The organism is Brevibacillus fortis, from assembly GCF_003013395.1.
GTDB lineage: Bacteria > Bacillota > Bacilli > Brevibacillales > Brevibacillaceae > Brevibacillus > Brevibacillus fortis.
Genome location: NZ_PXZM01000023.1, coordinates 57,672 through 173,014, shown reverse-complemented (window position 1 = coordinate 173,014; position 115,343 = coordinate 57,672). Strand labels below are relative to the sequence as shown.

The window sequence follows — 115,343 nt, the reverse complement described above, 5'->3', positions numbered from 1 at the left end:
TTCCTTTACTCACCCTGCAATCAGCTTGGAGCAAATGGCAAAAGAAAAGGGCATCTCCGTGGAAGAGTTGATCAAGCAGCTTGAAAAAGAAGGAAAAATCACACGGGGCGAAACAGTAGCACCTGCCTCCCTATAATAAACCGTACGTCAATTGTGATACAGGCACACTATCAAATAAAGAAAACAAATACCTCTGACGCAATACTGTCAGAGGTATTTCTACATGCATTTCAATTTATAGCGTAAGTCCACCGTCTTCAGCCACTATTGTCCCCTTCGTGTGCAACTCGCTTGTAGCGAAGCGAGGAAGGCGGCATCAATACCATACATAGCTTTCAGCGGTGGAGCGATCAAGTAAGCGAGCGGCTCCCCTTCGCGGATTCCGGCGGTTTGAGACAAGTAGCTGCCTGTCCGCGACACAACATGAGCGTAGACGCATGCGTCCCTTCATCATTCAAAGAGTAAAAGCATGCTCCGCTCTGCGCCCCCGATCATCCCGACGAGCTCGCCGGACAACGGTCCAGACGCATGGCCTGAGCCTGCATAAAAACAACTTGGCATACACAACTTCCACCGCTGCCTTTTTGGTCGCTTCGTCAATGGCCGTATACCCCACATCATCAATCGTTGAGATCAAAAGACCCAGACTGCGGATATGAGAAGGCAGGTTCAGCTTCTCCGCAAATTGAGGATCGACATTGGGAATCCGTCGGATCTCAAGCGGCGTTGCTCGAATTGGTTTTTCCATGCGTCTCACTCCTTTCAAGACAACATCCCTGATCAAAAGTAAAAAAAGGTGCCTAAACACGAAAAAACAAGCTCCGTGTTCAAGGGCACCTTTGCCTTTTGATTATTCACTTGTTGGATAAGAAACACGCTAAATTTGTACTCTTATACCTGTCTCTACTGTAGAACAAGGCAAGGAAAATGCGAGCGTTTTCGGCATTCCGTCACTTTTCCATATTCCGGTCATATTACGGACACACGCCTCCATTATCTTTGAGTTGTAGCCGAGACGGGCAAGCCCACAAACATGGCTCACCACAATCTAAAGACCCCCCAAGGAGGAATTTTATAATGAAAAAGAAAATGGCAATGACAGTTATGGCTTTGGCAGTATCCGCAATGGCAGGTTCCGCGTTTGCGGCAAATGAACCAGCGAAAACGACCGGTTCTTCTGCTCCACTGAAAATGGTGAACACAGATGGTACAAAAGCTCTTTTCAAACCGATTATTAGCCTGGAGGAAATGGCGAAAGAAAAAGGCATCTCCGTAGAAGAGTTGATCAAGCAGCTTGAAAAAGAAGGAAAACTGACGAAAGGAACAGCTATTAACACGAAAGACGGCGATCTGACAACTAGCTTCTCCTTCATTCCATTCGATGGCAACAGCGATAACCATAAGACGATGAACCTGGAAGAAATGGCGAAAGAAAAAGGCATCTCTGTAGAAGAGCTGATCGAGCAGCTTGAAAAAGAAGGCAAACTGACGAAAGCAACAGCTACCAGCAACCCAGACGGCACCATTCAAGGCTTCGCAGTCATTTCTCTCGATCCTGAAAACCAGGACGGCGGAGCATTCATCGCTCTGGACCCTGCTATGAATCTGGAAGAAATGGCGAAAGAAAAAGGCATCTCCGTAGAAGAGTTGATCGAGCAGCTTAAAGAAAAAGGCAAGCTGGCATCCACGGCAGTTATCAATCTGGAAGAAGTAGCAAAAGAAAAAGGCATCTCTGTGGAAGAGTTGATCAAGCAGCTTGAAAAAGAAGGCAAAATCGCCACTGGTGAAGCAGCTTCCTTTACTCTACCTGCAATCAGTTTGGAGCAAATGGCAAAAGAAAAGGGCATCTCCGTGGAAGAGTTGATCAAGCAGCTTGAAAAAGAAGGCAAAATCACACGCGGCGTAACAGTAGCACCTGCTTCCCAAAAATAAACCGTACGTCAATTGTGATACAGGCACACTGTCACATAACGAAAACAAATACCTCTGACGCGATGTTGTCAGAGGTATTCCTACATGAATTTCAATTTATAGCGTAAGTCCAGGCGCCCGTCATGTAACGGACACACAATTCCTTTATGATAAATAACCGATGCTTTTACAAATGATGTCAGTCCTTTTTCCATAAGTCATTGCTATGATAGATACAGACAGATTACGTTCGGATTCATTATTAGAAACGAGGTGATGCCTGGTGAAACGAATTCTACTCATAGAGGATGAGATACCGATTGCGCGTCTTATCAGCGTCTATCTGGAACGAGCAGGCTACGAAGTAAAGTGGAACGTAGGTGATCACGAGGCGATTCCGACTTTCCAGTCCTGGAAACCTGAACTTGTCCTGCTTGACTTGATGCTGCCCGATCATGACGGCTTGGATATACTCGATCAGATTCGCCAATACGGCAGTTGTCCCGTCATCATTCTCACGGCGCGCGGTACAGTGCCAGACAAGCTCCAAGGGCTGGCACAAGGTGCAGATGATTACATCGCCAAGCCATTTGATCCAGAAGAAGTGCTCGCCCGTGTACAAGCTGTGCTCCGCCGTTCCTCTTATATCGCCGAAGCAGATACGATCAGACTCGGGACACTTTCCATAGATGTTACTGCCCAAAATGCCTTGATCGGGAAAACACCCCTTACCTTGATGCCACGGGATTGGCAGCTGCTCGTTTTCCTGGCGCGACATCCGAACCAATGCTTCAGCCGCGATCAGTTGCTGGATCAGGTCTGGGGAATGGATTTCGAAGGGGGCGATCGCTCTGTGGATACCGCAGTGAAGCGCTTGCGCAAAAGCTTGCTGCCGTGGCCGACTTCCGAAGGGGAAATCAGCACAATCAGAGGAATGGGGTATAGCCTGCGTGTTTACTAATCGATCTACTTCTACTAGAACTGCTGTGCCGCTCTTGCGTTACTGGACGTGGCGCTATGCCTTGATATTATCGGTCATTCTTTTTGGCATCGGCTTTTTTGGCATCTTTTGGATTAACAAAGCAGCTACAGAACAACAGTTTGAAGTATTGGAAGCAAGAACAGAGTTGCTCGCTGATTCGTATACCAAGGTGTTACTTGCTAAGGGCACCTCGACTTCTTCTGCAAAAATAGAGGATTTGGCACAAACAACTGTTGGTATCTCCAGTCAGGCAGTCACTGCTGTGACTGGCACTGTTGTGACTGGCCTTGCGTCTCCGGCTATTCCTGACACCGCAACACCCGCAGCCGATAACGCCATGGTCGCATTTCGAGTCATGCCGACTGTTCCAATCGATCACGTGGTACAGATTTACGATGATGCGGGCAAGACGTTTAAGAAGGATATGCTGAGTCAGACGATGACCGCTACCATTGCGCAGTTGCCTACTCCTACCCAGCCTGTGGACAAAACAAAGGAAATACGGGAGGTTGTTGCCACAAAGGGAACTACCTGGCTGCGTGTAGGTGTCCCTTACTATGAACACGATGCAGTCGCAGGCACCTATTACGTCAGCACACCACTTAACAATGATTTGGTCCACACCTATATCACGATCATGGTTTCCATCGGGATCATCACCTTGTGCGGTTGGGCCATCGTCTATGTGCTGTCTCGCTCGTTAACACAACCCCTGCGGCAGTTGGCAATAGCGGCAGAGCAAATATCCAGCGGGAATTATACGCCTTCCTTGCCCAATTCTTCCAAAATCAAAGAAGCGGAAATCAGTCAGCTGATTCATTCCTTTGACGAAATGGCAAAACGACTTGGACAACTAGAGCGGATGCGCACCGACCTTTTGGCTGGTGTTTCCCATGAGCTGCGTACCCCTGTCACCTCGATCCGCGGAATGATTCAAGCGGTCAAAGACGGCGTAGTGAAAGGTGCCGATGCGGATGAATTCATGCAAATAAGCATGGACGAAGCTAAGCGACTTCAGACAATGGTCAATGACCTGCTCGATTTTTCCTCCATGGAAGCAGGTGAGGTATTCGTCGAGAAGCAGTCCATACAGATCGACAGCACATTGGATCAAATAGTCGCACAGGTGCAAACCTTGCCCTCATTTGCAGACGTATCTGTGACAGTTAACCCGACTGGACCAGAAATCGTATGGATCGGCGATGAATCCCATGTCAAACAAATTTTGCTTAATTTATTGGGGAACAGTGCTGCCGCAAATGCAACGCAAATCAACATCGGCGTCCATAATCAAAGTGACTTCCTCTGCATCGATGTAACCGACAATGGAAAGGGCATTCCTGAGTCAGAGGTTCCTTTCATTTTCGAACGGTACTATCGCGGAGATAGCAAACGCAAAAAGAAGCAAGGCCTGGGGCTGGGCTTGACGATCTCCCGCCTATTAGCAAAAGCGCACGGAGGAAATGTCGAATTGGTTCGAACTTCTCCAGAAGGAACAACCTTCCGTCTGACACTCGCCCACCCAGACTCGTCCGCATGAAAATGAAAAGAGGAAGCAGCACCGATCAATCGTGCCGCTTCCTCTTTTACGTATGGGCACCCTCCGGCACATGCGTGCGGATGAGATCCATGAAGATGTCCAATGCTTTGGTATGAAACTCGTTTGATTTCGTTACAAGAGAAAAATCACGGGTAACCGGCGTTCCCGTCACCTTCAATGTACAGAGTGTACCGAGCTTGCGTTCTTTGCGGATGGCCCAATAGGACAGCAGGCTGATCCCTAGGCCTGCCTCCACCGATTCCTTGATCACCTGTGTACTGCCGAACTCCATTCGTTTTTGCGGTGTGAATTGCAGCTGGCGAAACATTTTTTCAGCCGCTTCCCTCGTGCCTGACCCTTCTTCCCGTACAATCCACGTTTCCTCCCTCAGCTCATCGATGCTGACATCTGTCCGCCCTGCCAAACGATGCTCTGGCGAAGCAATCAGGTACATACGATCATCAGCAAACGGCTCCACGCACATTTTGTCGTCCACTTCGTCGCCCTCCACAATACCGACATCGAGCTGTGACTTGGCGACCAGTTCAGCGATAACCGTGGAATTATGGATCGTAATCGTGGGGGTGATCAATGGGTAATGCTGACGAAGACGCGCAATGACATGAGGCAGTACATACTCCCCGTACGTGTAGCTGGCGCCAATGGTCAAATGCCCGCTCGGTGTATTCATCAGATCATCAACGAGACTCTGCATCCGCGTGTACAGGCCCAAGATCTCCCGAGCGTGATGATAGACAATCTCCCCCGCTTTATTCAAACGAACATATTTGTTGCTTCGCTCCAGGAGCTTTGTCCCTATCGTGCGCTCCAGGGCATGAATATACTGACTAACGGCAGGCTGCGTCATATGGAGTTCTTCTGCAGCTCGGGAAAAGTTCTGTCTGTCTGCAACGGTCACGAACACAAGCAAATGCTGATCCAACTGCCTTCACTCTCCTTTCCACCACTAACCATTCATTTCACTTATGATGATCATCGTAATGATTTATTTTTCTTATTATAACAGTTGCCGTATGCTGAGTTTGTAAAACTTTTCGAGGAGTGATGGCAATGGCAACTCCAATAAAAAGCAGCGTGCCATTAAATGATAGCAATGCCAGCGTACAGCCCACAAAAAACAATGAAAGCAGCCCCGCATCCTTCTCGCTATGGATAGCTGGAATTGCTTTTACTTTTTTCATCGCCCTGACAGGTTACGGCTTAGCGAAAATACCTGGCTTTCAACAAGTCGGCCCCCTTGCCTGTTCGATCCTGATCGCAGTCGCATACCGGCATTTTCGTGGGTATCCGGAAGCATTGCGATCAGGGATTCAATTTTCCGCCAAACGTTTACTGCGTCTGGCTATTATTTTGTACGGTCTCAAGCTCAATATCGACGTCGTCTTGAATCAAGGCCTCGGGCTTCTCGTCTATGACGCTGGTGTCATTATCTTTTCCATCGCGGTTACGATCTTGATAGCCAAGTGGCTGAAGGCAGATCCTTCCCTCTCCCTCATGCTCGGAGTCGGTACAGGCGTCTGTGGAGCAGCGGCGATTGCAGCCGTTTCCCCTATTGTTGCTGCCAAGGATGAAGATACCGCCATTGGGGTAGGAATGATCGCACTCGTCGGAACCCTATTTGCTATTTCCTATACGATCCTGCGTCCATTCCTCCCCCTGTCCGCAGTCGAATATGGCATGTGGTCAGGAATTAGTCTGCATGAGATTGCTCATGTCGCGCTGGCTGCTGCACCGTCGGGTGAAGATGGGTTAGCGATTGCACTGCTGGCAAAATTGGGGCGTGTGCTTCTGTTGGTCCCGCTCTGTTTTATCCTGATGGTATGGATGAAACGCTCCGGTAAATTACAAAGTGGCAACAAAATCGAATTCCCTTGGTTCCTGATCGGCTTCCTCGCCATGAGTGTTTTTGGAAGCTACGTTCTCGGCACATTCATTCCTGTCTCAGAAGCGTTCCATAATGGTGTCGCCAATGTCACAACCTTCGTGCTCACCATGGCTATGGTCGGGCTTGGCCTCAATGTCGATCTGCGTGCACTTCGAACAAAAGCGGCGCGCCCGCTGATTGCAATGAGTATTACCTCGATTCTTTTGTCGGTACTCTCTTTTGTATTGGTATAAAAAGTTGTGGATAACCAAACATACGGGTTCGACTTCGCCGATTTCTTGATGATCGGCGAAGTTTTTTTGTGGATAAGGACAAAGATTATCCCCATATGTTGATAAAGATGTGTACATCTTTGCCGGGGGGATCTATATGTCGAGAAAATGGTTGAGGAGACGACCGAACATCTTATTCATCATTGTGGATCAGGAACGATTTCCCCCTGTTTATGAAGAGCCTGCGATACGTGCATGGAGCAAGGATACACTCCACGCTCATTCTTTTTTGCGAAAGCACGGGTTGGAGTTCAAGCGTCATTACGTCGGATCCACAGGCTGTTGCCCCAGCAGAGCTACCTTGTTTACCGGTCAGTACCCCTCTTTGCACGGCGTCACCCAGACCAGCGGCGCCGCTAAACGATCTCCTGACAGCGACATGTTCTGGCTCGATCACAATACCGTTCCGACGATGGGAAATTATTTTCGTCAAGCGGGCTATCGTTGTTTCTATAAAGGCAAGTGGCATATATCCGATGCCGACATCTGGGTACCGGGTACCCATTTTCCTATCCCCAGCTATACCCCTGTAACGGGAGTTCCTGATCCAGATAAAGAGCGCTTATACTTGCTTGCCGATCGGCTGGGCGGCTATGGCTTCTCCAGTTGGATAGGACCCGAGCCGCATGGGAGAGCGCCGCATAACTCCGGTTCGTCCGCAGCCATCGGAGTAAATGGTCGTGATGTGGTATACAGCAGCGAAGTCATCGAGCTGCTCCATGCACTGGATCAGGAGAAAAATTTCGTTGAAAGCGACCAACCTTGGCTGATCGTGGCGTCGTTCGTCAATCCACATGATATCGCGATCTATGGGGATATCTCTGCCGGCACACCGTTTTTTCGCTTCCATGTGGATAAGTCCGTTCCCGCTGTTGCTCCGCCCCCTACTCAGCACGAATCACTTGCGACAAAGCCGCGCTGCCAAGCGAGTTATCGGGAGGTATACCCACAGGCGTTCCAGCCCATTTCGGACCAAGCCCATTATCGTAGACTGTACTATCAGCTCCAGAAAAACGCCGATCGGGAAATGATGCGTGTCCTTGAAGCACTCGTCGCCAGCTCGTTTTATCCAGAGACGTTGGTCGTGTTCACATCCGATCACGGCGAATTGTTGGGTGCCCACGGCAATTTGCATCAAAAATGGTACTGTGCCTACGAAGAAGCGATTCACGTTCCTCTCATTATCCACAACCCGCTCCTTTTTCCACACGCAAACTCAACAGACCTGTTAACCAGTCATGTGGATATTCTTCCGACACTGCTCGGTATGGCTGGAGCAGACACAGACAGGCTAGGTGAGGAGCTGACCTTTACGCATAGCGAGGTACGACCTCTCGTCGGTCGCGATCTGTCTCCCATCATCTTGTCTCCCGATACGGAATCTATCTCCAGCGAGCCGATTTACTTCATGACCGACGACGATGTAACCAAAGGACAACATCAAGTGAGCCTGCAACACCAGCCCTATCACTCTGTCATTCCTCCGAATCGAATAGAAACCGTCATCGCCTACGTGTATTCTGCCGGGCACAGAGCTTTATGGAAATACTCCCGCTATTTTTCCCGGGACGTACACAACCCCACTTTCACTGATTACGAATTGTACAATCTCACGACCGATCCATTGGAAACACGGAATTTAGTGATCCCCCTCTACAAAACGACCCACACTGAGCGCGTCCGCCTGAACATGCAGCTGCTTTTAGAAGAGCAACGAGTCCAAAAGCGACTGACACCCTTTTCGCCCCCTTTTGCAGTGCTTCTGTCTAATTGAACTTTCCCAGAACAAAAGAAAAAACCCCTCGAATTGAGGAGCTCTTCGTCTTTCCTTTTCACTTCGCTATTCCTGTTCGGTCAATGCTTTTTCCAAGGCTGCCATCGCTTCTTGTTCATCGACGCCATCGGTGATCAGGGTAATTTCTTCCCCTTTTCCAATCGCTGCTGCCATAATGCCCATGATGCTCTTGCCATTTACATTTTTCTCATTTTTGATGATTTTAATTTCACTGGAAAAGGACGTGGCCACCTTCACAAAGTTCGCAGCAGGACGTGCATGCAGGCCGTGCGCTAATTGAACCACCAATTTTTTCTCTACCATTCTGATAGGCCTCCTTCGCTACACTCTCTCAAGCCATTCTCTCACAAACGCCTCCACTTGAGCAGAAGTGCTCATCTGTAAAATCGTATCAATCTGTTTCGCTGCGTCCTCTACGCACATACCGACCCATTTGTTTTGCGCATGCCCTGCTTTGATGACATGATGCAGCAAACGCAAAACGGCAGGGTGATAAGGCTGGTAAAGATAAGCGACCTTCTCGTTCATATGGTCGGCTGCCATTGTGTATTGAATTAAATCATTGGTTCCAATGCTAAAAAAGTCAACTTCGCGTGCAAATTGATCGGCCAGCAATGCCGCAGCAGGGATCTCAATCATGATACCCACTTCGTATTGATCGGATACAATATTTCCACGATTCACCAAAGATTTTTCAGAGGATGACCTGCCGGAACAATGCGGTAATCAATTTCCAAGCGATAATGTTTACATCTCAAATATAAAGCTTTTTTATAGGAGGTAACAACAAAATCAAAGCGCGAATTTGTCTGACTCGTTGTTGCCAAAACTTAATAGCCTTTGCTCATACGAAAAAGGCTTCTGCCCATCCGCAGAAGCCTTTCTACTACAAATTCTCCGCTTCAACCTTGATCACCTTTCCGGTCTTCACATCGATATCGACTTCAAACACCTGATTTTGCTCGGTGAGAATGATGATTTCATAGGCGAGAATACCCTCGTCTTTTTCCAACTCCACATGGACAACCCGCCCTTTTACTTGCTGCAAGGCGATTCGTATGGCGTCCTCTTTGGTAATGTCTGTTGGCTCGATGACCGCTGAAAGTTTCTCTGGTTGATCAAAGGCATGTCCGGTTGCTTGGATCGACATCCCGCCTCCCAATACGGCCAGCCAAATACCAGCCCACTTCCCAATGGCTGTTTTCCTCATGCTTGCACTCTCTCCCTGCCCGAAAATTCGTGCCAAAACACTCCTAGTTTGTCACGGATTCCCCCAAATATTCGCAGGCAGGTCCACAAAAAAAAGACCGATGCGCACAGGTGCACACCAGTCTTTGCTTGCGATACAATTCAATTCCTAGCTGCGCGGTGGACGAGATTCGCCACGTTCGCCACGTGGACGGGAATCGCCACTGCGTGGACGAGAGTCACCGCTGCGTGGACGAGAGTCACCACTGCGTGGACGAGAGTCACCGCCGCGTGGACGAGAGTCGCCATTGCGTGGGCGAGATGGACGCTTTCCGCCAAAACCGGAACCGGAACCGAAGCCACCTTTTCCTTTTGGAGGCAGCTTTTTCTTCCCTACACGAAGAGGAGCCTCTTCAGTCAGGCGAATAGGAGTTGTATCCGGCTCTTTGGTCAACAGCTTGAGTGCTGCGGATACCAGCGTTACGGAATCAACATCCTCCAGCAATTGTTCTGCCAATGTTTTGTAAGCAGACAGATCATCTCTGCCAGACGTTTCCAGGATTTTGTCTACCGTCATTTTTTGTTGACCTTCCAGAGCTTCTGCCATCGAAGGAACGGCATGACGCTCCATGCGACGCTTGGTCGTACGCTCAATCAGACGCAGATGGTCGATTTCACGGGAAGTGACAAACGTGATTGCCAGACCTGTTTTACCGGCACGTCCTGTTCTACCGATACGGTGAACGTAGCTTTCGGAGTCCTGTGGAATGTCGAAGTTGAATACGTGCGTAACACCGCTGATATCCAGACCGCGGGCTGCAACGTCAGTCGCAACTAATACTTCGATTGTACCTTCCTTGAACTTGCGCAGTACGCTGTCGCGTTTTGCCTGGTTTAAGTCTCCGTGGATACCCTCTGCTCCATAACCGCGCTTGGTCAGCGCTTCGGACAGCTCATCCACTCTGCGTTTGGTTCTACCGAATACGATAGCCAGCTCAGGCGAATGAATATCCAGCAAACGGCACAGAACATCGAATTTTTGTCTTTCTGCTACTTCCATATATTGCTGCTCGATGTTTGGTACGGTTACTTCTTTTGCTTTCACTTGAATGATAGTTGGTTCGCTCATGAACTGCTGAGCGATTTCCTGGATCGCTCTTGGCATCGTCGCCGAGAAGAGCAATGTTTGACGATTGGTAGGAACCTCTTTCAAGATTTCCTTGATATCGTCGATGAAGCCCATGTTCAGCATTTCATCCGCTTCATCCAAGATTACCATCTCAATCGCATCGAGACGAATCGTTCTTCTTCTCATGTGGTCCATGAAACGACCAGGTGTTGCCACGATGATTTGCGGGCGTTTTTTTAACGCCTTGATTTGACGCGTGATGTCTTGACCACCGTAGATTGGCAGGGCAGAGATGTTTTTAAATTGGGCAATTTTATTAATCTCTTCTGCCACCTGAACAGCCAGCTCACGAGTAGGGGTCAGTACAACCCCTTGAATGTTGCCGTTGGTTTCGTCCAAGCGCTCAACCAGTGGAATACCAAATGCAGCCGTTTTACCAGTACCTGTTTGTGCCTGACCGATTAGGTCACGGCCTTGCAGTGCTACAGGAACCGTTTGATCCTGAATAGCTGTAGCCTCTTCGAAGCCCATGTTGCTCAACGCTCTAACAATGGAGTGGTGTAAGCCAAAATCATTAAAAGTCGCCAATGAATGTCAGTCTCCTTTATCAATACCTTCATCTATAAAATTCTCAAAAAAAAGGGCACTATTCCTTACGATCCGGAACATGCCCTTTTATCCCGATTGTACGTAGCGCCCTAAAGAACATAGCTGTAATCGTACCATGCAATGCCTGAAAAAGCAAACTGCATATATACCCAAATTTCCTAATTGTGTTCTGCTACCGTCTTTAAAAAATAATAAAGCAGCCCAGAATCAGGCTGCTTGTCTGTTATCGAATTATTTTACCCATTTGTTGTAAAGCTCATCAAACATTCCTTGTAGTTTCATCTCGTCCATCCACAGATCCAAGTAGTTGGCGAAGATGGTGTCTCCGCGATGAATCATGTACGCTTTTTCACTCTTGGTGAACGGGTTGTCGGTCAGAGCTGGGTACAGACGGGAATCTGCTTTGGAATATACAATCGCTTCCAGCGTATCCGTGATCATTACATCGTACTTTCCGCTCGCTACCAGACCAGGAATGTCGAGGTTGTTTTGTTCAACCGTCACAGTTGCTTTTGTCAGATGCTCACGAACGAATTTTTCGTTGGTACCACCTGGATTCACACCAATGCGTACCTCTGGCTTGTTGATGTCTGCTACACTCTTGTACTTGTCCTTGTCTTCTTTGCGGATGAGTGGAGCTTTACCGAACTGAATGTAAGGATCGCTCATGTGTGCTTTTTTCTGACGGTCTGTGTTGCGCGTAACGCCTCCAACAGCAATATCGAATTTATTTGCCAAGAGATCGTCCATCAGTTTCGGCCAAGAGGTTTGGACAAAGCGCGCCTCTACTCCCAAGCTTTTTGCGAATTCCTTCATCGCGTCGATATCGTAACCTTCGAATTCGTTCGTTTTTGGATTCAAATATGTAAACGGTTTGTAGTCACCTGGAGTACCTACGAGGATGTAGCCTCTCGCAATGATTTCGTCCAAACGAGACTCAAACTTCTTCGTTTGTGGTTTTTTAGCTGCTTCAACAGCTACGGTTTGGACAGGCTTAAGTGCCGTTGCAGCAAAAGCACCTGTTCCTCCTGTCATGAGCATTGTTGCAGCGAGTGTGCTCGCCAAGATTGTTTTTGTAATTTTTTTCATCTGGTTTCTCCTCCTGTTAAACGGTAATGAATTTACTATTAGAAACAAACTCCATCATCCCCTAATGGCATCCCCCCTTTCAAAGAAAAGGCCTTACAACTTTTCGAGTCGCCTCTTACACAGTAAACCTGCGTATTCCTTGCTGTAATTCTTCTGCCACTGCGTTCAACCGCTCGACAGACTGGTCAATTTCCTGGATGGCTTGAAGTTGCTCTTCGGTTGCCCTTGCCACTGTTTGTGCATCGAGTGAAGCATGTTTCGCGATGTTATGCATTTCATCCACAGAAGCACTCACCTGCTCCGAGCCTGCTGACATTTGTTCTGATGCTGCGGATACTTCCAAAATGTGGGCGGCAACGTTACGAGACGATTCCAAAATATGCCCGAAGATTTCGCGAACCTCTTCGACCAGTTGCATACCTTGCTGTGCGTTTTGGTTACCCTCGGTCATGACCTCTACCGCGTGACGAGTATCCTGCTGGATTTCCCCGATTAGCATCGCGATTTTGGATGCAGATTCCTCGGATTGGTTCGCCAGTTTTTTCACCTCTCCGGCAACTACTGCAAACCCACGTCCATGCTCGCCAGCACGTGCTGCCTCGATCGAAGCATTCAACGCAAGCAAGTTGATTTGCGAGGTCAACTGACTTATCGTATCGAGAATGCCTTCGATTTCTTTGGAGCGATTGTTTAGCTGCTCGATGGCTACTGTTGCCTTCGATGTCCCCTCGCCAATGCTTCCCATCTGGCGAACGGCCTGCTCTACCACGGCAGTCCCTTGCTCAGCCTGCTCTGTTGCTATCTGGGCAGCCTCAGAAACATGTGCCGACGTCTCCGCGATTTTCACGATGCCTGCGGCCATGTCATTCATAGACAACGCGACATCCTGCGAGCTGGTTGCCTGCGCCTCTGCTCCCTCAGAAATTTGTGCAATAGACAAGCCAATCTGGTTGATGTTTTCCGTCGCTTGTTTAATGCCTTCCGATACTTCCTGACTAAAACGCTGTACTTGATCAGACGACAGAGATACGTCTTCGATCAAATTTTTCAAGTGCGATACCGTCTGGTTAAAGTCACGTGACAGAACCGCAATCTCGTCTCTTCCGTCAACTGTTACTGTCTCTTTCAAATTCCCCTGAGCCACTACATTTACAGCGTGATTCAGACGCTCAATTGGTTTCACCATGCGTACCGCCAAGAAATAAACGAGGACAACCCCAATAGCCAACACGATGAGGGAAATGACCATCAATCGGGCCGATAGTTGGTCGACAGGAGCATGCAGCTCAGCTACAGGTGCCGTAATGTATACGCCCCAGTTCAAATTGGTAGGAGCATAGGACGCAAATCGCTCTGTATTTTTGTATCTGTATTGGGCGATTCCATGATTCCCTTTCTTGATATCTTCGAAGGCCGTTTGCAGTTCGAGAATACCCATGTTGAGAATCGATTCCTTCAGAATGTACTCACTCGTTGGGTGATAAATAAATGTTCCTGTTTTACTTACTAAAAAGGCGTAGCCAGATTGGCCGAACGTCTCTTGGGATACTTTTTCCTGGATGTCATCGATTGGGATAGTGGAACCGATATAACCGTATTGGCGATTGTCTTTCATGACTGGAACGACAAGCGTCACGATGTTATTCCCTGTCCGCTTCGAAACCACAGGCTCGGAGACAACAACCTTCCCTTCCCCTTTGCTAGCTTCCTTAATATGCGGACGATCCGAGATATCGGTCACTTCACCCTTGAAATTGATCACTTTCTTTCCGGTTAAATCATGCGAAAAGAAGAATGTCTCAAACTCGGGGTTTTTCTTTTGGGCTGCTTGAATGAGCTTCAGGTCGTATTCGACATTGTTATCAGCCGACATCAATCCTCCCACCGCTCTTACAATCTCAATTTTTTCCTGAAAGAAACCATCAATACGAATCGAGAGGTTGCTAGCTGACAACTCAGCTTCTTTGTCCAGACTGTCTGCCAATAGATTGGAAGCACTCCAATAGCTTGCACCGCAAACCGTGCCCAAACTTATGACCAACAACAGGCACAAAACGATAATTAGCTTATTCTTCAAACTATTTTTCATACCGAACCACTTCTCCCTTCTCTTCTTTCAACAAAAAAAAGACTGCCCACCGACAGCCCATCATGACCACGGTATGGCAACCCGGCTGTCCTAGCTGCGAAAATCATTGACTTTCGTCCTTAGACCCGTGGCTTTGCGTCCCTGCCTTTCAACAGGTTTGCCTTTGTCATTCCTTGTTGTTTTTTCAATGAAAGTCCACTTTTTTTCAATCTCACCTTTCATTTCCCATAACTTTCCGCTAATAAACCTCAAAATGGAAAAAAAGCTGACAACCTTTTACAGCTGTCAGCTTTTTGTCAAACTTTTTGATTAGCTTAATCCGATCACTTGCCCATCCTCGTCTACATATAACGATTCCGCGGCCGGCTTTTTCGGGAGGCCTGGCATCGTAACCAAGCTTCCGGTCAGTGCCACGATAAAACCAGCTCCTGCTGATATGCGCACTTCACTCACTTGGATCGTGAAGTCAACAGGTGCCCCCAACAGATCAGCACGATCTGTAAAGGAATATGGTGTTTTCGCCATGCACACAGGCAGATGAGACATGCCCATTTCTTCTATTTTTTGCATCGTTTTCAACGCGAGTGGCGTAAAGACAACCCCTGATCCACGGTATACTTCTTTCACGACCGTCTCAATCTTGTCTTTTATGCTGAGATCTTCCTCATACAAGAATCGGAAGGAGGAAGGCCGTTCTGCTGCACGAGTCACTTTTTCAGCCAGCTCGACACCGCCTGCTCCTCCTTCTGCCCATACCTTGGAGAGCGCCGCCTCGGCTCCAGCAGCTTGGCACAGCGCAATGACGGCATCGATCTCTGCCTGGGTATCCGTCGCAAAATGATTGATCGCAACCACTGCTGGCACACCGAACTTCTGCAAGTTTTCCAGATGTCGCTTGACGTTTTCGAAGCCTTTTTCTAGAGCAGACAAGTTCTCCACTGCCAGGTCAGGTACTTTTACCCCGCCGTTGAATTTCAAGGAGCGAACCGTAATGACCACGACAGCAGCCGATGGTGTCAGGCCTGCTTTTCTGCACTTGATGTCAAAAAACTTCTCTGCTCCCAGATCAGCACCAAAGCCCGCCTCTGTTACGACGTAATCCGCCAGCTTCAAGGCCATCTTGGTTCCGATCACGCTGCTGCACCCATGCGCGATATTGGCAAAAGGCCCGCCGTGAATAATGACCGGTGTCCCCTCGATTGTCTGTACGAGGTTGGGCTTGATCGCTTCCTTCAAGAGAACGCACATCGCCTCAACAGCGTTGATTTCTTCTGCCCGTACAGGCTGATCATCGAAATCGTAGCCAATAATGATATGGTTCAACCGCTCGCGCAAGTCTGCCAGATTCTCGCTCAGGCATAAAATCGCCATGATTTCCGAGGCGGTCGTAATCATGAAGCCATCCTCACGCGTCATCCCATTGCCGTCACCCATGCCGACCACAATGTTGCGTAGAGCGCGGTCATTCATGTCCATCGCCCGTTTCCAAACGATTTTCTTTGGATTGAGCCCGCGCGGATTGCCATGGAAAATATGATTGTCGATCATCGCTGCCAACAAGTTATGTGCAGCTGTAATCGCATGAATGTCCCCTGTAAAATGCAGGTTAATTTCATCTGCCGGGAGAATTTGTGCCTGGCCGCTTCCGGTTGCGCCTCCTTTGATCCCCATGCAAGGACCCAAGGACGGCTCGCGAAGCGCTGCAATTGTTTTCTTCCCGAGATAATTTAATGATTGTGACAGACCAATCGTCGTGAGCGTCTTGCCTGCTCCCGCCGGATTGGGGTTCATCGCTGTAACAAGAATCAGTTTGCCATCTGGGCGATCCTTCACTTGCTCCCATAGTTCATCTGATAGTTTGGCCTTATACTTTCCGTATAGCTCCAAATGCTGTTCATCGATACCTGCACTCTTGGCAATTTCAACAATAGACTTCATTTTTGCCTCCCTGCCACACCAGAATATAATGCACCAGTTACCAATCTTCTACATTCTGCATCATCGTCCTTAATCCTTTCCTCTTCGACACATTACGCAAAAGAAAAAGCCCACATTCCGACAAACGTTCAGAATGCAGGCTCTCTTCTATTTCCCGAAAATTTTTCCCGGATTCAAAATGCCGTTCGGGTCCAGCACATGCTTCATCGCTTGCATGACATCCAGTGCTTCTCCGTGTTCCTTGCGCTGGTATTTGATTTTCCCTACACCCACACCATGCTCTCCTGTGCAGGTTCCTCCCCGACTCAATGCGTATTCGACCAGATGGGCATTTACTTCCTCAGCACGCGCCACTTCTTCGGGGTCATTTAGGTCGATCATCAGGATCGCGTGATAATTCCCATCCCCGACATGCCCTGCAATCGCTCCATCCAGCCCAGCACGATCAATGGCTTGTCGCGCGTCCACGACAGCTCCTGCCAGCTCGGATATTGGCAAGCAAACATCTGTCACCATCAGCTTTTTCCCAGGAGATTTGTGTAGGAAAGCATACGCCAGGTTATGACGAGCATCCCAGAGCTGTAAGCGCGCCTTCGAATCGGTTTCAAAAAGGAACTGGGTGCAGCCATGTCCATCGGCGATGTTCTGAGCAAAGTCAATATCATACGCAAGCCCTTGTTCACTGCCGTGGAACTCGATAAACAGCGTTGGTGCTTCCGGGTAGCTCGTTTCCTTGTAAAGATTCACTTGTTGGATGGAACGTTCATCAACCAGCTCGATTCGCGCTACCTGGATACCTGCACCGAGAATATCCACGACGGTGTCGACGGCATCCTGTACAGAAGGGAAGCTGGCACGCGCCGCCGTTGTCGCTTCAGGGATGCCGTAGACACGCAAGGTCAGCTCTGTGAATACACCAAGGGTTCCCTCCGACCCGACAAACAACCCGGTAAGATGGTAGCCTGAGGAGGATTTGGCTGTCATACTCCCAGTACGGATGATACGTCCATCCGCCGTCACCACTTCCAGATCGCGAACCTGATCACGCATCACGCCATAGCGGACAGAAGTCGTTCCACTGGCGTTTGTAGCTGCCATTCCACCCAAAGTCGCGTCCGCGCCAGGATCGACGGAGAAAAACAATCCATGCTTTTTCAATTCTTTATTGAGCTGGGTACGCGTCACACCAGGCTGGACTCTCACAAGGAAATCCTTCGGTCGCACCTGGAGCACTTGGTTCATCAAGGAAAAATCCATGCTGATTCCGCCCGCATAAGGAATCGCGTGCCCTTCCAGACTGGTCCCCATGCCAAACGGCGTTACCGCAATACGTTTTTCATTGGCCAGCTTCATGATTTGACTGACTTCCTCTGCCGTCTGCGGAAACACGACTACATCTGGAAGATGCGGGGTATGGTACGATTCATCATGACTGTGGTGCTCCAGCATAGTGAGGTTGGTCGATACTCGTTCTTCCCCCAGTAGTCCCACTAACGCTTGCTTGTAATCCACGTTGGTTCCCCCTCCGTTACTTGCTCAAGTTGACAAGGAATAAGCTGATTTCAGGAATATAGGTGATGAGCATCAAATCGACGATCATGATGACCAAAAACGGGATCACCGCTCGCTCAATCTCCGTATTCTGGAGCTTCGCAATATTTCCTGCTACCAACAAATTGATCCCAACTGGTGGCGTCAGCATACCGATAGCGGAGTTGACGACCATGATCACCCCGAATAGCACCGGATCAATGCCCAAAGAATTCGTGATCGGCAGCAGGATTGGCGTCAGGAGAATGATCGTAACCGCCGTTTCCATAAACGTCCCCAAAATGAGCAGTAAGATGTTAATAATGAGCAATGTGATGATCGTGCTGTCGGTAATCCCCAGCATGAATTGCGCGATTTCCTGCGGGATATTTTCCCTCGTCATCAGATAACCAAAAGCATTGGCGGTCGCGATAATGAGCATAATGACCGCTGTCATACTGGCAGAGCCCGCGAATATTTCCCCCAAATCCCTCCACTTGATCTCCCGGTAGACAAAAAGCCCGATAACGAGACCGTAAATCACAGCGACAACCGCTGCTTCCGTCGGAGTAAAGATGGCTCCGTATATACCGCCAAGAATAATGATCGGCATGAGTATCGCCAAAATGGCGTCCTTGAATGCCTCCCATATCTCTTTGGACGTATGCTTCTCTCCGCCACCCCAGCCGTTTTTCTTACTGATCCAATACGAGTACAGAATCAGCGAGATCGCCACGAGAATACCTGGCCCAATCCCAGCAATAAACAAGTCGCTAATCGAGGCGCTCGCTGCTACCCCGTATAAAACCATCGGCACGCTCGGAGGAATCATGACGCCGATCGTTCCGCCTGTTGCATGCAAGGCCGCAGAAAACCGGACATTATACCCTTTTTTGACCATGTGCGGGATCAAAATTCCCCCTACGGCTGCCGTTGTCGCGGCAGAAGAACCCGATATCGCTGCAAAAAAGGTACACCCCATGACCGCCACGATAGCCAGTCCTCCTGGCAGATTCCCGACAATCGTATTCGCAAAACGAATCAGCCTGGCCGAGATTCCGCCTGTTTCCATCAGCTTTCCTGCCAAGAGGAAGAACGGGATCGCCATCAGTGGGAAGGAATCTGTCCCGTTGAACATTTTTTGAATGACAACCAGAAGAGGGATGTTCCCCTCCAGCATAAACACGACAACGACGGATAACCCCAGTGCCACCCCAATCGGTACGTTTAAGATCAGGAGCACCAACAGTGTTAAAAACAAAATCGTACCCACAATCTGGTCACTCCTTCCCGGTAATGTCTTTCCAAGTCACATGGATCACGTTCATGATGAGTAAGGCACCGCTGATTGGAATCACCATGTATACATAGCCCATGGGAACGAGTAGAGTGGGTGAGGTTTGTGTCATACTTCTCGCTGATAACAAGTAGCCTTGCTGAACCATGACGAGAAAGAAGATCAAACTACACAAAGCGGCAATAACCAGCACCACCTTGTTCATGTGAGGCGACAAGTACTTTTGAATGTATTCCGTACCGATGTGTGCTTTGATCGACATCGCGTACGCTGATCCCAGAAACGTGATCCAGATTAGCAGATACCGAGCCAATTCCTCCGTCCAGGCCAAGGGCTGGTCGAGCAAAAAACGGAATAGCACCTGCAAGAAGACAGCGATCACCATAATAGCCAGAAGAGCAATGATGAAAAAACGAAGGATGCTGTTTACTTTGGAAACAAGGTTGCCCACACATAATCTCCTTTCGCAGGAAAAAGGGGAGAAAAGCCAGAGTGGCTCGTCTCCCTTCTGCCGTTTATTTCGTATTCACAATTTGATCCACCAGCTCTTTGCCAAACTGACCGGAAAACTTATCATAAACAGGCTTCATCGCATCGCGGAAAGCTTGCTTATCAACGTCCTCGGTAATGACTACCCCTTTTGCTTTGATATTGGAGATTGCCTCTTCTTCCATCTTGATCATCAACTCACGCTCGTACTGACCCGCTTTTTTGGCTTCTTCGGCAAGAAGCTGCTGGACATCTGCCGGGAGCTTATCCCATACAGGCTTGCTGAACAAGATCATTGCCGCTGAGTAGACATGCCCGGTCAAGGCCATTTGCGTTTGCTTTGATTCATATAACTTGTAGGTCTGTGCGACAATCGCCGGATTTTCCTGGGCATCGACGACTCCTTGTTGCAGCGCCGTCAGCGCTTCTGTCCAAGCCATTGGCGTCGGCTTCGCTCCCAATGCTTCGAATGCAGCCAGATGGATCGGATTTTCCTGCGTCCGTATCTTTAGCCCAGCCACATCCTCTGGCTTCTTGATCACCTTCGAACCGTTCGTAATATGGCGGAAGCCGTTTTCAGCCCACGCCAGCCCGACCAGATTGGCGTTTTCCAAATCCTTGAGAATGTCCTGCCCGACTTGTCCGTCGAGTAACTTGTACGCCTGCTCACGACTATCAAACAAGAACGGGAGATCCAACACGCCCAGCTTCGGATGGAAGTTCATCACAGGCGCAGTCGAGGTAATCGACATATCCGCCGTTCCAAAGGTCAGCGCCTCTGTCAATTCACGCTCCGCTCCTAGCTGGCTCAGCGGATACACTTCGATTTTCACTTTTCCGTTTGAGCGCTTGTCGACATCCTCAGCCATTTTTTTCAATGCCAAATGGTATGGGTGATCCTCCGTCAGCGAATGCCCTGCTTTGAACACATAGCTTTGGCCGTCACTTTTCGGTGCTTCTGTCCCCCCAGCTTGTCCCGCAGGCGGGGCAGTCTGTTGACCGCCTCCTCCTCCGCACGCCGCCAGAAATAAAGACACAGACATGATGCTAGCTAGCACGAAGCTCCACTTCTTCCGAAACATGCGATAGTACCCCCTGTTGTTCCTTTTTTTTTAAATAATATGAAAATTTAGTTCATTTTACTAAATCCCTCTGCCACCGTCTACATTCATGACCTCACCCGTGACAATTTTGGATAGGTCAGAAGCCAAATAGAGAGCTGCCTGCGCGATATCTTCCGGCTGAATCAACATGCCTAATGGAACACTGTTGATGAAAATATCTTTTTTCCCGGCCTCTACTTCGGCTTCATCTCCATTGATAAACTTACCCAGCATCGGTGTCTCTGCCGGTCCTGGATTGATGACATTGACCCGGATTTGAAAAGGGGCGAGCTCAATCGCCAGTGCCTTGCTCAACATGATAGCGGCACCCTTGGACGCGCAGTACGCATTCAGCCCCGGACGGGCTCTGATCCCGGCAATCGAAGCGATGTTGATGATGCTGCCTTTCCCCTTCTCCTTCATGTGGGGAACCGCATGCCTTGTCGTCAAAAAAATCGACTTCGTGTTCACAGACATGATCCGATCCCACTGCTCCAAGGTCAGCTCCTCAATGGGTGTAAATGCTTGGGGAACACCCGCGCAGTTGACCAGGACATCTATCGAACCATAAGCTTCGAGCGTTTCCTTCACGAGTGCAACGACGCTCTGATCATCTGCCACATCCGTTTGCACCGCATGACCTTTACCTTTTGGCAGCTCTTGAGCGACCGCTACTGCCGCCTCTTTGTTCAAATCAGCCAGGATGACGTTGGCTCCCTCGTCCGCAAAAAGCTTCGCAATGGCCTTGCCCATTCCTGACGCGGCCCCTGTTACAATCGCCGTTTTTCCTTGCAAAAGTTGCCCGCTCATAGGTTGATCACCACCATTCGCTCTTCCGTCATCTCTTCCACCGCGTAACGCGGGCCTTCCTTGCCCAGTCCGCTGTTTTTGACTCCGCCGTATGGCATGACGTCATTGCGATAGGTCGATACGTCGTTGATCACCACGCCACCGTATTCCAGCACGCGTGCCGCTTTCATCGCAATGTTCAAATCACGGGTAAAAATCCCCGCCTGCAAGCCGTACTCCGAATCATTGGCTTGTGTAAAAGCATCTTCAAGATCACTGTACGGAATGATCGTGACGACGGGCGCGAACACTTCCCGGCAAACCACCTTCATCTCTGGCCTTGTATCCACCAACACAGCCGGATAGAAGAGAGCCCCTTCCCGTTTGACAGGCAAGAGCGACCTTGCCCCTTGGCTAATCGCTTCCTGTACCCATTCCTCTGTACGGCTCGCTTCTTTTTCACTGATCATCGGTCCTACATCCGTCTCCGGGTCTTCCGGGTTCCCTACCTTCAATTGATGGACATGCGAGATATACAGGTCACTGAACGCCTGCATTACCGATTCATGCACGTAAATACGCTGGACAGCAATGCACGCCTGACCAGCATTGTGAAAGCTGCGGGCGGCTGTTTGACGGGCTGCCAGCTCCAAATCTGCATCGAGGTGTACGATATTGGGAGAGTTGTTGCCCAGCTCCAGCGCAACGGGACGCATGCCACTTCGCTCCTTGATGTGGCGACCGACTTCTCCTGACCCGGTAAAGGTGTACATGGCGATGCGCTCTTCATCCAGCAGCCATTCCCCTACCTGACTGCCTGCCCCCGTCACGATATTTACATAGCCTTTTGGCAAGCCCGCTTCCTCCAAAATCTCTACCAATAGAAAAGTTGCAATCGGCGTCACCGTTGCCGGCTTGAGCACTAGTGTATTTCCTGCTGCCAGCGCTGGCGCGATCTTGTGCGTGCTGAGCAGCAAAGGATAGTTAAACGGCGTAATGGCACCAATCACTCCCTTTGGCACCCGAATGGTAAAGCCCAGACGGTTTTCAGAGCCTTCTGTTGCTTGCAGCGGGATCATTTCTCCATGAATTTTCTTGGCTTCCTCTGCCGACAAGCGCAGCGTATTAATCGTCCGATCCAGCTCATTCATCGCGTCCTTGCGCGTTTTGCCCACTTCGCGAATCAAGGATCGCTCCATCTCATCCCTGCGCTCCTCCATCAGTTCAGAGGCTTTCAACAAGATTTTATAGCGTTGAAAAGGAGTCAATTTGTCTGCTTTAAACGTCTCCCACGCAGCTTCCACCGCTTCTGTTACATGCTGCTGGCAGGCCTTGGAAATACGCGCAATGCACTCGCCTGTATATTTGTGCAGGACGGGAATGTAGCTCTCGGTTTTCACCCATTCTCCGCCGATATACAAATCATACGATCTCGCTTCCATGTCCTCTTCCTCCCTTTATTTATCTGGCTCCTTGATATATGTGGCGAACGATTTCGTCTCCCAATTCTTTTGTGGTCGCCGTCCCCCCGAGATCGGGAGTGAGCACCTTGCCATCTTGCAACACGTTTTCGATGGCGTTCATAATGACAGCACTGAGCTCTGGCAAATCGAGATGATCCATCATCATGGCGAGGCTCCATACTTGTGCGATCGGATTGGCGATGCCTTTGCCCGCGATATCTGGCGCAGATCCGTGAATCGGCTCAAACATCGACGGATACGTGCGTTCCGGATTGATGTTCGCGGAAGGAGCCAAGCCCAAACCACCGACTATCGCCGCCCCGAGATCAGTCAAAATGTCCCCAAACAAGTTGCTTGCGACAACGACGTCAAACGTTTCTGGTCGCGTGATGAAATAGGCAGCAAGTGCGTCGATATGATACAGATTCGTCTGTATCTCTGGATACTCTTTACTGACCTCCTTGACGATCTCATCCCAGAACGGCATGGAATGGTTGATGCCGTTGGACTTCGTAGCAGCCGTCACGCTCTTTTTCGAACGTTTTTCCGCCAGTGAGTAAGCGTATTTGAGGATGCGCTCTGTGCCGTACCGGGTAAATACGTTGTTTTGCACCGCCATTTCGTACGGTGTACCCTGATGCATGCGCCCGCCCATATTGGAGTACTCACCCTCTGTATTCTCTCGCACCACGACGAAATCGAGATCGGCGTGCCCCTTATAGCGAAGAGGGCTTTCCAGACCTTTGAGCAGCTTGACCGGGCGAAGGTTCACATACTGCTGGAATGCCCGGCGGATCGGCAAAATCAATTCCCACACAGAGACATGGTCAGGAACCTCGGGCGCACCAATCGCACCAAGCAAAATCAAATCATAGTCTTTTAAAATAGATAGTCCATTCTCCGGCATCATTTTGCCGTGTTGGAGATAGTAGCTACAGTTCCAATCCATGACATCACGAGCAAACCGAATACCGCCGTGACTCTCTTCTATGGCTCCTAACACCTTCAGGCCCTCTTCCATGACCTCGGGACCGATTCCGTCTCCTGGAATAACTGCAATGGAATAGTGAAGCAACAGTCTCCCTCCTAAAAATCTAAATTTTTTGACTTTATATAACACTATCCACTTGCATGATTAATGCCAAGCTACGTATCGTGCACACTGACCGGATAAAAGTCTTACTTCCGTTCCTCTCCATGCATCACTCGTCTGGTGACATTGCAAAACAACGCAACAAAATGTTGCAACACGCATTGCAACATTTGTTCACGCCAAGCTACCCCGTTTCATCATTCATGGCTCTTCCTGATGGATCGGTGCCCCAATCTGGTATTCTTCTATTTTGCGGTACAAGGTATTTCGACCGATTTGCAGCATTTTGGCTGCTTTGCTGACATTACCGCCACTTTTCTCCAGTGCGTTTTTGATCGCTTTTCTCTCTGTTTCACGCAGTGAAGGAACAGCATGATCCGAGGGCTCAGGCGAATCAGTGTCCATCAATCCCTCCAGTTGGATGTGATCGCAATCAATGCTACTCCCCTCTGCCAAAAAGACTGCTTGAATCAGCACTCCTTGCAGTTCCCGGATATTGCCCGGCCACGAATAAGCACACAGCTTATCCTTTGCCTCGGTGGTCAGTATGTACGGTTGTTCTGTGTCGATCTGCTGCAATAAATGCTCCGCCAGTTGGATGATATCACTGCGCTTTTTCAACGACGGCAAATGAATAGAGACTCCTTTGAGCCGGTAGTACAGATCCGCCCGAAAACGTCCCGCCTTGATCTCCTCTGGCAGGTTGCGATGCGTAGCAGCAATGATCCGCGCATAAATAGGGCGGGATTGATTGCTCCCCACCGGGGTGACGATCTTTTCCTGCAAAACGCGCAGAAGGGCCGCTTGCGCACGCAAAGACATATCCCCGATTTCATCCAAAAAGATCGTGCCTTTTTTCGCCGCTTCAAACTTTCCGATTCTGCCTTCCCGATGTGCCCCTGTGAATGACCCGCTTTCATATCCGAACAATTCGCTCTCAATCAAATTTTCTGGAATTGAACTGCAGTTCACTGCGATAAAAGGCTCATGCGCGCGCGGACCTGTCTCATGGACCATTTGAGCGAACAGCTCTTTTCCCGTACCGCTTTCCCCCAAAATGATCACAGGAAAATCTACCTGCGCCGCCTTTTGTCCGAGCATCTTTGCCTGCAAGAAGAGCGGGCAAGAACCTGCTAGACGCGGAAACGGCTTCAGCTGTACTTTGGGTGCCGTAGACCAAAACCGCGGGCGATGATCTTTCACATTACGGCTGGCACGCTCTTGCTCCGCACTTACTCTTGCTCCCAAGACTTCCGCTCCGAGCTGCTGTTGCGCTGCCTCATTTAGGCCCACGATACGCTCGTCCCGATCCAAACCCACGAGTGCCAGCTTTCCTCGACCATCTCCTAAGTATGATGATGTTGGTAATGCAATCACGCGCTCAGCATCTGATAACAAAAAGCGGTTTTGCAGTGCCTCTGCGATCATGCAAGCAATTGTTAGGGCAAACGGATGGGAATATTCTTTACGCGTACTAATATCAATGATGCCCAACAGCTCACCCGCAGGTGAAAAAACAGGTGCCGCTGAGCATGTAAGAAAGCGATTTTCCAAGAAGTAGTGTTGCTCTCCCTGTACCTGAATCGGCTGTTGTGCGATCAGTGCTGTCCCAATAGCATTGGTTCCTTTGTAATCTTCTGTCCAGTTCGCTCCGATTTGCAGCTGTACTTTTTGTGCCTGGTTGGCGAAGACTGGGTCCCCGATCGTTTGAATAATATTTCCTTCCCGGTCAGACAAGAGCGCTATGTGCTCTGTCGATAACAAAAAGGGCGCAAGCTTGTTAAAAAGCGGGAGACTCTCATGAATCAGAGGGTGATTATCCTGAATGATTTCTTTGATTCGTCGGGCAGAAATGATTTGGTCATTGGCCTTCTCCGTAACCTTGAGGTTCGATTCCTGACAGCGCTTCCAAGATTGCTGGACAATCGTCGACAACACGATTCCCTCCCCCAAAAATCATTCCCTCTCAGTATAACATGAGAGCCTGATTCATAGAAAAAACCAGTCGAACAGGAGCACATTTGTCCCAATACGGAACACGACATGATCCATTATGGAACAATTTCTGTCCTCATCTATTCAAGAAAACTCTGTCATTTCGAGCTTTTTCACGTTGGTACGAGACTTGCTTTTAGAGAGGGCTGTAAAGAAATACGTGATAAATGAGGAGGCGCTCGCAATGATCTATGCTCAGCCCGGCCAAACCGGTTCCAAGGTGACTTTCAAAAATCGTTATGAAAACTACATCGGGGGTAATTGGGTTCCGCCAGTAAAAGGTGAGTATTTCGAAAACGTTTCACCTGTAACAGGCAAGGTCTTTTGCGAGGTAGCCCGCTCGACAGCCGACGATATTGAGCTGGCACTGGACGCTGCCCATGAGGCAAAAGACGCGTGGGGTCGTACCTCTGTTGCACAACGCGCGAATATTTTGTTGAAAATTGCGGATCGGATGGAAGCAAATCTGGAGATGCTGGCAAACGCAGAGACATGGGAAAACGGCAAGCCCGTTCGTGAAACGCTCGCGGCCGATATCCCGCTGGCGATTGACCATTTCCGTTACTTCGCTGGAGCAATCCGCGCGCAAGAAAGTACACTCGCTGAAATCGATAACGATACGGTCGCTTACCATTTCCATGAGCCGCTCGGTGTCGTTGGTCAAATTATTCCTTGGAACTTCCCGCTCCTCATGGCTACATGGAAGCTGGCTCCTGCCTTGGCTGCGGGCAACTGCGTCGTCCTCAAGCCAGCGGAGCAAACACCAGCTTCCATCATGGTGTTGATGGAACTGATCGGTGACCTGCTTCCTCCTGGCGTCGTCAACGTGGTCAACGGGTTCGGTCTGGAAGCGGGTAAGCCTCTCGCTTCAAGCAACCGCATCGCGAAAATCGCCTTTACGGGTGAAACGACGACAGGCCGCTTGATCATGCAATACGCTTCCCAAAATATCATTCCGGTGACGCTGGAGCTGGGCGGAAAATCGCCAAACATCTTCTTCCCGGATGTGGCTGCAAAAGACGACGCCTTCTTTAACAAAGCGATTGAAGGATTCGTACTGTTTGCGCTCAACCAAGGCGAGGTTTGCACGTGCCCATCCCGTGCGCTCATCCACGAAAGCATTTACGACCAATTCATGGAGCGTGCCCTGCAACGCGTAGCCAATATCAAACAAGGAAATCCGCTCGATACGGATATAATGATCGGCGCACAGGCTTCCTTAGAGCAAGTAGAAAAAATCCTCTCCTACCTCGATATCGGCAAACAAGAAGGCGCAGAATGCCTGATTGGCGGCTCTCGTGCACAGCTTGCAGGCGATCTCGAGGGCGGCTACTACATCCAGCCAACCGTCTTTAAAGGGCACAACAAAATGCGTATCTTCCAAGAAGAAATCTTCGGTCCGGTCGTCTCCGTAACGACCTTCAAGGATACGGAAGAAGCACTCGCAATGGCAAATGATACGTTGTACGGCTTGGGCTCTGGTGTCTGGACCCGCGACATGAATACCGCTTACCGTATGGGTCGCGAAATTCAGGCTGGCCGCGTCTGGACCAACTGCTACCACGCTTACCCAGCTCACGCAGCGTTTGGCGGCTACAAAATGTCCGGTATCGGCCGTGAGAACCACAAAATGATGCTGTCCCACTACCAACAAACGAAAAACCTACTGGTCAGCTACAGCGATCAAGCTCTGGGCTTCTTTTGATCAATGAGCCAGCCAGAAAAAGTGCTCGCGACAAATGCTACACTAGCGTTAATCGAACGGCTGCGGACCAAACACGGTGACCTGATGTTTCACCAATCAGGGGGCTGCTGCGATGGCAGCTCCCCCATGTGTTACCCGCTCGGAGAATTTCTCGTGGGTGAGCAGGACGTCCTGTTGGGCGAGATCGGTGGCTGTCCGTTCTACATGGGCAAAGCGCAATATGAGTATTGGAAGCATACGCAGCTCATCATTGACGTTGTAAATGGGCGGGGCGGAATGTTTTCGCTGGAAGGACCTGAGGGGGTACGTTTTCTCACACGCTCACGAGTATTTCCCGAATCATAAAAAGAAAGACCGCTCCTGCCTTTTGCTGGCGGGAACGGTCTTTTTTGCTCGTATTTTATCTGGACTTTTTGCGAGAAGTACGTTTTGCAGGAGCAGGACTTGTCCGTTTGCCTGGTGTTGCATTCGGGCGAGCCGAGCTGCGTGGTGCAGCCACTTGCTTCTTGCCAGAGCCACTCGACTTGCGATCAAATCCACCTGCTGCTCGGCTACCGTCCTTCGGCTTGCGATCAAAACCACCTGCTGCTCGGTTACCGTCCTTCGGCTTGCGATCAAAACCACCTGCTGTTCGGTTACCGTCCTTCGGCTTACGATCAAAACCACCTGCTGCTCGGTTACCGTCCTTCGGCTTGCGATCAAATCCACCTGTTGCTCGGCTACCATCCTTCGGCTTGCGATCAAAACCACCTGCTGCTCGGTTACCGTCCTTCGGCTTACGCTCGAATCCGCCTACTGCTCGGTCCCGTTCCTTCGGATTGCGCTCGAATCCGCGATCCTTTTCTTGACGCCCTTCCCCATCTCTCCGGCGTTCTCCAGAGCCTTGCTGTCTTCGCTCAGCTGGCTTTCCTTTGCCTCTGCCCTGCTTGTCCCCGCGGCGATCATCCTTCTTGGCCCGCCCTGTCTCAGACCTTTGCTGTCGCGTCTGTTTCTTCTGATCATCCGATTCCCCGCGATCCATTTCACGCCGCTCCAGAGACAGATTGATCCCTTCTTCAATCTCCCTGAGTTGCCCCCAATCCTTCCCCGCCACCAACGTGAAAGCCGTTCCTTTTTCCTTGGCTCGCCCCGTTCTGCCGATCCGGTGTATATAACTGTCTACATCTTCTGGAATGTCGTAATTGAAAACATGCGTGACTCCCTCTACATCAAGCCCGCGCGCTGCTACATCTGTCGCAACCAAGTATTGAATCCTGGCTTCGCGGAAACGCTTCATGACATCCTCGCGCTTCGCCTGTGACAAATCGCCGTGCAATTCGTCAGACATATAGTCCAAACCTTGCAGAGCAGCATTCAACGTACTAGCTCTACGCTTCGTTCGGCAAAAGATCACCGCGAGAAACGGCCGTACTTCATCAAGCAGACTGCGCAACGTCGCTTGCTTCGCTCGGTCTGTCGTCTCTACCGCAATTTGGCGAATGTCCTCTAATGTGATACGTTTGCCTTGAACTTTGATATTTTCCGGCTTTTGCATAAAGCGCTTCGCAAGTGCTTGCACCTGCTCTGACATGGTGGCCGAAAACAGCAAGGTCTGTTTTTCAAAAGGCGTATTTGCCATAATATCTTCTACCTCAGGCAAAAAACCCATATGAAGCATTTGATCCGCCTCATCCAGGACAAACATCGAAACTTGCGATAAATCGATCGTCCCTCTTCGCAGATGATCCAGCAAACGTCCCGGTGTCGCGATGACCACCTGTATTTTTCTTGCCAGCTTTCTCAGTTGCTGATTGACATCTTGTCCACCATAAACTGCGAGTACTTGGATGTCTTCCAGCTTTTCCGTCAGCTTCTTTACCTCTGCCGTAATTTGCAAGGCAAGCTCCCGCGTAGGGGTAAGAATCAACGCCTGAACATGCGTCGCTTGTGGATCCGCTTTTTCCAAGATCGGCAGGACAAATGCGAGTGTCTTCCCGGTTCCCGTCTGTGCTTGCGCGATGACATCTTTTCCTTCCAGCACAACAGGAATTGCTTTTTCCTGAATCGGTGTAGGCTCGGTAATCCCGTTTGCTTGCAGAGCATCTATCAGTTCCTTATGTATTCCCAATCTCAAAAAATCAGTCAGTTTCGCCATCTCCATTCATAAATCGATCCGTTATTATTTCGTACAAACTGCCATGCCGATAAAGTATCGCACGCCATCGCGAGGTGTTTTTTCAAACGTAACGCCTCTCTGATAATACATATCCACTTCGGAATAGCGTACAAACAGCTCCGCGAACTCTTCTTGCGTCAATTGATGAACATGGAAGGGCTCACTCGTCTCTTTGCCCCGCCCTCTGCCAAATGGACTGGACAGTACGAGCGTACCACCTGGCGCAAGCATTCGGTACAAGTTATCCATAAACAGCAAATCATCTGCGACATGCTCAATGGTCTCAAAGCTCAAAATCGTATCAAACAACCCCAATTGCTCAGGAAGCGCCGGATCAAGAGCGTCACCCTGCTGATACGTAATCTTTTGATGGTTGTATTCCCGATTGGCGTAATAGATCGTCGCCTCGTCGTTGTCGACTCCGATCAATTCCGTCAGCTCTCGTTTTCGATCCTTTGCGATCATATGACATCCGTAGCCGGTACCGCAAGCGATATCCAGCACTCGACCTTTTACATAGGGTGCCGCAAAATAATATCTGGCTATATGCTCCAGCAGCATGCCGTTCGTAGGTTTTAACAGCTTGGGGATAATTCTCTCCCCGGTCCATTCCAGCAAAGCCATCACCAATTTTCTAGTATTCTTCCTCACATCTTACCTTATTTCTCGGCTTGATCCTATCAACTAGCCTTTCCTGAACTTGGTTTATTAAGAAATTTGTAAGACATTTCATTACTGTTTTGTTAGAGCTGGGCGTTAAGATAGTACCATGAATGCATTCATAAGGTGGGACGAATCATGACCAAATATCAAGTTCTCGTAGTCGACGACGAGGCTGAAATCCGCGACGCAATCGAAATCTATCTCAAAAATGAATCCATGACCGTATTCCAGGCGAGCAATGGACTGGAAGCATTGGAAGTGCTGGAGAATGAAGAGATCCACCTCATCCTGATGGACATCATGATGCCAAAAATGGACGGAATGACCGCCACCTTTCAAATTCGGCAGAAAAAAAACATCCCGATCATCATGCTCTCTGCCAAATCAGAGGATACCGATAAAATCCTCGGGCTCAACATCGGTGCCGATGACTATGTGACGAAGCCCTTTAATCCCTTGGAGCTCATCGCCAGGGTCAAATCTCAGTTAAGACGATTTACCAATCTGGGAAGCGCTCAAATGACAGAAGATGAGATTCAGGTACGCGGCTTGACCTTGAACAAAAGCACAAAAAATGTAGCGATTGACGGTAACGAGGTTCGCCTGACTGCTACCGAGTACAAAATCTTGGAGCTGTTAATGGAAAATAAGGGCCGGGTGTTTTCGATCGAGGAAATTTATGAACGGGTCTGGAGAGAGCCTTATATGAACGCGGAAAACACGGTGGCCGTCCACGTGAGACGCATTCGGGAAAAAATAGAGATCAACCCGAAGGAACCAAAATATTTGAAGGTGGTATGGGGAATTGGATACAAAATCGAAAAATAAACGCTTTGCGGTGCCCGTGCTGGTTGTTATGATCGTGAGTATTTCGCTCGCTCTCCTGACCATGGCCGATCTGTACCATAAGCGCGAGAATCTCCAAGAGGATAATTACTTTCAAAGCTCAGGATTTAATCGTGAATTAGAGACTTTTGCCGAGCTGGTGAAAAACGTTCATGTAGATTATGCAAGCTACATCCCAGGAAAGCTCGACGAGAGGACAGCGAATCAGTTCAAAAAAGAGCATGAGGAAAACCTCCGGTCGATTAAGGAAAATAATAAACTGTCAGATACGATCGAAGAAGCAAAAAGAAATGGTGACAATGAGAGAGTCACCAGATTAACCGAAGAGTTTTCACAAAACTTGCAAGAAGAAATTGCGAGAGAAACCTCTAATTATCAAGAGCGAGTAGACCAAAGAATCGCCGAAAGGGATGCCGAGTACGAGGAACGTAAAAACAGTCTTACACTACGGAGCGGCTCCTTCAAATACTATGTCACCGATACAAAAAACAACAAAGTTTACACCAACCTCCCTCAAGAACCTACAGATTGGGAACTGGCCCGATATGCGCGTCACACAATCAATCTCCCTAATACCAACGGAGATTTAGAGAGTATCAACCGCACTTATCAACTGAATCAATTGAGCGGTATCTTCTATGTCCCAAAAGAACCAGGCGGATATAGTCAGGTCCATACAGATGCCCTTTACTATGATTCCATTCGTGATCGGCTCATTGCCGAATTTGTCCTGCTCGGAGGCACTCTCCTTCTCATTGCACTCTGTTGCTGGTACCTGCCAGTAAGCAAAGTGTCGGAAGTACCCCTTGTAGCGAAAAGCCTGGCTCTGTTCCGCCATATCCCGCTAGATATTCGAATGGTGCTAGTGTTCGTGCTCGGAAATATGTATTTGATTATGATAGCTAACCTGCGTTTCTTCTTCTTGCCAATTGATGGTGAGCATTTCTTTACCCTGGCGTTCGTTTCGTTGTTCACTGCTTACCTGCTTCTACAATTTATGGAGGCATGGCTTATGTACAACCAACCCGAGAGATTTACACAGCAGTGGCAAAAGAGTATCTTCGCTAGACAACGTGTCCTTCTTCAAGAAAGCTACGCCAATCGCGGTATGTTCTTTAAAATATCCACCTTGTTCATCCTGACTGTCATGTTTGGGATGAGTATCGGTTTTGGATTCGTCGGGCTAGTCGAACGCGCTGGCGCCTTACTGTTTTTTAGCTTCTTATATGGCATGTTCTACATGGTCGTCGTTTTCCCATACACCCTACGCCGTTTGGGACTGATGAACCGCATCATGCACGGAGCCTCTGAAATGGCTAACGGCAATATGAACGTTACCATTCAGAAGGTGAAAAAAGGGAAGTTATCTGATCTCGCTCACTCGCTCAACAACATCACAAAGGGACTCAAGAACGCGGTGGAAGAGCAAATGAAGAGCGAGCGCATGAAATCGGAATTGATCACGAATGTTTCCCATGATTTGAAAACACCGCTGACGTCGATTATCAACTACGTTACCCTGCTCAAACAAGAGAACTTGACACCAGAGCAACGCAAGGACTACATCGATGTCTTGGATCGAAAATCAGATCGACTGCGCGTCCTCATCGATGACCTGTTTGACGCAGCTAAAATGTCCAGCGGCGCGGTGGAACTGAATATCGAGCAAGTGAATGTAGCCTCCCTGCTCAACCAATCCATTGCAGAATTCAGTGACAAAATCGAGCAGTCGACGCTCACCTTCCGCGTAACGACGGAGCAACCAAAGATTGTCGCCCCTCTGGATGGCAAGAAAACGTGGCGCGTATTTGAAAATCTGATCGGCAACGCCCTGAAATATTCCATGCCGAATACGCGAGTTCTGATCCATTTGGCAGAGACGCACGACGATGTCATCCTGACGTTCAAAAACGTCTCCGCCTACGAGATCGACTTTGATGCCCAAGAGCTTTTTGAACGTTTTAAACGCGCCGATCAATCCCGTCATACCGAAGGCTCTGGCCTCGGCTTGGCTATCGCAAAAAGCATCGTAGAATTGCAAGGCGGCAGGCTGTCGATCGACATTGATGGCGATTACTTCAAAGTCATTGTGGTATTTCGCAAGCACGTTTAAGTATCAAATAGGAAAGCCAGTGCCCGTTCGTTAGGCACTGGCTTTATTACGTGGTTTTCACCCTGTTAGATGGCAAAATTCCTTTCAAATAGTGACTCAATACTGGTAGCCACCTCTTGCTCGTCAGCCCCCTCCACCTCAAACATAATTTCATCTCCGGTCTTGGCTCCCAGAGCCATTACGCTGAGGATACTTTTGCCGTTGGCCTGCTTGTCGTTATAAATCATCTTAACCGACGAGCTGTATTGATTGAGCAGGTTCACCAAGACAGAAGCAGGGCGAGCATGGAGACCTCCACTCACGGCTACTTCAAGATTAATACGGATCATTTCACGCCTCCCTTCCTGTCCTTGTGCTTAACGACTTTTTGAACAACCTCTTACAGAAAAAACTTTTCGATAACTTCTGCTACCCCATGCCGATCGTTCGTTTCCGTGACATGCCGAGCCAGTTGTTTCAGATCGTCAGGAGCATTGCCCATCGCCACACCCATTCCAGCGAATTGGAGCATCTCTGCATCATTGTAATTGTCACCTACAGCAACGATCTCGTCAGGCTGTATCGCGAGCCTCTCACTCACTACCGCTAGACCACTCGCCTTAGAAATACCGACAGGCAATATTTCCAAATTATTCGCGCCCGATGCTGTCACGCGAATCCCCGAAAACTCAGCTTTCTCCAGCTCTTGTCTTGCTGCCGACAAACGCTTCTCGTCCCCCGTGACGAATATTTTCGGAGCACACACTTCATGTTTTCGTACGTATCCGGCTAACAACCGAGAGGCCTGGATTTTGAGCGGGTATTGATTTTTCCAGAGCTGGCGCAGTGTCCAGGCATTTAACAGCGGAAACAAGTCCGTCCACTTCCATGTGCGATTCGTAACAGCATAAGACTCATGCAACAGCATGACATCCAAGCCATGCGATACGAGTATATCTGTTATCCTCGCCGCTATCTCATACGGAATACGCTGTACATACAGCACCTGATCCGTCTTGGGATCTGCGACGTATGCGCCATCATGGGAAATGAGTGGTGCGCTGATCTGGAACTGCTGCGCCAACGATTTGGCCGATGGGTATGCCCTGCCAGTTGCCAGTGTGACGTGGACTCCTTGCTTCACTAACTGGCTAATGGCACGCTCCGTTACTTTGGATAAAGTATGGTTGGACATCAAAATCGTTCCATCCACATCCAAGACGAGGAGCTTATATTTCACACGAGCCCCATCCTTATGTTACGGGCTTGAAAAACTGGGGCAGATGCTCCTTGTGCGCCTCCAGCATCTCATCGAGTATTTGTTTGGCGATCACATCAGAAGGCACTAACGGATTAATATTCATAGCCAACAGCGCCTGATGGTAATCACCCGTTACAGCGGCCTCAGCTGCCACTCGCTCAAACGATTTGATTTGCTGTACGAGTCCACGCACGGGAACAGGCAAATCCCCAACAGCCAAAGGAATCGGTCCTTCTCTTGTAATCACGCAGTTTACCTCGACCGCCGAATCATCCGGAATGCTGGCAATCGCTCCATTGTTGCGAACGTTCACCGTCTGGATATCGCGCTTGTCGTTGTAAATGGAGTAAATCAGATTGCAAGCAGCCTCACTGTAATAAGCCCCGCCACGCTTCTCCAACTGCGGAGGTTTGATATCGAGGTCCGGGTCTTCGTAGAGCGCGAATAGCTCCGCTTCCACCTGCTTGACCACTTCAGCTCGCGTACCCTTCTGCTCCGCTTCTTCCAGCTCATGCTCAAGCATCGTGCGTGTCTGGTAGTAGTAACGATGGTACGGGCACGGGAGAATCCCCAATGCTTTGATAAAATCTTTATCCCAGCCAAGGTCCAAAATGTTTTGCATCGTAATACCTGATTGGTCGCCCGTTATTTTATCGATTACCTGGGAAATGACGTTTTCCCCATCCAGGTACACACCAAGTCCGAAAATCATATGATTCAAACCAGCAAAATCAATATGAACCCGCGATTGCTCCACGCCTAAAACAGTAGCGACACCCATTTTCATGCCGATGGGCACGTTGCACAGACCAATAACCTTTTTGCGGTTGGTATGTCGCAGAACTGCCTCTGTGACCATACCAGCCGGATTCGTGAAGTTAATCAACCAAGCATCTGGACACAGCTCTTCCATGTCACGACAAATATCCATAATAACCGGAATGGTGCGCAAGCCCTTGAACAAGCCGCCAGGTCCATTCGTCTCCTGTCCGATTACACCGTATTTCAAGGGGATACGCTCATCCTTGATCCGCGCCTCCAAGAGACCGACGCGCATTTGTGTTGTGACAAAATCAGCGCCTGCAAGTGCTTTTCTGCGATCCAAGGTCAAATGGATCTCGATTGGTACCCCTGCTTTCTCCACCATCCGTTTTGCAAGAGCACCCACAGTTTGCAGCTTTTTCTCGCCCTCTGGAATGTCAACGAGCCACAATTCCCGCACAGGCAATTCAGCGTAGCGCTTGATGAAGCCTTCCACCAGCTCAGGTGTATAACTAGACCCTCCACCGATCGTTACAATTTTGATCCCGCTCATACTCCTGCCTCCTTACCTGCATGGATTTGGCTGTACAGCTCTACAAACTCCGTAGCCAAATCCTTGACTGTTATCGCGTTCATCAAATGATCCTGGGCGTGAATCAAGAGCATACTGATCTCTGTTTTTTCTCCCGCAATTTCCTTCTGGATAAGGGCCGTTTGATTTTGATGTGCACGACCGAGTTCTTCTCCTGCACGCTTCAACGCATCCTCTGCACCTGGCAAATCTCTAGTTTTAGCCAGAGCGATCGCTTCCATTGCCAGACTCCGCGCGTTTCCTCCGTGAAGTATTAGTTGAAAAATAACGTCTGTATGGTCCAAATCTATCTCCACCTATCCAAGTTCGCTAAAAGTCACGAGCTGTATTTTTTGATCACGAATGTATTGCTTTAACTCTGCTGCCGTTAAGATTTTCAATTCTGTTGTTCGTTGCTTTGTGTATGAGCTGCCTGTCAGTATCGCTTCGTCCAAATAAGCAGGGTGCGTCATGATCTCCACTACAGAATAATCAGACATTTCCTCTACGATCCTGACGAATGATTGTACAGTTAGGTCGTCTCCATAAAAATGATGAGAAAAGCCTTCTGTCGTAGGAACACTCGACTGGTCTCGCTGCTCCCGAGACTCGGACATCCACGGATAGCGAACTGGCACCCTATGTTCCTCTGCTAGCTTCAGAACAATCGGCAAAACGGCTGGATGTGCATGCACATGGTGGTGGCTGTCAATGTGTGTCAACATAAGCCCCGACGCCATGAAAGCCCCTAGTTGAGCGCGAAGCTCCCGCTCAATCTCCTCCGGTACAGCGGCAACCAAATGATCTTGCCCGCGTCGAAAACGCCCCTCCCCATCCGTTAGCGTTGGTACATCCTGACTGACTGGCGATCCGCATGTGAGTACCAGATGAATGCCTACACCCAGCGTGGGATGTTTTTTGGCTAGCCCTACAGCGTGCTCGAACCCATCCATATTGACCATCAGAGTCGCAGAAGTAACGATTCCTTCCCGATGCGCTTCGACGATGCCCAGATTGACGCCTTTGGAATACCCAAAATCGTCTGCATTCACAATCAATTTCATAGATAGCCTCTCCTCTAGCGATTACATCGGCACAGCTGTATCGGAAGCTGTACCCGCTTTTTCTTCGCTAACTTTTTGTTTATCCCACAGTCGGAAGAACGGGTAGTAGATCGCGAGCGAAATGATGAAGTTCACGGCTTGGAGAACCATTCCTGACACTTTTCCGCCCGTAGCCAAATACCCGCTAACAAGCAATGGTGTCGTCCACGGAACAGATACCCCGCTAGGCTTTGCTACCCATCCGAGCGACATCGCAAAATAACTGATAATGACCAATATGACAGGGGTAAGTACAAAAGGAATGATCAAGAGCGGATTCATGACGATCGGCATACCGAATATGACGGGTTCATTGATGTTAAACAAACCAGGTCCGATCGAGAGCCGGCCGATGTTTTTCATCTGTTTACTTCGTGCCATGAATACCATCAGGAAGACGAGGGCCAGAGTTGCACCTGATCCACCTGCATATACCCACATGTCAAAAAATTGCGTGGTAACGACGTTTGGCAATTCACCGTTCGGATTTGCCTGAAACGCCGCTCTGTTCTGGTCCATCAAGGTAAGCCAGATTGGACTCATAATTCCGCCGACAACCGCAGCACCGTGCAAACCGACAGCCCATAGCACGTGAATAAGCAACACGCATATGATGGCCCCAATCAAGCTGCTGCCGACCACACTCAATGGTCCGACAAGCAAATCTTTTACAATATTATGAATACTCTCGAAGGAGGTGTTTTCCAAAAGAATTCGAATCAGCCAGACAACGACAAGCACAGCACCCGCAGGGATCAATGCCACAAAAGATCGAGAAACGGCAGGAGGAACTCCGGGTGGCATGGAAATAACGATTTTCATTTGGATGATTTTGCGATAAATCTCCGTTGATAAGATCGCCAATATCATGGCTACAAAAAGTCCCTGACTCCCCATTAGCGTAAGAGGAATGACGCCGCCAACCTCTTGGGCTGCACTCGCTCCCTCAGGAGTGAACATGATTTTATACGGAGTAGCGAGCAAGAAGGATGCGACAGAGATTGCTCCAGCCGACAGCGGATCGACCTTGTACTTCTCCGCCAGTCGATAGGCGACGCCAAAGCTAACAATCAAACCCATGACGTCAAAAGTAGCACCTACCGGATACAACAGCTTCGTTCGCCATTTCTCTCCGAAAATACCACCCATGAATTCGTCATAACCAGGTATCGGTATGAAGCCAATAATGAGGAAAATGGAACCAATGATCAACAAAGGCAAAGTAAGGATAATTCCGTCACGAATGGCCTGCAGATGCTTTTGCTCCGCCATTTTTCCTGCAATCGGCATCATGCGGTTTTCCATAAAAGAAACAAATCCGCCCATACGCATCCCCCTCCTACTGTTTTAGACGAAGTGCAAATTCAAGCACGTTTTTCCCGTTCAATGTTCCGTAATCCACCGTACTGATTACGTCTACAGGAATTCCTCTGGATGCCCCTTCTTTTTTCATCTCTGTCAGCTTGTAACGAACTTGTGGCCCCAGCAAGAGCACTGCTGCCTGATCGATATGATGCTTTACTTCATCTGCGGAAACTGCCCATATTTTTGCGTCCAACCCCTTTTCTCTAGCAGCTTCCTCCATTTTTTGAACCAGCAAGCTAGTCGACATACCCGCTGCGCAACACAATAAAATATTCATTGTACCCCCTCCTCTCGACGAGTTATGCCTTTTTTGTAAGAGCAAGTTACGTGCCAAAACACCAAAAAATGTATGCGCTTTCCTAAACCCCGCATGGTTAGCCATATTTCGCAGCCTCATCGCCTGTCATCTCCGCTAGTGTTTTCATGTAAGCGCTGTAGTGTTTAGTTTTGAAGATGGAAAAGACAAAAAACAAAACACTGGTTACGCCAGTGTTTTGTTGTGTATGAAGAAATTCATAATAAAACAAACGTCGTCCTCGCTAATCGCTACCTCATACTTGTCTTCCAGCGGCAATAATTCATGGCGGATTAAGCTGTACAGCTTGCGATTTTCTAGTAAAAAGCTTTCTTTTTGTATATACGCCACCGATTGCGCCCCTGCTTTCAAGCGATCAACCAGGCAGCAGATGTGCAAGTAGGCCCCAATTCGGGTGTCAAAAACCAGCGAATTGTTCAGTCGCTCTTCCATACGGCCGACACACATTCTCACGTCAGCGAGAACGTCTTGTCCCTCCACCATTTGCAGGTGCTCCCCCAGCGACTCTTGCATCTTCAGGTAGGCCTCTTCTAGATCGATCACTTGCTGGATATCAGCCATCACCTCTCCGTTCAAAACATCGTCCATGCTATGATGGCGCAATTCACGGTCGAGAATGTAATTGCTCACCACGAAGAGAATTTTTCTCTCCTCCTTGATTTTTCGAAGCTGGCTGCGGGCTTGCGCCTTATCGATCAGTTGCAGCGGCACAAATTCCAGCAGGTTATCATCGTACCTGAGCCTCGATTCCAGCAGCTTTTTCAAAAACAAGGCACTGCCTTCCCCAGACAGGCAGGCAGCGACGATCGTCAGCGCCGGAACATGCTTTTGAACCTGCTCTTTCGGCTGCTCCTCTCGCTGGTAGAGCGAAATACCCAACACATCTCGGTAAACGTCCTCCAGCGAATGACCGAGCATGGCCTTTCGCGTCGCTTCAATCACATGTGGCGTACTGACCATCGGAATGACCTTGACCGGAATGCCGATCTCTCGCTCAATAATCTCGCCAAAGCCGAGCAGTGACCCCATATCTACGAGCAACAGCAGTCCAGCCTTGCTTCCGATCTCTCTGGCTACTTTCAGTGCTTTTTCCAAAACACTCATGGAATCCTCTTCAAGCGGCAGATCGATGGCTCTCGCATATTGTGTGACCAGCAATCGGTTCGTCACATCGACCATCGCTGTCGCGCCGCCGCTGCCGTGCGTAATAACAAGCACCCCGATTGTTTCCCGCTCTTCCTCCATGCTGACATCGTCGAGCACGAAAAACATCGTCAAATATCCAGCCTCACCAATCGGCAGATCCATGAGTATCGCTTCTTCTATCATGCGTACGCACTCTAGCGCCACAGCAAACTCTTTCTTGTATTTGATTCGCACATGGTTAATTTGCGGATTTACGATCTGCTTGCCTTGTGCCAGACGCTCCTTTGATGTCTGAATATGCAGCGCGAGACCAAAGATCACCTTCTGGCTCAAAATCTTCTCCAGCTTGGCCTCTGCAAAGCGAACGATCTCTTCCACGAGGTGAATGATGAACGGATCAATAATCCGGGCCATGTCGCCCTTATTCACTCGTTGATGGACGCCCTTGATAAAGGTTGTAAAATAATTCTCGATGTCAAACTCCAATTCTTCCTCACTTACACCGAGGTTTTGCAGCTCATATATTTTTTGCTCGATTTTTTCATAGACACTGTCTGTCGCATCCCCTGTTTCTCGCCCGACCCAGATCCCTTCCTTAGAGGGCTGAACGACGAAACAATTGTGCTCCGTCCCGATAATTTCATCCAGCTCTTGCTTGTAATCCTTCACCAAAAGAAGCCCCTGCTTGACATGATGCGGCAGGTCCTGAACGGACACTTGCAGTTGATTCTTCTTTAACGAAATGAATTCGGCATAGGCGCTCGCGCAGGTAAGCTGAATATCTGTTTTTAACTGTCCAATATTATTCGGGCAGTGGTAGCACAAGAACGCCTGCACGGCATTCGCAGAAATCTGAATCTCTCTCCCCAACCGGAATGCTTCTTCCTGAAAAATTTCCATCGTGATACAAAAACGCTCTTCCAAGCCACGCTCTACTAACGATGGCAGCTTGATAACCATGGGAATGCGCCTCATGAACGTTTTTAGGAGACTCGACTCCGGATTCTCTGTCGTGGCCATGACAATCTGGACGTGAGCTGTCCGCTCCACCTCTGTTTCCCCTACGCGGCGGAATATGCCCTTGTCCATGAAGGTAAAAAAGATTTCCTGCCCTTCCGCTGGCAGCCGATGCACTTCATCAAGAAAAAGAATACCGCCGTCTGCCTTTTCCACTAGTCCTTTGCGGTCCATCTCCGCTCCGGTGTACGCCCCTTTTTTGACTCCGAACAATTGACTGATTAAGAGCTGCGGGTTGTTGGCATAATCGGCACAGTTAAAAATCACGAAAGGAGCCTGCTTCTCCAAGCGCCCAATATCAACGGCAAACTCGTGAATCATCCCAGCAAACCACGATTTGCCCACACCCGTTTCTCCCAAAATCAAGCAATGCATCCCTCGCGGCGGATACAATACAGCCGCCTTTGCCTGCTCAATACGCGTGATCAAGCTCTTGTTGGTTTTCGCCAGCCTGTCCAATGATGTCTCCGCAAAATAGAGCGAACCGTTCCCCTGCTTGGCAAAAAACAGCGTCGGACGCCCTTCTTCCTTTTCGATTCGGCCTTCCTTCCACAAACGGTTCAAATCGCTGCTCACATTCGCCCGGCTCAAGCCAAGCCTCTCTGCCAAATCTGAAGCGCTTACTTTTTTATCAGGACCAGCGTCTACTAACGTCTGAAATATCAAGTCTAATCGTTTCACTCTATCACCCGCCATAGAACAGATAGAAAGTCACGAAATGCATAACTAGTCCTTTTCAATTCCACGAATATTTGGAAAAACCTGCTTGCTGCTTCTCTCCCCCTTCCTTCGTTTTTGTCCCGATGAGTTATTTTTCGTGTCCTTTCGCCGGGGTACGATATAATAGATGAATAATGACTGACAGGAGCTAGCATAACCATGATGGTTTTCATCTTGTTTACCATATGGGCATTAGGTCTGTTCGTGCTGTTCACAGACCCGAAACGAACATCGATCCGCTGGGCTTGCGCGACTGCCTTTGTTGGGGCTGGAGGCTTTATCTCAGGCGTGATTGACGAAACGATCATGCCCTATTTTGCAGATTACTTGGCCGCAAAGCCTGGGACCACGAACACCCTGATATTGGCAAGCCGTATTTCTTCTTTTGTTTGCCAAGTGGGTTTGCCCTACACGTTTCTCATGTTTGCCGTGCACTCAACTGAATTTTTGTCTCGCAGAGTAAAGCAGACGATACAATACGCGTCCCTCATCCTGCCACTTGGGATGCTTTGGATTACACCCGTTTATCCCGAGCTGCTTTTTAACTACTGGATTATGGTGGCATGGGTGATTCCGTTTTTTCTGTTCTCCTGTACGCTGCTTGTCGTGCAGTACATGCGAGAAAAAGATCCACTCGTGAAAAAGAACAGCTTTTTCACGAACGTACTTATCATCGTTCCGTTGTTTTTCGTCTTTATTTTCATCTATATCATGCGTATCCAGAACGATTACGAAGCTTGGCGCTACAACATGGTCGTGGTCACGATCCAGTTTATCCTGATCGTTGCCATCAGTTTGAAATACGGTTTCCTTGGCGTCCGCCTTCGTGTGGAAAAAAGACGTCTGGACAGCACCTTGCGCGCCTTGACTTCCGGTGCGCAAATTATTAACCATACGATCAAAAATGAAGTAGGCAAAATCTCGCTGTATGCCGACCGTATCGAGACATACGCAGATGAAACCAACCAGCCGTCATTAAAAGAAGACGCGCTTGTCTTGATGCAATCCTCGCAGCATATGCTGGACATGATGAATCGAATTCAAAACCAGCTGAGGGACGTCGAGCTGCGCGAAGAACCATGTGCCCCCGGCCAAATCATCGGGCAAGTCACACAAAATCTGACGCCCTATATCCTGAAACAACAGGTAGAAGTCGTCAGTGAACTGGACGAAACACTTCGCTTGTATGGCGATGGAGTACAACTGCGCGAAATCATCACCAACTTGTGCATGAATGCGCTGGAAGCCATGAAGTCCGGCGGCAAGCTCCATCTTCAGCTATTTTTGTCCTACAAACATCTCATCATCACTGTCGCGGACACAGGCACAGGCATTACCAAAGAGAACCTGCCTCATGTGCTCGATCCATTTTTCTCGACAAAAAGAACCGGGCAAAACTTTGGTCTTGGGCTCTCTTACTGCTACAATGTCATGCAAAAGCATCAGGGCCAACTGGAGATCTATAGTGAGCAAGGCAAAGGTACCACCGTTTTCCTGTTCTTCCCGAAAAAGCGCGTCATCATAAATGACTCTGAATAGCGAAAGGACGCACACACATGAATCCAATCCGGGTATTTTTAGTGGAGGACGACCCCGTTTGGCGCAAAGGTCTCATTGACTTCCTGAACAAAGAACCGGATCTCACCGTAGTAGGGGAAGCCGGGTTCAAAGCAGAAGCCATCGAGCGTTTTTTGCCTGCCGAAGCGGATATCGTCTTAATGGACATTAACTTGACCGAGAACAATCTGGATGGGATCGAGACCGCAATTGAATTCATAGCACTCCAGGCCGACTGTAAAATCATCATGCTCACCTCTCTGACAGATGAGGCTGTGATTGTGGAATCCTTTTCAGCGGGGGCTGTGAATTACATCAGCAAATCGAGCTTCAAGGAAATTCCCGACGCCATCCGTGCTGCTCACAACAGACAATCTGCCATCCACCCTACGGCAGCTGCGGCACTGCGCAACGAATTTTTGCGTTTGAAAAACGATGAAAATCAAAAGCTGTTATCTCCCTCAGAACGGGACATCCTACAATTAATCCACCAAGGTCATACGCAAACACAGATTGAACAATCTCTCCACATCACGAAGCGTACGATCAAAAATCACATCAACCGAATCCTGAAAAAAATGGGCGTCAAAACAAGCAAGGAAGCGGCCGCAAAAGCCAGCCAAAAAAAGCTATTCTAGGTCTTATTACCAGGTACCAATGAATGTTGGTACTTTTTTTACATGCTCCACTCCTTACAATAAAAGCTATAGAGCAACGAATTATCCTTTGTAAAGGTGTGGTCCACATGGCCCTTATTTATTCTTTCTTGAAAATGATTTTAATGCTGTGGTTTCGCCCTCGTGTTCTGGGACTTTCCAAAATGGACTTGTCGAAGCCATCTCTTATCACGCCCAATCATGTTTCCTTGCTAGATGCTGTACTCTTATCCTTTTGCTTGCCGAAAGAAGCGACCTTTGTCGTGAACACAGTGATCGCCAAGCGGTTCGCATTTTTCCTCCGCTTCCGCAAGCATATCGCAATCGATCCACTCAACCCGTACTCCATCCGTCACATGCTCCGCGTCCTTCGCAACGGACAGACGCTGGTGATTTTCCCAGAAGGTCGGATCACGACGACGGGCGGCATCATGAAAATCTACAGCGGTGTCGGCTATCTCGCTCTGCGAACTGGTTTCTCCGTTTACCCGATCATCATTAATGGCCTGGAACGTTCGATCTTCTCGTATTTGAAAGGAAAGCTGAAGCTCTCCTGGTTCCCGAATGTAACTATGACAGTAGGAACTCCGTTCACCATCGAGCGCGATCAGAACCTGTCGATGCGCGAACAAAAAGCCACTGCCAACGATCGTATCCTGCGAATTCTCCAGAATGGCTTGTTCGAGAGCCGGATGAAGCAAAACGTGAATCTCTTTGATGAAGTGCTCGAAGCATCTCGCCTGAATGGTGCAAAAATGGAAATCGCCAAGGACCTGACGTCCGCGATCGACTACAAGACCTTGTTAATCGGCAGCTACTTACTCGGCAACAAATTGCAGCCGATGCTCTTGGGAAAACCGGTTGTGGGTGTTTTCCTTCCCAATTCGGTCGGCCATCTCGTAACGTTACTATCGTTGTTCCGCATCGGAACCACTCCGGCCATCCTGAACTTTTCGCTCGGTATTCGATCCCTTCTGGATTGCTGTGAGACCGCACATATCGATACGATCCTGACATCGCGTGTGTTCATCGAAAAAGGAAAACTGGACCACATCATCGCAGGTCTTTCCCCGAGCATGAAGATTATTTATCTCGAGGATTTGAAAGCATCGGCTACTGCTTATGACAAAGTGTCCGCACTCTTCTCTTATTTGCGGAAGCAAAAAGCTTCTGCAACTAACAACGAGCTGATTCTCTTCACTTCCGGTAGTGAGAGCAAGCCAAAAGGTGTCGTACTCACGCATACGAATCTGTACGCGAATATCCAACAAGTGACCAGCGTAATCGACATTACGAGCCGCGACAAATTTTTCAATGCTCTTCCAATGTTCCACAGCTTCGGACTAACCGTAGGAACACTCGTGCCAGTCGTCAAAGGAATTCCGGTTTATCTGTATCCAAGTCCGTTGCATTACAAGGCGATTTCGGAATTGGTCTATGATCAAAACGCAACGATTCTCTTCGGAACCTCGACCTTTATGGCTGGTTACGGAAGAATGGCTCATCCATACAACTTCTACTCCCTGCGCTATGTATTTGCAGGGGCGGAAAAGCTGAAAGACGATGTACGCAAGCTGTGGATGGAAAAGTTCGGAGTACGGATTTTTGAAGGCTATGGAGCAACCGAAACAGCTCCGATCTTGTCGCTCAACACACCGCTAGCTAACAAACCTGGAACCGTTGGTCGTTTGATGCCAGGGGTGACCGCCAAGCTGGAAGCCGTCGCAGGAATCGATGAAGGCGGAGAGCTTTTGGTGAAGGGTCCAAACGTCATGAAGGGTTATATGATTCACGGAAAAGGCTTTGTTCCCGCTGAGGAGTGGTACCACACAGGTGATTTGGTTACAGCTGACAAGGACGGCTTTCTCAGCATCCAATCCCGCCTGAAGCGCTTTGCCAAAATCGGCGGCGAGATGGTTTCGCTCAATCTGGTTGAGGAATTGGCGATGCAATGCTTCGGACACTCCGGTTTTGCTGCGATCACAGTGAATGATCCGCGAAAAGGTGAGCGTGTCCTGCTATATACGACAGATGAAACCGTGCAGCTAAGCCAGCTACGTGCGTACTTGACTGAAAAGCAATACTCGCCACTACTCATTCCAGGTGCTATGCAAGTGATCAAGGCACTGCCACTGCTCGGTAGCGGCAAAACAGATTACGTCAGCTTGAAACAACTGGCGGAGACTGGAGGAAAATGATGTGAACATACGATTAAAACCATTACAAGCACTGTACTTCACTCAATTTCTATCGGCCTTTGCCGACAACATGATTTTGTTTGTCATCGCGAATCTGCTGCGGGAGAACGGTTTTTCTCCCGCCATGCTTGCACTCGTATCCATTTCATTCTTTCTCCCTTACATTTTTCTCGCTCCACTGGTTGGGCCTTTTGCCGACAAGCATGCCAAGTCAATCGTGCTGGTGATCGGCAACCTGATTAAAGCGCTTGGCGTCGTCCTGCTATTTTTCATTGACCAGTCCAGCATCGTGATGCTGATGTTGTGTTACTTCACAGTAGGCGTCGGAGCGGTTGTCTATTCTCCCGCCAAGTACGGAATCTTGCCGGAGCTGACTCGTAATGAAGATGAGCTGTTTCATGCGAATGCACGCATCGAAGCCTATACGATCTTTGCGATTTTGACAGGAATCGGCGGTGGTGGAGCAATCGCGAACATGACAGCGCCGCTTATCTCATCAGGAATTTGTCTGCTGATCTATCTGCTATCACTTGGCATGACTTTCTTTATTCCGCGTATGAGAGGGGATGCATCGATTCGCTATGGGGCAGAAGCACGACGCTTTTTCATCGACTTCCAGCACTTGATGAATCGTCCGGAAACGAGCTTTGCCCTGATTGGAACCGGAGCATTCTGGATGTCCTCTGCTGTCCTGCGCGTGGCAGTTCTGGCATGGATTCCACTCGCGCTCGGGATTAACCCAGAGAGCTTCTCTGTATCGCTGATTCTCGCAACGACATCCATCGGGATTATCGCCGGAGCTTTTCTCGCTCCCAAGCTCATTCCTTTGTCTCATTTCACTCGATCGCTGACATACGGATTCGGAATGTTTCTCATCATCGTGCTATTTCCTTGGACGGATAACATCTTTGTTGCCATCTGTTTGTTGCTCCTCGTTGGATTCATGGGTGGCGTGTTCATTATCCCGATGAATACTGTCTTGCAGGATGAAGGCAAGAGGATGGTTGGTTCCGGGAAAACGATTGCGATTCAGAACTTCATCGAGAATCTGCTGATGGCAGTAGGCTCCGGCATTTACTACTTGATTACCTATATCGGCATCTCCATCTCCGGTGCGATTGTTGGTCAAGGGCTGCTGCTGCTCGGCTTCCTGTTGTATCTGGTGAAGTACCGCAGACGTATCGTTCGTTAACAGTTTTCCGTCATTGAAAAAGCCGTGACTACTTGCGTCACGGCTTTCTTTCATTCAACTATGCTATTTCTTTTGCTGCGTATTGGTTGTCGGTGCGACCGATTTTTCCGCAGCCTTTCTCGCTTCGTTCAGTTGATGATAAAATTCGCCTTTTGTTTTCACAGTCGCGATCTTCGCTGCATCGACTTTTACTTTTGCAGACAGTTCTGCGATTTCTTCTTTGGTTACCGCGTCCTTGATGTTGATGGAAGCGATATTGGTGTATTTGCCATCTGCCGTTTTCGGAACGCTCAAGATGCCTGCATTGATCAGCTCTACTACATCCTTGCGTTCAGATGCAGCGGTATCCACACCTGTAATCTTCCAGTTGTTTTGTACTTTTGGCTCGTAAACGCCTTTTTTCACTTCTTTCAGGTATGCGATAGCGCGATTGCGGATCGTTCCACCTGTTTCACCAAACACTGTATTGTCTTTGGAAGACCATAGTTGTTCGAATTTGCGTCCTTCCAACGCGCCACCTTTTGCCTGCAAAGCTTCCATTCGGTATGAGTTCATTCCGAGCTTCAAGGTATCTTCAGCCTTGATCGGTGTCTCATCGAGCTTGCGCAGGTTCGTGATGCGGCTGCCGTATGGCTTGGTCAGATCGATTTCGTACTTCACGCCGCCGAAGAAATCGTTGGTGCTGTATTTGGAAGCGCGGCGTTTTGGATCAAAGCTCACTGTCACGTCACCAGGGCGAGTGGAATTGAAATAGCCTACTGCCCATTCCATATAGTCCTTCAAGTCTTTTCCGGTCACTTTGTAAACGGTGATCTCGCCACCTGCATATTGGTAGTTGTAGGCGATATCCTTTTTCTTGATCGGACCGACATCCAGCTTGGCTTTGTCGTTGTCGATCTGGTGAGCAACCACGTCTGCTTTGCTGTAGTAGAGCATCACTTCATGGAAAAAGTCAGAGAGTGGCGTCTCTTGAATTTGTACCGTCGGGATGCCCTCGATCTCGTTTTTCGGTACCAGGTTCATGCCTTTGAGCTCTGCTACGACAATGTTGGCATCTGCGCGCGCGAATTCATGGAAAGGCTTGAGCTTGGTCTCCAGCTCTGCATCGGATACCGCTGGTGTGCCATCTGCGCCTTTTACAGGGAGCGCAGTCGCTTCCTTGTCAGTTAGCACGAGCTTGCCGTCTTTCTTTTCGAAAGTCAGGTCAATGCGCGAGAGATGCGTACCGTATTTGTCCGGCTCTGTGATCAGGACGCCGTTGATCTCTTCCTTTTTCACAAGCTTGTGCATGTGCCCGGCAAAAATCGCAGTCAGTTCTGGAACAGCGTTCGCGATATCTGCTACGCCCGTACCCGGAATGCCGTTTTCATTCTCGATGCCCATGTGCATGAGACCGATCATGACGTCTACTTTGCCTTCCAGCTCTTTTACGGCTTTCTTGGTTTCTTCTACCGGGTTTTTGATCACGAGACCGTCCAGATGATCGGTTCCTTTTTCGAAATCGGTAATCATCGGTGTGTTCATCCCAATGACGCCGATTTTCACACCGGCACGCTCAATGATCGTGTATGCAGGCAAGAAACGCTCGCCATTTTCCTTGTAAATGTTCCCCGCCAGAACAGCGCCTTTGTACTGGCTGCTGACCTTGTTCAAAACATCGAGTCCAAAATTAAATTCATGATTGCCAAAAGCCCATGCGTCATAGTTCATTTCATTCATCGCGACCATGACGGGAGACTGCGGTTGGTCGTTGAACAGCTCTGCCGAGTTGTCTTGGATCGAATCGCCTGCGTCCAGCAACACCGTGTTTGGATTTTCTTTGCGAATCTCTTTAATCATCGTGAATAGCTGCGTCATGCTTCCATTTTGATTCGGGCCATCCAAAGCATAATCCCACGGCATGAATCGTCCGTGAATGTCAGATGTACCAAGCAACGTGATTTTGGTAGGTGTTTCTGCGGCCTTTACCGGTGCGGCGATCCCCATCATTCCACTGCCTAGCAGCATGGAGGTGAGTGCAACACTCAATAAGCCCTTCGCTAGTTTTTTCATGTTTTCCCCTCTGTCTCTCTTAATCTGTCAGTGACCTCGATGGTGTTGCTCTTATTGTCCTCCTATTCTATTATGTAAGAAAATTCTGGGTTGCTATCTAACTATAGCAGGCATATGAAAGGAAAAATAGCAAAAAAAGCCGTGACGTAAATGTCACGACTTGATCGCTACATAGTTCTGCAAACACTCCAGAAAGAGTTCCCCGTACTTCTCAAATTTCGCCTCGCCGACTCCTTTGATTTTGAGCATAGCCTCTCTATCAGTCGGGCAAATACTGCTCATTTCCTTCAAGGTACTGTCTGGGAAAATGACGTATGGCGGCACCTTTTGTCGCGTCGAGATTTCCTTTCGCAACGCGCGCAGGTGCTCAAACAACTCGTCATCCTCTGTCAGTTGCACAGGGCGAATCGAGATTTTTTGCACGACGCGCTCTTCGCCCCGCAAAACAGGCAATGCCCGCTCCCCTAGCTTGACGATTGGATATTGGCTCTCCGTTACTTGCAAATACCCTTCGGCAATGAGGAGCTGGATCAAGTCTGCGATCTCTTTTTCCTTGTATTCCTTCATCAGACCGTACGTAGGCAACTGATCGAAGGAAAACTGGGTGACCTTTTTATTCTTGGAGCCTTTGAGCACCTGCGCGACGAGTGCTGCACCGAAGCGCTCTCTCATACGTTTGACGCAGGAGAAAATCTTCTGCGCTTCGAGCGTAATATCGGACAGCTCGGTCTCATCCGTACAGTTCCCGCAGCGTCCACATACGTCAGCATCTGTTTCGCCGAAATATTGGACGATGTTTTGCTGCAAGCAGCGCGGCGTCCGGCAATAGTCGATCATCGCGTACAGCTTTTTGTACTCATGCTCCTTGCGCTCGTCTTGCAGTTGATTCTGCTCGATGAAAAACGTTTGCGTCTGGATATCCTGTGGCTGAAACAATAGAATACACTCACTTGGCTCCCCGTCGCGTCCCGCACGGCCTGCTTCCTGGTAATACGCCTCCAGGTTTTTCGGCATGTTGTAATGGATGACGTATCGCACATTGGACTTGTCGATGCCCATGCCAAATGCGTTGGTCGCGATCATCGTACGGACATCATCAAACAGGAATGCTTCCTGGTTGGCCGCACGCTCCTCCTCCGTCAGGCCTGCATGGTATTTGGTCACAGCAAAGCCACGCTTGTCCAAATCTGCATGCAAAGCGTCCACGTCTTTTCTCGTTGCCGCATAAATAATACCCGCCTGCTGCTTATTCGCACGCAAGTACGCCTGGATGAATTCTCGACGGTTCTCCCCCTTACGTACGGACAAGATGAGATTGTCTCTGCCAAAACCTGTGATAAAAAGGCGCTCGTCCTTTAATTCCAGCTGTCGCTTGATGTCCTCTGTTACTTCTGGAGTCGCTGTCGCCGTAAGGGCTGCGACGATCGGGCGCTGTGGCAAGGATTGAAGAAAACGGGCAATCGCCAAATAGCTCGGACGGAAATCGTGCCCCCACTGCGAGACGCAATGCGCTTCGTCCACCGCCACAAACGAGATCGGTACATCCTGAATCAGGTTTTGGAACGTTTCGGATTCCAATCTCTCCGGGGCGATATACAGCAGCTTGTACTCTCCTCGGGCCGCCATTCGCAGTCGATCGCGAACCTCGCTATAATCCAGTGAGCTGTTAATTTGGGTGGCGGGAATGCCCATGCTGACCAGCACGTCGACCTGATCCTTCATCAGTGAGATGAGTGGGGAGATCACGATGGTTACTCCGTCCTGGAGCATCGCTGGGACTTGGTAGCAGATCGATTTTCCGCCACCTGTTGGCATGATGCCCACAGTGTCATGTCCGGCTAACAGGCTCGTGATGATCTTTTTCTGGCCTTCCCGAAATGATTCGTAGCCAAAGTACTTTCGTAGAATCTCTTGCGCTTTATGTAACAAAGAGAATCACCTTCTCTTTCGACAGGAATTTATAATGAGTTTCTACTAGTGTAAACATAGGGATTGGGACAAAACAAGGGGGACTGCTGCGTTTGGGTCAACATAGTGGAGGAGAAGAAAAAGCACAGTTCTCTTCGACTCTGACACGCCAGCAGGGGGGATTCACTGTCCGTCTACACTTCAAAAAGGGGACCGTCGAGCCAAAGCCACCCTACGGGCGGAAGGGTCTCAAAGAAGAAGTGTTCGACAAGCGTGGTCCCCTTTTTGAAGTTCCGACTGGGTAGGCGTTGTCAAGGTCTGCGAGCCCTGTGCTTTTTCTTCTCAGCAGCTTTGGCGGTTTATCGATAGCTTCTAAATCTTAGGTAGAAAAAAACCATCCCTCAAAAAAGGGATGGCTGTGCAAAAGATGTTAAAATATGCTCTTTAGTCATTTACAGTTCAACATCTTTGTCCCATCGTCTTTCCAGATCCCTCACCGTCGAACTTTTCTCGACGTCCTGTTCATTCTTGTAAGTTCCCAGCATGACGTCAAAAACAGGGCTGGTAACACCGTACCAATAATGTTCATTTTTGAAGTGATGCCATAGATGGAGCTTTTTCATCCAGCGCCCCCATGGGGATATGGGTTGAACAGGACGATGGGCGATATAATGCGTCCATTCATAAAATAGCAGAAATCCTATCACGCCTGTAACAAAGGCATTGGTCATAATCACGTCGGAAGTAAGCAGATAACAAATGCCTCCGGTTCCTGCAATGAGCGGCATGCTGTACCACACAGGTAAGAACAACAGGTGCAAGTTGTTCGGATCGGCGTGATGATCATAATGTAAGCGCTTTAACAAATGAAGAAAAAATGGATTTCGAGGCGGTTTGAGGTGAAAGAGAAATCGATGAATCAAGTATTCGCTTGCCGCATATCCAATCATCCCCGCCACGAGTGCCAGCCATGTTTCCAGCACGTACCATTCAGAAATAGTGAAAGACAAGCTAATTAGGAATAGAATGCTCATGATGAGGATATCCGGAAACGTAAAGAATTCCTTCAGATACTTTGCCTTCAACAGAACGCCCTCCTCTTGTATTCCTTCACTTGTCTTGTTCCAACACGGTTCGGTTTCTCCACAGCTCCAAACTTTTTTCCATTGCCTTTCTGGCTACACGCTCTGCTTCGATGAAATCTCCCTGTAAAGCGACGTTCAACAGTTCATGGTAATAGTGCCAAGATGCCTCGCGGTGTTCCGGGATGGAAAAATACCTTCGCGCCATTTTTAGGTAAAAGGAGTCAAAACTGTTTACAATCAGTAAATAGATAGGATTTGGGGAAAGCCTCGTCAGATTTTTCTGCAGCTCCCAGTCAAACGCTGCATAAGAAACAGCATCAGGTTTCAGTTGATCGAGATTGGCAAGCAATGCGACTACCTTCGGCTGATGAGCAGCAACCGCGTTACGAATGTAAACGGGTGCCAACGATATCCGCAGTTCCAGCAAGTACGAAATAAACTCATCCGTAACATCGTCGTGGTTTTGAATGATATGGACAAGGGTCATTACATTGCCTTGATGCCAATAATCGTTGACAATAGCCGGATGTCCTTTCCGCACAGTGATCCAGCCATCTCTTTCCAAGCGTTGCAGTGCTTCTCTAACGGTTGGCCGACCTACCCCGTAGTACTCTGCCAACTCCCGTTCCGGCCGCAGCGTACTTCCTGTAGGATATTCTCGGGTCAAAATTGCCTTGATTAATTTCATCTCAATTTGATCCGACGCCCGTTCTTTCTTTCCCCCTTTTTTCTCCGATGTCATTGTCGCCTCCCTCCACTGCTGGTCCTACAACATTTTTTTGTGGTATTACCACGAATGGTAGTATTTTGCACACCCCCTGTCAATAGGTGAAATACTGCGACTTACTGATGATCATGGTGATTCTCCTCCTTTTTCTTGTGATCAAAAAAGGCATAGCCCTCTTCCGAAAAAGAAAGGGCCATGCCTTTTGTATTATTGGCGTGATTATTCTGTCACTTCTACCGACCAGCCAAACTTGTCTTCACGCTCACCGTATTGAATGCCTGTCATTGTGTCGTACAGTCTTGTCGTCAACTCGCCTGTTTTTTCACCGTTAATGATCATCTGATGTCCGTTCCAGTTCAGATCACCGACTGGGGAAATAACTGCCGCTGTTCCGGTACCGAATGCTTCTTCCAGCTCACCGTTGACGTAAGCGGTATGCAGGTCTTCCATGGAGATCCGCTTCTCTACAACTGGAATTCCCCAGTCCTTGAGCAATTGGATCGTCGAATCTCTCGTGATACCCTCCAGGATACTGCCGTTCAAAGCAGGGGTCCACACTTCGCCTTTTACCTTGAAGAACACGTTCATACTGCCTACTTCTTCAATATATTTGTTCTCTACGCCGTCGAGCCACAACACTTGCTCATAGCCTTTTTCCTTCGCTTCTACTTGTGCTTTCAGACCGCCTGCGTAGTTACCTGCTACTTTTGCGTTTCCTGTTCCGCCTCTTACCGCACGAACATAGTTGTTTTCTACGTAAATTTTAACGGGCTGCATGCCACCTGCATAGTACGCTCCAACCGGCGACAAGACGATCACCAATTTGTACGTATGCGAAGCGCGCACTCCAAAGCATGGCTCTGTCGCGATTACGAAAGGACGAATGTAGAGAGACTGTCCGCTTTCTGTTGGAATCCATTCTTTATCGACCGCCACCAGCTGCTTCAATGCCTCGACCATGAATTCTTCGTCGATCAATGGCATGCTCATACGCTCCAGTGAACGGTTCATACGCTTGAAATTTTGATCAGGACGGAACAAGCGAACCTTGCCCTCTTGATTGCGATAAGCTTTTAACCCCTCAAATACAGCTTGCCCGTAATGGAACACCATTGCTGCCGGGTCCAGTGTCAGCGGAGAGTAAGCGACAATTTGTGGATCATGCCATCCTTTACCTTCTGTGTAATCCATGGTGAACATATGATCGGTAAAATGAACACCGAACCCCAGCTTGTCAGATGCGGGCTTCTCTTTTTTCTGTTCTGTCCGGGTAATTGTTAACTGACACTCCATCTTCTACATCTCCCTTAGTATTAAATCCACTATTTCTTGAACAACTTCCTATATATACAAAATAGCAACAATTTTGCATGATTTCCAGCGTAAGTTTCTCGTAGGGACACAAATTCCTTACATTTAGCGAAAACTTCGTTATTTTTTCGCGATATATGATTTTTTCTATCATGCAGGATGAAAGCAATCGTCGTACCGAAAAGGTAGAATAGACAAAGATGAGGAGGGATAATGATGACGACACACCTTCGCTTGCACGGAAAAATTGCCATTGTCACAGGTGCCAGCCGCCTTCAAGGGATTGGGGCTGCTATCTGTAAAAGGCTTGCCTCACACGGCGTCGATATTTTTCATACGTTCTGGACCGCATATGACCAATCCATGGCGCATGGGATTCAAAAAGATGAACCCGCCATTTTGCAGGACGAGATCAGAGGCTATGGAGTCAGATGTGCAGGGATCGAGATCGATCTGTCACAGCCTGATGCCTACAAGGAGGTGCTCGACGTAGCTTCGGCACAACTGGGCGAACCAAGCATCCTCGTCAACAATGCTTGCTACTCGACAAATGACGGCTACGAGGCACTAGATATTGCCAGTCTGGACGCACATTATGCCATCAATGTGCGGGCAACCACGATGCTCAGTGTGGAATTTGCACGTCGCTTCTCTCAACAACGTGGAGGACGAATCATCAACATGACTTCCGGTCAATCCAAAGGCGCAATGGTCGGTGAGATCGCGTATGCCACAACAAAAGGAGCTGTGGATGCCCTGACGACTACACTCGCTGCCGAAGTAGCTACGCGAGGGATTACTGTCAACGCTGTAAATCCTGGTCCCACCGACTCAGGCTGGATGAACGAAGAAATCAAGCAATACCTTTTGCAGCAATTTCCATTCGGACGAATCGGACAGCCCGAGGATGCAGCACGTCTGGTCGCTTTTCTGGCGAGTGACGAAGCGGAATGGATTACGGGGCAGATTATGCATTCCGAAGGCGGGTTCATACGGTAAAGAAGTCGGTAACCAAAAAAGCACAATCCGCCGTTTCTAGCAGATTGTGCTTCTTCCTTTTGCTTAAACTATGGTTTGCTCACAATGGGGAAAGAAGGCTTGAACAGTTCTTTTTCTCCCAGCTGTTGATAGTCGCGCTCGACGTAGCCCAGACGCATTTTGTCAAAGTAACGCTGTCCCTTTGCTTTGATCTCTTCCAGATCAACTCCTGGCAAGAGGCGGTCTTTCATTACGGTGCGCCCAGCGATGATTGAGAGCTTCACATCACGGCCTGAGCCGCACGTAATAATCGTACGAATCGGATCATCTACCGCACCCATGTGGAAACCGTCCAGATCGATCGCAATTATATCTGCTTTTGCCCCCGGCGCCAATCGTCCCAGATCGTCTCTGCCAAGGAAACGTGCGCCGCCCAATGTCGCTGCGCGGTAAATGTCCGCGTAGCTGGAATCTGCGACATCGCCTTCCACCAAGCGGGACAGCATGCTGGCTGTGCGAATGTTTTGGATGAAGTCAGGTGGGAACGTATCGGTTCCAATCGCGATGTTGACGCTACGACGCTTGTAACGGGCAAACGATTCGAGTGCCTCGCCGTGGCGGCCGACTACGAGCGGGCAGTGAATCACAGTCGTACCTGTCTCTTGGAGGATCGCCAAGTCGTCTCCCTCACCGATTTTCGCCTTACTAAAGCCTGGGATGAAATGGGCGTGCGGAATCGCCGTTCTCTTTCCGAGGAAGCCGATCTCATGTAGGAACTGAATCGGTGATTGGTTATGACGACGATGGATTTCCGTATATTCATAGAGACCTTGTGCAGCATGCAGACGGATTGGACATCCGAGCTCCTCGCTGTAGCGCTTTGTGTTGATCAAATTCTCCACAGACTGTGACTCGATTCGCTCTGGCGCCAGCATTCCACGGATGAGTCCGTTGTGAGCCCCATCGAAATCTTTGACGAATTGTACAGCCCGCTCCAGACCTGCTTGACCTTCGGCTTCGTTCCACAGGACTTCGATCTCTCCATTTGCCTTCACGACACGCATACCAGATTGATAGCTCGGCCCCATGTACATGCGCAAGCCCAAGCGTCCTGCATGGTCGGCTGCGGCTGCCAGCTCCTCATACGTTTCCGCCCAAAGCTTGTAAAATACGGATGTAATCGGCATCGCTGTCGTTACTCCGTTTAGAATCAGTTGACTGTAGGCGTAAAGGGATTTGAACGCCTCTTCCTCTGGGGTCATTACCTCATGATAGCCTTTGCGGTAGTATTCTTCCGACCAGAGCATGTTTTTGTTTCTGTCAGAAGCTTGCTCCAGATGTACGATGTCGTGATCAATGTCCCCTAACGCATTTAGGTCAATGAAGCCCGGACTGACTACTGCATTGCCAGCATCGATCACTTCATCTACCTCACCATCAAAATGGTGCCCCACATACACAATGGTGTCGTTCTCGTAAACGACTTCCCCATCTTTGATAATCACATGATCTTCGCCGTCAAAACCGATGACATATTTTGCGGTTATTTTCTTTTTCATGATGATCCTCCCTACTCTTTCTCGTTCCAGGCATCTCCACTCCATTGTATCCTTCTATCATTATAGGAAATATTCTGTAAAAATTGTTTCAATAACTTTACATGTATTTGCACAATCTTTACTCCTTTTCGAAAACAAGCAAGATTCCACACAATACGTAAAGATCATGCAAAAACTAGTAAAAAAGATGAACAACCTTGTTCGAAATATTCACTACAATTAACTTAGACAGCTAGACTTGACTCTCATCCACTATTTGTAAGATAGAGAAAGGGCTGATTTCTAGTGATGCAAGCTTTTTGGTTAACCAACGTTTGTCTCGATAAAGGATTTGAAACAGGAGACGATGGCGTCTTTCACACAATCTCAGAAATCTGTCATTTGAAAATCGAAGACGGCAAAATCGCAGAGATCGTATCGGCGAACGAACCACTCGACACCACTTTACCGCAAGAAGATGCAAAAGGTTTATTGGCCCTCCCCTCTTTTGTCGAGAAGCATAACCATCTGGATAAAACGTATGCGGGCGCAACCTGGAAATCTTGCCTCCCTCCGAAAAAGCTGATCGATCGCTTGGAGTTCGAAGCAACCGAAATGCCGCTGATGACTGGGACGACCAAAGAGCGCGCGCAAGCAATGTTACAGTGGCATATCAAAGGCGGTGCTACGCATGTGCGCACACACGTCAACATCGATCCATACATCGGCCTGAAAAACTTGGAGGGTGTGCGTGCAGCCCTGGAAGAATACAGCGATCGTCTGACTTATGAGATCGTTGCTTTCCCTCAGCAGGGTCTCTTGCGTACACAAGCAAGCTCCTTGATGAGACAAGCGATGAAGGAAGGCGCTACGCTGGTTGGGGGCTTGGACCCGGCTGGGATCGATAATGAATTGGAAGGCTCCGTGCGTGAAATGATGGACATTGCGGTGGAAGCAGATGCGGATGTCGATATTCACCTGCATGATCCGGGGACACTCGGCTTCTATACGATCAAGAGACTGCTTGATCTGACTGAAGAAGCTGGCTGGCAAAATCGTATGGCGATCAGTCATGCTTTTGCACTCGGAGATGTGTCTTTAGAGGAAAGCTCGGACATGGCAGACCGATTGTCCAAACTGGGAACGATGATCCTAACGACAGTTCCGATTAATCGTGCGATGCCACCTGTTCCGATGCTTCATGCCAAAGGCGTGCATGTCGCACTTGGCTACGATGGGTTCTACGATTCGTGGTCGCCATATGGAACAGGCGATATGCTGGATAAGTTAAACCGTCTGGTCGAGCGTTACCGTTGGGTGGATGAGAAATCATTGGTACAGTCCTTGTACTTCATCACGGGAGGAAAAACCACGCTTGATAAAGATGGAAACCGTGCCTGGCCAAAGGTTGGCGACGAAGCGAGCATTGTGTTTGCAGAAAGCTCCTGCTCTGCGGAAGCGATTGCGAGAAAAGCTCGTCGGGCTGCTGTTATGTTTAAAGGGAAAATTGTGCATGGGGCTTTGGAGAGAATGGAATAAACAAAGTAGTAGATACAATGGCTTCGCTGATTATCGCGGAGCCTTTTTTCTATTGATTTCGATCGGGCCTTCGGTGGTGGAGAGAAAAAAGAAGAAAACGCTCAAGTTCTTGGGCTACCTGCTCGGGGGTCATCCCTGCCCAGCTCCATGGACAAAAAGAAACCCGCGTCCAAAGTCGCGCCTCTGCGAAGTATCTCAGAGGTGGATGCTAAAGGCAGGTTTCTTTTTTTCCATTGGGCTTCGGTGGGTATCCCAAAGACTTTCGCTTATTTCTTCTTTTTTCTCTAACCTGCTTGGTTGGTTGTTCGGAATGAAAAGATTCTTATTGTTGAGCTATCGATTCCAGTTAGCTCAACAACAATATCCTACTTTAAAACATTCCATTCTCATTGGGGGAATTTTCCGGTATGGCCTGACCTACATCCCATAATTCGACGATTCGATCGTGGTGAAAACGGAAGATATGGACGACAGCTCCCCCAAGATCCTCTTGATTTTGCTTCACATGGGAGTGAACCGCAACGATATCCCCCTCTTCGATGGCACGTTTCACTTCGAGAATTTTATGAGGATTCTTTTCGGCGTTCTCTTCCATTGCAAGCATAAGTGAATGAGCATCGCCACGGAAATAAGGATTATGGTGGCGGAAATCCGGACCTGTGTAGCTTTGGTATGCTTCTCGTACGTTCCCCGACGCCACTAGTTGCAAAAACGACACCGCAATCTCTTTGAGAGAAGTCTTCATTACAAATCATCCTTTCGTTCTATCTATGTCCAACTTTTGGCATGTTTCAACGTTATCACAATAAACTTCGTCATCGCTGAGGAAATCCTAAACAAGTGCTTTACTTTTCGACCCATTCGATCAAACAATGGATACGGCAATGTGTTTGTTACTCATCTAGCCTGCTGCGTTGAGGTATAATAGTGCCAATGCAAAAGGGGGCGGGAAATTGTGGAGTGGTTAATAGGTCTGGCCTGCAGCGCCGGGATTGCAGGGGCGGCTTATGTAAAACGGTCGCTGTCCGGTTCCGGCTTTTTGGCGGCGGTGATACTGGGCACCGTGATGTACGCACTCGCAAGCCCTGTCTGGTTCGGCTCCCTCATCGCTTTTTTTGTCTCGTCTACCTTATTGTCTAAGTGGAAAAAGCATAAAAAGGAAGAGGCAGAGAGCGGTTATGAGAAAACGGGAAGGCGCGATGCCGGCCAGGTGCTCGCAAATGGAGGGCTAGGGCTGCTGTTATGTGTAGCAAATTGGGCGTGGCCGCATTCTCTGTGGTGGTACGCCTTCCTCGGCGTGATGGCAGCGGTCACAGCCGATACATGGGCGACAGAAATCGGCGGCTTGAGCCGGAAGCCCCCGAGATCGATCAAGACGGGTCAGCGCGTTCCGCCAGGCACATCCGGTGGCGTTTCTGGCCTGGGCATGTATGCTTCGCTGGCCGGTGGTCTATTTATCGGTGGTGCAGCTTGGTTGCTGCTTGCGGTACCCGGCCAATCCGCGCCGGATGCGGCCGAGCCTGCACTTAGACTGGCAGCCTGGATCGGAATAGCCGGACTGGCGGGCATTATCGGGTCGCTGGTCGATTCGTGGATCGGTGCGACATGGCAGCAAATGTACTGTTGCGACGTTTGCGGTCGCGAAATCGAGCAGGCTCGCCACTGCGGCAGGCCAGCCGTGCGAATCCGCGGCCGCGCCGGTTGGAACAATGATGCCGTCAATATCGCTGGCTCGCTTGCAGGTGGTGCTTCCGCGGTCTTGTTGGCGCTGGCAGTTGGCTTATAGTTTGGACATGTGAAGAAACGGAAAGACTTCGTATCGCCGAACGATACTGAGTTTTTCCGTTTTTACTAATAGGCCCCAAGTTTAAGCTATTTTCGTCACTTTATTCGCGCTCTGTGCCATTTTTGAAACCCACGCCCAAAGTATGAAGCCAACTACGAGAAAGCCGACATTCATGCTGATTACTCCTCCCCATCCGTATGCAGACCAGAACAATCCTCCGAGCGTACCACCTACACTTGAACCCGTATAGTAGAAAAATAAATACAAGGAAGAGGCTTGTGCTTTGTTCTGCAAAGCAAGCTGTCCTACCCAGCTGCTTGCAACGGAATGAGCTCCAAAGAATCCAAAAGTAAAAAATCCAAGACCTCCTATTTTTACAATGAGATTCGATTCCCACGTCAAACAGACGCCGATCAATGCAAGGAATAAGCTAATGAATAACAGCTTTTGCTTACCGTGACGATCTACTAATTTTCCTATCCAGACAGAGCTGAACATTCCGATGATCATAATGAAAAATGTCCAACTGATAAATGCTTGGCTGAGTGAATAGGGCTTTCCGAGTAATACATAAGCGATGTAATTGAACAACGCTACATTCGTCCCTAAAAGTATAAATCCGATGACAAACAAGCAAACGAGTCCTGGAGCCTTTAGATGATCCATTAATGACTGACCTAACTTTTTAATTACGAATGGGCGCGCTTTGAAATTTTGTGAAGGTGGTAAGGCGTTCCAAAAAATCAGTGTAGCAGCAAGACTTATGAGACCAATCCCCCCTATTGCGATGTGCCAGCCAAAGTAGTCACTCATCATGCCTGAGAAAACCCTGCCAAAAACAGCACCAATTGAATTGCCACATATATAGAGACCCATAGCCGCTCCAAGGCTTTTGGATTCGATTTCTTCTCCAAGATAGGCCATTGCAATGGAAGGTAAACCAGCCAATGAAATTCCTTCAATCGTTCGAAATACTAGGAGAACATGAAAATTCGAACTGAATGCTGTGAGAATACAAAACACGGAGGAAGCAAGCATGGAAAAGATCATGATTGGCTTTCGTCCCCAAACTTCAGACAGCGAACCAAAAATGAGCATACTGATAGCAAGAACCATGGTTGTAATGGAGAGGGAAAGGCTTGCTGTCGTCGGATCAATTGTAAACTCTTTTGAAAATTCGGGTAATAACGGTTGTACGCAGTAAAGAATAGCAAACGTATTAAAACCAGCGGCAAAGAAAGCAAAGCTGGTTTTGCGAAAAAGTGGCGTGCCTTGTTGTATCATGTGATCACCATCATATTTCAGGATTATTATGGTTTCATGGTATCACCATTTTTCTATGATGTATAATTCATTATAATCATGTTTTTCATGCATTTATGTAATGAAAACTCCGAACGGAAAGTGGTGCTTTCGAATGGAATGGCAACAGTTCGAATATTTTCAAACCCTAGCAAGAATCCAACACGTGACACATGCTGCCGAAGCTCTCTCTATTTCCCAGTCTGCCCTTAGTCGTTCGATCGCCCGATTTGAGGACGAAATTGGTGTGCCCTTGTTTGACCGTCAGGGACGTTCGATTCGCCTTAATAAATATGGTCATATCTTTTTAAAGCGCGTCGAAAATATGATGAAGGAATTTCATGAAGGAAAACAAGAAATCATGGATTTACTTGATCCTGATAAGGGAGAAGTGTCGCTTGGGTTTCTGCACACGTTAAGTACCAGTCGTATCCCTGATTTACTGGCTTCTTTTCGCTCCCACTACCCAAACATCCATTTTCGACTCGGACAAGGCCCCTCCCATACCCTTATGAATCAGTTGCAAGTAGGAGAATTTGATCTTTGTCTCCTCGCTCCTATGGATATGAGATCTCCCTTTGTGTGGAAGCCGCTTTGGAATGAAGAACTTTTTGTAATTGTCCCCAAAGACCACAAGTATGCAAATCGTACCTCGATTACGTTGGAAGAGATTGCAGATGAATCATTTATCCATTTAAAAGAAGGGTACTCCCTTCGTATCACCGTCGAGCAATTGTTTCAAGTAGCGGGAATTGCACCTCCGATTACATTTGAAGGAGAGGAAGCAGATACCGTTGCAGGACTGGTCGCTGCTGGACTGGGAATCTCACTTTTGCCCAATTTAAAGGGCACAGACCAGAGCAAGATCACACAAATACCGGTCAAAAGTCCGAAGTGCCAACGAACAATTGGCATTGCTTGGGTAGAAGGGAGATATTTATCACCTGCAACTGAAAAATATAAACAGTTTGTATTGAACCACGCCTGCGATTTTGAATAGGGATGGGTGAACCTACGCCTCCCCCCTTTGCCTTGATTCCCGTCGCCAACTCATGAGTACCAAAGACAATGCGATTGTTGTGAGGATAATGCCAAGCACTTGCAACCCCTCGGCGCTGAACTTACCTCCCATTACCATGCCGATCAACAACGAGGAGAGAATGGTTCCCAAGTATCTGGATGTTTGAAATAATCCGGATGCGACTCCGATTATTTCTTTAGGTGAACTTTTGAACAGGGCTGCTTGCATTCCAACATTGTTTAACCCGTTGCTAATACCGAATGCAGCTAATGCCACACACACGCTGATCACATGTGAATCTTGATTGAATGCCACGAGCCACACGGACCCAAATGTCATCAGTATGGCGGATACGAACAATGCAGGCCGAGGCCCTGATTTATCAATCCAACGTCCTGCTATTGGAGAAGCAACGAGTGAGCATAAACCTAAGCTTAGCATGAGCATTCCTGTATGAAACTCGCTGACATGGCGAACCATTTGCAAGTAGGACGGAAGCCCGAAAAAAAGCGAATAAAAAAGGACGTTAGCGAGCATGAATTCAATATTGACCCACGTCATTGCAGGATACTTGGCGAATGTCCGTAGAGGAATAAACGGTGAAGTTGTTTTTAACTCATGTCGTACGAAAGCCCCCAGTGTAACGAGGCCGATCCCCCCAACCATGATAGGCCACCATGAGACATACCCGGATGATTTTACTGACAGTAATCCTACCAGCAGTGCAACCAGACCCACTGTGAAGAGCAGGATCCCTCTTGCATCAATCAAATCCAGCCATTTTTGAAAAGACATGTTGTGTGCTACAGATGATGCCGCTTCGTCTTTTGGAATCATCCTCCAGCCTAACAGCAAGCTCGCCACCACGAACGGAATATTAACGAGAAAGATAGCAGACCAATCCCAATAATGAATCAATACCCCGCCAATAAAAGGTCCAATCGCTGCTGCTCCGGATAGGAATATGGACAGTACGGAAAGCGCAGTCGCTTGTTTCTCCGTAATATGAATTCGTACAATGGCCATTCCAACTGCAACCATCATGCTTGTTCCAATCGATTGCACTATTCGGAACACAATGAGCCACCCAAAGTTTGGTGATATTGGAGCCAATAATGAAGCAACGAAAGATACGACGAGCCCAGTAAGAAATATCTTCTTCCGGCCGAACAAATCGCTTGCCCTTCCCATGACAGGTTGAGCAATTGCACTCGCAATGTAGAACGAAAAAATAATCCATGAAACAACCGTGAAGTCAAGACGGTACACATCTTGCAGCCTTGCAATCGCAACAGAAATCATCGAAGAATTTAATGGATTCAATAATATCCCTAGTCCAACGGAAATCATCAACCACCTGTTGTGAGCCCCCATTTTTCAGCCCTCCTAAAGCGTTTTGATGATATCGTACTGGAATTCAAACATTTACTCCAACGCATTTCATGTTATGATTTCATTGATTGGAAGGAATGAATGGAGGAGCTAAATGGAACTTCTTCAACTGCAATACTTTCTTACGGTAGCTCGAATGGAGCATGTGACCGAAGCTGCACGAAGTCTGCATGTGACCCAATCGTCCCTCAGCAAAACGATCCAACGATTGGAGGAGGATCTGGGAGTCCCGCTCTTTGATCGAAAAGGGAGAAAGCTACGTCTGAATGAGTTCGGAAGCAAATTCTTCTGCCGGGTGGAAAGAGCTTTGTTTGAATTGGAACAGGGGAAGCTGGAGCTTAGCGATTTGTCCAACCCGGAACATGGCACGCTTGAATTGGCGGTGACTACTGCAAGCACGCTGCCCAATATCCTTCGAGAGTTTCGGAAAAAGCGGCCCGATATCCAATTTCATGTACAAATGCTGACTACGCAGGAAATGGTTACGCTTCTTCATAGAGGAGAGGTCGATTTTTGCTTGGCCTCACCGCCTATACAAGAGGATGGCATTGAATGTCAAGTCGTCTACATTGACCCTATCCTCGTAGCTGTTCCAAGGGGACATCGACTGGCAGACCGAAGTATCGTATCTTTGAGAGAGCTGAAGGATGAATCGTTTGTCGGTGTAAAGAGAGGATACGGGACACGCGATTTCGTAGACTCTATATGCAAGTCGGTTGGATTCACACCTACATATGTGTATGAGGGAGATGAACCTGCAAGGCTAATCCAGCTGGTGGAAGCAGACATTGGCATAGCCTTCATACCAAGCACTGCAAGAGAATCTCGTGAACAAGTCAAGTATCTTCAAGTAGAGAATCACGAGTTGGTACGGGAAATCGCTTTATTATGGCATCGGAGTCGGTACATTTCGCGAGCCGCTCAAGAATTCCGTGAGGTTGTTATCGATTATTTTGGGGATGTACGCAAACTTGAGAGGTGATGACTCATGAAACTTCAGACGAACCAATCCCGGGCGTCGAACCGATTACCGACTATGGTGTGCTAAGTCATATCCACTAGCTGAACAAAAAAAACAGACACGTCACATTCGCGTGTCTGTTTTTTTAGAGGATACAGGCGTCGTTAGGATAATTCGCTCTTCTTCCAGCTCTATTCTCAGCTTGCCGTCTGCCTGGATCGCCTGGAGGTATTCCATTGGGATCTGCAGCCTCCCTACCTGATCGAGCACCGCCAATTCTTCATAAGTATCCGCATTCGCTTCCTCATCCCAAGACTCGGAATTGTCTTCTTCCGTTCCTTTTCGCCGCAACAACTCGCTGGACGTTTTCCCGTCCCGAATGGCTACGACGCGATCCACTTTGCGCGCTAGCTCCAAGTCGTGAGTCACGATGACGACTGTTAGCCCGAACGAACGGTTCAGCTCTTGAAACAAATCTAGAATCATGGCTGCCGTTCGAGTGTCTACACTGCCAGTCGGCTCATCTGCCAAAAGCAGCTTGGGTTCATTCGCCAAAGCGATCGCGATGGCTACTCGCTGCTGCTCCCCGCCGGACAGTTCGCTCAGTTTGTTCTTTTTTCGGTGGCCCAGCCCCACCAGCTCCAACAACTCGTGGGCACGCTCCCTTTTTCGCTTGCCCCGCAAAAGCATTGGCATCTCCACATTTTGCAGAGCAGATAGATAAGGAATCAGATTGCGGGCGTTGTTCTGCCAGACAAAGCCTACGGTCTGCAAGCGATACTGAACCAGCTCGGAAGTCGTCAATCGAAACAAATCAGCCCCCGCCACGGAAAGTTTTCCTGCCGAGGGACGGTCCAGTCCTCCCAGCATGTTCAACAACGTTGATTTGCCGCTGCCGCTATTCCCGATGATCCCCATCAGCTCTCCGGTCTCTACACGCAGATCCAACCCTTGCAGCGCCACCACTTCCAGATCATTTGCCTTGTAGATTTTAACTAAATTTTCGCATACGATCATCTGTTTAGTCCTCCCCCAGCTTCACGGCTTGATGGATCTGCATCCGTGATAACAGGATACCGACGATTCCGATTCCGATAACTAGTGTCACAGCAATGAACGTATAAATGATTTGTTCATCTTGAAGCCTCGAAATGACGGTAAAGGGAGGGACTTGCTTATCGGCATGCAAATAGAGACTGAGTGCAGGCAAAAACAGGCTATTGGCCAGCTTGCCCGCTGTCATTCCCATCGCAAAAGCGACGCCAAACGTCAAGAGCTGCTCCCACGCGAGTATGGCAAGAAGCTGTCTGAATGGCATTCCCATCGCGCGGAACACCCCATATTGCAATTTTCTGGCTCCAAGTGTAAGCACCCAGTACAACACGTAGCCGATAAAGGTGACCAACATGGAAAGCAGGAACCCAAGTGTCAGCGATCCGTTCAGCCCCAAATAAAATGCGCTGTTTTTCACCTGGATGACTTGCTGTTTCGCATTATTCAGCATGGCGAGCTTGACTCCCTCTTGTTCCAGACCCTTGTAAAGCGATTCAGAAGACGATTCCTCTTTCATTTTGATCCAAACCTCATACGGCTCCAGGTGAATCTTGTCTTGCACGAACGGGAGATTGGCAACTGCCAAATACGGTTCTTCCATTCTGCTTCCGTATGTGCTTTTTACAGGCGCAGGATTCCATCCCGGCCAGTAATCCACGATGGCATACACAATCATTTCAACCCTGCGAGTATCTCCCCAACCGAGCAGGATGGTTTGGCCCTCCACCACATGCAGCTTGTCTGCGAGGCTGCGAGATAGAAATAGGGCACGCGGTTCTTTTGCCATCAAATTCAAATACTCGTGGAAGTGATGCGGCAGCAAGTCTGGCTTCATCCAAGCGGTCTTTGCAAACTCTTTGGGATCGATCCCCATCAAGGTGATGTCCTTCACAGGATCGCCCCGAAAAGAAGCCTCCGCCAGCCCGTTCACATAGACTTTCGTTGCATGCTCAACCCCGGGCAGGCCGCTGTACAAGTCAAAATCCGGCTCTACATACTGAACGGGAGGAGCTACAGGCTCTATTTCCACTTCCACCTCTTCCCCTTTTTCTGCAACATTATTTCCTCGCCGAAAGACTGTTACTTCCGGTTTGTCGCTCTTCCACTCTGCCTTCAAACGAATATCCGCGCCAGTTTGGTAACGGATTCTCTCCTCTGCATTTTGATTAATCGTCCGTGCCATGCTTGCGCTGAACATCCCTACGGCGACCGTAATCGTCACAAACAGCATGAGAAAATGATATTGCCGTGGAGCCCTCCCTACCTGCACCAGCGTCGTATGCAGAGAAAGTGGGAAGAAGGAGCGTCCTGCCCAAGACATCAATCGTAGGATCCACGGATAAAATCGGAGTAGAAGCAGGCCCAAACCAAGCGAAAACAGAACGGGCACAAAAAAGAGAAGGAAATCGATCGAGATGGCCGAAGCCCCTTCGCTCGTTTTTGCTGCGGTTTCAGCGGCGTTTTGATAGGAATACCATCCATACCACGAGATCGCAAGCAGCAGTACGTCGAGAAACAGCCGATGCCAAATCGCTTGTCCACCCATCCTCGCCATGCTTTGCTTGTGTGTGACGATATTTTGCCTAGTTGCCAGAAACACAGAAATCAAAACGAGTGTGATACAGGCGAGCACCATCCACGCAGCATACACGAAGACTTCGCTGCTAATGGTGACATCCAGACCTTTGCGATCGACGAATTCGAGAAATCCATTCGAGATGCCGAGTATCTTGCTAAGCTGTATCCCCACAAATGGACCGATCAGAAAAGCACATAACCCCAAAATGGCGATCTCCATGAAATAAATAGAAAAAATCTGCATTCTGCTGGCTCCCCTGCTGCCCAGCACTGCGATTTCCGTTCGCTGCCTCTCCACAATTAATCCCGAAACCATCACAAGATAAAGACCGAGCATGATGAAAATGGGGATGTAGAGCGACCAGAGAATGGTTTTGAATTGCTTCTCTTGTTCATTGTACTTGCCCACGAGACTGGCCGCCGGAAACTGAACATTGATCTCCGCTTTTTTCAATCCGTACTGTTGCAGTTTGCCTTCGATCCCGGCCACGACTGCATTCAGCTTCTCTGTATCGCTTATTTGAAATGATTGGTAGTGAAAAGCGGTATACATCTGAGTTGAAATGACCAGATTCTTCTCTTCCAAAAATGTCTTCCGATAAAGGCGTTCATCCAATATGAAGCCATTGGAGTATTCATTGGTCGTAACAAACCAATAAGGATCGTTCCCCTCTTTTTCCTTGAAAACGCCAACCGGTTTGATTCGCACCTTGAGTCCTTTTGCTTCGTTTGTGGTCAGCTCATAAAGGCTGCCCAGCACCATCCGCCGATCCTTTAACGCTTTTTCTGTAACCAACGCTTCGTATACGCCATCGACGGGAGTTGCAGCAGGCAGACGGCCGTCAACAAGCGTCATGTGCTTCTCCAGAGCGCTGAGGGAATAAAGCCGCGTACTCTCGGAACTGATCGGGCTCTTCGGTTGTATGTTTTGCTGTCTGGCGTCAAACGGGATTGTCCGCAAAATGGTTACTTCTTCATACACGGGTACCCCCAGCGAAGCAATCACGTTGTTTTGAAGGTGAGCGGCCATTTCATCAACAAGAGCCGTACCATTCTTCCCGAGCTTGTTTTGATTGACAGAGATCAGCAAACCACCGGGGAAGCGCTTCACATTCTTTTGGTATTCCTCCAGATCCTTTGTCAACATGCGTTGGAGTACCCCTGACGTGAACGAGGGTATACTCGATACCAGTCCGACAGCGACGATCAGCCCGATCAGCAGGCTGCCGACCAGCCAGCGGTTATTCATCATTTTCCGCAAGATCATTTGCAGCATCGCCACAAGATTGTCCCCCTATTCCAAAATAACCAGTTGGCCTGCCGAAAGACCTTTGCGAACCTCAACCTCCGTCTGGGTCATGATGCCGGTCTCCACGTCCACTTCCTTCTTGCTATTCCCGTCGAGCACCCGAACGTACTTCCTACCCAATACATCATGAAGTGCTTTTCTCGGTATGATGAGCACCTGATCCTGCTTGTCCACAATCACTTCAATACTGACTCCTGTCCCGATCTCTAAGCCCTTCGGGGGAATTTTCGGTGAAATCAGAAGACTCCTCTGATACAGATTTGTCAAATCCTCTGGTAAATTGGCTGGGACATGCAGGGGTGTCTGAACAACTGTCCCCTCTCCATTTTCGCCGTCTTTACCCGAGAGAATGACTTTCATCCCTTCCCGAACGTCTTGCAGAGCCTCTCTCTCGGGAGCGGTATACACCACGAACAGCTTGGTTGGATCACCTATGGTTACCAACTTTTGATGCGCGTCCACCTCTTCCCCCACCTGCTTGTTGCTTGTGAAAAGCACGACGCCGTCAAAGGGAGAGATCAGCTTGGTCTCGGCCCATCGCTTTTGCAGGCTGTTCAGGTCTATCTCTTTTTGCTTCACGTTCAGCTTGGCACGATCCACCACGTACTGCCGCTGCTTGGGATCCTGCAATTTCGCCAAGTCCAGCTTAGTCTTTTCCAATTCGATCTTAGCTAGCTTGGTCTCGTTTACCTTGGCGTTCATCTCTGCCTTCAATACGTCCAGCTTGGCAGATTCGACTTCGTAGTGATTATCCTGCTGGGCTTCAAGCAGCTCCAGCTTTGCCTTCTCCACTTCATACTTTGCCGACTCGATCGCCCTCTCCATTTCAGCCGCATCCAATTCAGCAAGTACCTGTCCTTTTTTCACCTGATCGCCTCCTTGGACAGAGAACGACTTCAGCCGCAGTCCCTTCGTCTCTGGGAAAGAGAGCTCCGCCGTTTTCACGGTCGTGAAGGAGGCGTTTCCTTTCACACTTTTTACTATCGTTCCTTGTAAAACTTCTGCCACCTCGTATTTGATAGGGGACGGCTCTACTAATGGCGGAGCCAGAACCTCCTCTTCCTTAGGAAAAAGGGAGCAGCCCGTCAACAAAAGGAACACGGTTACATACGCCCATTTTAATTTGCTATTCCTTGATACGACCGTCCTCCAATTCATAGACATCGTCCGCCACCTCCATTACACCAGGATCATGTGTCGTCATAACAATGCTCATAGCGCCTTCATCGACCAGATGGCGAAACAGACGGCTAATTTGCAGACCCGTTTTACTATCCAGCTCAGCTGTCGGCTCATCCGCCAGTAGTAATGTCGGCCTGTTCGCAACAGCTCTGGCAATCGCACAGCGCTGCTGTTCTCCACCGGACATCTCAAATGGCCGATGATTCGCCCGTTTGGACAGTCCAACGATATCAAGCGATTCGCGAACACGCTCCTTCCATTCGGCAGCAGGCACCCCTGACAGCCGGAGTCCAAACTCGACGTTTTCAGCGGCTGACATCAGCGGAAGCAAACCAAACGACTGAAAGATAAATGCCATGTTCTTTTGCCTGATCCTCGTTCGCTCATGATCCGATAGCTGGCCGATTTCTCGTCCCTGAAAGTACACGCTTCCTACCGTCGGACGATCAAGACCGCCCAAAAGGTTTAATAGCGTGGTTTTTCCTGATCCTGATCTGCCTTTTAATACGAGCAGTCGTCCTGACTCTACGCGCATTTCTACGCCCGCAAGCGCTCTGACAGCAGCTGCCCCTCTACCAAACGTGCGTTCAACGTTTTTTGTCTCTGCAATGAACGACAAAATGACACCCCCCAAAAAATATCTGAAAAATATGAGATTTACTAATAGTAACGCAAATAGAAACCATTGTTTAATAAAATTGGTATAAACTAAGATAAACGAAAATAAATCCCTTATTTTGGAAACTATAACCACTTACAAAAAGAATAAAGGCAAAACCCTATGGTTCTGCCTTTTTATGATTTCATTTTCGATTTTACAAAGCCCCAGAAACGACATTCCCACGAAACATGACTGCTTGACGCTTCGCACGACGTGCAACAGCCTCTGCCGCTGAGGATGCATGAACGAATACGATATCCGCCTCGTCGCCAACATTCGGCCACATGCGGTTGCCCTCTTTATCCAGCGGCGTCTTCCCGCCTGTAATGAAGCCCAGTGCTTGGGACAGGGAACGCTCGTCCTGCATGCGGAAGCGTTCTGCCAAGCGGCCTGCTTTTTCCAAGCTGTCGCCTTGTCCAAATGGCGACCAGTGATCGGTAATACTGTCGTCTCCGAGAGAGACCGAAACGCCTTTCTCATGTAGCAATGGGATCGGAATCGTCCCTCTGTTCACTGGTACAGTGGAAGTGATCGAAATGCCCAAGCCAGCGAGCATTTCTGCTACTTCGCCTGCTTCTTCCAGACTGATGTCAGCAAGGGAGTTGGCATGGCTGATGGTAACTCGACCTTGCCACCCTGCTTCTTCTGTCATTTTAGCCAGTCGCTTGAATGTAAACACCCCGAGATGATCCGGGTCATGCAAGTGAACGTCGATTGGCGCATTTGCCTCGACTGCCAGCTCAAAAATGGTAGCGAGCGATTTCTCGATGTTTTGATCGACGGTTGCCGGGTCTACACCACCAACGTAGGTCGCGCCCATTTTCAAGGCTTGACGGATGTTCTCCACTTGGTTACTCCGCAGAAGGCCTTGCTGCGGAAAGGCAACGACCTCGCAATACAGTCGGCCGCTGAAGGCTTCCAGTGCTGCCATGGTCGCTTCCAGGTTCTTGAGTCCGATATACGGATCGATATTACAATGGGAGCGAATATGGGTGGAGCCTGCGGTCAGCAGCAATTCCAACATTTTTTCTGCGCGCTCTTGGGCTGTTGGCAGCAGCTTCGGCATGAGCTGGCTCTCTTCTTCCAGTCGACCCAAGATGTTTTTCACGGGCGTAACGGCTTTCCAAGGACCGCCATAATACGTTTTATCGATGTGGATGTGCATATCCCTAAATGACGGCAGTGCCAACAGACCACTGGCATCCTTCGTTGGCAGCTCGGTTTGTGGGATAGCTCCCTTCACGATCTGTGCAATTCGTCCGTCTTCTATTAATAGATGCGCCACTTCAGTATCTGTAGCAACCACCTTGTCATTTTCTTTGCGGTATCCGCTCTCCAAGCGGACGTTGGTTATCCAATAGGCTGTAGACATCTATCCATGACATCCTTTCTATTTAAAAGTAGTACTACCACTCACCCGCTACCCGGTTGCCCTGGAAAAGAACGACCTTGCGCTTCGCACGTCTCGCAACTGCTTCTGCTGAACATATCGCTTCGACCGCCATCAAACTCGCCTCATCTCCAACCAACGGCCACAGGCGATTCCCCGCTTCATCGAGAGTGATCCGCCCTTCTGTCACGAAGCCGAGTGCTACGCCTAACGATCTTTCATCCGTCAAGCGGAAGCGTTCAGCCAGTCGTCCTGCTTTTTCCAACAAGTCTCCACTGCCAAAGGGTGTCCAGTTGTCGGTCAAGCTGTCGTTTCCAAGCATGACGGCAACTCCTTCTTGATGCAGCAACGGAATCGGAATGGTCGGGCGATTAATCGGCACTGTCGATGCAATGGAAATGCCAAGGGAGGCGAGGTGTTGTGCCATCTCTCTTGCTTCCTCCTGTGAAACATCGCCTAATCCCATCGCATGACTAATCGTGACACGTCCCTGCCAGCCTGCCTCTTCAGTCAGAGCAGCGAGGCGCTTCATCGTAAATACTCCGAGATGCCCCGGATCATGCAAATGCATATCAATGTCGGCATCCGCTTCGACTGCCAGCTCTAGCATCGTTTGCAGGGAACGCTCGATATCGCCGTCTACCCCACCTGGATCGACGCCACCTACATGTGTGGCGCCTTGACGCAGTGCCTCGCGTACCGTGTCTCGCGCTTCAGTACGTAGCATGCCATAGTGAGGAAAAGCAACGATTTCGTGGGACAAGCGGTCTGCATATGTCTCGAAAGCATTCTTCATTCCTTCCAAAAACCCAAGACCAACTTGTGGGTCCACATGACAATGCGTCCTTACATGCGTAACGCCTGTTTGCACCAGTAGCGAGAGAATATTTTCTGCTCCTGTCTGAGCCTGTTTGAGATACATCGGCAACAGCCCTCTGTCCTCAGCGTGGCGTTCGAACAAGTTTTTAACAGGAGTTGTTGCCTTCCATGGGCCGCCGTAATACGTTTTTTCCAGATGAATGTGCTTCTCGGCCATAGACGGCAAAATCAATAAGCCTTTCGCGTCCTTTTTCGGCAGCCCATCCTCCAAAATCTCACTGGAAGGGACAATCCGTGTGATTTTTCCATTCTCGATGAGCAAATCGCACATCTCTGTCCGCGTTCCACTGATCACGCCTTCTTCCCACTCATATCCCATTTCCAATCGAGCGTTGACGATCCAATAAGGAGAAGATTTCACCGGCTTTTCACTCCTCTACAACGTAACGTTCACTTCTTCCATTTGACCAGAAGCGAGATTGCCTTTGAAAAATACTGCCTGTCGGTTGGCACGGCGCGCGATCGCTTCTGCTGAGCAGGTTGCATCCACGAGGATCAGGCTAGCGTCTTCCCCTTGTGCTGGCCACAGCTGTGTTCCATTGGCATCCAGCGTCGTTTTGCCACCTGTGATAAAACGCAGCGATTGAGATAGGGACAGCTCATCCAGCCAACGGTTGCGTTCAGCCAGTCGCCAGAGACGCTCCAGCACATCACCATTTCCGTATGGCTGCCACGTATCAAAAATGTTGTCGCAGCCGACCGCAACGTCTACGCCATTTTGGTGCAACAGCTGCACAGGTGGAATGACGCGGCTAAACGGCACGCTGGTGATGATTGTGATGCCCGCTTCCCGCAGGATCGTCGCCATCTCTTCTGCTTCTTGTACAGGAATGTCTCCGAGAGCAAACGCATGGCTGATTGCTACGCGCCCTTGCCAGCCAGCGTCAACAGTCATTGCAGCCAGTCGCTTCATCGTATAAGTTCCCAAATGTCCCGGGTCATGCAAATGCAAGTCCACCCCTGCGTTTGCTTCTACCGCCAGCTCCATCATTTGGTGCAACGATTCTTCTATATCGCCATCCACATTAGCTGGGTCTACGCCCCCAACATGAGTCGCCCCTTGACGCAATGCCTCACGCAAGAGTGCTTTTGCATCCGTTCGCAACAAGCCATGCTGCGGAAACGCCACGATCTCATGTGTGACCCGATCCGCGTAAGTTGCTAATGCTGCTTTTACTGATTCTAAATTGGAGATTCCCACTTCTGGGTAAATGTCCACATGTGTACGCACGTGTGTCGAGCCATAGGACAAGAGGATCTCCAACAGATTCTCAGCACGCTCTTGTGTGGTTGTCGGCAATTCCGGCAGTGTACGCTTCTCAATTTCGCAGCGCTCAATAATATTGGACACAGGAATGACGGCCCGCCATGGTTCTCCCTGAAGCGTTTTGTCCAAATGAACATGCTTCTCTACGAAAGATGGGAGTGCCAATAAGCCTTTTGCATCCTTTTGCAAAATACCGTCTGTAAGCTTCTCTGTCGCCGGTAAAATACGCGCGAATTTTCCGTCTTTTACCAAAATGTGAAACAAGGATGCCTCTGTCCCCGTGACGACACCGTTTTCCCGACGGTAACCCGTCTCCAAACGAACATTGGTCAACCAATAGGTAACGCCCATCCATTATCCACCCTCTCTTTGTCTCTCTCCATTCCTTTCTCCCCCATTATCTAAGAAGCCGAAAGACTTGATTTGCACAATCTTTACGTCTATTTTCACTATTTTTACGACTTGTTCAAATTGCCTTTACTTCGTACATTTTTCTGATAACTTTGACGTAAGCAAAGGAGGGGTTACACCATGAAGGTTGAGATTGCACCAACCAATCAAGCTCTTCCGCCGAAAGCAGCGGCTGCTCGCCCTAGCAGATGGCGGACTTTTTACAGGAAACTACGAAAAAACAAACTCGCCATGGTAGGCGGCTGTATCGTGATTTTTTACATCGTGATTGCCCTGTTGGCACCATTCATCGCTCCCTACGATCCATATGAAATTGACTTGGTTAACAAGTTGAAGCCACCATCTGCTGAACACTGGATGGGTACCGACGACAAAGGTCGGGATGTAATGAGCCGTCTTTTATACGGAACGCAGCTCTCGATGTCCGTCGGATTTGTCGCAGTCTTCATTGGTGCATTTTTCGGAATTATTCTCGGCTTATTATCCGGTTACTACGGAGGCTGGGTAGACACGGTCATCTCCCGTATTATCGATGTACTGCTCGCCTTCCCGGGAATCCTGCTTTCACTGGCTATCGTAAGTGCACTTGGCCCAAGTCTCTTTAACGTCATGATTGCCGTTGGTATCTTCTCGATTCCTGTATTTGCACGGATCGTCCGCGGTTCTACCTTGACTGTAAAAAAGCTGGAATACATCGATGCGATCCGCTCACTCGGTGCCAACGACTTGACGATTATCTTTAAACACATTTTTCCAAACATTTTGTCTCCTATTATCGTACAGGCAACGATGCGTCTAGCTACCGCGATTCTATCCGCCGCTGGCCTTTCGTTCCTTGGACTGGGAGCACAGCCGCCTCTGCCGGAGTGGGGCGCCATGCTCAGTAACGGACGCGACTTCTTGTTTACCGCTCCGCATCTGGCCATGTTCCCTGGTTTCGCGATTGCAACTCTTGTTCTCGGCTTCAACATCTTTGGAGACGGCCTCAGGGACGCTCTCGATCCACGAATGAAACAATAGGAGGGAATGCTTCATGTTTGTTTACATTATCCGTCGCCTGCTGCAGATGATTCCCGTCCTGCTCGGTGTCATTCTGGTCGTCTTTTTGATCATGCAAATGGTTCCTGGAGACCCGGCTGTATTGCTCGCCGGTGAAGGCGCTTCTGCAGAAACGATTGCAAAAATGCGTACACAACTCGGCTTGGATCAACCCATCATGGTTCAGTACGCTCAATATGTCTTAAACGTGTTCCAAGGTGATCTAGGTACATCACTTCGTTCTAATCTCCCCGTGTGGGATGAGATCATGGCACGCTTGCCGGCTACCATCGAACTCGCCATTGCCAGTATTTTTGTAACGGTTGTACTCGGAATGATCGCAGGTATCATCTCTGCTACCAAGCAATACTCTGCTGCTGATATAACAATCATGGTCATTGCTTTGCTCGGTGTATCCTTGCCAAGCTTTTGGCTCGGCTTGAGCTTGATCTACACGTTTTCCGTCAAACTGCAACTCTTCCCTGTCGCAGGCTGGGGCACCTGGAAGCACATGATTTTGCCAGCGATCACACTCGGTACCGCTGGGGCTGCCATCGTTGCTCGTATGACTCGCTCCAGTATGCTCGACGTCGTGCGTCAAGACTACATCCGCACAGCAAAAGCAAAAGGCTTGAGAGAATCTGTCATCGTTTACAAGCACGCACTGAAAAACGCGTTGATCCCGATTATTACCGTCGTTGGCTTGCAGTTCGGTTTCCTTTTGGGTGGTACGGTTCTCGTAGAATCCGTATTTGCCATCAACGGCTTGGGTCGTTTGATCGTCGATGCGATCCGCATGCGTGATTTGCCTGTCGTACAAGGCGGCGTACTGATCGCTTCCATTATCTTCGTGTTCGTGAACCTGCTCGTCGATGTATTGTATCGCTACTTCAATAAACGAATTGATCTGAACTAAGGAGGGATCACCATGCCGGAACAACAAGATATCATCCTGGACGTTCGCAATCTGCAAACGCATTTTTTCACAGAAGATGGCGTCAGTAAAGCAGTGCACGGCGTTGATTTCTCTCTAAATAGAGGAGAGACATTAGGTCTGGTAGGAGAATCGGGCTGTGGAAAAAGTATCACTTCCCTCTCCATCCTGCGTTTGATTGCCAGTCCTCCGGGAAAAATTGTAGGAGGAGAAATCCTTTTCAAAGGGCAAGACCTGACGAAGAAATCGGAATCAGACATGCGCACGATCCGCGGCAACGAGATTTCGATGATTTTCCAAGAGCCAATGACCTCGCTTAATCCGGTTTATTCGGTGGGGGAACAAATCGCAGAGGTATTGCGTCTGCACCAAAACATGGGACGCAAGGAAGCGTGGGACAAAGCAGTAGACATGCTGCGTCTGGTCGGTATTCCTTCCCCCGAAAAACGCGCGACGCAAGAGCCGCATGAATTGTCTGGTGGTATGCGCCAGCGCGTCATGATCGCGATGGCTCTCGCCTGCCGCCCAGAAATTTTGATCGCGGATGAACCGACAACAGCTTTGGACGTTACCATTCAGGCGCAGATTCTCGAGCTGATGAAAAAGCTGCAAGTCGAAATGGGCATGAGCATTATCATGATTACCCATGATCTTGGTGTCGTTGCTGAAACATGCGATCGCGTTGCGGTCATGTACGCAGGGAAAGTCGTAGAGTACACGACTGCACAAAACCTGTTCGCGAATCCACGCCATCCCTATACAGTAGGGCTGATGAACTCCCTCCCCCGTCTGGATGAGGACGTGGAAGAGCTGCAAGCCATTAAAGGGAATGTTCCCAGTCCGTTCAACATGCCAGTTGGATGCCGGTTTGCTCCACGTTGCCCGCATGCCACAGAATTGTGCAATACAAAGCTTCCTGAGCTCTTGGAGTATGCAGACGGAAGCAAAGTACGCTGCTGGATGTATACGTCTGAGTGGGACGGCGACACCAAGACTGCTACGGAAGTGGGGGTATGACCATGATGACGACACAAGCGAATCCAACGAAAAAACCACTGCTCGAAGTAAAAAATCTCAAACAGCACTTCCCGATCAAAGGCGGCATATTAGGTCGTACCGTCAACCATGTAAAAGCCGTGGATGACATCAGCTTCACGATCAACGAAGGAGAAACACTGAGTATTGTAGGCGAATCTGGTTGTGGGAAATCCACTACCGGTCGTGCCATCCTCCGCCTAGATGAACCAACGAGCGGAACGGTATTATTCGAAGGACAAGATCTGCTGGCGATGTCCAAGAAGCAAATGCGCGACATGCGCAAGCATTTGCAGGTCATTTTCCAGGACCCATTTGCTTCGCTCAACCCGCGTCAATCTGTATCCGCCATTCTCGGGGAAGCGTTGGCGATCCAAAATATTGTACCTGCACACCAACGCCGTGAACGCATTATCGAGCTGCTCGGTTATGTAGGCTTGCGTCCGGATCAAATTGACCGTTTCCCGCATGAATTCAGCGGCGGACAACGCCAGCGGATTGGGATAGCGCGTGCACTCGCCATGCAACCGAAGCTGATCATTTGTGACGAAGCCGTATCGGCACTCGACGTATCCATTCAGGCTCAAGTGCTGAACCTCCTGAAATCGTTGCAAAAGCAATTCAAGCTGACGTATTTGTTTATCTCCCATGACCTCGGCGTCGTTCGTCACATCTCGGATCGCGTCATGGTGATGTACCTCGGTAAAGTGGTAGAGATCGCGGATAAAAAGTCGCTGTTCGACAACCCGCAGCACCCTTACACGCAGGCACTCTTGTCTGCAATCCCGGTGCCGGATATGAGCAAAAAGCAGGAGCGAATCATTCTTCGTGGAGATGTACCTTCTCCAATTAATCCGCCACAGGGTTGCCGCTTCCATACACGATGCCCGTATGCGATTGATCGCTGCAAAACAGAAGTACCAGGGCTGACAAGTCTACACGATACTCATCAAGTCGCCTGCCACATCGTTCAAGTCTAGTAATAGAGATTAAAATTTTCTAAAAACGCAAGAGATCACGAAGCAGCATGATATGATGGTAACTGCAAAATCTATCCATACAGAAGGGATCTCATGATAAGCTTCGAAGGTTTCACATTGCTCATTCTACTGTTTATTTTGGCTCCTATCATAGGAGCTATTGCTTTATTGTTTCTCTTCATTTTCGAGAAACGGATTGATCTGTTAGAAAACAAGAATCTGAAGATCGAGCTGGAAAAAGAGCTGCAGCAAGCCCTCTACAATCAGTTGAATCAGCAAATCCAGCCTCACTTCTTGTTTAATACGTTAAATGTCATTCTGAGTCTGGCGCGATTGAACCGAACGAAGGAACTGGTGAGAGCGCTCGAGGTCCTCTCCCAGTTTCTCAAATTCAAATACAAATCCACAGAGCCATTGATTTCATTGGCGCGGGAGATTACGTACACGGAGCAATATTTGGAAATCCAAAAGCTGCGTTTCGGCGATCGACTCCGGATTCAGCTAGATTGTGCAAATGATCTCTTGCAAGCATCCATTCCCCCATTCGTCTTGCAGACGCTTGTGGAAAACGCATTTAAGCATGGATTAGAACGAAAAATGGGCGAAGCTACCTTAGACATCCGCATAAGCCGAAAAAATGACGATGTCCTGCTTACAGTCATCGACAACGGTTCTTCCGGACTCACAGCATTCCAGAATGAAAGTGAGATCGAAACTGAACAGCCACATGAGAAGAGCGGTCACGGGTTGGACAACATCCGCAGGCGGCTCCACCTTTGTTTTGGTGATCATGCACAACTGGAGCTTGCTCCGATATCTGAGGGAGGAACTCTTGTGTCTGTCAGGTGGCCCTGTACTTATGAACAAATCGATCTGAGGTGAGAAGATGAACGTATTACTCGTGGATGACGAACCGTTGGAGCTGGACCAACTCGAGTATTTGATTCAGCCCATGTTCCCCTTGTGGAAATTCTACAAGGCCGCAGATGGCAGCAGGGCCATGGCGATCAGCCAGAAGGTTCCTCTTCATCTCGCCTTTCTGGACATTAATCTTCCGGGGAAATCCGGGCTGGTGCTTGGCGAAGAGCTGAGAGCCCAGCACAAAGACATCGAGCTCATCATTGTAACGGCTTATCAAGATTTTCATTACGCCAAGCAATCGATCCGCCTCGGTGTCGTGGATTACATCACGAAGCCCGTCATTGAGAGCGAGCTGGTCGACATTCTGAAAAAATATCAGAAAAGCCCTGCCCTCTCCGCTTACACCCGCATTATTTCCGATGCGATGAACATCATTCATCAAAAATTCGCGGAGAAGCTGAATTTGGCTGATCTTGCCGCAGAGGTCCATATCAATCCGACGTATTTGAGCCGCCGTTTTCATGAAGAAGTGGGCGTCTCATTTTCCGAGTATTTAATGCAGTACCGCATTCAAATGTCGAAGAAGTTCCTGATCGCTCATCCTGATTGGAGCATATCGACAGTTGCTGAGCGGACTGGCTTTAACAGCCAACACTATTTCAGCACCATTTTTCGCAAGGTAGTGGGGAAAACCCCGAAAGAATACCGGGACAAGGGGAATGCATCTTGACCTACTTATCGTTTCGCGAATACGTGGTAGGTGCAGCAAAGATCGGCATTGGGCTTGGGGTCGTCTCGATCCTCGCCCGCTGGGTGACCGGAAACACGATCTTCGGTTCACCGGAAGCACTCGTCAAATACGGGATATTTGGCGGGATCGGCTTCGCTTTGATGGGAGCATTTGCCCTCAGTATGTTTGGCCTGCTTGGGAAAAGAGTCCGCCGTGAGTTATCGGAAGGTATGACCATCGGGGATTACATGCGGGACAAGCTGCATCCTTTTGGTTACTGGCTGATGATCATCATCCTTTTGATTACCACGATTGAAGCGATGTTCGTCCAGGGAATGGCTGGGGGCGTCTTGCTGAACATCTTGTTTGGCTTACCAATCCCTCTTGGCTTGCTCTGCTTTTTTGGATTTTGTGTGCTGTTTGCAGGCATCGGAGGTATCCGTTCGATCCATCGTTTTGCCATCGTGCAAATTGTCATTACGTTTGCGGCCATCATTCTGATTCCCGTCTACTTTTTCGTCGGAAAAGGTGTCGAGCACGTCTATAACGGACTGCGCCTTTACCATCCCTACCTTCTGGTGCTCAACAATAACGAGGGTCTTTTTTTTATCATTACTGGGCTGTTGATCGGGTTTGGTCAAGTGTTTGTCGATCAGGCATCGTGGCAGCGGCTCTATATGATGGAAGAAAAAAAGATCGTTCCTACCTTTCTGGTATCCGGGCTCATTTTTGCCACCGTACCACTGGCGTTTTCCTCGCTGATCATCATTGTCCTTTTTACGGGCGGCTTTGATGATATTTACTCGCTGTTGTTTGATCTCGTACGCAAGATCGACACGATGCTATTGCTTGTATTATTTGTCCTCTGCGCCTTTGGTGCGATCATGTCCGCATTTGGTGCAGGTCTTCATTCTATGATCAGCCTGATGGTCAACAACGTCTATCAACTGTTTCGCCCAGAGGCTTCTGAACGGCAAAAAATTCGTTTGGGCTACATCCTCGCCATTGCCATCGGTGCGCTTTCGTATGGTTTGACGATTTACTTCCAGCCGACCTTGCTGGATTTGCTGTTCTTCTTTGGCATTATGTATGCCTCACTATTTTTGCCTGTCGTCGTCATCGTGTTGACGAGGGGAAAGGCACCTACTTTCATTTTGATCAGCGCAGTAATGGGATTCGTCGCAGGCTATAGTAGCCGGATGTACGTCGATCCGATGATGGCAATCTGGATTGCCTCCTTATGTACAGCTCTGGTCTTAACTGCCTACTTATGCATGACCTGGCTATGGAAACGGTACATCCGAATGCCGGATCATACTCGCTGACCCACAGGAAGGAACGAATCCTATGCTACGCTCCTACTTGCTGCTCATTTTTTGCGTAACCGCTTGGGGCAGCAATTTCGTCTTCGGGAAAATGCTCGTCGTCGAGTTTTCTCCGCTCTTTTTGTCGGCTATGCGTCTCTTGTTCATTGTGTTATTTTTACTCATCTGGTCCAGAGGGCGTCTGAAAATGCCAAAGCTAACTCGTACGGACTGGCTCTTGCTCGCAGTACTGGGAGTTGTCGGCGTGTTCATCAACCAGTGGTCCTTTTATAAAGGGCTCGTTACAGCAGATCCTACGACCTCAGCGCTCATCTTGGCACTTACACCGATCACGACAGCTCTGTTGGCTGCCTTGTTCCTGAAGGAATCACTGACCGGCCGCATGGCAATCGGTTCGGTGATCGGTACATCAGGCGTATTATTCGTCATTTATACAGGGGCAGAGCTGCATTTTGATGTAGGTATCCTCTGGATTGTATTGACGATGCTGACATTCGCAACCTCGATCATACTCGTCAGGTTGTTGGGACATCGACTCCCTCCACTCGTGACGACGCTCGTATCCAATCTGATCGGCTTCGGATCGATGCTGCCTTTTGTCCTGATCAACATCCCTTCGGCTACAGTTAGCACCAGCCTTTCATCATGGATTCTCTTGTTTATCACCGCTGTCGTCATGCACGGCATTGTGACCTTGATCTGGAACAGTCAATTACAGCAGGTAGGCGCCGCCAAAGCCGCGATGTTTGCGAATCTGGAACCGTTTATTGCCATGCTTTTTGGCTTATTATTGCTCGCGAAACCGGTCACAGCTGTGCAGTTTTTCGGAGCGGTTCTCATCATTGCAGGCGTGACCTTGACCACAACATCGAAGGAACCGCGTGAAAAGAAGAAGCTCTCCTCCATTACATCCCGATGAAAGCAGTTCGCCGCACTTTTCATACTAAAACAGTCGGAATTGTAGTTGAGAAGTACAATTTCATTGCTTTATACTAGAAGAAAGGCGGGCGAGTCTGTACCGTTACATCGTGATAAGAGGAGGGGACAGTCCATGTCTACCGTAAAATTATCCCAGTGGGAAACGATGCTCTTAGAGGCAGCCCGTGCCCATGGATTCGTCGATGAGGAAATCATCCACAAGCTGAGAACAGGTGACCCTGCGCCTTTTTCGGACGTGGAGGGCGGCAAGTACGATTACACCCATCTCTTTGAACTGTCCAAAAATGATCCCTCTACGCTGGAAGCTGCGATTCGCGAAGGCTACCAAATCAAGTTCACCACTATTAATGGGATCAAGTTTTTGCTGAACAAACGCTACAACATCCAAGCGGAGCACGACTATCAGGTCGAGGAAACAGCACTGCACCACGTTCGCTTACCAGACGATGCACTGGCTTGGATGCGCAGGACAATCTCCCATAATTGGCGAATTGTTGAACTAGAAAAGCTCGCAGACACCAAAGAAACGCTCGTCAGATTTGAACTGGCAGCATCGTAAATACGAAAGAGCACTTTCCTTAGGGGAGAGTGCTCTTTTTTCGAAATGCGGGTAATGGAAGGAGAACCATGATGACAAAGCAAGCATATATCCAACACATTGAAGCAGCGTATCCGGAATTGACCATCACTTCCGCCTACTTTAATGAGATGGGCCAAAACAATGATGTGCTCATCGTCAATGACTCATACGTGTTTCGCTTCCCGAAATATACCGCCGGAATCGCGCAACTGAAGGTCGAAACGAACATTTTACGCACAGTAAAACCATATCTCTCCTTGCCGATTCCGGCTCCGATCTACTTGGCCTTTGCCGAGGAAACACCTGGGCGGGTGTTTGCCGGATATTCGCTACTCGAAGGTGAGCCTTTTACTCGAGAAGCTTTCCAAGCTGCCACTCTTCAAAATTCGGTACCGACTGTCGCTGCCCAGCTGGCACAATTTCTTCATGAACTGCACCAGCTTCCCGTCTCCTCCTTGCTCCCGGAGCTTATCCCTGGCGATTTTGACATGGCCAAGCAGTTGACTGAGCTGTATGAACAGATTGTATCGCAGTTGTTCCCAGCCATGCGTGAGCAAGCGAAAAAAGATGTGGCAGAGCGTTTTGAAACGTACCTGGGTGACCCCGCCCACTTTGATTTTCAGCCTTGCTTGACTCACGGAGATTTCGGTACAGGCAATATCTTGTACTCCCCGACAAAACAACGCATCACAGGCATCATCGACTTTGGCGGCGCTGGTGTAGGCGATCCTGCATACGACCTCGCTGGACTCTGTGCGAGCTACGGGGAAGCGTTTTTGCAGCATTTCACTCCGGTGTACCCCCAGCTTGAGCAGGTCATGACAAGGATGAGATTTTACCGCAGTACATTTGCCTTGGAGGAAGCGCTGTTCGGTCTGGAAAACGACGATGAGACAGCCTACCAAGCTGGCATGCGGGACTACATCTAGCCTTTTACGGCACCTTGTGTGAGCCCTTCTACTAAGTACTTTTGGCAAAAGGCACGTTGTCCTGCACCCAAGGCTGAAATATCGGCTTTTTATTCCTCACCCTTTAAGATTGAATAAACTCCACCAACTTCTTATTAAAATCATCCGCTTGTTCTATCGGCATGCCGTGTCCACTGTTTTCAAACGGAAACAGCCTCGACCCTTTGATTTGCTGCTGGGTGAGCTCGGCGCTTTTGAATGGAATCAATTGATCGTGAATCCCATGAAAGATTCCGGTTGGCACCCGGATTTGACTCAAGTCATTGATTACATTCTCTCTAGCTGCTGCTTGCATGATTTTGATAAGCGCATAGGAAGCGGAGTCCAGTCCCATTTTGACAAACCACTGGAGTGTAGCAGTCCCTAAATTTCGATTAAAAAACTGCAAAGAAACCGTGTTTAATAACTCAGGCATATTGGCGTACATCTGACTGATCAGCCCATCCGCTTGCTCCTTCGAGACGCCGTATGGAGAACCCGGCATTTTCACAAAGGAAGGAGAAACCGCATCCACTAACGCTAATTTAGAAATATGACGCCCCTCATAACGAGACATATACCGAATCGAAATGGCTCCACCCACCGAAAAGCCTAGCAAGACGGCATCCCGTATCTTTAATGCTTCCAAAACGACATAGATGTCATCTGCTAAGCGGTCATACGTATAGCCACTCCACGGTTTGTCTGATTGGCCGTTGCCCCGTATGTCCATGGCAACACAGCGAAACCCCTGCTGGGGAAGTACGTTAAATTGGTAGGAAAACATGTTATGGTTGAGCGGCCAGCCGTGGACGAAAAAAATCGTTTTGCTATTCGGGCCAGGATTGAGGTCTTCGACGAAAACCGTGACACCCTTTTCGACTTCAATGTACATAACCCTACCTCCCGTATCACACCATGCACCTCTTTACACTCAAGGTATGTCACCAGCTGTAGGGTTATGTTACTACTCTTCTATGCCCTGACTTGGAAACGCATGAACCACGCGTCCTTTTCTTCCTGTTGTTGTGACTGCTTGCGAAAGAGAATGGTAGATGGCTTCCTCTGTCGCTTCTGCCGCAGCAGCAAACAGTTCGTTCATGATCGGGTGATCCTCGCGTAGTTGCAGGCGCATTTCCGTAACGGCTGTTGTCTGATGTGGGATTTTATGCGCTGTGGAAAAAGCAATGACAATGTCGCCGCTCCCATGCCCAAAATGGCTCCCCGTTCGTCCCAAGCCAATACCTGCGCGCTTCGCTACCCGAAGAAGTTGGCGATCACTGAGAGGCGCATCTGTCGCGAGCACGATAATGATGGAGCCATCCTCGGACTTCTCTACTGCATTTTCATTGCTTTTACAGCTTGTGAACAAATTCGCTCCCAAGAAATCATCCTTGCTACCGAAGTTACTGAGGACCAATGCCCCCAATGTATACACTTTCTCCTCAGCCACTACCATGCGCGAAGACGAACCGATCCCTCCTTTGTAGCCAAAGGCAATCATCCCCGTCCCTGCCCCGACAGCTCCCTCTTCTACGGCCTGGTCCGTTGCGTTCTGAATCGCTTGTCTAGCATCTTCCGGGCACACGACACAACGGCGAATGGAATTGAGATGACCATCATTGCATTCTCCGACGACAATGTTGATCGTCCCGGTTGTGTCTCCGATCTCTTCGTTTGTATCCAGCATGTATTGCAGAGTCCCTTGTGTAACCGCGGGAACGGAAAAGGTATTGGTCAGCATAATCGGCGATTCCAATACGCCCAGCTCCTTTACCTGCACGAGTCCCGTTGTCTTTCCGAAGCCGTTGATCACATAGCTGGCTGCCGTCACCTTTTCACGAAACAAGCTTCCGCCATGTGGCAATATCGCCGTCACACCTGTACACGCATAATCATCTCCGTCCAGCTCATGCTGGATCGTTACATGTCCGACACGAACTCCCGCCACATCCGTTATGTCGTTTTTTTCACCGACTGGCAGCTTGCCGACCGTGGCACCGAGCTGCCGAATTTTTTTCGCCATGTGTTCCATTCCTTTCGTATGGCTATGCCGCTCCCTTATACAGGTCGATTACGCAGAAAGTTTTCATAGGCAAACCAGCGCACTTCCTCTTCCTTATAATGCTTGAGCAGCTCGTTGATCAGGTTTTGGCTCTGACCTGCATGCTCCAAGCCCACGACCTTTGCAGAAATGCCGTCGAAGTCAGAGCCGAGCCCGATATGGCGCACGCCACCGAGTGAACAAAAATGATCGATGTGCTTGATCAAATCATCTATCGTGGTCGGTGTTGTTTCATTGATAAACTGGGTGCAATAGACAACATGTACGTTCGCGCCTTTGGCAAATAGCGCTTTTGCCTGTTCATCCGTCAGGTTGCGTGGATGGTCGCAGATCGCTCTTGCATTCGAATGACTCGCGATCGGGTATGTGGCGAGCTCAATCGTATCCCAGAAGCTGCCCTCTCCTAGATGCGAAACGTCCGTCAACATTTTATGCTCATTGTGGAACTGAATGATTTCCTTGCCAAATGTGGTCAGTCCGGCATTCCTCGGTTCCAGTGCACCATCCGCAGCGAGATTCGCGAAGTTCCAGGTAAGGCCCACAGAACGAACCCCTAACTGATACAAAATGTGCAGCTTTTTCAAATCGTTGCCGATTGGCTCAACGCCCTCCAATGTCAGCAACGCCCCGACCTCTCCTTCTTGCAAACGGTCGAGCTCGCTCCAATCACGGATTTGTTTCATTTCTGGATGTTTACCGAGAACCTCTGTATAAAAGTAATGAATTTGATCCAAAGCTTTTTGAAAACGTTGCTCCGTGGACAATTCCGGTGATGTCCAGATGGCATAGCACTGTAGCTTTACCCCGCCATCGTGTAGCCGTTTCCTGTTAACGTCCAGCTCGTCCGCATCCGCAAAGGACAAAGCGCCATTTTTCTCCCAAATTTTCAGCAGTGCATCACAGTGCAAATCGATAATCGGCATTTTGGCCATCTGTATCCATCCCTTGTGTTAATTTCCTTTGAGAACTCTACCTATTCTGTTAATTTTAAGGTAATGTATTTTTAATAGCGAATCCAATAAATTATTGCTATAAGCCACTTAAGAAAACATTATCGAGGCATGTTCGAGGAGGAGCCACCGCGTTTTTCCAGAAAGTTTAAGCATGATCGCTTTTACACTGTGAAGCACTTAATCTTTCCTGCACGTTAAAAACTCACATAATGGAGCCATTACTCATGAATATGGAGCAAATTGAAGCATTCATCTTTGTCGCCCTGACCGGGAGCTTCAGCAAAACGGCTGATTTGCTCTATCTGTCACAGCCCACAGTCAGCATGCGGATCAAGGCGCTTGAGACAACTATGGGCTGCAAGCTGTTTCAACGTACGGGTCATACGATTTCTCTTACAAAAGAAGGCGATCTGTTCCTTCCCTATGCAAAAAACATCATGCACATGCTGCAAGAAGGACAGCAAGCGATTCAGCGTTCGCAAGGCGATGTAGAGGGAGAATTGACCATCTCCACCGTTTTTGTCTCCGCCTTTTACATTTTGCCTGACCTCGTCCAGCAATTCCAGCAGTTGTACCCCAAAATCAAGCTGACGATCCTCACGGGACATTCCCATCAGGTGCTCGATATGGTTCTGAACCACGAGGTGTCTTTCGGAATTGCTCGTGCCGTTACCCATCCACAAATTAACCGGATTCAGCTGATGCCGGATGACATGGTGCTAGCGATTTATCCCGACCATCCTTTCGCTTTCCGCCATCAGGTCTCCATCGAAGATGTCGCTCGCGAGCGACTGATCTTGTTCAACCGGGGCTCGCTAGACTGGAAGCTGATCAACAATGCGTTCAGCCATTTTCAACTACAAAACAATGTCGTCATGGAGGCTGACAACATCGAGGTCGTGAAGCGGATGGTCAAACAAAGGCTGGGCATCGCCTTTTTGCCTCGATTTGCGATCTCCAAAGATTTGAGCGAAGGCGAGCTGCAGGAAGTAGACGTCCTGAATCTGCCGCAAATCAACCGGAACTTTGAGCTGATTTACCTCAAGGATACACCTGTTCACGGGATTATGCGTACGTTTATTGATTTTTTGATGCAGAGCAAAGCCTTGCAGCAGTAGGAAAGGACAATGGGCTTACCTCCTAAAAAAGCTTCACATCTGAACCAATGAAGCTGGTTGATGCGAAGCTTTTTAGGAAGCGCTGAGTCTCTCTCATCCTTTTCTGGGTGCACGCAGTTTCGTACGAATGATCATCTCCGCCGTGACGACAAGTCCAATCATGGCGACATAGACGCCGATTGTGTAGCTGAGCTCATACGGCAAACCTACCACCTTCTCCAAGATTAGCTTCAATAGATGAATCAGCATGTTGGTGAACAGGAATACGAAACTCCTGACCATCCATTCCTTATGCTTGATGACTTGACGCTTTTTAATTTGGACGAGCGCCGTAATGGTGATCGCCGGCCAGATGATGTTCAGCAAATGGAATGGCCAACTCGCCACTTTTCCGCCTGTTACATAAGGGGCCATATACCCCGAGGTGACTACCACAACCAACACACTAAAAAGATAAACATAGCCTGTTACTTTATGTAGCTTGCAATTCTTTGCGAGCAGCATGTCGGAAAAGTTAGCCACCCCACAGACCAAGGCGATCAGGGCAAAAAACAAATGGACATACATGACCGTAAGCCAGATGGATGTGTTCATTCGCTCTTTGTTGTAATCAGATTTGTGACTGAGAAAGCCTTTCGCTTCTGGATCGATGATAAAGTTTTGCACGAGGGCATACGCTATCGCCATACAAGCAATGAAAATGACAATCGAATACGGTTTGATACGCTGCATCCTGTCACACAACCCTTTGTTTGATTTTTAAGACCGAACGGTTCGGTCTTTTTTAGATTTTACATGAATGTCTTCTTTCGTACACGAGAGAAATGTTACAATAACTTGGACGAATATAGACCGTGTTGGCCGAATGAAAGGACTATCGCGATGCGAAAAGGCGAAAAAACGAAGCTGCATATTATCCAGAAGTCAGCAGAGCTGTTTAATCAAAACGGTTATACAGGAACCTCCATGCAAGACATCATGGATGCCACGGGACTTACCAAAGGCGCACTCTACCGGGGTTTTTCCAGTAAAGATGAAATTGCAATAGAGGCCTTCAAATATGCTGGAGAAGTGTTACATGAACATTTTGCAGCTGCACTGGAAAAACAGGACACGGCAACTGCAAAACTCGTAGCCATGGCAAAGGTTTATTCTGATGCGGTAAACAATCCCCCCCTCCAAGGTGGCTGCCCGCTTCTCAACACAGCCGTCGAAAGCGACCATTCGTTCCCTGTTCTTCGCGATTATGCCGTCGCCGCTTACCAAGAGACAATATCGTTCATGCAGGGCTTGCTGAAAGAAGCAATTACCCAAGGAGAATTTCGCTCCGATATGGACGCAGAAGCAGTCGCTTCGGTTATCCTCTCTTTTATTGAGGGGGCAATAATGGCTAGCAGACTCACCCGCGATAACAAGCATGTCCATTTTGCCATCAAGCATATTGAGCAGCTTTTACAAACATACAAGCAATAGCAAACAGAAAAGAGCAGTCGCGCAGGATGTGATACCCCTGCCTAACTGCTCTTTTTTCGTGGACTTTTCCTACTTATTTTTATTTGATGTAGTGAACTTTTTCATGCCCGAGCAATGCTTCCAGCACTTGCTGTACTTTTACGCCTGTCTCAAACGTAACCAGTCTGGCATCCCCACCGTTAATCGCAATGGACAGCTCATCTAGCAACAAGGATAGACAGTCTTGCTGTGGAACTTCAGCCGGGACGAGCTCTTCGCCGTGTCCACCGACAAACAGATTGCTCCAGTTCACGACACTTAACGTCCCTTTTGACCCGTACACGCGATAATCCAAATGCTCCTGATGCGCGATGCCTGCCAAACCATTGATTGTAACCGGGGTACCATTTGTCAGACGCAGGAAGGCCGATACACCCGTCTCGCATAGGTCATGATCTGCTGGATAATCTACCTCTGAGCGAACCACGTGTAGATCGCCGAAGAGCGCATAAGTCAAGTGAGTGAAATGAGGCAGCACTTCACGGATGAAACCGCCTTGCTCACGACCAGCCAACCAAGGTGTTTGCTGCCATGGACGCGGCCACTGGTGAAAATGCGTCAGGATATCGATGCGGCGGATATCCCCGATTTCTTCGAGTCTGCGGGAGAGCTCAGGAAAAATGCCTTGATAATAGAGCGGGAAGTTCATCGCATGGACAACTCCTGCGTCGTTCGCTGCTTCCAACATTTCTTGCGCCTCTGTCAACGAATTAGCCAACGGCTTTTCGCAGAGCAAATGCTTTTTGTTCGCCAGTACATCCAGGGCAATTGCGTGATGGAATTTGGGAGGAACCGCTAAATAAATGACGTCCAGCTCTACTTTTTTCAATAATTCCTTATAATCTGTGTACCAAGGCACATCGCCGGACTTTTGCGCGGCTTCCTGTGCTCTTTCCGCAGATACATCACTCACTGCGGCTACTCGAAATTTTTCGTGGGTACGGATGGCGTTCATCATTCGCTCGCCCATGACGCCTGCGCCAATCACCCCAACGTTCCATTTCACTTGGTCCATCTGCATTTCCTCGCTTCCTGGTGAATGTTCGTCTTCGTGCCCCTACCCCTTTCTCCATTGATCTGAACATTCCTTCTAAAAAGCTTAGATTGACAACGGATTCTGTGCTTCCTTTTTTGCCCGTTTCTTCTCCTTTTGGGATCGCTACGACTGTATAGAGAGAGGGAACGACGATCAGCGTGAGCAGCATCGAGAACAGCAAACCTGAAATGATCGTAATGGCGAGCGGCTGAAACAGCACGCTTCCCTTAATCGCCATTGGTGACAGACCGACTACTGCGGCAAATGTCGTCAGCAAAATCGGACGGAAACGTGCTTTCCCCGCCAGCGGGCGGTTATGAAGACGTTTGGTTTGACCCAGAGATCTTACATGACTGATACTCCGTTGATACGACATAGAAAAAAACAGCTAGGGAACCGTGGTACAAGCCGTGTTTCCCTAGCTGCTTATGAATCCAACCGCAAGTTATCCGATGTGCAAGCCAAACGTTTTATCTCCGAACGAAACCATCTCCATATCCGCTGCTTTCGCAAAAGACACGTCCGAAACTAGCACACTCTCCCGTAAAACGTGATCAAAACGCTCCAATGCCACTCGCAGCTCATCGTCCACATCCAGTGTGAGCTGGACTCGTTTATCGATGGGCAAATCCAGCTTTTTGCGTGCGTCCTGAATGACGCGGATGACTTCACGAACCAAGCCTTCTTGCTCAAGCTCTTCTGTGAGTGTCGTATTCAAAGCCACATGAAGTTGGTAGCCGGATGCAGCAGAGAAGCCCTGCTTCCCTTGCTTTTCCACGAGAAGTTCATCTAGCGTAAGGCGCACGCTGTCGCCTGCGACCTCCACATCCAAGTAGCCATTATCCACTGCTTTCTGTGAATCTGTAGCATTCAATTCTTTTAAAAACCCTTGGATTGCCCCAACGAGCTTGCCGTATTTTTTCCCGGCTACCTTCAAGTTGAGCTTGAAATGATACGTCACGAAGCTGCTGTCGCTTTGCTCCACCCGAATGTTTTTCACATTGATCTCATCTTGGATAATGCCAGCAAAACGCACGAGGTTAAATGGCTGCTCCATCGATACGATTAGCTCGGAAAGAGGCTGTCTGGTCTTGAGTCCGGTTTCGTTTCGGACATTTCGCGCCAGCTCCACGATGTGACGAGCCGTTTCCATGTCTCGCTCAAGGTTTTCGTCGATTGCTTCTGTGTTCACGTTCGGATAGTCCGTCAAATGTACACTGCCTTCTCCACCCAGATTGCCATACATATCTTCTGCGATCAACGGCGCGTACGGTGCGATCATCTTCGCCAGCGTCAGCAACACTTCCCGCAGAGTCTGGTAAGCAGACACTTTGTCAGGTGTCATCCCGCTGCTCCAGAAACGATCACGTGAACGACGGATGTACCAGTTGCTCAGCTCATCGACGAACGCTTCGATATACCTCGCCGGATTCATGAAATCGTAGGTTTCCAGACCTTTAACCACATGCTGCAAGGTAGTATTCAAGCGGGAAAGTATCCAGCGATCCAATTCGTTCACAGGCGCTTGCATCAGATGCTCTTCTGGCTTGAATGTATCGATCAAGGCATACAACGAATAAAAAGCATGGGTGTTGTGGATCGTATCGATCACCTTGTACTTCGCCTCGGCGACGATCCGCTTAGAGAACCGCTTGCTGCTCCACGGTGCGCTGTCAGACAAGAGCGCCCAACGGAACGCATCCGCTCCGAATTCCTCGATAACCTCCCACGGATCAATCCCGTTTCCTTTGCTTTTGGACATCTTCTGACCGTGCTCATCCAATACGTGCCCAGTTGAGATGACCGCCTTGTACGGCGCTTTTCCGTTATAGAGCGTGGATACCGCCAACAGGCTGAAAAACCAGCCCCGCGTCTGATCGATTCCTTCCGAAATGATATCGGCAGGGTACTGCTCCTGGAATACCTTTTCATCGCCAAATGGATGATGATACTGGGCAAACGGCATCGAACCGCTGTCGAACCACACATCAATGACCTCAGGAGTTCGCTCCATCGTACCGCCGCATGAGCAGCGCAGCTTCACATCATCCACAAATGGCTTGTGCAGCTCCAGGCTCTCGTCGATTGGCGCCACAGACTTTTCGCGCAAATCTTTTACACTGCCTGGTGCGTATTCAGAGCCACAATCCTGACAAAGCCAGATGTTGAGCGGCGTCCCCCAGTACCGATTGCGGCTGATATTCCAGTCTACGAGCTCTTCGAGGAATTTCCCGAAGCGTCCTTCGCGCAAATGACCTGGATACCAGTCGATCTTGCTGTTGTTTTCGATTAGCTGATCCTTGATCGCTGTCGTTTTGATGAACCAGCTCTCCATCGCGTAGTAGAGCAGCGGCGATTTGCAGCGCCAGCAAAACGGATAGCTGTGCTCGTAGCGCTCCTTGGAAAACAGCAGACCACGATGCGACAGGTCTTTTACGATATCGACGTCGCAATCCTTGACGAAGCGTCCCGCGAAATCCGCAATTAGATCGGTATAGCGGCCAGCCAAATTCACGACATTCACGAAATCAAGTCCATGCTGACGGGTTGTGCGATAGTCATCCTCCCCGTGCGCTGGCGCTGTATGCACGATGCCCGTTCCGCTCGTATCACTGACATAGTCCGCATCGACGACGACATGCCCATGGTTTACCGTGATATAGCCAAAAGGCGGCTCATACGGGGTACCGACGAATTCTGCACCTTTGTGCGTGGACAAAATCTCGTAGTCTTCCTTAAATACTTTCTCCGCGAGATTTTTGGCTACGACGTACACTTCATCCTTGTGCTTGACCCGCACGTAATCGAGCTCTTTGTTAACAGCCAAAGCCACGTTGGCTGGAAGTGTCCATGGTGTCGTCGTCCACGCGAGGAAGATGTCATCGCTTGTCTTGCTTTTGAATTTGACGGTCGCACTCAAGTCCTTCACGTCTTCATAGCCTTGCGCCACTTCATGGGAGCTGAGCGTTGTCTGGCAATCCGGGCAATACGGACTGACCCGATGACCTTTGTACAGCAGTTCTTTTTTATGAATTTCAGAAAGGATGTGCCAGACGCTTTCGATGTAGTCGTTGGTCAAGGTGACATATGGATGCTCCATATCTGTCCAGTAAGCAATCCCTTCCGTCAGCTCGCGCCATTGTTTTTCGTACTCGAATACGCTACTTTTGCACTCCTCAACGAACTTGGCCACTCCGTAGTTTTCGATCTCCTGCTTGCCGGAAATGCCGAGCCGCTTCTCCACCCCAAGCTCTACCGGGAGACCATGCGTATCCCAGCCTGCTTTGCGGACAACGCGGTAGCCAGACATCGTTTTGTAGCGTCCGATAAAATCCTTGATGACCCGTCCGAGCACGTGGCCGATATGCGGTTGTCCATTAGCGGTCGGCGGTCCTTCATAAAAGACGAAATTCGGCTTCCCTCGCTGATTGTCCATTGACTTGCGGAATGTGTCGTCTTCCCTCCACTGATCCAGAACGCGTAACTCTCGTGTCCTTGCTTTTTCTTTTACGTCTACTTTCCTCATCATGTACACTCCTTCTTCTGTAGTTTGCGTAGAAGTGTAGGTTCATAGAACGCAAAAAAATCCCGCCCCCTAAGGGACGAGATTTGATCTCGCGATACCACCCTTGTTCCGAAAACTTCATGCAAGCATGTCATTTCGGCACCTCTACTACGTACCATCATACGCGTCCCTTATAACGGTGGGATTCCGGGTCAGCTTACTCCATACATCTTCAGCTTTCCTTCTCGGAGAGGATTTTCGGCTAAGTCTTGAACGTTGGCTTTCAGCACTAAGGCCAACTCTCTGGGGAACAAGGGGATTAGCGTACTCTTTCTCGTCAATGAATTTGTTGGTGTTATTCTTGTTTCTTTACTTTTTACACTGGTTTCAAAAAAATGTCAAGGGTTAGGCCACGGCGCGCTTCACGCTGCGACGGCTTTCGACCTGCGACAAGAACAAGCTGAGAATCAGGATAATCGCGCCGAACAAATACGGTGCGTTCAAATGCACCCCGTACAACGTACCCGCTACTGCTGGGCCAAAAATATTCCCCAGACTCATATAGGCATTGTTCATCCCTGCTACGAAGCCCTGTTCATCTCCTGCTCGCTTGGAGATCAGCGTGTTGATCGCCGGACGCATAATTGACGTCAGGGTAAAGAAGATAACCGTCATAATCAGCATATACCAGAAGTTACCGGACAATAGCATCATCACCATCGATACCGCAGACAAGAAGAACGTCACGTTAATGAGCTTCTTCTCTCCAAAACGAGTAATGAGCTTGCCGATCAGCGCTCCCTGCACAATCGTACCAGCAAGTGCTCCCACTGTGATAATGATGGAAATATCACGCGGAGTATAAGCGAACTTCGCATCGACGAACAGCGGGAAGATAACTTCGAAGTTCGCCAAGCCAAATGTCATCGTAAAGATCAGCACCAGCATGATGAAGTACGACGATTGAAACGACTTGCCGAGTTGGACGAAGATGTTTTCCTGCTTCTCTTTGGCGTTACGTGCTGCGAGCTGCTTCTCTTTGGAGAGCGACTCTTGCAAGAAAAGCATGGAACCAATGGTAGCTACGGCACCAACTGCCGCAGAAATATAGAACGGCATACGTAAGCCAAGCTCCGCCAAAAATCCGCCAATTCCAGGCCCGATAACAAATCCGAGCGACATGGCGGCTCCCAGCATCCCCAGACCTTTTCCACGTTTGTCCTCAGTCGTGATGTCTGCTACATACGCCAGCATGGACGGAATCATCGCTGCTGCCCCAATCCCACCGATCAGACGAGAAAGGTAGAGCACCCATGTCTGTTCAGCCAAGGCAAAAACCAGATTGGAGATCGTAAACAAGACGAGACCTGATACAATCATGATTTTTCGACCGTACTTATCCGACCATTCCCCCGCAATTGGAGAAAAAAGAAATTGGGTCACACCAAAGGCCGCCACCAAGTATCCAGCTGTCTCTCCACCCGCGCCAAACTCTTTTAGAAACTCGGGCAAAATCGGAATAATCAAGCCAATTCCCAACATGGCAATAAACATGTTGATCATCAGAAAGAGAATCGGTCGCTGACTATTCTCTTGTGTATTCATATTCATTTATCCAGTCCTATCCTATAGATTTTTCTCTTTAGCCTTGCAGCTTCGCTTTCACACTCTCAATCACCGTGCGCCAAATGGCAGGGTCTGTAGATATCTTTTGCTTGAAGTTGCGGTACAACTCCTTTTGCTTTTCCTCAAAATCTGGAGCGTCTGCAGCCGGCAATCCTGCACGGGCAGTCGTAATCATTTCCTGTACTTCTGGTGAACGCGGTCCCCAAACTCTGGCCTCGTAGCCATCCTGGTCGAGGAAAATAAAGATCGGGATCGCACGTGCTGTGCCATTGGTCAGGTATTGATCCATCAACTCCAGATTTTCGTCGCGGATGAGAAAACGCAATTCGATGTTGCTTTCCTCGGTCATTCGCTGAATGACAGGAACGCACAAGGAAGCATCCCCACACCAATCTGCGGTCAGCACGACCCCTTTCCAATTGCGCTGGGAGAGATCACCAAAGAACGCCTGATCGTCGTCAGTAAATGTGAGCTGATCGTATACGCGGGACAGCTCTTCTTTGTTTACGTTCATGCTTTCTTTGTACGCAGCAAAGCTCATTCCTTTTTCAAACCAACTGTTCTGATTCACGTTAGACATATTCCGTACTCCTCCTATATAGTGAAAAATTATTGCTCCCAAATGGCGGAAGTTCCCAAACGATTGCGAATGGAAGAACTTCTTGTTTTGCGGGCTTCTTTCCCTGACGTCTGTTTCATGGTGCTCGCCTTGGCAGTCAGGTCCATAAACCACTCTCTATCTTTGGTTGCGAGGGCGAGATCGATCAAATCATGCACGTGCTCTTCATCATCAAAGGAACCTACTGGAAGGCGTTCCATCCACTGTCTCGGAATGACAACCAGCTTGCCGATCGTCTCTTCGTTGTCGCATTGAACCACATATACTTTTGCGGTACCTCGCAATGAATCATCTGTTTCGACGAAGCCTTGAACTAACTCGCCGAATTTGGTTTTGCCCAGTACCCATTCTCCGACTTCCAACAACTCATCTCGATTCATTCTCGTGCACCTCCTAATTGTAATGGAAATTATTACAGTTTCCATGTTAAAAATTTGTATGGTTACTGTTGCGAACTCTCCTGACATCCTTGACGAACTTTATCTAATACGGTCTGGATCGTGATTTGTTCCAAATACTTCGTGAAGTACATCTCTGCTTCGGTAAAAATCTGATCCATGACTCCGTGCATATTCGCAGAAACCTGACAAGCTTCTTGCGGATCTCCCGAACACCAGTGGGGCTTCAGCGTACCATTCGAGATCGAACGATGAATCTCGGCCAAGGTGACCTCATTCGGGTCACAAGCCAGTATATAACCGCCGCCAATTCCCTCTTTTGTCTTCACGAATCCGTTTTTGCGCAGGATGCTCATGATTTTGCGAATGCGAGCAGGATTGGTGCATACATTTTTTGCGATGAGCTCACTGCTTGCCATATGCTCTGGAATATGAGCCAACAAAGCCAAGCTGTGAACAGCAATGGTAAATTCACTATTCACGTCACAGACGGCCTCCTTGCGAAGAGTACTGTAATAATAATTCGTACAGTTAGGAAAGTCAACAATTGTGTGGGGAGAAACTGTTTTTAAAACCGTGAGGTTTTCATACTAAGGTGGTCGAGGGGGAAGCGCAGGCACATGTTTTCCAGTCGCCTTTTTCCTCACTGCGTTCGGGCGGTCTCCTTCCAAACATGTACCTGCGCTTTTCGGACAGCTGATGCTTTTGCGGGGCTTTATAAAAAGACACTTTATGAAAAGAATCGCGGATTGGAATGCCGTTGTCTGCGATGAGTGGGATTTCTGGTTTGATTTGGCGTGCAGGTTATCGTTGGTGGTGATTGCGGGCTTCCCCAGTGTTTGATGAAAAATTCAGTGATTACGTTTTTGTCCAGTTCGCTTGTTGAAATCATCTGCATAACATTCACCTCGAACGCACATCCAGCAGAACTTTTCCCGTGCTCGCCCTGCTCTCTACCCACGCATGGGCGCTCGCTGCTTCTTCCAATGCAAACTGCTTACCGATCTTGATATCGAGCTGGCCATTCGCTAAATAGTCTAAGACTTGCTTGGCTGTGTCATGCAACAAGTGTGGACGTAGCTTGCGTGTCGTACCAAAGCTGAAGCCTAATACAGAGCGGCAGCTTGCGTGCAGGTCAATCGTCTTGATCTGACCGATTTCGCCGCTGGCATTGCCGAAATGGACCAGTCGACCGTACCAAGCGAGGCACTCGAGACTACGCTCGCTCACCGTTCCGGAAATCGAGTCCAAAATGACATCGGCTCCCGCACCATCCGTCAGCTCACGCACCTTTTCCACAAAGTCTTCGCGATCATTGCAAATCACATGGTCGGCACCGGCTGACAAGGCAAGCTCCGCCTTTGCTTCATTACCAACTGTGCCGATGACACGTCCTGCTCCGAGCAGCTTGGCTAATTGAATTGCCGTCGTCCCGATCCCGCCTGCCGCAGCGTGAATCAATACCGTTTCCCCTTTCGCAATGCGGGCAACCTTCGCCAAGAGCTGATACGAAGTAAATGACACGACTGGGCAAGCTGCTGCTGTTTCCGTTGTGATTTGATCTGGTAGTGCAAAGGTCAAGCTCTCATCCGCCACGACATACTCTGCATATGATCCGTTGGCAGGAAATGCGATGACTCGTTGGCCCACCTTAAGACTTTGCACCTCTGCCCCTACCTGTTCGATTACGCCGGTCGCATCCAGTCCCGGGATAAACGGCAGCTTTGCCGCCCCCTTTTTTCCGTATCTGGATTTGATATCGGCAAAATTGACACTGGTCATCTCGACGCGGATCAGGACCTGTGTAGCTGACATGGACGGCATCTCGAGTTCCGCATATTTCATCGTTTCCGGGCCGCCTAACTCTGTTACCAAGATTGCTTTCATAAGAACTCCTCCCAGACATTAGCGGAATGGAATGTTAGTTTTGAAGAACGGCCATGATCGCAGCTTTTTTCGCTGCGAACTCCTCATCGGAAAGCACAGGCGTAAACGCAGCCTGAGGAATCTCCACCAATAGATCATGCCAAGATTTGCAGCCTTGATATGCAGCGTCAATCGGGATTTCTACCGGATTCTCTAATCGATACATCCGCACGAACAAAATGTGCAGCGGCTGTTTTTTCTTCCAATGCAAACGCACATCTGCGAAATTATCCGTCCAGATGTGGAACGGAGAAAGCGCACGCAGATTGGCTTCGTCCATCAGCTCTACATCGTCGGTTACTTCGGCAAAATACTCGATCGTCACCGTCTTCTTGTCCATTGTCCAGCCTTCGAGGGTCGCATCTAACAGGTGTTGGTAGTCTGCCTTTACCATCTCGCGCTTCTGGTGCTCATAGGTCGGATACAAATAAAATTGATTGTTTTCCAAGCGGAATTCTCGTGTTTCTTCGTATAATCCACCCTTGCGGATCGTGATGATCTGCTCACCTTCTCCAAGTGCTTTGACGGCGACTGCCCATTCCTTCAAGCTAAGGGGGGATAGCGGCTGTACGATCGACTGCATGCAGCACGGCTCCCTTCTACTGTCAGAATCGTTTGATGACTTTAGTCTAGCCCAATTCCAGCTCGTTGAGAAGTCGTCTTCAACAGTTGGTCGACATGCTGCATAGCTCCTTGCAGTCTCTCGGCATAATTCCCTCGGAGGGTCACGTACGTAATTCCCCGCTCATCCAGCATCTGGCGCAGCTTTTCATGATTGTTCCAGCGTACTTGCTCTTCACCGTGCACACGCAGTCCATCATCCACCCACGCGACATCCGGCTCCATGAACAGCCACAGATCATACGCTTGCACTTCGGCAATTTGGTCGAGAACAGGGAAAGTTTGTCCGGTGTACAGCTCGGAGTAAAACTGGGTAACAATCGCTTCTGTATCGATGAACAAGAGCTTGTTGGCTTTCTGGAGCGCTTCGTACTCTTTCATTTTGTGGCCATATGCGATATGCGGAAAATACTCCGGTGTCAAAATCGTATCGCAGCCCCCAACCTCTTCGCAGATTGTGCGCCCATACTCCTCGACAAACACCGTGTTGTACATTTTCGCGAGATAGCGTGTCATGGTAGACTTCCCGCAGCTTTCTGTTCCTACCACCACTACCTTTTTTACGAAGTAGGGCTGAACAACAGTCGGAATGTGTTGCCAATGGGCGTAGATCCCTTCACTTCGGATCTGGGTAGCGGAAATCGGCACTTGGCTACGCGATTCATCGAGGATGATGTGCTCTGCCTCTGGATACAGGCGGCGAAAAATAGGGTCGTAGCCGGACTCGGAGCTGAAGACCAGATCAATTTTTTTCCCGATCTTGCGCTTAATGTCCGCTGCTCCCGCCTCCCAATCGTAGCTCTCGTCGCTGTCCGCACGATCCTCGACTGCAAGCACTCGGACATTTTCCATGTCTTTTGCGAGCGTAGACAGCCATCTCAACCTCACTTCATAGGGGATCGGTTTGATTCCTGCCTCCTCACACAGTTTTTGGTCCCGAGTCGGACTGTGCGAGAGAACGACGTACAGCTCGTCGCAGCGACAGGCAGCCTGTGTAATCGCATATACATGCCCTTGATGCAGTGGCAAAAATTTGCCGCCAATGAAGCCTACGCTCCCCATGTCTGCTCCTCCCTTTGCTTGCGATACTGCCGAATCCAGTTCATCAGACCGTAGACGGCATTCACCAAGTAGGCAGACCACATGACCAGCATCGAGATATCACTGCCGTCTTTCAAAAACGCTACCAGCCACATGTAAATCGTGAACAAATCAATGATGATCCAGACCACCCACTGCTCGACCAAGCGCTTAACCATGAAAAGCATCGCGATGACTGAGAGAACCGCCGTCAAGGAATCGACAAACGGCAAAGCCCCGCCCATTTGCTTCAATACAAAGCCATACGCAATCGTTGCGACGATGCTCAAGATGGTCCACCAGATGCGTGCTCGGTTGGATAAAATCGTAATCTTGACGTCATTTTGTCTGACTTCGGACACACGGTTTTTACGCCACAGGTAGAGTCCAATGAATTGCATCGGCAAAAAATAAAGAAGATTCAGCATCACTTCGCCGTAGTACTTCTGACCATAGGCGACGAACGCGTACAGAACAACGTTGATGATACCCGGGTAGTAGCTCCACGTCTTCCCTTTGGCGACGAGCACGACACTCAGCATTCCTGTTAAGGAGGTGATCAAGCCAATCCATGTATCATCCAGTGCGACATACAAGTAGAGGGTAACGAGTGTAAATGAGGTAAGCCAAATTTTTTCAAACCAATTCCAGTCTGCTAAAAAGCTGGTGCTTTTCGCATTCATGCGAATCTCTCCTTGAACGCTCGCAGGTTTTCCTGGCGCGCAGAATTGTCGTAGACGGCAAAAACGATGTGGTCAAAAAGCTGTGCATACTGTTCCTCGATCAAAACAGTCGCAAAGTAATCTGCTACGTCCCCCGCTTTATTGCGGAATACTCCGCAGCCGTACGCTCCCAAAATGATCGTCCGGTGGTTGTGAATGGCTGCTGCCCGCAAAATTTTCCGGATGCGCTCCTTCATGACTGGACCAATCTTCGCGATATTTTCTGGCTCTCGCTCACGAACAACCCCAGCATTCACAGCAGGCGCCGTAATAAAAGACAAGAGGTATGGATCATTCAAAAGCTGATCGCTTTGATCTCGGATGACAGGAACCCGAGGCGAGTAAATCATGTAGTCGGAATAAAAGCAGGTTTTCAACTGGCGGTGATAAGCGTACATTTCCTGCATCTGCACGATAGAAGGATAAAGCCCAGAGGAACGCGCCAAGCTCTCTTCCTGCGCCTGGCTTCCCCCGAGGAATCCTCCACCCGGATTTTTGGCGGAAGCAAAATTCAAGCATACTGCATCTGTTCTTTTCTCGTGAACGACGAGTCGCTTCGCTGCATCCAGGCTTGATTCTGTGGTAACCTCGACCTTGGCACGCAGCTGTGCAGCAGTTGTTTGATGCGATGGCAGTTGCACGGTGTCTGCTGCCAAATCATTTGGACGATACAGAACCGACTGGCTGATTGCAGCAGCTAGATCCTCCGTAATGCTCTTTTTTTCTCCCGCTTTGTTCACGTAGTAGCCCTGCTCTATGATTTGCAGCGTCTCTTGCGCGATCCGCACCCGCCCGCTTCGATTGTGTCCCTGATTCATTGTGATTTCCTCCCTGGTAAAGGGCTACGTCTGATCCATCCATTCCGGGTTAAAGCGGAAGTACTTGGATGGTCGGTGCCCGGCATGCTTTCGATATTGATTCGTTTCCAGCACTTTGTCGGCTACCTTCCTGCGAAACGCCGCAGCCAACAGCTCTCGTCCCAAAATCACTTCGTACACCTGTTGCAGATCGCTTAGCGTGAACAGCTCTGGCATCAAGGCAAAAGCGATATCGGTGTATTCAATCTTGTTACGCAATCGCTCCAGTGCGTATTGAATGATTTTGGCGTGATCAAATGCAATGTTGTGCGTCTCTACAATTTCGCGGGTCTCACGTACGGTACGGCCCGTTACTGTTTTGGTGATTTTTATCGTGGCAGACAGTTCCTCTCTCTCGTGCGCAAGTCGCAGCTCCAACCATTTTTCAGTAATGGAGCCATCCTTTGTCGCCGTCTTCGTTTCTTTCAGCCACCTGTCCTCGATGCGGTACCACTCTGCTTCCTCTGCATCATCCCCTGCTTGCAGCTGTAAAGACGAGCTGTCTACCAACGCCATGTACGACGTGCTGATGACCCATGTCCGCGGATCTCTGCCCGCATCGCCCCAGGTGTAGAGCTGCTCCAAATAAATGTCGTCTACGTTTGTTTCCGTACGCAGCTCACGTCTGGCTGCCTCCTCCAGACTCTCCCCAGGTGTAACAAACCCACCTGGCAACGCCCATTGGCCGATATACGGATGCTCACCACGCTTCACGAGCAATATTTTCAACGACTTGGGTGATAGCTTGCGGTAGTTTTCCTCCAGCTCATCCATCACGGTGAATACCAGCATATCGACTGTCACAGACGGCCGCTCGAATTGGCTGACATCATAAGCCTCCAAGTACTCCTGTTCGGTTTGACCCCTTTTATTGACATATGGTTGATCTTTCATGCAATCGCCTCTTTTAGGTGCCGAATTGTTGTTACTTATTTGTTATTAACAAAATGTTATTATCAAGTTGTTGGTATCATATTACTCTTTCCTGTTTTTGGTGTCAACAAAAAATCCCCCACTTCAAGAGTGAGGGATTTTTATTAATGATGTAAGTCAATACAGCTGATTATCTTTTTGATCGATGTATTGTTCCTTACTAAGGTTTCCCAACCTGAAATTCGAATAAGTGGTTAACTGGAGTAACAAAAGGAGATAAGGAGGCTGTCCAGAAAGTCGGTTTTGACTGACTTCCTGGGGCCCCGTTTTTCAAAAAAGCACAAAAAAATCGTCTCTTCTTGTAAAATGAAAGTTACCACACAAACATTTTAGGAAGGACGAGATCCTTTTCGATATTGAGGAACTTATCCCAGTCCACCATGTCGCACGTGTGGTGAATGAGATGGTGGAGGCTTTTCCTGATGAACAGTTATTTTCCCATTATTCAGGCGCCTGAGTGCAGCTGCTATTCAACAGCGCTACTTTGAAGAAACGGCAAATGAGCATGTGCATTTTTGCGCTGGCAATGGTCGAATAACTCGGATTATCATCTTTTTACAACTCCATAACATCCCCATGCTACTCTTACGCAAGAGGTGATCCGGGTGGCTACCATCTTAATTGTCGAGGATGAAATCCCGATTAATGAGTTAATCAAACGAAATTTACAAGCAGTTGGACATACATGTATTTCAGTACTGGACGGGAGCGCCGCCATTCATGAGCTTTCTCAGCGCGAGATCGATCTCGTTTTGCTGGATATCATGCTTCCCGAGATGGATGGATACGAGATTTTCCGGCAAATTCGCGGGACGCCTGCTATTTTTCTGACGGCGAAAAGCAGCTTGTCTGACAAAGTAAAGGGTCTTACCCTTGGCGCAGACGATTACTTGGTGAAGCCTTTTGAAATGCTGGAGTTGCTCGCACGGATAGATGCCGTTTTGCGGCGCACGAAAAAGACGAGCAAGACGTTTGAATTGGATGGGGTCAAAATCGATTTCGAAAGCAGGCAGCTATTTTTGCACGATCATCCAGTGGAATATACCCCCAAAGAATTCGACCTGCTGGAGGTACTGGTGAACAATCGCAATATTGCCCTTTCGAGGGAAAAGCTGCTGGAGCTCGCATGGGGCTACGATTACGTCGGAGATACGCGAACAGTCGATGTACATATTCAAAAGCTGCGCAAAAAGCTGGATATGGATTCACGAATTAAAACGGTCTACAAAATGGGATATCGTCTCGAAGTGTAATTCGCCTAAACATTTACAACTCCCTAACAACCTGGTGACGATTCTATAATCCCTCCCTCTTATACTTCTACTTGTGATCACAACTAATCAAAAAAAAGGAGAGGTTACTTATGAAAGGAAAACAAACCATCTTGGCAGCAGCAGCTATCATTGGCACCAGCACATTGCTTTTTCAAGGAATGGTCCAAGTCGTAACGGCAGCGAATTACAATAAAACGGATACGGTTCCAACGAGTTACGCAAAATCTGTGGACGCCCCCTCCCAAACGCCACAAAACAGTTTGCCGCCCGGATACAAAAAAACGAATTATACCGTGAAAGCCATGAACAACCAAATGCCAACGAGTAAAGACATTACAAAAGAAGCGGCGGCGGAAATCGGAGCGAAAGCCCTTTGGGAGATATATGCCCTGAGCCTGGAAGGGAAGGTGGTAGAAATGAGATACCAACAGCCACGTGAAGACCTTCCTCGCGCACAGTGGTACGGTGAAGTAATAATCAATGACAAGCTCAATTATTCCTTCATGATCGACGCTGTTACCGGAGAATATTTCGACATGTTCCGTGAGAGAACGTTCATAGAAAAAGAGACCTACGATGAGGAGCTTGCGAAAAATCCGCAGGAGTATGTGGACCTAGCCAAAAAGGCAGCAGAAAAGTACAATATTGTCCACGGTCCAGTCAAGTCCGCTGTATACAAAATCCAAAGCATGGTCGAGAACAATGACCCCCTCATGTCGGTGGAGGTCACAGGCGAGAACGGTGAAATCGCCACTGTGTATATAGCGCGCAATGATAAAGAGTTCATCGGTGCCACCTATCATGCTAAAGAAAAGTACAAGGACCACCCCAACGCAAAAATATACTATCCGAAGAGCGCCGAGCCCCAAAAATAAGGGAGCCTTTTCAGCCGCCACACCATGCTGGCGGCTTTTTCCCAATAAGTTGCGCGTTCTTTTATGAAACCAGAGGTGAAATGAAGGAAATCTATGAAATACCGGACCTTTTTAACAACCCTTGCCCTTTTTTTGTTTTCATTCAACCTAGGGATCGTCATTATATCGATCACGGCCTTCAAAGACACGATCCATCGTGCACAAGAAAGAAGTTTGGACGAGCATTATTTCATCACATCTGCGCTCCTCCAAGATTTTCATGCGGTAGAAGGGCGCGGAACGGATCTCGACAGCTCCATACCGTCTCTGCTCCAGCCATACAGCTATCTTGCCGGGGATCAAAACGTGACATTGGGACTTTTTAAAGACAAGGAACTGGTCTATTCAAATTCGTCTGTCTTATCGGTCCCAAACGGGTTTCTTGAGCTACCGGGAGACGGCAGCAGACTCGTTTCTATACAAGAATCAGGCGACCGCGCCTCGGTCCTCGTTTCAGGAAAGCTGCCTGCTCCCTATGATTTATATACAATGGTGTACCTATACGACATAACAGATGGGATTGCTGCCTGGAAGCAAATGAAAAACATGCTGTTTTTCGCTGGCTTGATTGTATCTGTTTTGTTTGCTTTTGGTCTTCACTTATTGCTCTATAAATTATTTAAGCCACTCTCGCAGATATCACAAACATCCCGCCAAATCGCGGCTGGTGCGTATGATACCCGGCTTCCTGTGTCTGGACAAGACGAGCTGACCGAAATGGCGCAAAGCTTTAATCATATGGCAAAGGAAATTCAGAATCAAATTCAGCAATTAGCGACAGCCGCGCAGCAGAAGCAGCAATTTATCGATAACTTTGCACATGAGCTCCGCACACCGCTCACGACTATTTACGGCTATGCAGAATACATACAAAAGGTGGCTCGCACAGAAGACGACAAGCTGTTTGCCACAACCTACATCATGTCGGAAAGCCGCAGACTTCAACAGATTGCGTATCGTTTACTGGATTTGGCAACCCTTCGTGAAAATAAGATCGAGCGAAAGACTGTAGAAATAAAGCAGCTGTTTCTTGGCGTCGAGCAAGCTCTTTCCCTTATGGCAGCAAAACAAAATGTTCAGATTACATCAGAATGTCACTTCGATTCATTGGAATGTGATTCTGATTTGATGCATATTTTGCTCGTCAATTTCGTAGATAACGCGTTGAAGGCTTGTGGTGCTAATGGACATATCAAGATGGTTGCTTTTCTGAATCATGGACAAAAAACAGTGATGGTCGAAGATAATGGAAAAGGAATGTCTGGGGAGCATCTCCTCCACATCACAGAAGCGTTTTATCGCGTAGATCTCGCGCGCACTCGAAATGGCGGCGGAGCCGGATTAGGCTTGACGCTGTGCAAGCAGATCGCAGATTCTCACGGTGCCGAGCTCACCTTTTCTTCTGAACCAGGGATGGGGACAAAGGCTACCATCATTTTTCCTGCTGAAAATAGGAATGAGTGGAACCAAAAGGCTAAGATCCTTCAATGAGTAGGAGCTTAGCCTTTTTTCTGTCAGCATTCAACTATCGAACGCGTTACTTTTTCTCTGTCGTATAATAAATAAACGCAATGACTGGTAAAGCTATTCCAATCAACAATGCTGCACTCCAGCCACCCATAGCATATGCCCATCCTCCTGTCGCAGAGCCTATAGCACCGCCAGCAAAAAAGATTGCCATGTATAAACCATTAAGCCGACTTCGAAACTCAGCACCCAATGATAAAATTGCACGTTGGCCGAGAACCAGATTTGCTGAAACACCCATGTCTAATAGAATGGCTGAAATTACCAAAGTTACTAAAGCGGATGTTGAACTGCTTTGGATTACAAGGGGTAGAATTCCAGAAATAATAACGAATGCTAACGCTATTCCTGTGGCTGGTCGAGTCCAGCCTCTATCGGCAAGTCGGCCTGCCACTGGTGCAGCTACCGCCCCGGATACTCCAAGCAACGCAAACAAGGCAACTTCCTTTTGTGAAAAATGGAAAATCGGACTTGTTAATAACAAAGGAACCGTAGTCCAGAACAAACTGAAAGTTGCGAACACACAGGCGTGGTAGATGGCTCTACGTTGCAGAATCGGCGTAGTTTTGAGTAAATGTAACATAGAACCCAAAAGTGCCGGGTATCGTGTGGTGGTCAACGGCTGTCTTGCAGGAAGCACCATTGCCAATAATAGAGCCAACACAAAAATCGCTGTGGCGGATAAGTAGTATACAGCCCGCCAGCCCCAAAACTCCGCCACCATACTTGAAATGGGACGAGCGAGCATGATACCGAGCAACAAACCACTCATTACATTCCCCACATTTCGGCCGCGCGTAGCATCTGGCGAAAGTTGAGCTGCGTACGGTACGAGTACCTGAGCCGCAACTGATCCCAACCCGATGAACAGTGAAACAGTGAGAAAAAGGGCAGCACTTTCGACTACAGCCGCAAGCGTCAAAGCTACTACAGTGAGGAGCAATGACACGACAACAAGCTTTCGGTTTTCAAGTATATCTCCCAAGGGTACGATAAAGAATAATCCAATTCCGTAACCAATTTGAGTAAGGGTGACGATTAAGCCAGCTGCCCCAGAAGATATCCCAAGTGCCGAACTAATGGGACCCACTAGAGGCTGCGAATAATAGAGATTAGCGGCGATTAGTCCGCAAGCTGTAGCAAGAATGAATATGATCCACGCCGAAAAAGGCTTTTCAATTTTTTTACCTTCGATTGAAATCAAAGTTAACGCTCCTTTACTTGTGATTAAGTCATTATTTCTGGAACGATCGTTCCGAAAAGGTTAAAAAAATTTGTTTATAGCATCTCAATAACTGTGTTCATCATGTCATAAATAATTTTTTTATCTGTTTTCACCTTTGATACTACATTGATACTATGATTAAGGTTAAGCAATAGGTGTGATAGAGCCTTACTATCTTTCTTGGAGTCGATTTCTCCCGTCTGCTGTCCTTTGCTTAGAAGTTCATCAAAGGCCTGTTCCAATTCCTCAAAACTGTCTCGTATCAATTTGCGTAGTTGTTCATCCGGTGAATCCAAGCCAAGCGTTGCGTTTGTAATCAAGCATCCTTTGGGCAAATCCTCATCAAAAGCGGAAGTAATATGCTGATCAAAATACTGCCGGATTCCAACTTTCGCAGACGACGCACTTACCAAGAGATTTCTTTTTTTCTGGCTTATTTTTTTGTAATGTTGCACTGCTTCAACATATAGCGTCTCTTTGTCTACAAAGGTTTCGTACAAACTCGATCTGCTTAATTCCATTGCTTTTAATAGATCCGGAATGCTTGTCGCTTCGTAACCTTTTTCCCAAAAAACTAACATTGCCTTATGAATTACGTGCTCCTTGTTAAACTCTTTAGACCGTCCGATACTATCCCCTCCTTATCTGTAGAAGCAATATAACATTTCAGGAACGATCAGTCCAGTTAAAAACACCCGCCATTTATTACGAAGCGCTTTTTAACCCAAAGCAAAAAAAGCCTCCTGCCAGCTCTTACACTGACAGGAGGCTTCTTACACACTATTTATGGGTTAATCTTAAGCAGCAGTCGGATCAGCTTTTACTGCCTGAACATAATCGTCTGCTTTCTTTTTGTCGAACTGACCTTCCCAACGAGAGATCACGATTGCTGCCAACGCATTACCTACTACGTTAACAACCGTACGAGCCATATCCATCAAACGGTCTACACCGGCGATGAAAGCAAGACCTTCTACTGGGAGACCTACAGAGCCGAGCGTAGCCAACAGTACTACGAACGATACTCCCGGTACACCAGCGATCCCTTTGGACGTAACCATCAGTACGAGCATCAGCGTGATCTGTGTGCTGATTGGCATGTGAATACCATACATTTGCGCAATGAACAGAGCAGCTAGTGCCTGGTACAGCGTGGAACCATCCAGGTTGAAGGAGTAGCCTGTCGGAATAACAAAGGATGTGATCGCCTTCGGACAGCCCATCTTCTCCATTTTTACCATGATTCTAGGCAGTACAGTCTCGGAGCTGGAAGTGGAGTAAGCCAAGAGCAGCTCGTCCTTCAGTACACGCAGGATGGAAGTGATTTTGACTCCGCTGATACGTGCGATGATGCCCAATACCACCATGATGAAGAACAGCATGGCAAAGTGAACCAAAATAACCAGCTTGCCCAACGGAATGAGCGATGACAAACCAAATTTGGAAACGGTAACACCAATCAGTGCAAAAACACCAAACGGAGCAAAACGCATGATCGTGTTAACAACCCAGAACATCGCGTCCGCAACCCCATTGAAGAAGTTGAGAACGGGCCTTCCTTTTTCTCCTGCCGCTGCTACACCAAGTCCAAATAGAACGGAGAAGAAAATAATCGCTAACATGTCGCCACGAGCGAGTGCATCAAACACATTGGTTGGCACAATATTGACGAATGTTTCCACCATGCCGTGGCTTTGTGTCGTTTCTGCCGTGTCTACATACTTGTGGATATCGGTCTTGGTAAGAACTGTTCGATCCACGCCGACACCCGGTTGAAAGATATTCGCTGCCAAAAGACCAACGATAATGGCAATCGTGGTAACGATTTCAAAATACAGAATCGTCTTACCACCAATCTTGCCCAGCTTCTTCATGTCGCCTACGCCTGCTACGCCCACAATAAGCGTGGCAACAACGATCGGAACGACAATCATTTTAATCAATCGGAGAAAAATATCACCGATAGGCTGTAAATAGGTCGCCACTGCCGGGTTGCCGTAAAAAAGAGCACCCACCAGGATACCCAGAATGAGACCGACGACAATCTGCATCGCTAATCCAAACCGCTTCATTCTGACACCTCGCTATGAAAGATTAAGATGTAACTCTCAAGTCGATATGCTAATACGCATCAAACTTGAGTGGTATATAGGTGAGCATCATATCATGACTTTTTGTGTTTTCCCCTTTTTTGTATTGTTTTCATTTCTTTATTTTTTCTGATAATCTATAACAAATCGCGATATTATTGGGCTCATTGTGTTCGCTTCTGGAAAAATGATAAAATAAGGGAATCAATTTTCAGCGATTTTCATTCAGAATGGAGCGCAGTCATGACGATTCGGAAAATGATCATCCTGCTACTGGTTCTGGCAGTCGGGTTGTTTCTTTTGCCTTACTCCGTCCCCTTCTTGCTAGCACTCTTAACAGCAATTCTGGTAGAACCACTCGTTTTGTTTCTGATCAAAAGGCTACGAATGAATCGGATGAGTGCGGTAATCGCGTCCTTTTTCCTCTTCCTCATTTCATTTGGGATCGTACTGTATTGGATCGGTACGCAGATCGTGATTCAGGGAATTGATTTGGCTCAGCGATTGCCAGCTTTTTCACAGCATATTTTTGAGTTGGTCGAGTCCTATTTGATGAGCTGGGAAACTTACTATGAATCATTACCTGCCGAAACTGTCTCGGAAATCCAAGGTGTCTTCGCTGGACTTAAAAGCTGGGCGCTTACTTCAGCCTCTACGGTTGCCAAAGGCATTCTCGGTGTGGCAGCCATCGTTCCGGGCTTTTTGATTTCCACGATTATTTACTTGGTTGCCTTGTTTTTGATCAGTCTCGATTTGCCGAAATTGCGTGCTGGCTTCATGAGAATGTTCACCGTGTCAGCTCGTGAAAAGGTCGAGGTAGTCATCTCTCAATTGAACCGTGCCACCGTTGGATTTTTACGTGCCCAAATCATATTGAGCCTAATGACGTTCACGCTGTCCTTTTTGGGATTGCTCATTTTGCAGGTCAAGTATGCAGCCGTCATTTCACTGATAATCGTTTTCGTCGATATTCTCCCCATCTTGGGTGCAGGCTCGTTCCTCGTTCCATGGGCTATTTACAACTTCTTGATGGGCAACTCATATTTGGCAATCGGCCTGATCGTCATCTTCCTCGTGATTACGGTCGTCCGCCGCATTATTGAGCCCAAGGTACTCGCATCTAATCTGGGAATTAGCGCCCTGGCGGCTCTCGTCAGCTTGTTCCTCGGCTTTCAAGTGATGGGATTTTTCGGGCTGATACTCGGTCCAGCGCTCGTCATCATCTACGAGGCGTTACGGAAAGCTGGATTCTTGAATTTCAAAATAGATTTTTGATGGGCATAAAAGATAAGTAGGGCTGCGGCCGTTGATATAGAAAGACTTGGGGGAGAGTTTATGCATGCATACAAAGAAATGACCATGTCACAACGGACAATCATGACGCCTGGTCCCGTCGAAGCCGAGCCTAGTGTTCTTCGCGTGATGGGTTCACCCATTTTGGGACAATTCGATCCAGAATTCACGAACATCATGAACGAAACAATGGAAATGCTTCGGAAATTGTTTCAGACATCCAATCATTGGGCATTTCCTATTGATGGGACTTCACGGGCTGGTATTGAGGCCGTTTTGTGTAGCATGATCGAACCAGGAGATCGGGTGCTTGTGCCCATTTATGGACGTTTCGGGCACTTGCTCACCGAGATTGCGGAAAGGTACGGCGCAGATGTGATTACGATGGAAACGCGCTGGGGAAGTGTCTTTGAGCCGCAGGACGTGATTGCCGAAATCGAGCGAGTTCAGCCCAAAATCGTAGCAATGGTTCACGGCGAAACATCCACCGGATGTGTTCAGCCTTTGAAAGAAATCGGAGAAGCTTGCCGTCGGATGGATGTTCTGTTTGTCGTCGATGCTGTCGCTTCGATCGGTGGGACAGACGTGAAGGTAGATGAGTGGTTTATCGACGCATGTATTGGCGGCACGCAAAAATGCTTGTCTGTTCCCTCTGGGATGGCTCCCATCACGTTTAATTCTCGTGTAGAAGCGCTCTTGCTCCAACGGAAAAAAATTGAGCGTGGACTCGCTGATCCCTCTGCTCCGAAATCTGCTCAAACCCGAACGATCCGCAGCAACTATTTTGATTTGAGCCAGCTCATGGATTACTGGGGACCCGCACGGCTGAACCACCATACGGAGGCGACCACGATGCTGTACGCCTTGCGCGAGGGAGTGCGCATTGCCCTCACGGAAGGTCTGGAAGCGAGATTCGCCAGACATCGCTTGCATGAACAAGCCTTGGTCGCAGGCGTTTTGGCAATGGGCTTGCAGCTCTACGGCGATCCTGCTTGCAAGCTTCCCGTCGTGACCTGCATCAAAATTCCTGAAGGGCTAGACGGAGAGTCAGTCCGCTCCATGCTGCTCGAGGATTTTCACGTTGAAATTGCCAGCTCCTTTGGTCCGTTAAAAGGGGAAATCTGGCGCATTGGCACAATGGGCTACAGCTGCCGCAAGAAAAATATTTTGCATGTGCTTGGCGCACTAGAAGCGGTTCTCATCCGGCATGGAGCGCGTGTGCATGCAGGACGGGCTGTACAAGCTGCTTTAGATATTTATCATAGCTAAAAACAAAGGCCGCCTGGGCAAAATAATACCCGAGCGGCTTTTATTATGTTCACAACTGATTGCGAATTACCGTGCCACTAGTCACATTTGTAAGACGCCCATCTGACACGGCGATCTTCCCATTGACCAGCACATGGCGAATACCCATTGACTGCTGCATCGGTGCCTCATATGTTGCCCGGTCTACGATCTTGTTCGGGTCAAATACGACGAGATCTGCCCAGTATCCTTCTCGCAAAAATCCTCGATCCCGCAACCGCAGCAATTGAGCTGGGGCGCCTGTCATTTTTCGCACGGCTTCCCAAAGTGGAAACGATTGTTTCTCTCTTGCGTAATGACCTAGCACACGTGCAAATGAACCGTAGAGCCTGGGATGGGGCTTTCCGCCGAACACACCATCTGAACCCACCATTTGTAGCGAATGCTTCATCACTCTCTCGACATCAGCATCGTCCCCCCAGTGGATAATGATGGTTACCTCGCCTTCTTCTTCCACCAAAAGATCAAATGCGGCATCTGCCGGATCCATCCCTTTTTGCTGGGCAATTTCCTGCAAATTCATTCCTTCCAGCTTCCGATTGTTCGCTGAGGCTACAGATGCAATGACAAGATTGTCCCAGCCGTTGTTTCTGACGGGATTGTCGTATTCCCCGTTGTGCTCCATTTCTTCTTTTGCTTGCTCGCGAACATTGGGATCATGTAGCCGCTCCAACATTTTGGCGATACCACCATCATGCATCCATGGGGGAAGAATGGCATGGAGAAAAGTAGATGCTGCTGCATATGGATATTGATCAAACGTAATCTCGATACCGTCAGCACGCCCCTGCTCCAGCTTCTCCAAGGCAATGTTCAGCTTATCCCGATTTCTGCCACCACAAATTTTAAAATGAGAGACGTGCAGACGAACTCCCGAACTGCGTGCTGCATCGATCACTTCGTCTAATGCCTCCAACGAGTAATTGCTTTCGTTACGGATGTGAACAACAAAGCAGCCATCGTATTTAGCAGCACCCTTGCAGATTCCAACCAATTCTTCCTTATTCGCATAGACACAAGGCGGGTATTGGATACCGGACGACACGCCAAATGCGCCCTGCTGCATGCCTAGTTCTACCAACTCCTGCATCGCTGCGATTTCTTTTTGCGTAGCCTCTCTACCAGCGAATCCCATTACCATGGATCGGATATTTCCATGTGGTACCAAATAGGCTATATGGCCAGTCAGCTTCACCTGCTCAAGGAATGCAAGATATTCTTCAATGCTTTCCCAGGGCCACTCTCCGATGTCACCATTGATTCTTTTCAATTGCTTCATCCAGAGTGGTTTCGTCTCGCTCGTCACTGGAGCAACAGAAACCCCATCCTGACCTGCAAGTTCGGTCGTAATTCCCTGCAACACCCGAATTTGGTGAATATCAGGTCGCGTACACCACAAATCTGAGTGAACATGTGCATCAATAAAACCAGGAGTGACCACCATTCCAGTCGCATCTATTTCCGTGATTCCTCTTGAGGAAACCAATCTCGCAATATGGACAATCCGCCCGTTTTCGATCCCAATGTCCAGCCTCGTCCACGGATTTCCTGTACCATCACAAACCACCCCATTGCGTATGACGATATCAAACGTTTTCTGAATCATGTAAACGTCTCCTCACTATTGGACAGAAACATTCCAGAATGGTGCATCCATGAAGTACTGATAGCCTTTCACGTAATTGCGATGAGCCGCCAATCCGTGCAAGTCCCCTATTTTTACAATCGGGAGATCCTCCCAGAACAAGGTTTGTATTTTCTCAAATACAGCCTTCTGCTCATCAAAGGTTACCGTATGGCGAAGTTCGTCCAGCAATGCATCCATCTCAGGGTTGTTGTACCAGCCAGGCCATTTGTTTCGAGAGTCTAAATACAATGTTTGAACCGGGTTTGTGTAGGTTGGAAAACCAGTGAAAAATATGTTCCACTTGGCTTCATCTGAACGTTTGCTGACCATCGTAGGCCAGTCGTAAATCTCGAAGTTTACTTTGACCCCGATTTTCTCCAGCTGGTCTTTGACCATGATGGAGCTTTTATAGATGTAATCGTAGTCCTTTGTTGTGATGATGGTCACGGGCTCGCCGTTGTAGCCTGCTTCAGCCAACAGCTTTTTCGCTAATTCAGGATTCTTCTGATTGTATTTTTCTTTACCTGCTACTGAATGCCATGGCTGCTCTACAAACATTAAGCTGTGATCCAGTCGAAAAAAATCCGGGTTCCCGCTTATTCCCATCATGATCATTTCATGATCTAGTGCAGCATTCACTGCTTGGCGTGCCGTTACATTCGCAAACAAACCTTTTTTCTTGTTAAAAATCATGCCGACGTATTTTTGTGGCTTCGACACGACCGTCACCAGATTAGGATCGCCTTTTAACTGTTCGTAGTTGTCAAAGGGAAGCTCATCAGCAAAATCGTACTCCCCCGATTGAAGACCTGCTACGCGTGTAGCCGCATCCGGAACGGTGTGGAAATAAATGCGGTCTACCATGGCTTCCTTTTTCCCACCC

General features: G+C 48.8%; 100 protein-coding genes, 2 pseudogenes, 1 riboswitch and 1 other annotated feature (2 of these 104 cut by a window edge). Of the genes and pseudogenes, 37 read left to right on the top strand and 65 right to left on the bottom strand.

Annotation, left to right across the window (positions count from 1 at the left end; genetic code table 11):
- A protein-coding gene (locus tag C7R93_RS14995) for a hypothetical protein (protein ID WP_106839569.1) crosses the window boundary here: on the top strand, positions 1-136 show its final stretch. The gene continues 716 nt to the left of window position 1, outside the view; the window shows 136 of its 852 coding nt (coding positions 717-852); its start codon lies beyond the left edge, outside the window; it ends in the stop codon at positions 134-136.
- A 161-nt stretch (positions 137-297) separates the two neighbouring features.
- Here the strand turns inward: C7R93_RS14995 and C7R93_RS14990 are convergent.
- Positions 298-748 (bottom strand): annotated as a pseudogene (locus tag C7R93_RS14990) (ethanolamine utilization microcompartment protein EutL); the annotation flags it as partial.
- 329 nt (positions 749-1,077) lie between these two features.
- On the opposite strand from C7R93_RS14990, the gene C7R93_RS14985 reads away from it, so the two are divergent.
- From C7R93_RS14985 to C7R93_RS14975, 3 genes are all read left to right on the top strand, one after another.
- Positions 1,078-1,932: a sigma-70 family RNA polymerase sigma factor gene (locus tag C7R93_RS14985; RefSeq protein WP_106839568.1), complete on the top strand. Its 855-nt coding sequence runs from the start codon at positions 1,078-1,080 to the stop codon at positions 1,930-1,932.
- A 262-nt stretch (positions 1,933-2,194) separates the two neighbouring features.
- The gene (locus tag C7R93_RS14980; RefSeq protein WP_106839567.1) at positions 2,195-2,872 is read left to right on the top strand and encodes a response regulator transcription factor; all 678 of its coding nucleotides are present in this window, start codon (positions 2,195-2,197) and stop codon (positions 2,870-2,872) included.
- Positions 2,862-4,433, top strand: coding sequence for a sensor histidine kinase (locus tag C7R93_RS14975; protein WP_106839566.1), 1,572 nt, complete (start codon positions 2,862-2,864; stop codon positions 4,431-4,433). Before C7R93_RS14980 ends, C7R93_RS14975 begins: the two co-directional genes overlap by 11 nt.
- A 46-nt stretch (positions 4,434-4,479) precedes the next feature.
- Here the strand turns inward: C7R93_RS14975 and C7R93_RS14970 are convergent, their stop codons facing one another.
- Positions 4,480-5,376 (bottom strand): LysR family transcriptional regulator, encoded by an 897-nt coding sequence (locus C7R93_RS14970; protein ID WP_106839565.1) that lies wholly within the window; start codon positions 5,374-5,376, stop codon positions 4,480-4,482.
- Between the two features lie 128 nt (positions 5,377-5,504).
- Here C7R93_RS14970 and C7R93_RS14965 point away from each other — a divergent pair, with 128 nt between their 5' ends.
- Both C7R93_RS14965 and C7R93_RS14960 read left to right on the top strand, forming a co-directional pair.
- Positions 5,505-6,572, top strand: coding sequence for a YeiH family protein (locus C7R93_RS14965; RefSeq protein WP_106839564.1), 1,068 nt, complete (start codon positions 5,505-5,507; stop codon positions 6,570-6,572).
- Positions 6,573-6,708: 136 nt separating this feature from the next.
- Entirely contained in the window at positions 6,709-8,385 is a 1,677-nt protein-coding gene (locus tag C7R93_RS14960; RefSeq protein WP_106839563.1) for a sulfatase family protein, read from the top strand.
- Positions 8,386-8,451: 66 nt separating this feature from the next.
- Here C7R93_RS14960 and C7R93_RS14955 read toward each other — a convergent pair whose 3' ends face one another.
- The 15 genes and pseudogenes from C7R93_RS14955 to C7R93_RS14885 form a co-directional block, all read right to left on the bottom strand.
- Positions 8,452-8,709, bottom strand: coding sequence for an HPr family phosphocarrier protein (locus C7R93_RS14955; RefSeq protein ID WP_106839562.1), 258 nt, complete (start codon positions 8,707-8,709; stop codon positions 8,452-8,454).
- An 18-nt stretch (positions 8,710-8,727) separates the two neighbouring features.
- Positions 8,728-9,096, bottom strand: a pseudogene (locus tag C7R93_RS14950) (putative PEP-binding protein); the annotation flags it as partial.
- A 196-nt stretch (positions 9,097-9,292) separates the two neighbouring features.
- A complete protein-coding gene (locus C7R93_RS14945; protein ID WP_106839561.1) occupies positions 9,293-9,616 on the bottom strand; it encodes a PepSY domain-containing protein in 324 nt (107 codons plus the stop codon).
- A gap of 147 nt (positions 9,617-9,763) precedes the next feature.
- A complete protein-coding gene (gene cshA / locus C7R93_RS14940) occupies positions 9,764-11,311 on the bottom strand; it encodes a degradosome RNA helicase CshA (protein WP_106839560.1) in 1,548 nt (515 codons plus the stop codon).
- Positions 11,312-11,563: 252 nt separating this feature from the next.
- Positions 11,564-12,421, bottom strand: coding sequence for a transporter substrate-binding domain-containing protein (locus tag C7R93_RS14935; protein WP_106839559.1), 858 nt, complete (start codon positions 12,419-12,421; stop codon positions 11,564-11,566).
- 115 nt (positions 12,422-12,536) lie between these two features.
- On the bottom strand, positions 12,537-14,510 hold the full coding sequence (locus C7R93_RS14930; RefSeq protein ID WP_106839558.1) for a methyl-accepting chemotaxis protein: 1,974 nt from the start codon (positions 14,508-14,510) through the stop codon (positions 12,537-12,539).
- Between the two features lie 72 nt (positions 14,511-14,582).
- Positions 14,583-14,682: riboswitch (cyclic di-GMP riboswitch) on the bottom strand.
- A gap of 137 nt (positions 14,683-14,819) precedes the next feature.
- Positions 14,820-16,448: a formate--tetrahydrofolate ligase gene (locus C7R93_RS14925; RefSeq protein WP_106839557.1), complete on the bottom strand. Its 1,629-nt coding sequence runs from the start codon at positions 16,446-16,448 to the stop codon at positions 14,820-14,822.
- A gap of 147 nt (positions 16,449-16,595) precedes the next feature.
- On the bottom strand, positions 16,596-17,960 hold the full coding sequence (locus C7R93_RS14920; protein WP_106839556.1) for an FAD-binding oxidoreductase: 1,365 nt from the start codon (positions 17,958-17,960) through the stop codon (positions 16,596-16,598).
- Between the two features lie 16 nt (positions 17,961-17,976).
- The gene (locus tag C7R93_RS14915) at positions 17,977-19,251 is read right to left on the bottom strand and encodes a TRAP transporter large permease (protein WP_106839555.1); all 1,275 of its coding nucleotides are present in this window, start codon (positions 19,249-19,251) and stop codon (positions 17,977-17,979) included.
- Between the two features lie 7 nt (positions 19,252-19,258).
- Positions 19,259-19,726, bottom strand: a complete 468-nt coding sequence (locus C7R93_RS14910; protein WP_106839554.1) for a TRAP transporter small permease — start codon at positions 19,724-19,726, stop codon at positions 19,259-19,261.
- 64 nt (positions 19,727-19,790) lie between these two features.
- Positions 19,791-20,846, bottom strand: coding sequence for a TRAP transporter substrate-binding protein (locus C7R93_RS14905; protein ID WP_106839553.1), 1,056 nt, complete (start codon positions 20,844-20,846; stop codon positions 19,791-19,793).
- A gap of 60 nt (positions 20,847-20,906) precedes the next feature.
- Positions 20,907-21,677: an SDR family oxidoreductase gene (locus C7R93_RS14900; RefSeq protein ID WP_106839552.1), complete on the bottom strand. Its 771-nt coding sequence runs from the start codon at positions 21,675-21,677 to the stop codon at positions 20,907-20,909.
- Positions 21,674-23,098, bottom strand: a complete 1,425-nt coding sequence (locus C7R93_RS14895; protein WP_106839551.1) for an aldehyde dehydrogenase family protein — start codon at positions 23,096-23,098, stop codon at positions 21,674-21,676. Before C7R93_RS14895 ends, C7R93_RS14900 begins: the two co-directional genes overlap by 4 nt.
- A 19-nt stretch (positions 23,099-23,117) precedes the next feature.
- On the bottom strand, positions 23,118-24,194 hold the full coding sequence (locus C7R93_RS14890) for a tartrate dehydrogenase (protein WP_106839550.1): 1,077 nt from the start codon (positions 24,192-24,194) through the stop codon (positions 23,118-23,120).
- Positions 24,195-24,413: 219 nt separating this feature from the next.
- Positions 24,414-26,147, bottom strand: a complete 1,734-nt coding sequence (locus tag C7R93_RS14885; protein ID WP_106839549.1) for a sigma-54-dependent Fis family transcriptional regulator — start codon at positions 26,145-26,147, stop codon at positions 24,414-24,416.
- A gap of 244 nt (positions 26,148-26,391) precedes the next feature.
- Between C7R93_RS14885 and adh the strand changes: the two genes are divergently transcribed.
- Both adh and C7R93_RS14875 read left to right on the top strand, forming a co-directional pair.
- Entirely contained in the window at positions 26,392-27,912 is a 1,521-nt protein-coding gene (gene adh, locus C7R93_RS14880; RefSeq protein ID WP_106839548.1) for an aldehyde dehydrogenase, read from the top strand.
- A gap of 3 nt (positions 27,913-27,915) precedes the next feature.
- Positions 27,916-28,257: a DUF779 domain-containing protein gene (locus tag C7R93_RS14875; RefSeq protein WP_106839547.1), complete on the top strand. Its 342-nt coding sequence runs from the start codon at positions 27,916-27,918 to the stop codon at positions 28,255-28,257.
- A 55-nt stretch (positions 28,258-28,312) separates the two neighbouring features.
- Here the strand turns inward: C7R93_RS14875 and C7R93_RS14870 are convergent, their stop codons facing one another.
- Together C7R93_RS14870 and C7R93_RS14865 are read right to left on the bottom strand one after the other, a co-directional pair.
- Positions 28,313-30,052: a DEAD/DEAH box helicase gene (locus C7R93_RS14870; RefSeq protein WP_106839546.1), complete on the bottom strand. Its 1,740-nt coding sequence runs from the start codon at positions 30,050-30,052 to the stop codon at positions 28,313-28,315.
- A gap of 18 nt (positions 30,053-30,070) precedes the next feature.
- Complete coding sequence (locus tag C7R93_RS14865) at positions 30,071-30,691, bottom strand: class I SAM-dependent methyltransferase (RefSeq protein ID WP_208637828.1); 621 nt, start codon at positions 30,689-30,691, stop codon at positions 30,071-30,073.
- Positions 30,692-30,865: 174 nt separating this feature from the next.
- Between C7R93_RS14865 and C7R93_RS14860 the strand changes: the two genes are divergently transcribed.
- Complete coding sequence (locus C7R93_RS14860) at positions 30,866-31,558, top strand: response regulator transcription factor (RefSeq protein WP_106839544.1); 693 nt, start codon at positions 30,866-30,868, stop codon at positions 31,556-31,558.
- Positions 31,536-33,689, top strand: coding sequence for a sensor histidine kinase (locus C7R93_RS14855; RefSeq protein ID WP_106839543.1), 2,154 nt, complete (start codon positions 31,536-31,538; stop codon positions 33,687-33,689). Before C7R93_RS14860 ends, C7R93_RS14855 begins: the two co-directional genes overlap by 23 nt.
- A gap of 65 nt (positions 33,690-33,754) precedes the next feature.
- Here the strand turns inward: C7R93_RS14855 and C7R93_RS14850 are convergent, their stop codons facing one another.
- The 8 genes from C7R93_RS14850 to C7R93_RS14815 form a co-directional block, all read right to left on the bottom strand.
- Positions 33,755-34,018 (bottom strand): HPr family phosphocarrier protein, encoded by a 264-nt coding sequence (locus C7R93_RS14850; RefSeq protein ID WP_106839542.1) that lies wholly within the window; start codon positions 34,016-34,018, stop codon positions 33,755-33,757.
- 50 nt (positions 34,019-34,068) lie between these two features.
- Entirely contained in the window at positions 34,069-34,908 is an 840-nt protein-coding gene (locus C7R93_RS14845; protein WP_106839541.1) for a Cof-type HAD-IIB family hydrolase, read from the bottom strand.
- A 13-nt stretch (positions 34,909-34,921) separates the two neighbouring features.
- On the bottom strand, positions 34,922-36,244 hold the full coding sequence (locus C7R93_RS14840) for a 6-phospho-beta-glucosidase (RefSeq protein WP_106839540.1): 1,323 nt from the start codon (positions 36,242-36,244) through the stop codon (positions 34,922-34,924).
- A complete protein-coding gene (locus tag C7R93_RS14835; protein WP_106839539.1) occupies positions 36,241-36,567 on the bottom strand; it encodes a PTS sugar transporter subunit IIA in 327 nt (108 codons plus the stop codon). The genes C7R93_RS14840 and C7R93_RS14835 overlap by 4 nt, the downstream gene beginning before the upstream one ends.
- A gap of 12 nt (positions 36,568-36,579) precedes the next feature.
- Entirely contained in the window at positions 36,580-37,326 is a 747-nt protein-coding gene (chbG, locus tag C7R93_RS14830) for a chitin disaccharide deacetylase (protein ID WP_106839538.1), read from the bottom strand.
- A 21-nt stretch (positions 37,327-37,347) separates the two neighbouring features.
- Positions 37,348-38,691 (bottom strand): PTS cellobiose transporter subunit IIC, encoded by a 1,344-nt coding sequence (gene celB, locus C7R93_RS14825; RefSeq protein WP_167402473.1) that lies wholly within the window; start codon positions 38,689-38,691, stop codon positions 37,348-37,350.
- A gap of 13 nt (positions 38,692-38,704) precedes the next feature.
- On the bottom strand, positions 38,705-39,007 hold the full coding sequence (locus tag C7R93_RS14820) for a PTS sugar transporter subunit IIB (protein ID WP_106839536.1): 303 nt from the start codon (positions 39,005-39,007) through the stop codon (positions 38,705-38,707).
- Between the two features lie 204 nt (positions 39,008-39,211).
- Positions 39,212-41,890, bottom strand: a complete 2,679-nt coding sequence (locus C7R93_RS14815; RefSeq protein WP_106839535.1) for a sigma-54-dependent transcriptional regulator — start codon at positions 41,888-41,890, stop codon at positions 39,212-39,214.
- A gap of 198 nt (positions 41,891-42,088) precedes the next feature.
- Between C7R93_RS14815 and C7R93_RS14810 the strand changes: the two genes are divergently transcribed.
- From C7R93_RS14810 to lplT, 4 genes are all read left to right on the top strand, one after another.
- The gene (locus C7R93_RS14810) at positions 42,089-43,468 is read left to right on the top strand and encodes a HAMP domain-containing sensor histidine kinase (protein WP_106839534.1); all 1,380 of its coding nucleotides are present in this window, start codon (positions 42,089-42,091) and stop codon (positions 43,466-43,468) included.
- A gap of 17 nt (positions 43,469-43,485) precedes the next feature.
- On the top strand, positions 43,486-44,124 hold the full coding sequence (locus tag C7R93_RS14805) for a response regulator (protein ID WP_106839533.1): 639 nt from the start codon (positions 43,486-43,488) through the stop codon (positions 44,122-44,124).
- 107 nt (positions 44,125-44,231) lie between these two features.
- Positions 44,232-46,340 carry an AMP-binding protein gene (locus C7R93_RS14800; protein ID WP_106839532.1) on the top strand — a complete coding sequence of 703 codons (2,109 nt, stop codon included), beginning with the start codon at positions 44,232-44,234 and terminating at the stop codon, positions 46,338-46,340.
- Position 46,341: 1 nt separating this feature from the next.
- Positions 46,342-47,532, top strand: a complete 1,191-nt coding sequence (gene lplT, locus C7R93_RS14795; protein WP_106839531.1) for a lysophospholipid transporter LplT — start codon at positions 46,342-46,344, stop codon at positions 47,530-47,532.
- 63 nt (positions 47,533-47,595) lie between these two features.
- On the opposite strand, the gene C7R93_RS14790 is transcribed toward lplT, so the two are convergent.
- Entirely contained in the window at positions 47,596-49,584 is a 1,989-nt protein-coding gene (locus C7R93_RS14790) for a bifunctional metallophosphatase/5'-nucleotidase (protein WP_106839530.1), read from the bottom strand.
- 153 nt (positions 49,585-49,737) lie between these two features.
- Positions 49,738-51,513 carry a DNA helicase RecQ gene (recQ, locus tag C7R93_RS14785; protein ID WP_106839529.1) on the bottom strand — a complete coding sequence of 592 codons (1,776 nt, stop codon included), beginning with the start codon at positions 51,511-51,513 and terminating at the stop codon, positions 49,738-49,740.
- Between the two features lie 92 nt (positions 51,514-51,605).
- Between recQ and C7R93_RS14780 the strand changes: the two genes are divergently transcribed.
- Entirely contained in the window at positions 51,606-51,797 is a 192-nt protein-coding gene (locus tag C7R93_RS14780) for a hypothetical protein (RefSeq protein ID WP_106839528.1), read from the top strand.
- A 147-nt stretch (positions 51,798-51,944) separates the two neighbouring features.
- Here C7R93_RS14780 and C7R93_RS14775 read toward each other — a convergent pair whose 3' ends face one another.
- From C7R93_RS14775 to C7R93_RS14765, 3 genes are all read right to left on the bottom strand, one after another.
- Positions 51,945-52,577 carry a sterol desaturase family protein gene (locus C7R93_RS14775; protein ID WP_106839527.1) on the bottom strand — a complete coding sequence of 211 codons (633 nt, stop codon included), beginning with the start codon at positions 52,575-52,577 and terminating at the stop codon, positions 51,945-51,947.
- A 25-nt stretch (positions 52,578-52,602) separates the two neighbouring features.
- Positions 52,603-53,319, bottom strand: a complete 717-nt coding sequence (locus C7R93_RS14770; protein WP_106839526.1) for a GntR family transcriptional regulator — start codon at positions 53,317-53,319, stop codon at positions 52,603-52,605.
- 204 nt (positions 53,320-53,523) lie between these two features.
- Positions 53,524-54,597, bottom strand: coding sequence for a branched-chain amino acid aminotransferase (locus C7R93_RS14765; RefSeq protein ID WP_106839525.1), 1,074 nt, complete (start codon positions 54,595-54,597; stop codon positions 53,524-53,526).
- Between the two features lie 234 nt (positions 54,598-54,831).
- On the opposite strand from C7R93_RS14765, the gene C7R93_RS14760 reads away from it, so the two are divergent.
- Positions 54,832-55,614, top strand: a complete 783-nt coding sequence (locus tag C7R93_RS14760) for an SDR family oxidoreductase (protein WP_106839524.1) — start codon at positions 54,832-54,834, stop codon at positions 55,612-55,614.
- Positions 55,615-55,682: 68 nt separating this feature from the next.
- Here the strand turns inward: C7R93_RS14760 and C7R93_RS14755 are convergent, their stop codons facing one another.
- Complete coding sequence (locus tag C7R93_RS14755; RefSeq protein ID WP_106839523.1) at positions 55,683-57,152, bottom strand: amidohydrolase family protein; 1,470 nt, start codon at positions 57,150-57,152, stop codon at positions 55,683-55,685.
- Positions 57,153-57,437: 285 nt separating this feature from the next.
- Here C7R93_RS14755 and C7R93_RS14750 point away from each other — a divergent pair, with 285 nt between their 5' ends.
- Positions 57,438-58,670 (top strand): amidohydrolase family protein, encoded by a 1,233-nt coding sequence (locus C7R93_RS14750; protein ID WP_106839522.1) that lies wholly within the window; start codon positions 57,438-57,440, stop codon positions 58,668-58,670.
- A 370-nt stretch (positions 58,671-59,040) separates the two neighbouring features.
- On the opposite strand, the gene C7R93_RS14745 is transcribed toward C7R93_RS14750, so the two are convergent.
- Positions 59,041-59,415 carry a nuclear transport factor 2 family protein gene (locus tag C7R93_RS14745; protein WP_106839521.1) on the bottom strand — a complete coding sequence of 125 codons (375 nt, stop codon included), beginning with the start codon at positions 59,413-59,415 and terminating at the stop codon, positions 59,041-59,043.
- A gap of 210 nt (positions 59,416-59,625) precedes the next feature.
- Here C7R93_RS14745 and C7R93_RS14740 point away from each other — a divergent pair, with 210 nt between their 5' ends.
- Positions 59,626-60,456, top strand: coding sequence for a DUF92 domain-containing protein (locus tag C7R93_RS14740; protein ID WP_106839520.1), 831 nt, complete (start codon positions 59,626-59,628; stop codon positions 60,454-60,456).
- 81 nt (positions 60,457-60,537) lie between these two features.
- On the opposite strand, the gene C7R93_RS14735 is transcribed toward C7R93_RS14740, so the two are convergent.
- Positions 60,538-61,740, bottom strand: a complete 1,203-nt coding sequence (locus C7R93_RS14735; RefSeq protein ID WP_106839519.1) for an MFS transporter — start codon at positions 61,738-61,740, stop codon at positions 60,538-60,540.
- Between the two features lie 133 nt (positions 61,741-61,873).
- On the opposite strand from C7R93_RS14735, the gene C7R93_RS14730 reads away from it, so the two are divergent.
- The gene (locus C7R93_RS14730) at positions 61,874-62,758 is read left to right on the top strand and encodes a LysR family transcriptional regulator (protein WP_106839518.1); all 885 of its coding nucleotides are present in this window, start codon (positions 61,874-61,876) and stop codon (positions 62,756-62,758) included.
- Positions 62,759-62,770: 12 nt separating this feature from the next.
- Here C7R93_RS14730 and C7R93_RS14725 read toward each other — a convergent pair whose 3' ends face one another.
- Positions 62,771-64,153 (bottom strand): MFS transporter, encoded by a 1,383-nt coding sequence (locus C7R93_RS14725; protein ID WP_106839517.1) that lies wholly within the window; start codon positions 64,151-64,153, stop codon positions 62,771-62,773.
- Positions 64,154-64,265: 112 nt separating this feature from the next.
- Here C7R93_RS14725 and C7R93_RS14720 point away from each other — a divergent pair, with 112 nt between their 5' ends.
- On the top strand, positions 64,266-65,153 hold the full coding sequence (locus C7R93_RS14720; protein WP_106839516.1) for a LysR family transcriptional regulator: 888 nt from the start codon (positions 64,266-64,268) through the stop codon (positions 65,151-65,153).
- A gap of 102 nt (positions 65,154-65,255) precedes the next feature.
- Here the strand turns inward: C7R93_RS14720 and C7R93_RS14715 are convergent, their stop codons facing one another.
- The 7 genes from C7R93_RS14715 to C7R93_RS14685 form a co-directional block, all read right to left on the bottom strand.
- Positions 65,256-66,149 (bottom strand): ABC transporter ATP-binding protein, encoded by an 894-nt coding sequence (locus C7R93_RS14715; protein ID WP_106839515.1) that lies wholly within the window; start codon positions 66,147-66,149, stop codon positions 65,256-65,258.
- Between the two features lie 4 nt (positions 66,150-66,153).
- On the bottom strand, positions 66,154-69,039 hold the full coding sequence (locus tag C7R93_RS14710; protein ID WP_244191561.1) for an ABC transporter permease: 2,886 nt from the start codon (positions 69,037-69,039) through the stop codon (positions 66,154-66,156).
- 18 nt (positions 69,040-69,057) lie between these two features.
- Entirely contained in the window at positions 69,058-70,236 is a 1,179-nt protein-coding gene (locus C7R93_RS14705; RefSeq protein ID WP_106839513.1) for an efflux RND transporter periplasmic adaptor subunit, read from the bottom strand.
- Positions 70,199-70,873, bottom strand: a complete 675-nt coding sequence (locus tag C7R93_RS14700) for an ABC transporter ATP-binding protein (RefSeq protein WP_106839512.1) — start codon at positions 70,871-70,873, stop codon at positions 70,199-70,201. The genes C7R93_RS14705 and C7R93_RS14700 overlap by 38 nt, the downstream gene beginning before the upstream one ends.
- Positions 70,874-71,069: 196 nt before the next feature.
- Positions 71,070-72,287, bottom strand: coding sequence for an amidohydrolase family protein (locus C7R93_RS14695; RefSeq protein ID WP_106839511.1), 1,218 nt, complete (start codon positions 72,285-72,287; stop codon positions 71,070-71,072).
- 34 nt (positions 72,288-72,321) lie between these two features.
- Positions 72,322-73,545 carry an amidohydrolase gene (locus tag C7R93_RS14690; RefSeq protein WP_106839510.1) on the bottom strand — a complete coding sequence of 408 codons (1,224 nt, stop codon included), beginning with the start codon at positions 73,543-73,545 and terminating at the stop codon, positions 72,322-72,324.
- Positions 73,546-73,560: 15 nt separating this feature from the next.
- The gene (locus C7R93_RS14685) at positions 73,561-74,802 is read right to left on the bottom strand and encodes an amidohydrolase (protein ID WP_106839509.1); all 1,242 of its coding nucleotides are present in this window, start codon (positions 74,800-74,802) and stop codon (positions 73,561-73,563) included.
- Positions 74,803-74,982: 180 nt separating this feature from the next.
- Between C7R93_RS14685 and nikC the strand changes: the two genes are divergently transcribed.
- The 10 genes from nikC to C7R93_RS14635 all read left to right on the top strand — a co-directional run bounded on the left by nikC (position 74,983) and on the right by C7R93_RS14635 (position 84,213).
- A complete protein-coding gene (gene nikC, locus C7R93_RS14680; RefSeq protein WP_106839508.1) occupies positions 74,983-75,882 on the top strand; it encodes a nickel transporter permease in 900 nt (299 codons plus the stop codon).
- A gap of 13 nt (positions 75,883-75,895) precedes the next feature.
- Positions 75,896-76,816, top strand: coding sequence for a nickel ABC transporter permease (gene nikB, locus C7R93_RS14675; protein WP_106839507.1), 921 nt, complete (start codon positions 75,896-75,898; stop codon positions 76,814-76,816).
- 12 nt (positions 76,817-76,828) lie between these two features.
- Positions 76,829-77,851, top strand: a complete 1,023-nt coding sequence (locus C7R93_RS14670; RefSeq protein ID WP_106839506.1) for an ABC transporter ATP-binding protein — start codon at positions 76,829-76,831, stop codon at positions 77,849-77,851.
- A gap of 2 nt (positions 77,852-77,853) precedes the next feature.
- A complete protein-coding gene (locus tag C7R93_RS14665) occupies positions 77,854-78,849 on the top strand; it encodes an ABC transporter ATP-binding protein (protein WP_106839505.1) in 996 nt (331 codons plus the stop codon).
- Positions 78,850-78,942: 93 nt separating this feature from the next.
- Positions 78,943-79,731 carry a sensor histidine kinase gene (locus tag C7R93_RS14660; RefSeq protein WP_106839504.1) on the top strand — a complete coding sequence of 263 codons (789 nt, stop codon included), beginning with the start codon at positions 78,943-78,945 and terminating at the stop codon, positions 79,729-79,731.
- A 4-nt stretch (positions 79,732-79,735) separates the two neighbouring features.
- Entirely contained in the window at positions 79,736-80,440 is a 705-nt protein-coding gene (locus tag C7R93_RS14655; protein ID WP_012685281.1) for a response regulator transcription factor, read from the top strand.
- Positions 80,437-81,765, top strand: a complete 1,329-nt coding sequence (locus C7R93_RS14650) for a sodium:solute symporter family transporter (protein ID WP_106839503.1) — start codon at positions 80,437-80,439, stop codon at positions 81,763-81,765. The genes C7R93_RS14655 and C7R93_RS14650 overlap by 4 nt, the downstream gene beginning before the upstream one ends.
- Positions 81,766-81,787: 22 nt before the next feature.
- Positions 81,788-82,684, top strand: coding sequence for a DMT family transporter (locus C7R93_RS14645; RefSeq protein ID WP_106839502.1), 897 nt, complete (start codon positions 81,788-81,790; stop codon positions 82,682-82,684).
- 132 nt (positions 82,685-82,816) lie between these two features.
- Positions 82,817-83,263, top strand: a complete 447-nt coding sequence (locus C7R93_RS14640; RefSeq protein WP_106839501.1) for a hypothetical protein — start codon at positions 82,817-82,819, stop codon at positions 83,261-83,263.
- Between the two features lie 71 nt (positions 83,264-83,334).
- Positions 83,335-84,213, top strand: coding sequence for a phosphotransferase family protein (locus tag C7R93_RS14635; RefSeq protein WP_106839500.1), 879 nt, complete (start codon positions 83,335-83,337; stop codon positions 84,211-84,213).
- 103 nt (positions 84,214-84,316) lie between these two features.
- On the opposite strand, the gene C7R93_RS14630 is transcribed toward C7R93_RS14635, so the two are convergent.
- From C7R93_RS14630 to C7R93_RS14620, 3 genes are all read right to left on the bottom strand, one after another.
- Entirely contained in the window at positions 84,317-85,126 is an 810-nt protein-coding gene (locus tag C7R93_RS14630; RefSeq protein WP_106839499.1) for an alpha/beta fold hydrolase, read from the bottom strand.
- A gap of 72 nt (positions 85,127-85,198) precedes the next feature.
- The gene (locus C7R93_RS14625) at positions 85,199-86,257 is read right to left on the bottom strand and encodes a DmpA family aminopeptidase (RefSeq protein WP_106839498.1); all 1,059 of its coding nucleotides are present in this window, start codon (positions 86,255-86,257) and stop codon (positions 85,199-85,201) included.
- 35 nt (positions 86,258-86,292) lie between these two features.
- A complete protein-coding gene (locus tag C7R93_RS14620; protein ID WP_106839497.1) occupies positions 86,293-87,228 on the bottom strand; it encodes a dipeptidase in 936 nt (311 codons plus the stop codon).
- A gap of 245 nt (positions 87,229-87,473) precedes the next feature.
- Here C7R93_RS14620 and C7R93_RS14615 point away from each other — a divergent pair, with 245 nt between their 5' ends.
- Positions 87,474-88,367, top strand: coding sequence for a LysR family transcriptional regulator (locus C7R93_RS14615; protein ID WP_106839496.1), 894 nt, complete (start codon positions 87,474-87,476; stop codon positions 88,365-88,367).
- 93 nt (positions 88,368-88,460) lie between these two features.
- Here C7R93_RS14615 and C7R93_RS14610 read toward each other — a convergent pair whose 3' ends face one another.
- Positions 88,461-89,099 carry a DUF2306 domain-containing protein gene (locus C7R93_RS14610; RefSeq protein WP_106839495.1) on the bottom strand — a complete coding sequence of 213 codons (639 nt, stop codon included), beginning with the start codon at positions 89,097-89,099 and terminating at the stop codon, positions 88,461-88,463.
- A 150-nt stretch (positions 89,100-89,249) separates the two neighbouring features.
- Between C7R93_RS14610 and C7R93_RS14605 the strand changes: the two genes are divergently transcribed.
- Entirely contained in the window at positions 89,250-89,840 is a 591-nt protein-coding gene (locus C7R93_RS14605; RefSeq protein ID WP_106839494.1) for a TetR/AcrR family transcriptional regulator, read from the top strand.
- A gap of 79 nt (positions 89,841-89,919) precedes the next feature.
- On the opposite strand, the gene C7R93_RS14600 is transcribed toward C7R93_RS14605, so the two are convergent.
- The 13 genes from C7R93_RS14600 to C7R93_RS14540 all read right to left on the bottom strand — a co-directional run bounded on the left by C7R93_RS14600 (position 89,920) and on the right by C7R93_RS14540 (position 103,163).
- Entirely contained in the window at positions 89,920-90,894 is a 975-nt protein-coding gene (locus C7R93_RS14600) for a Gfo/Idh/MocA family protein (protein WP_106839745.1), read from the bottom strand.
- Positions 90,785-91,291: an efflux RND transporter permease subunit gene (locus C7R93_RS29945; protein ID WP_146142428.1), complete on the bottom strand. Its 507-nt coding sequence runs from the start codon at positions 91,289-91,291 to the stop codon at positions 90,785-90,787. The genes C7R93_RS14600 and C7R93_RS29945 overlap by 110 nt, the downstream gene beginning before the upstream one ends.
- A 69-nt stretch (positions 91,292-91,360) precedes the next feature.
- Positions 91,361-94,441, bottom strand: a complete 3,081-nt coding sequence (gene ileS / locus C7R93_RS14590; RefSeq protein WP_106839493.1) for an isoleucine--tRNA ligase — start codon at positions 94,439-94,441, stop codon at positions 91,361-91,363.
- A 69-nt stretch (positions 94,442-94,510) separates the two neighbouring features.
- Positions 94,511-94,770: a binding site (T-box leader), on the bottom strand.
- Between the two features lie 55 nt (positions 94,771-94,825).
- Positions 94,826-96,031, bottom strand: a complete 1,206-nt coding sequence (locus C7R93_RS14585) for an MFS transporter (RefSeq protein ID WP_106839492.1) — start codon at positions 96,029-96,031, stop codon at positions 94,826-94,828.
- A gap of 31 nt (positions 96,032-96,062) precedes the next feature.
- Positions 96,063-96,626, bottom strand: coding sequence for a thioredoxin family protein (locus C7R93_RS14580; protein WP_106839491.1), 564 nt, complete (start codon positions 96,624-96,626; stop codon positions 96,063-96,065).
- A gap of 29 nt (positions 96,627-96,655) precedes the next feature.
- A complete protein-coding gene (locus C7R93_RS14575) occupies positions 96,656-97,045 on the bottom strand; it encodes an IDEAL domain-containing protein (RefSeq protein WP_106839490.1) in 390 nt (129 codons plus the stop codon).
- Positions 97,046-97,107: 62 nt separating this feature from the next.
- The gene (locus C7R93_RS14570) at positions 97,108-97,545 is read right to left on the bottom strand and encodes an RrF2 family transcriptional regulator (protein ID WP_106839489.1); all 438 of its coding nucleotides are present in this window, start codon (positions 97,543-97,545) and stop codon (positions 97,108-97,110) included.
- Between the two features lie 421 nt (positions 97,546-97,966).
- Positions 97,967-98,950: a quinone oxidoreductase family protein gene (locus tag C7R93_RS14565; RefSeq protein ID WP_106839488.1), complete on the bottom strand. Its 984-nt coding sequence runs from the start codon at positions 98,948-98,950 to the stop codon at positions 97,967-97,969.
- Between the two features lie 34 nt (positions 98,951-98,984).
- A complete protein-coding gene (locus C7R93_RS14560; protein ID WP_106839487.1) occupies positions 98,985-99,572 on the bottom strand; it encodes a DUF1802 family protein in 588 nt (195 codons plus the stop codon).
- A gap of 41 nt (positions 99,573-99,613) precedes the next feature.
- On the bottom strand, positions 99,614-100,672 hold the full coding sequence (gene nadR / locus C7R93_RS14555; RefSeq protein WP_106839486.1) for a multifunctional transcriptional regulator/nicotinamide-nucleotide adenylyltransferase/ribosylnicotinamide kinase NadR: 1,059 nt from the start codon (positions 100,670-100,672) through the stop codon (positions 99,614-99,616).
- Entirely contained in the window at positions 100,660-101,373 is a 714-nt protein-coding gene (gene pnuC / locus C7R93_RS14550; protein WP_106839485.1) for a nicotinamide riboside transporter PnuC, read from the bottom strand. The genes nadR and pnuC overlap by 13 nt, the downstream gene beginning before the upstream one ends.
- Positions 101,370-102,230, bottom strand: a complete 861-nt coding sequence (locus C7R93_RS14545; protein ID WP_106839484.1) for a TIGR02452 family protein — start codon at positions 102,228-102,230, stop codon at positions 101,370-101,372. Before C7R93_RS14545 ends, pnuC begins: the two co-directional genes overlap by 4 nt.
- A 24-nt stretch (positions 102,231-102,254) precedes the next feature.
- Complete coding sequence (locus C7R93_RS14540; RefSeq protein ID WP_106839483.1) at positions 102,255-103,163, bottom strand: NUDIX hydrolase; 909 nt, start codon at positions 103,161-103,163, stop codon at positions 102,255-102,257.
- Positions 103,164-103,807: 644 nt separating this feature from the next.
- Between C7R93_RS14540 and C7R93_RS14535 the strand changes: the two genes are divergently transcribed.
- The 3 genes from C7R93_RS14535 (at position 103,808) to C7R93_RS14525 (ending at position 106,881) form a co-directional block, all read left to right on the top strand.
- Entirely contained in the window at positions 103,808-104,455 is a 648-nt protein-coding gene (locus C7R93_RS14535) for a response regulator transcription factor (protein WP_106839482.1), read from the top strand.
- A gap of 110 nt (positions 104,456-104,565) precedes the next feature.
- Positions 104,566-105,351 carry a hypothetical protein gene (locus C7R93_RS14530; protein WP_106839481.1) on the top strand — a complete coding sequence of 262 codons (786 nt, stop codon included), beginning with the start codon at positions 104,566-104,568 and terminating at the stop codon, positions 105,349-105,351.
- Between the two features lie 93 nt (positions 105,352-105,444).
- Positions 105,445-106,881, top strand: a complete 1,437-nt coding sequence (locus C7R93_RS14525; protein ID WP_106839480.1) for a sensor histidine kinase — start codon at positions 105,445-105,447, stop codon at positions 106,879-106,881.
- Positions 106,882-106,927: 46 nt separating this feature from the next.
- Here the strand turns inward: C7R93_RS14525 and C7R93_RS14520 are convergent, their stop codons facing one another.
- The 3 genes from C7R93_RS14520 to C7R93_RS14510 all read right to left on the bottom strand — a co-directional run bounded on the left by C7R93_RS14520 (position 106,928) and on the right by C7R93_RS14510 (position 110,214).
- On the bottom strand, positions 106,928-108,121 hold the full coding sequence (locus C7R93_RS14520; protein WP_208637824.1) for an MFS transporter: 1,194 nt from the start codon (positions 108,119-108,121) through the stop codon (positions 106,928-106,930).
- 74 nt (positions 108,122-108,195) lie between these two features.
- A complete protein-coding gene (locus C7R93_RS14515) occupies positions 108,196-108,723 on the bottom strand; it encodes a TetR/AcrR family transcriptional regulator (RefSeq protein ID WP_208637823.1) in 528 nt (175 codons plus the stop codon).
- Between the two features lie 216 nt (positions 108,724-108,939).
- On the bottom strand, positions 108,940-110,214 hold the full coding sequence (locus C7R93_RS14510) for a cation:dicarboxylate symporter family transporter (protein ID WP_106839478.1): 1,275 nt from the start codon (positions 110,212-110,214) through the stop codon (positions 108,940-108,942).
- A 261-nt stretch (positions 110,215-110,475) separates the two neighbouring features.
- Between C7R93_RS14510 and ytvI the strand changes: the two genes are divergently transcribed.
- Both ytvI and C7R93_RS14500 read left to right on the top strand, forming a co-directional pair.
- Positions 110,476-111,507, top strand: a complete 1,032-nt coding sequence (gene ytvI, locus C7R93_RS14505; RefSeq protein ID WP_106839477.1) for a sporulation integral membrane protein YtvI — start codon at positions 110,476-110,478, stop codon at positions 111,505-111,507.
- A 60-nt stretch (positions 111,508-111,567) separates the two neighbouring features.
- Positions 111,568-112,794, top strand: coding sequence for a pyridoxal-phosphate-dependent aminotransferase family protein (locus C7R93_RS14500; protein ID WP_106839476.1), 1,227 nt, complete (start codon positions 111,568-111,570; stop codon positions 112,792-112,794).
- Between the two features lie 49 nt (positions 112,795-112,843).
- Here C7R93_RS14500 and C7R93_RS14495 read toward each other — a convergent pair whose 3' ends face one another.
- Both C7R93_RS14495 and C7R93_RS14490 read right to left on the bottom strand, forming a co-directional pair.
- Complete coding sequence (locus tag C7R93_RS14495; protein ID WP_106839475.1) at positions 112,844-114,439, bottom strand: N-acyl-D-amino-acid deacylase family protein; 1,596 nt, start codon at positions 114,437-114,439, stop codon at positions 112,844-112,846.
- Between the two features lie 15 nt (positions 114,440-114,454).
- Positions 114,455-115,343, bottom strand: partial view of an ABC transporter substrate-binding protein gene (locus C7R93_RS14490; protein WP_106839474.1) — the 3' portion only. The gene runs 704 nt beyond the window's last position; only the last 889 of its 1,593 coding nucleotides appear in the window; its start codon lies beyond the right edge, outside the window; its stop codon occupies positions 114,455-114,457.

Bases quoted from the DNA above. Each gene is read 5' to 3' on its own strand.
- C7R93_RS14905 (WP_106839553.1), bottom strand. From the start codon at position 20,846: ATGTTTCGGAAGAAGTGGAGCTTCGTGCTAGCTAGCATCATGTCTGTG.
- chbG (WP_106839538.1), bottom strand. From the start codon at position 37,326: ATGAAATTGATTGTGAATGCAGACGATTTTGGGTATTCCAAAGGCGTC.
- C7R93_RS14960 (WP_106839563.1), top strand. From the start codon at position 6,709: ATGTCGAGAAAATGGTTGAGGAGACGACCGAACATCTTATTCATCATT.
- ytvI (WP_106839477.1), top strand. From the start codon at position 110,476: ATGACGATTCGGAAAATGATCATCCTGCTACTGGTTCTGGCAGTCGGG.
- ileS (WP_106839493.1), bottom strand. From the start codon at position 94,441: ATGAGGAAAGTAGACGTAAAAGAAAAAGCAAGGACACGAGAGTTACGC.
- C7R93_RS14895 (WP_106839551.1), bottom strand. From the start codon at position 23,098: ATGGAAGCGAGATCGTATGATTTGTATATCGGCGGAGAATGGGTGAAA.
- C7R93_RS14640 (WP_106839501.1), top strand. From the start codon at position 82,817: ATGTCTACCGTAAAATTATCCCAGTGGGAAACGATGCTCTTAGAGGCA.
- C7R93_RS14745 (WP_106839521.1), bottom strand. From the start codon at position 59,415: ATGAAGACTTCTCTCAAAGAGATTGCGGTGTCGTTTTTGCAACTAGTG.
- C7R93_RS14765 (WP_106839525.1), bottom strand. From the start codon at position 54,597: ATGGAGTGTCAGTTAACAATTACCCGGACAGAACAGAAAAAAGAGAAG.
- C7R93_RS14615 (WP_106839496.1), top strand. From the start codon at position 87,474: ATGAATATGGAGCAAATTGAAGCATTCATCTTTGTCGCCCTGACCGGG.
- C7R93_RS14800 (WP_106839532.1), top strand. From the start codon at position 44,232: ATGGCCCTTATTTATTCTTTCTTGAAAATGATTTTAATGCTGTGGTTT.
- C7R93_RS14600 (WP_106839745.1), bottom strand. From the start codon at position 90,894: ATGGACCAAGTGAAATGGAACGTTGGGGTGATTGGCGCAGGCGTCATG.
- C7R93_RS14510 (WP_106839478.1), bottom strand. From the start codon at position 110,214: ATGAAGCGGTTTGGATTAGCGATGCAGATTGTCGTCGGTCTCATTCTG.
- C7R93_RS14875 (WP_106839547.1), top strand. From the start codon at position 27,916: ATGAGCCAGCCAGAAAAAGTGCTCGCGACAAATGCTACACTAGCGTTA.
- C7R93_RS14500 (WP_106839476.1), top strand. From the start codon at position 111,568: ATGCATGCATACAAAGAAATGACCATGTCACAACGGACAATCATGACG.
- C7R93_RS14515 (WP_208637823.1), bottom strand. From the start codon at position 108,723: ATGTTAGTTTTTTGGGAAAAAGGTTACGAAGCGACAAGCATTCCGGAT.
- C7R93_RS14720 (WP_106839516.1), top strand. From the start codon at position 64,266: ATGGAACTTCTTCAACTGCAATACTTTCTTACGGTAGCTCGAATGGAG.
- C7R93_RS14630 (WP_106839499.1), bottom strand. From the start codon at position 85,126: ATGTACATTGAAGTCGAAAAGGGTGTCACGGTTTTCGTCGAAGACCTC.
- C7R93_RS14930 (WP_106839558.1), bottom strand. From the start codon at position 14,510: ATGAAAAATAGTTTGAAGAATAAGCTAATTATCGTTTTGTGCCTGTTG.
- C7R93_RS14670 (WP_106839506.1), top strand. From the start codon at position 76,829: ATGCCGGAACAACAAGATATCATCCTGGACGTTCGCAATCTGCAAACG.
- C7R93_RS14560 (WP_106839487.1), bottom strand. From the start codon at position 99,572: ATGCAGTCGATCGTACAGCCGCTATCCCCCCTTAGCTTGAAGGAATGG.
- C7R93_RS29945 (WP_146142428.1), bottom strand. From the start codon at position 91,291: ATGTCGTATCAACGGAGTATCAGTCATGTAAGATCTCTGGGTCAAACC.
- C7R93_RS14605 (WP_106839494.1), top strand. From the start codon at position 89,250: ATGCGAAAAGGCGAAAAAACGAAGCTGCATATTATCCAGAAGTCAGCA.
- C7R93_RS14610 (WP_106839495.1), bottom strand. From the start codon at position 89,099: ATGCAGCGTATCAAACCGTATTCGATTGTCATTTTCATTGCTTGTATG.
- C7R93_RS14965 (WP_106839564.1), top strand. From the start codon at position 5,505: ATGGCAACTCCAATAAAAAGCAGCGTGCCATTAAATGATAGCAATGCC.
- C7R93_RS14620 (WP_106839497.1), bottom strand. From the start codon at position 87,228: ATGGCCAAAATGCCGATTATCGATTTGCACTGTGATGCACTGCTGAAA.
- C7R93_RS14985 (WP_106839568.1), top strand. From the start codon at position 1,078: ATGAAAAAGAAAATGGCAATGACAGTTATGGCTTTGGCAGTATCCGCA.
- C7R93_RS14695 (WP_106839511.1), bottom strand. From the start codon at position 72,287: ATGTCTACAGCCTATTGGATAACCAACGTCCGCTTGGAGAGCGGATAC.
- adh (WP_106839548.1), top strand. From the start codon at position 26,392: ATGATCTATGCTCAGCCCGGCCAAACCGGTTCCAAGGTGACTTTCAAA.
- C7R93_RS14790 (WP_106839530.1), bottom strand. From the start codon at position 49,584: ATGAAAAAACTAGCGAAGGGCTTATTGAGTGTTGCACTCACCTCCATG.
- C7R93_RS14540 (WP_106839483.1), bottom strand. From the start codon at position 103,163: ATGAAAGATCAACCATATGTCAATAAAAGGGGTCAAACCGAACAGGAG.
- C7R93_RS14725 (WP_106839517.1), bottom strand. From the start codon at position 64,153: ATGGGGGCTCACAACAGGTGGTTGATGATTTCCGTTGGACTAGGGATA.
- C7R93_RS14655 (WP_012685281.1), top strand. From the start codon at position 79,736: ATGAACGTATTACTCGTGGATGACGAACCGTTGGAGCTGGACCAACTC.
- C7R93_RS14665 (WP_106839505.1), top strand. From the start codon at position 77,854: ATGATGACGACACAAGCGAATCCAACGAAAAAACCACTGCTCGAAGTA.
- C7R93_RS14705 (WP_106839513.1), bottom strand. From the start codon at position 70,236: ATGTCTATGAATTGGAGGACGGTCGTATCAAGGAATAGCAAATTAAAA.
- C7R93_RS14865 (WP_208637828.1), bottom strand. From the start codon at position 30,691: ATGGCTTTGCTGGAATGGACCGGGGAGAGAATTATCCCCAAGCTGTTA.
- C7R93_RS14810 (WP_106839534.1), top strand. From the start codon at position 42,089: ATGATGGTTTTCATCTTGTTTACCATATGGGCATTAGGTCTGTTCGTG.
- celB (WP_167402473.1), bottom strand. From the start codon at position 38,691: ATGGGCGGATTTGTTTCTTTTATGGAAAACCGCATGATGCCGATTGCA.
- C7R93_RS14525 (WP_106839480.1), top strand. From the start codon at position 105,445: ATGAAATACCGGACCTTTTTAACAACCCTTGCCCTTTTTTTGTTTTCA.
- C7R93_RS14850 (WP_106839542.1), bottom strand. From the start codon at position 34,018: ATGATCCGTATTAATCTTGAAGTAGCCGTGAGTGGAGGTCTCCATGCT.
- C7R93_RS14770 (WP_106839526.1), bottom strand. From the start codon at position 53,319: ATGACATCGGAGAAAAAAGGGGGAAAGAAAGAACGGGCGTCGGATCAA.
- C7R93_RS14755 (WP_106839523.1), bottom strand. From the start codon at position 57,152: ATGAAAAAGAAAATAACCGCAAAATATGTCATCGGTTTTGACGGCGAA.
- C7R93_RS14860 (WP_106839544.1), top strand. From the start codon at position 30,866: ATGACCAAATATCAAGTTCTCGTAGTCGACGACGAGGCTGAAATCCGC.
- C7R93_RS14660 (WP_106839504.1), top strand. From the start codon at position 78,943: ATGATAAGCTTCGAAGGTTTCACATTGCTCATTCTACTGTTTATTTTG.
- C7R93_RS14760 (WP_106839524.1), top strand. From the start codon at position 54,832: ATGACGACACACCTTCGCTTGCACGGAAAAATTGCCATTGTCACAGGT.
- nikC (WP_106839508.1), top strand. From the start codon at position 74,983: ATGAAGGTTGAGATTGCACCAACCAATCAAGCTCTTCCGCCGAAAGCA.
- nadR (WP_106839486.1), bottom strand. From the start codon at position 100,672: ATGGGGAGCGTAGGCTTCATTGGCGGCAAATTTTTGCCACTGCATCAA.
- C7R93_RS14840 (WP_106839540.1), bottom strand. From the start codon at position 36,244: ATGAGCGGGATCAAAATTGTAACGATCGGTGGAGGGTCTAGTTATACA.
- C7R93_RS14575 (WP_106839490.1), bottom strand. From the start codon at position 97,045: ATGAATCGAGATGAGTTGTTGGAAGTCGGAGAATGGGTACTGGGCAAA.
- C7R93_RS14565 (WP_106839488.1), bottom strand. From the start codon at position 98,950: ATGAAAGCAATCTTGGTAACAGAGTTAGGCGGCCCGGAAACGATGAAA.
- C7R93_RS14625 (WP_106839498.1), bottom strand. From the start codon at position 86,257: ATGGCGAAAAAAATTCGGCAGCTCGGTGCCACGGTCGGCAAGCTGCCA.
- C7R93_RS14715 (WP_106839515.1), bottom strand. From the start codon at position 66,149: ATGATCGTATGCGAAAATTTAGTTAAAATCTACAAGGCAAATGATCTG.
- C7R93_RS14925 (WP_106839557.1), bottom strand. From the start codon at position 16,448: ATGAAGTCTATTGTTGAAATTGCCAAGAGTGCAGGTATCGATGAACAG.
- C7R93_RS14820 (WP_106839536.1), bottom strand. From the start codon at position 39,007: ATGAATATTTTATTGTGTTGCGCAGCGGGTATGTCGACTAGCTTGCTG.
- C7R93_RS14870 (WP_106839546.1), bottom strand. From the start codon at position 30,052: ATGGAGATGGCGAAACTGACTGATTTTTTGAGATTGGGAATACATAAG.
- C7R93_RS14545 (WP_106839484.1), bottom strand. From the start codon at position 102,230: ATGAATCAGGGACACAATCGAAGCGGGCGGGTGCGGATCGCGCAAGAG.
- C7R93_RS14495 (WP_106839475.1), bottom strand. From the start codon at position 114,439: ATGATTCAGAAAACGTTTGATATCGTCATACGCAATGGGGTGGTTTGT.
- C7R93_RS14580 (WP_106839491.1), bottom strand. From the start codon at position 96,626: ATGTCTAACGTGAATCAGAACAGTTGGTTTGAAAAAGGAATGAGCTTT.
- C7R93_RS14635 (WP_106839500.1), top strand. From the start codon at position 83,335: ATGACAAAGCAAGCATATATCCAACACATTGAAGCAGCGTATCCGGAA.
- C7R93_RS14935 (WP_106839559.1), bottom strand. From the start codon at position 12,421: ATGAAAAAAATTACAAAAACAATCTTGGCGAGCACACTCGCTGCAACA.
- nikB (WP_106839507.1), top strand. From the start codon at position 75,896: ATGTTTGTTTACATTATCCGTCGCCTGCTGCAGATGATTCCCGTCCTG.
- C7R93_RS14900 (WP_106839552.1), bottom strand. From the start codon at position 21,677: ATGAGCGGGCAACTTTTGCAAGGAAAAACGGCGATTGTAACAGGGGCC.
- C7R93_RS14530 (WP_106839481.1), top strand. From the start codon at position 104,566: ATGAAAGGAAAACAAACCATCTTGGCAGCAGCAGCTATCATTGGCACC.
- C7R93_RS14735 (WP_106839519.1), bottom strand. From the start codon at position 61,740: ATGATACAACAAGGCACGCCACTTTTTCGCAAAACCAGCTTTGCTTTC.
- C7R93_RS14645 (WP_106839502.1), top strand. From the start codon at position 81,788: ATGCTACGCTCCTACTTGCTGCTCATTTTTTGCGTAACCGCTTGGGGC.
- C7R93_RS14685 (WP_106839509.1), bottom strand. From the start codon at position 74,802: ATGGGCGTTACCTATTGGTTGACCAATGTTCGTTTGGAGACGGGTTAC.
- C7R93_RS14710 (WP_244191561.1), bottom strand. From the start codon at position 69,039: ATGCTGCAAATGATCTTGCGGAAAATGATGAATAACCGCTGGCTGGTC.
- C7R93_RS14955 (WP_106839562.1), bottom strand. From the start codon at position 8,709: ATGGTAGAGAAAAAATTGGTGGTTCAATTAGCGCACGGCCTGCATGCA.
- pnuC (WP_106839485.1), bottom strand. From the start codon at position 101,373: ATGAATGCGAAAAGCACCAGCTTTTTAGCAGACTGGAATTGGTTTGAA.
- C7R93_RS14805 (WP_106839533.1), top strand. From the start codon at position 43,486: ATGAATCCAATCCGGGTATTTTTAGTGGAGGACGACCCCGTTTGGCGC.
- C7R93_RS14945 (WP_106839561.1), bottom strand. From the start codon at position 9,616: ATGAGGAAAACAGCCATTGGGAAGTGGGCTGGTATTTGGCTGGCCGTA.
- C7R93_RS14585 (WP_106839492.1), bottom strand. From the start codon at position 96,031: ATGAATATGAATACACAAGAGAATAGTCAGCGACCGATTCTCTTTCTG.
- C7R93_RS14730 (WP_106839518.1), top strand. From the start codon at position 61,874: ATGGAATGGCAACAGTTCGAATATTTTCAAACCCTAGCAAGAATCCAA.